General features: G+C 42.3%; 95 protein-coding genes and 1 pseudogene (1 of these 96 only partly in view). 44 read left to right on the forward strand and 52 right to left on the reverse strand.

From position 1 onward, the window contains the following. From eutC to EO132_RS07535, 8 genes are all read right to left on the reverse strand, one after another. Positions 1 to 593, reverse strand: the 5' portion of a protein-coding gene (gene eutC / locus EO132_RS07500; protein ID WP_127137293.1) for an ethanolamine ammonia-lyase subunit EutC. The gene continues 160 nt to the left of window position 1, outside the view; only the first 593 of its 753 coding nucleotides appear in the window; it begins with the start codon at positions 591 to 593; its stop codon lies off the left edge, out of view. Further along, on the reverse strand, positions 590 to 1,963 hold the full coding sequence (locus tag EO132_RS07505) for an ethanolamine ammonia-lyase subunit EutB (protein ID WP_127137294.1): 1,374 nt from the start codon (positions 1,961 to 1,963) through the stop codon (positions 590 to 592). The genes eutC and EO132_RS07505 overlap by 4 nt, the downstream gene beginning before the upstream one ends. Positions 1,964 to 2,016: 53 nt before the next feature. Then, positions 2,017 to 3,039 (reverse strand): phytase, encoded by a 1,023-nt coding sequence (locus EO132_RS07510; RefSeq protein ID WP_127137295.1) that lies wholly within the window; start codon positions 3,037 to 3,039, stop codon positions 2,017 to 2,019. Between the two features lie 93 nt (positions 3,040 to 3,132). Continuing rightward, positions 3,133 to 6,033, reverse strand: coding sequence for a TonB-dependent receptor (locus tag EO132_RS07515; RefSeq protein ID WP_127137296.1), 2,901 nt, complete (start codon positions 6,031 to 6,033; stop codon positions 3,133 to 3,135). A gap of 171 nt (positions 6,034 to 6,204) precedes the next feature. Beyond that, entirely contained in the window at positions 6,205 to 7,809 is a 1,605-nt protein-coding gene (locus tag EO132_RS07520) for a tetratricopeptide repeat protein (protein ID WP_127137297.1), read from the reverse strand. Between the two features lie 136 nt (positions 7,810 to 7,945). Next, positions 7,946 to 8,206: a 50S ribosomal protein L27 gene (gene rpmA / locus EO132_RS07525; RefSeq protein WP_127137298.1), complete on the reverse strand. Its 261-nt coding sequence runs from the start codon at positions 8,204 to 8,206 to the stop codon at positions 7,946 to 7,948. Between the two features lie 24 nt (positions 8,207 to 8,230). Beyond that, positions 8,231 to 8,767 (reverse strand): 50S ribosomal protein L21, encoded by a 537-nt coding sequence (gene rplU, locus EO132_RS07530; protein ID WP_127137299.1) that lies wholly within the window; start codon positions 8,765 to 8,767, stop codon positions 8,231 to 8,233. Positions 8,768 to 8,862: 95 nt separating this feature from the next. Beyond that, on the reverse strand, positions 8,863 to 9,318 hold the full coding sequence (locus EO132_RS07535) for a DUF4199 domain-containing protein (RefSeq protein WP_127137300.1): 456 nt from the start codon (positions 9,316 to 9,318) through the stop codon (positions 8,863 to 8,865). Positions 9,319 to 9,503: 185 nt separating this feature from the next. On the opposite strand from EO132_RS07535, the gene EO132_RS07540 reads away from it, so the two are divergent. Beyond that, the gene (locus EO132_RS07540) at positions 9,504 to 10,826 is read left to right on the forward strand and encodes a M16 family metallopeptidase (RefSeq protein ID WP_127137301.1); all 1,323 of its coding nucleotides are present in this window, start codon (positions 9,504 to 9,506) and stop codon (positions 10,824 to 10,826) included. A gap of 1 nt (position 10,827) precedes the next feature. Further along, positions 10,828 to 12,900: a M16 family metallopeptidase gene (locus EO132_RS07545; protein WP_127137302.1), complete on the forward strand. Its 2,073-nt coding sequence runs from the start codon at positions 10,828 to 10,830 to the stop codon at positions 12,898 to 12,900. Positions 12,901 to 12,964: 64 nt separating this feature from the next. Here the strand turns inward: EO132_RS07545 and EO132_RS07550 are convergent, their stop codons facing one another. Then, positions 12,965 to 15,064 carry a TonB-dependent receptor domain-containing protein gene (locus tag EO132_RS07550; RefSeq protein WP_127137303.1) on the reverse strand — a complete coding sequence of 700 codons (2,100 nt, stop codon included), beginning with the start codon at positions 15,062 to 15,064 and terminating at the stop codon, positions 12,965 to 12,967. A gap of 81 nt (positions 15,065 to 15,145) precedes the next feature. Further along, positions 15,146 to 15,535: a hypothetical protein gene (locus tag EO132_RS07555; protein ID WP_127137304.1), complete on the reverse strand. Its 390-nt coding sequence runs from the start codon at positions 15,533 to 15,535 to the stop codon at positions 15,146 to 15,148. 193 nt (positions 15,536 to 15,728) lie between these two features. Here EO132_RS07555 and EO132_RS07560 point away from each other — a divergent pair, with 193 nt between their 5' ends. Continuing rightward, complete coding sequence (locus EO132_RS07560; RefSeq protein WP_127137305.1) at positions 15,729 to 16,193, forward strand: hypothetical protein; 465 nt, start codon at positions 15,729 to 15,731, stop codon at positions 16,191 to 16,193. Here the strand turns inward: EO132_RS07560 and gldD are convergent, their stop codons facing one another. Genes gldD through mutY form a run of 4 tightly spaced genes read right to left on the reverse strand, consistent with a single transcriptional unit; the run spans position 16,194 to position 19,605 of the window. Beyond that, positions 16,194 to 16,751, reverse strand: a complete 558-nt coding sequence (gene gldD, locus EO132_RS07565; RefSeq protein WP_127137306.1) for a gliding motility lipoprotein GldD — start codon at positions 16,749 to 16,751, stop codon at positions 16,194 to 16,196. After that, positions 16,741 to 18,051: a gliding motility-associated protein GldE gene (locus EO132_RS07570; protein WP_127137307.1), complete on the reverse strand. Its 1,311-nt coding sequence runs from the start codon at positions 18,049 to 18,051 to the stop codon at positions 16,741 to 16,743. Before EO132_RS07570 ends, gldD begins: the two co-directional genes overlap by 11 nt. Before the next feature lie 27 nt (positions 18,052 to 18,078). Further along, on the reverse strand, positions 18,079 to 18,543 hold the full coding sequence (locus EO132_RS07575; RefSeq protein ID WP_127137308.1) for a single-stranded DNA-binding protein: 465 nt from the start codon (positions 18,541 to 18,543) through the stop codon (positions 18,079 to 18,081). 24 nt (positions 18,544 to 18,567) lie between these two features. After that, positions 18,568 to 19,605 (reverse strand): A/G-specific adenine glycosylase, encoded by a 1,038-nt coding sequence (gene mutY / locus EO132_RS07580; RefSeq protein ID WP_127137309.1) that lies wholly within the window; start codon positions 19,603 to 19,605, stop codon positions 18,568 to 18,570. Positions 19,606 to 19,729: 124 nt separating this feature from the next. Here mutY and EO132_RS07585 point away from each other — a divergent pair, with 124 nt between their 5' ends. The 3 genes from EO132_RS07585 (at position 19,730) to EO132_RS07595 (ending at position 22,362) form a co-directional block, all read left to right on the forward strand. After that, the gene (locus tag EO132_RS07585) at positions 19,730 to 20,020 is read left to right on the forward strand and encodes an HU family DNA-binding protein (RefSeq protein WP_014032385.1); all 291 of its coding nucleotides are present in this window, start codon (positions 19,730 to 19,732) and stop codon (positions 20,018 to 20,020) included. A 271-nt stretch (positions 20,021 to 20,291) separates the two neighbouring features. Continuing rightward, the gene (locus tag EO132_RS07590; RefSeq protein WP_127137310.1) at positions 20,292 to 21,842 is read left to right on the forward strand and encodes an Rne/Rng family ribonuclease; all 1,551 of its coding nucleotides are present in this window, start codon (positions 20,292 to 20,294) and stop codon (positions 21,840 to 21,842) included. 46 nt (positions 21,843 to 21,888) lie between these two features. After that, positions 21,889 to 22,362: a regulatory protein RecX gene (locus EO132_RS07595; protein WP_127137311.1), complete on the forward strand. Its 474-nt coding sequence runs from the start codon at positions 21,889 to 21,891 to the stop codon at positions 22,360 to 22,362. A gap of 3 nt (positions 22,363 to 22,365) precedes the next feature. On the opposite strand, the gene EO132_RS07600 is transcribed toward EO132_RS07595, so the two are convergent. Together EO132_RS07600 and EO132_RS07605 are read right to left on the reverse strand one after the other, a co-directional pair. Then, on the reverse strand, positions 22,366 to 23,235 hold the full coding sequence (locus tag EO132_RS07600) for a cupin-like domain-containing protein (protein ID WP_127137312.1): 870 nt from the start codon (positions 23,233 to 23,235) through the stop codon (positions 22,366 to 22,368). A 98-nt stretch (positions 23,236 to 23,333) separates the two neighbouring features. Beyond that, positions 23,334 to 25,166 carry a TonB-dependent receptor plug domain-containing protein gene (locus tag EO132_RS07605; protein WP_127137313.1) on the reverse strand — a complete coding sequence of 611 codons (1,833 nt, stop codon included), beginning with the start codon at positions 25,164 to 25,166 and terminating at the stop codon, positions 23,334 to 23,336. A gap of 95 nt (positions 25,167 to 25,261) precedes the next feature. Between EO132_RS07605 and EO132_RS07610 the strand changes: the two genes are divergently transcribed. Next, positions 25,262 to 26,758 (forward strand): aminotransferase-like domain-containing protein, encoded by a 1,497-nt coding sequence (locus EO132_RS07610; RefSeq protein WP_127137314.1) that lies wholly within the window; start codon positions 25,262 to 25,264, stop codon positions 26,756 to 26,758. Between the two features lie 61 nt (positions 26,759 to 26,819). Next, positions 26,820 to 28,295, forward strand: a complete 1,476-nt coding sequence (locus EO132_RS07615; RefSeq protein WP_235856406.1) for an ArnT family glycosyltransferase — start codon at positions 26,820 to 26,822, stop codon at positions 28,293 to 28,295. Between the two features lie 17 nt (positions 28,296 to 28,312). Here EO132_RS07615 and EO132_RS07620 read toward each other — a convergent pair whose 3' ends face one another. Further along, the gene (locus tag EO132_RS07620; protein WP_127137315.1) at positions 28,313 to 28,699 is read right to left on the reverse strand and encodes a putative signal transducing protein; all 387 of its coding nucleotides are present in this window, start codon (positions 28,697 to 28,699) and stop codon (positions 28,313 to 28,315) included. 165 nt (positions 28,700 to 28,864) lie between these two features. On the opposite strand from EO132_RS07620, the gene EO132_RS07625 reads away from it, so the two are divergent. Genes EO132_RS07625 through EO132_RS07640 form a run of 4 tightly spaced genes read left to right on the forward strand, consistent with a single transcriptional unit; the run spans position 28,865 to position 31,989 of the window. Beyond that, entirely contained in the window at positions 28,865 to 30,661 is a 1,797-nt protein-coding gene (locus EO132_RS07625) for a M61 family metallopeptidase (protein ID WP_127137316.1), read from the forward strand. Further along, positions 30,662 to 31,189 (forward strand): GNAT family N-acetyltransferase, encoded by a 528-nt coding sequence (locus EO132_RS07630; protein WP_127137317.1) that lies wholly within the window; start codon positions 30,662 to 30,664, stop codon positions 31,187 to 31,189. A gap of 60 nt (positions 31,190 to 31,249) precedes the next feature. Beyond that, positions 31,250 to 31,777 carry a DUF2975 domain-containing protein gene (locus EO132_RS07635; RefSeq protein WP_164732297.1) on the forward strand — a complete coding sequence of 176 codons (528 nt, stop codon included), beginning with the start codon at positions 31,250 to 31,252 and terminating at the stop codon, positions 31,775 to 31,777. A 2-nt stretch (positions 31,778 to 31,779) separates the two neighbouring features. After that, positions 31,780 to 31,989: a helix-turn-helix domain-containing protein gene (locus tag EO132_RS07640; RefSeq protein ID WP_127137319.1), complete on the forward strand. Its 210-nt coding sequence runs from the start codon at positions 31,780 to 31,782 to the stop codon at positions 31,987 to 31,989. A 26-nt stretch (positions 31,990 to 32,015) separates the two neighbouring features. Here the strand turns inward: EO132_RS07640 and EO132_RS07645 are convergent, their stop codons facing one another. The 7 genes from EO132_RS07645 to EO132_RS07675 form a co-directional block, all read right to left on the reverse strand. Next, the gene (locus EO132_RS07645) at positions 32,016 to 32,684 is read right to left on the reverse strand and encodes a hypothetical protein (RefSeq protein ID WP_127137320.1); all 669 of its coding nucleotides are present in this window, start codon (positions 32,682 to 32,684) and stop codon (positions 32,016 to 32,018) included. A gap of 282 nt (positions 32,685 to 32,966) precedes the next feature. Beyond that, positions 32,967 to 33,245 (reverse strand): F0F1 ATP synthase subunit delta/epsilon, encoded by a 279-nt coding sequence (locus EO132_RS07650; protein WP_127137321.1) that lies wholly within the window; start codon positions 33,243 to 33,245, stop codon positions 32,967 to 32,969. Positions 33,246 to 33,337: 92 nt separating this feature from the next. Then, positions 33,338 to 34,846, reverse strand: a complete 1,509-nt coding sequence (gene atpD, locus EO132_RS07655; protein WP_127137322.1) for a F0F1 ATP synthase subunit beta — start codon at positions 34,844 to 34,846, stop codon at positions 33,338 to 33,340. Between the two features lie 162 nt (positions 34,847 to 35,008). After that, a complete protein-coding gene (locus tag EO132_RS07660) occupies positions 35,009 to 37,771 on the reverse strand; it encodes a TonB-dependent receptor (RefSeq protein WP_127137323.1) in 2,763 nt (920 codons plus the stop codon). A 209-nt stretch (positions 37,772 to 37,980) separates the two neighbouring features. Then, complete coding sequence (gene glmS, locus EO132_RS07665) at positions 37,981 to 39,828, reverse strand: glutamine--fructose-6-phosphate transaminase (isomerizing) (protein WP_127137324.1); 1,848 nt, start codon at positions 39,826 to 39,828, stop codon at positions 37,981 to 37,983. Between the two features lie 128 nt (positions 39,829 to 39,956). Further along, entirely contained in the window at positions 39,957 to 41,765 is a 1,809-nt protein-coding gene (locus EO132_RS07670; RefSeq protein ID WP_127137325.1) for a DUF4270 family protein, read from the reverse strand. Between the two features lie 5 nt (positions 41,766 to 41,770). After that, positions 41,771 to 42,580 carry a glycogen/starch synthase gene (locus tag EO132_RS07675; protein WP_127137326.1) on the reverse strand — a complete coding sequence of 270 codons (810 nt, stop codon included), beginning with the start codon at positions 42,578 to 42,580 and terminating at the stop codon, positions 41,771 to 41,773. A 102-nt stretch (positions 42,581 to 42,682) separates the two neighbouring features. On the opposite strand from EO132_RS07675, the gene panC reads away from it, so the two are divergent. The 6 genes from panC (at position 42,683) to EO132_RS07705 (ending at position 49,858) form a co-directional block, all read left to right on the forward strand. Next, entirely contained in the window at positions 42,683 to 43,531 is an 849-nt protein-coding gene (gene panC, locus EO132_RS07680; protein WP_127137327.1) for a pantoate--beta-alanine ligase, read from the forward strand. 12 nt (positions 43,532 to 43,543) lie between these two features. Further along, positions 43,544 to 43,894, forward strand: coding sequence for an aspartate 1-decarboxylase (gene panD, locus EO132_RS07685; protein WP_127137328.1), 351 nt, complete (start codon positions 43,544 to 43,546; stop codon positions 43,892 to 43,894). A gap of 3 nt (positions 43,895 to 43,897) precedes the next feature. Further along, a complete protein-coding gene (locus tag EO132_RS07690) occupies positions 43,898 to 44,863 on the forward strand; it encodes a lysylphosphatidylglycerol synthase transmembrane domain-containing protein (RefSeq protein WP_127137329.1) in 966 nt (321 codons plus the stop codon). A gap of 25 nt (positions 44,864 to 44,888) precedes the next feature. Continuing rightward, entirely contained in the window at positions 44,889 to 46,031 is a 1,143-nt protein-coding gene (locus tag EO132_RS07695) for an alpha/beta hydrolase (protein ID WP_127137330.1), read from the forward strand. 124 nt (positions 46,032 to 46,155) lie between these two features. After that, complete coding sequence (gene radA, locus EO132_RS07700; RefSeq protein ID WP_127137331.1) at positions 46,156 to 47,514, forward strand: DNA repair protein RadA; 1,359 nt, start codon at positions 46,156 to 46,158, stop codon at positions 47,512 to 47,514. 187 nt (positions 47,515 to 47,701) lie between these two features. After that, positions 47,702 to 49,858, forward strand: coding sequence for an outer membrane protein assembly factor BamB family protein (locus EO132_RS07705; RefSeq protein WP_127137332.1), 2,157 nt, complete (start codon positions 47,702 to 47,704; stop codon positions 49,856 to 49,858). Here EO132_RS07705 and EO132_RS07710 read toward each other — a convergent pair whose 3' ends face one another. Further along, the gene (locus tag EO132_RS07710; protein WP_127137333.1) at positions 49,859 to 50,899 is read right to left on the reverse strand and encodes an NADP(H)-dependent aldo-keto reductase; all 1,041 of its coding nucleotides are present in this window, start codon (positions 50,897 to 50,899) and stop codon (positions 49,859 to 49,861) included. It lies immediately after the preceding gene. A gap of 60 nt (positions 50,900 to 50,959) precedes the next feature. Beyond that, entirely contained in the window at positions 50,960 to 51,724 is a 765-nt protein-coding gene (locus tag EO132_RS07715; protein WP_127137334.1) for an exodeoxyribonuclease III, read from the reverse strand. A gap of 136 nt (positions 51,725 to 51,860) precedes the next feature. On the opposite strand from EO132_RS07715, the gene EO132_RS07720 reads away from it, so the two are divergent. The 9 genes from EO132_RS07720 to EO132_RS07760 all read left to right on the forward strand — a co-directional run bounded on the left by EO132_RS07720 (position 51,861) and on the right by EO132_RS07760 (position 60,405). After that, entirely contained in the window at positions 51,861 to 52,424 is a 564-nt protein-coding gene (locus EO132_RS07720) for a cysteine hydrolase family protein (RefSeq protein ID WP_127137335.1), read from the forward strand. Beyond that, positions 52,421 to 54,493 (forward strand): TonB-dependent receptor family protein, encoded by a 2,073-nt coding sequence (locus tag EO132_RS07725; protein WP_127137336.1) that lies wholly within the window; start codon positions 52,421 to 52,423, stop codon positions 54,491 to 54,493. Before EO132_RS07720 ends, EO132_RS07725 begins: the two co-directional genes overlap by 4 nt. Positions 54,494 to 54,540: 47 nt before the next feature. Beyond that, positions 54,541 to 54,888, forward strand: a complete 348-nt coding sequence (locus tag EO132_RS07730) for an iron chaperone (protein ID WP_127137337.1) — start codon at positions 54,541 to 54,543, stop codon at positions 54,886 to 54,888. Positions 54,889 to 54,894: 6 nt separating this feature from the next. Next, positions 54,895 to 55,377 (forward strand): GyrI-like domain-containing protein, encoded by a 483-nt coding sequence (locus EO132_RS07735; RefSeq protein ID WP_127137338.1) that lies wholly within the window; start codon positions 54,895 to 54,897, stop codon positions 55,375 to 55,377. A 124-nt stretch (positions 55,378 to 55,501) separates the two neighbouring features. Continuing rightward, complete coding sequence (locus EO132_RS07740; RefSeq protein ID WP_127137339.1) at positions 55,502 to 56,977, forward strand: M28 family peptidase; 1,476 nt, start codon at positions 55,502 to 55,504, stop codon at positions 56,975 to 56,977. Positions 56,978 to 57,144: 167 nt separating this feature from the next. Further along, positions 57,145 to 57,399: an autorepressor SdpR family transcription factor gene (locus tag EO132_RS07745; protein ID WP_127137340.1), complete on the forward strand. Its 255-nt coding sequence runs from the start codon at positions 57,145 to 57,147 to the stop codon at positions 57,397 to 57,399. Between the two features lie 3 nt (positions 57,400 to 57,402). Continuing rightward, a complete protein-coding gene (locus tag EO132_RS07750) occupies positions 57,403 to 58,044 on the forward strand; it encodes an SdpI family protein (protein WP_127137341.1) in 642 nt (213 codons plus the stop codon). A gap of 73 nt (positions 58,045 to 58,117) precedes the next feature. After that, positions 58,118 to 58,633 carry a DUF3124 domain-containing protein gene (locus tag EO132_RS07755; RefSeq protein ID WP_127137342.1) on the forward strand — a complete coding sequence of 172 codons (516 nt, stop codon included), beginning with the start codon at positions 58,118 to 58,120 and terminating at the stop codon, positions 58,631 to 58,633. A 104-nt stretch (positions 58,634 to 58,737) separates the two neighbouring features. After that, entirely contained in the window at positions 58,738 to 60,405 is a 1,668-nt protein-coding gene (locus tag EO132_RS07760; RefSeq protein WP_127137343.1) for a formate--tetrahydrofolate ligase, read from the forward strand. A gap of 104 nt (positions 60,406 to 60,509) precedes the next feature. Here EO132_RS07760 and EO132_RS07765 read toward each other — a convergent pair whose 3' ends face one another. Together EO132_RS07765 and EO132_RS07770 are read right to left on the reverse strand one after the other, a co-directional pair. Next, complete coding sequence (locus EO132_RS07765) at positions 60,510 to 62,051, reverse strand: glycine--tRNA ligase (RefSeq protein WP_127137344.1); 1,542 nt, start codon at positions 62,049 to 62,051, stop codon at positions 60,510 to 60,512. 36 nt (positions 62,052 to 62,087) lie between these two features. Next, positions 62,088 to 62,984: an AAA family ATPase gene (locus EO132_RS07770; protein WP_127137345.1), complete on the reverse strand. Its 897-nt coding sequence runs from the start codon at positions 62,982 to 62,984 to the stop codon at positions 62,088 to 62,090. A gap of 335 nt (positions 62,985 to 63,319) precedes the next feature. On the opposite strand from EO132_RS07770, the gene EO132_RS19545 reads away from it, so the two are divergent. Next, positions 63,320 to 63,535: a ComF family protein gene (locus tag EO132_RS19545; RefSeq protein WP_235856407.1), complete on the forward strand. Its 216-nt coding sequence runs from the start codon at positions 63,320 to 63,322 to the stop codon at positions 63,533 to 63,535. Between the two features lie 65 nt (positions 63,536 to 63,600). Then, positions 63,601 to 65,220, forward strand: coding sequence for an Ig-like domain-containing protein (locus EO132_RS07780; protein ID WP_127137346.1), 1,620 nt, complete (start codon positions 63,601 to 63,603; stop codon positions 65,218 to 65,220). Here EO132_RS07780 and EO132_RS07785 read toward each other — a convergent pair. From EO132_RS07785 to katG, 3 genes are all read right to left on the reverse strand, one after another. Continuing rightward, the gene (locus EO132_RS07785) at positions 65,204 to 65,980 is read right to left on the reverse strand and encodes a nitrilase family protein (RefSeq protein ID WP_127137347.1); all 777 of its coding nucleotides are present in this window, start codon (positions 65,978 to 65,980) and stop codon (positions 65,204 to 65,206) included. The two genes, EO132_RS07780 and EO132_RS07785, sit on opposite strands and share 17 nt — an antisense overlap. Beyond that, a complete protein-coding gene (locus EO132_RS07790; protein WP_127137348.1) occupies positions 65,981 to 66,457 on the reverse strand; it encodes an ankyrin repeat domain-containing protein in 477 nt (158 codons plus the stop codon). It lies immediately after the preceding gene. 103 nt (positions 66,458 to 66,560) lie between these two features. After that, positions 66,561 to 68,774: a catalase/peroxidase HPI gene (gene katG, locus EO132_RS07795; RefSeq protein ID WP_127137349.1), complete on the reverse strand. Its 2,214-nt coding sequence runs from the start codon at positions 68,772 to 68,774 to the stop codon at positions 66,561 to 66,563. 236 nt (positions 68,775 to 69,010) lie between these two features. Between katG and EO132_RS07800 the strand changes: the two genes are divergently transcribed. Next, positions 69,011 to 69,541 (forward strand): lipid-binding SYLF domain-containing protein, encoded by a 531-nt coding sequence (locus EO132_RS07800; protein ID WP_127137350.1) that lies wholly within the window; start codon positions 69,011 to 69,013, stop codon positions 69,539 to 69,541. Between the two features lie 181 nt (positions 69,542 to 69,722). Here the strand turns inward: EO132_RS07800 and EO132_RS07805 are convergent, their stop codons facing one another. The 8 genes from EO132_RS07805 to uvrC form a co-directional block, all read right to left on the reverse strand. Continuing rightward, positions 69,723 to 70,160 carry a hypothetical protein gene (locus tag EO132_RS07805; protein ID WP_127137351.1) on the reverse strand — a complete coding sequence of 146 codons (438 nt, stop codon included), beginning with the start codon at positions 70,158 to 70,160 and terminating at the stop codon, positions 69,723 to 69,725. A 98-nt stretch (positions 70,161 to 70,258) separates the two neighbouring features. Next, the gene (locus EO132_RS07810) at positions 70,259 to 73,057 is read right to left on the reverse strand and encodes a TonB-dependent receptor (protein WP_127137352.1); all 2,799 of its coding nucleotides are present in this window, start codon (positions 73,055 to 73,057) and stop codon (positions 70,259 to 70,261) included. Positions 73,058 to 73,229: 172 nt separating this feature from the next. Continuing rightward, on the reverse strand, positions 73,230 to 74,867 hold the full coding sequence (pgi, locus tag EO132_RS07815) for a glucose-6-phosphate isomerase (RefSeq protein WP_127137353.1): 1,638 nt from the start codon (positions 74,865 to 74,867) through the stop codon (positions 73,230 to 73,232). Then, complete coding sequence (locus EO132_RS07820; protein ID WP_127137354.1) at positions 74,867 to 76,147, reverse strand: M23 family metallopeptidase; 1,281 nt, start codon at positions 76,145 to 76,147, stop codon at positions 74,867 to 74,869. Before EO132_RS07820 ends, pgi begins: the two co-directional genes overlap by 1 nt. Positions 76,148 to 76,154: 7 nt before the next feature. After that, on the reverse strand, positions 76,155 to 77,129 hold the full coding sequence (locus EO132_RS07825; RefSeq protein ID WP_127137355.1) for a tryptophan 2,3-dioxygenase family protein: 975 nt from the start codon (positions 77,127 to 77,129) through the stop codon (positions 76,155 to 76,157). Positions 77,130 to 77,139: 10 nt separating this feature from the next. Then, positions 77,140 to 77,922 carry a DUF3108 domain-containing protein gene (locus tag EO132_RS07830; RefSeq protein ID WP_127137356.1) on the reverse strand — a complete coding sequence of 261 codons (783 nt, stop codon included), beginning with the start codon at positions 77,920 to 77,922 and terminating at the stop codon, positions 77,140 to 77,142. A 336-nt stretch (positions 77,923 to 78,258) separates the two neighbouring features. Continuing rightward, on the reverse strand, positions 78,259 to 80,526 hold the full coding sequence (locus EO132_RS07835) for a patatin-like phospholipase family protein (protein WP_127137357.1): 2,268 nt from the start codon (positions 80,524 to 80,526) through the stop codon (positions 78,259 to 78,261). A gap of 3 nt (positions 80,527 to 80,529) precedes the next feature. Further along, on the reverse strand, positions 80,530 to 82,323 hold the full coding sequence (gene uvrC / locus EO132_RS07840; protein WP_127137358.1) for an excinuclease ABC subunit UvrC: 1,794 nt from the start codon (positions 82,321 to 82,323) through the stop codon (positions 80,530 to 80,532). 489 nt (positions 82,324 to 82,812) lie between these two features. On the opposite strand from uvrC, the gene EO132_RS07845 reads away from it, so the two are divergent. Continuing rightward, complete coding sequence (locus EO132_RS07845) at positions 82,813 to 83,376, forward strand: 5-formyltetrahydrofolate cyclo-ligase (RefSeq protein WP_127137359.1); 564 nt, start codon at positions 82,813 to 82,815, stop codon at positions 83,374 to 83,376. On the opposite strand, the gene EO132_RS07850 is transcribed toward EO132_RS07845, so the two are convergent. The 4 genes from EO132_RS07850 to ileS all read right to left on the reverse strand — a co-directional run bounded on the left by EO132_RS07850 (position 83,364) and on the right by ileS (position 88,486). Continuing rightward, complete coding sequence (locus EO132_RS07850) at positions 83,364 to 84,014, reverse strand: lipoprotein signal peptidase (protein ID WP_127137360.1); 651 nt, start codon at positions 84,012 to 84,014, stop codon at positions 83,364 to 83,366. The genes EO132_RS07845 and EO132_RS07850 overlap by 13 nt on opposite strands. A gap of 33 nt (positions 84,015 to 84,047) precedes the next feature. Further along, a complete protein-coding gene (locus tag EO132_RS07855) occupies positions 84,048 to 84,608 on the reverse strand; it encodes a DUF4097 family beta strand repeat-containing protein (RefSeq protein WP_235856408.1) in 561 nt (186 codons plus the stop codon). Positions 84,609 to 84,696: 88 nt separating this feature from the next. Beyond that, complete coding sequence (locus tag EO132_RS07860; RefSeq protein WP_127137362.1) at positions 84,697 to 85,080, reverse strand: TraR/DksA family transcriptional regulator; 384 nt, start codon at positions 85,078 to 85,080, stop codon at positions 84,697 to 84,699. A 4-nt stretch (positions 85,081 to 85,084) separates the two neighbouring features. Continuing rightward, positions 85,085 to 88,486 carry an isoleucine--tRNA ligase gene (ileS, locus tag EO132_RS07865; protein ID WP_127137363.1) on the reverse strand — a complete coding sequence of 1,134 codons (3,402 nt, stop codon included), beginning with the start codon at positions 88,484 to 88,486 and terminating at the stop codon, positions 85,085 to 85,087. 180 nt (positions 88,487 to 88,666) lie between these two features. On the opposite strand from ileS, the gene EO132_RS19430 reads away from it, so the two are divergent. Then, positions 88,667 to 88,981 carry a hypothetical protein gene (locus tag EO132_RS19430; protein WP_205780332.1) on the forward strand — a complete coding sequence of 105 codons (315 nt, stop codon included), beginning with the start codon at positions 88,667 to 88,669 and terminating at the stop codon, positions 88,979 to 88,981. A gap of 65 nt (positions 88,982 to 89,046) precedes the next feature. Here EO132_RS19430 and EO132_RS07875 read toward each other — a convergent pair whose 3' ends face one another. From EO132_RS07875 to EO132_RS07890, 4 genes are all read right to left on the reverse strand, one after another. Continuing rightward, a complete protein-coding gene (locus EO132_RS07875) occupies positions 89,047 to 91,467 on the reverse strand; it encodes a TonB-dependent receptor (RefSeq protein ID WP_127137364.1) in 2,421 nt (806 codons plus the stop codon). A 2-nt stretch (positions 91,468 to 91,469) separates the two neighbouring features. Next, positions 91,470 to 92,189, reverse strand: a complete 720-nt coding sequence (gene recO, locus EO132_RS07880) for a DNA repair protein RecO (RefSeq protein WP_127137365.1) — start codon at positions 92,187 to 92,189, stop codon at positions 91,470 to 91,472. Positions 92,190 to 92,277: 88 nt separating this feature from the next. Next, positions 92,278 to 93,630, reverse strand: coding sequence for an NADP-specific glutamate dehydrogenase (gdhA, locus tag EO132_RS07885; RefSeq protein WP_205780333.1), 1,353 nt, complete (start codon positions 93,628 to 93,630; stop codon positions 92,278 to 92,280). Between the two features lie 129 nt (positions 93,631 to 93,759). Then, positions 93,760 to 94,914, reverse strand: coding sequence for a cystathionine gamma-synthase (locus tag EO132_RS07890; RefSeq protein ID WP_127137366.1), 1,155 nt, complete (start codon positions 94,912 to 94,914; stop codon positions 93,760 to 93,762). A 74-nt stretch (positions 94,915 to 94,988) separates the two neighbouring features. Here EO132_RS07890 and EO132_RS07895 point away from each other — a divergent pair, with 74 nt between their 5' ends. Beyond that, positions 94,989 to 95,732 carry a DUF3298 and DUF4163 domain-containing protein gene (locus EO132_RS07895; protein ID WP_127137367.1) on the forward strand — a complete coding sequence of 248 codons (744 nt, stop codon included), beginning with the start codon at positions 94,989 to 94,991 and terminating at the stop codon, positions 95,730 to 95,732. A 5-nt stretch (positions 95,733 to 95,737) separates the two neighbouring features. Here the strand turns inward: EO132_RS07895 and EO132_RS07900 are convergent. The 3 genes and pseudogenes from EO132_RS07900 to EO132_RS07905 all read right to left on the reverse strand — a co-directional run. Continuing rightward, positions 95,738 to 96,130: pseudogene (locus EO132_RS07900) on the reverse strand (conjugal transfer protein TraO); the annotation flags it as partial. Positions 96,131 to 96,154: 24 nt separating this feature from the next. Further along, positions 96,155 to 96,292 (reverse strand): hypothetical protein, encoded by a 138-nt coding sequence (locus EO132_RS19205; protein ID WP_164732298.1) that lies wholly within the window; start codon positions 96,290 to 96,292, stop codon positions 96,155 to 96,157. 117 nt (positions 96,293 to 96,409) lie between these two features. Then, positions 96,410 to 96,874, reverse strand: coding sequence for a DinB family protein (locus EO132_RS07905; protein WP_127137369.1), 465 nt, complete (start codon positions 96,872 to 96,874; stop codon positions 96,410 to 96,412). A 183-nt stretch (positions 96,875 to 97,057) separates the two neighbouring features. Between EO132_RS07905 and EO132_RS07910 the strand changes: the two genes are divergently transcribed. The 4 genes from EO132_RS07910 (at position 97,058) to EO132_RS19210 (ending at position 99,070) form a co-directional block, all read left to right on the forward strand. Continuing rightward, positions 97,058 to 97,408 carry an arsenate reductase family protein gene (locus tag EO132_RS07910; RefSeq protein ID WP_127137370.1) on the forward strand — a complete coding sequence of 117 codons (351 nt, stop codon included), beginning with the start codon at positions 97,058 to 97,060 and terminating at the stop codon, positions 97,406 to 97,408. After that, positions 97,408 to 98,301 (forward strand): DMT family transporter, encoded by an 894-nt coding sequence (locus EO132_RS07915; RefSeq protein ID WP_127137371.1) that lies wholly within the window; start codon positions 97,408 to 97,410, stop codon positions 98,299 to 98,301. The genes EO132_RS07910 and EO132_RS07915 overlap by 1 nt, the downstream gene beginning before the upstream one ends. Positions 98,302 to 98,407: 106 nt before the next feature. Continuing rightward, on the forward strand, positions 98,408 to 98,632 hold the full coding sequence (locus tag EO132_RS07920) for an SMI1/KNR4 family protein (protein ID WP_127137372.1): 225 nt from the start codon (positions 98,408 to 98,410) through the stop codon (positions 98,630 to 98,632). 264 nt (positions 98,633 to 98,896) lie between these two features. Continuing rightward, positions 98,897 to 99,070, forward strand: coding sequence for a hypothetical protein (locus EO132_RS19210; RefSeq protein WP_164732299.1), 174 nt, complete (start codon positions 98,897 to 98,899; stop codon positions 99,068 to 99,070). A 5-nt stretch (positions 99,071 to 99,075) separates the two neighbouring features. On the opposite strand, the gene EO132_RS07925 is transcribed toward EO132_RS19210, so the two are convergent. After that, on the reverse strand, positions 99,076 to 99,558 hold the full coding sequence (locus EO132_RS07925; protein WP_127137373.1) for an acyl-CoA thioesterase: 483 nt from the start codon (positions 99,556 to 99,558) through the stop codon (positions 99,076 to 99,078). 117 nt (positions 99,559 to 99,675) lie between these two features. Here EO132_RS07925 and EO132_RS07930 point away from each other — a divergent pair, with 117 nt between their 5' ends. The 7 genes from EO132_RS07930 (at position 99,676) to EO132_RS07960 (ending at position 104,774) form a co-directional block, all read left to right on the forward strand. Next, positions 99,676 to 100,653, forward strand: coding sequence for an NAD(P)H-dependent flavin oxidoreductase (locus EO132_RS07930; protein WP_127137374.1), 978 nt, complete (start codon positions 99,676 to 99,678; stop codon positions 100,651 to 100,653). 3 nt (positions 100,654 to 100,656) lie between these two features. Then, complete coding sequence (locus tag EO132_RS07935) at positions 100,657 to 101,616, forward strand: YheT family hydrolase (protein ID WP_127137375.1); 960 nt, start codon at positions 100,657 to 100,659, stop codon at positions 101,614 to 101,616. A gap of 115 nt (positions 101,617 to 101,731) precedes the next feature. Then, positions 101,732 to 102,211 carry a c-type cytochrome gene (locus tag EO132_RS07940; protein ID WP_127137376.1) on the forward strand — a complete coding sequence of 160 codons (480 nt, stop codon included), beginning with the start codon at positions 101,732 to 101,734 and terminating at the stop codon, positions 102,209 to 102,211. Between the two features lie 84 nt (positions 102,212 to 102,295). After that, positions 102,296 to 103,000 (forward strand): membrane or secreted protein, encoded by a 705-nt coding sequence (locus EO132_RS07945; RefSeq protein ID WP_127137377.1) that lies wholly within the window; start codon positions 102,296 to 102,298, stop codon positions 102,998 to 103,000. Between the two features lie 96 nt (positions 103,001 to 103,096). Further along, entirely contained in the window at positions 103,097 to 103,516 is a 420-nt protein-coding gene (locus EO132_RS07950) for an META domain-containing protein (protein ID WP_127137378.1), read from the forward strand. Continuing rightward, the gene (locus tag EO132_RS07955; protein WP_127137379.1) at positions 103,513 to 104,346 is read left to right on the forward strand and encodes an META domain-containing protein; all 834 of its coding nucleotides are present in this window, start codon (positions 103,513 to 103,515) and stop codon (positions 104,344 to 104,346) included. The genes EO132_RS07950 and EO132_RS07955 overlap by 4 nt, the downstream gene beginning before the upstream one ends. After that, positions 104,346 to 104,774, forward strand: a complete 429-nt coding sequence (locus tag EO132_RS07960; RefSeq protein WP_127137380.1) for a hypothetical protein — start codon at positions 104,346 to 104,348, stop codon at positions 104,772 to 104,774. Before EO132_RS07955 ends, EO132_RS07960 begins: the two co-directional genes overlap by 1 nt. Here EO132_RS07960 and EO132_RS07965 read toward each other — a convergent pair. Continuing rightward, entirely contained in the window at positions 104,715 to 105,980 is a 1,266-nt protein-coding gene (locus EO132_RS07965; RefSeq protein ID WP_127136011.1) for an IS256 family transposase, read from the reverse strand. The genes EO132_RS07960 and EO132_RS07965 overlap by 60 nt on opposite strands. Positions 105,981 to 106,039: the final 59 nt, after the last annotated feature.

The following is a 106,039-nucleotide window of genomic DNA, read 5'->3' on the forward strand; positions in this document are numbered from 1 at the left end:
CCCAACTTTGGTGCGTAGGTGGTGTAAATTCCCATACTTTCCGGGGAGGAAAGTCCTGGACGCTCGCCGATGCAGGTAACCACAAATTTTGCGTTTAATGCAGTTCCTATGGGGTCGCATAGAGCTACACGGGCCATGGTAGCAAGCACAAAACCAATTTTATATCCCTCCAGTTTGGGTATTATTTCTTTTAAGAGGGGAAGTATGTTCGTATTTACGGCATTTGCCGAGAGTCCATCAGCTATTACCACAACAATATCATATGCTTCTTGAGCTTCTTGCAATGATTTTTGAGACGATTCATTGAGTTTTCTGCCTAAATCAGGACGTTTCAAGTATTCGTCCCTATCATTGACCTTGCTACTTACCTCCCAAACAGGAAACCCCATATTTTGTATTTCGCTTTTCAACTTATCATTATCCAAGACCGATACAATCGCATCCTTGGCCTTGGCATGGGCAAACCTGAATTGCAAAACCTCGTCCAAAGGAATACTGTTCCCTGTGCTGCCCAAAGCTATTCGGGCGTTGGTAAAATTCTTTAAATCCTCCCAAGGATCCTGTTGGATGGAATTGGTCTTCCCTGGTTTCATTGCAAAGCTTTTAATAATTTATGGGGTGCTTCGATGGTCCTACGCTGACCTATATCGTCCAAAATCCCTGTTTGTTGCAACCACGCTTCAAACTCTGGAGCAGGTTTTTTGTCCAATACTTGTCTCACATACAAGGCATCATGAAATGAGGTGGACTGATAGTTCAGCATTACATCATCCGAACCTGGAACACCCATGATAAAATTACATCCCGCAACACCCAAAAGGGTCAGCAGGTTGTCCATATCATCTTGGTCTGCCTCGGCATGGTTGGTGTAGCATACATCCATACCCATGGGAAGTCCCATCAATTTTCCACAAAAATGATCTTCAAGACCAGCACGCGTAATTTGCTTGCCATCATACAAATATTCGGGACCTATGAATCCAACCACGGAATTCACCAACAATGGACTAAACTGCCGCGCCAAAGCATAGGCTCTTGCCTCACATGTTTGTTGATCTACGTTCCAATGGGCATCTGCCGAAAGTGAAGAGCCTTGACCTGTCTCAAAATACATTACATTTTGACCCACCGTGCCCCGATTCAGTTCCAATGCTCCTTCGTAAGCCTCTTGCAGCATGGAAATATTGATTCCAAAGGATGCATTGGTCTTTTCCGTACCTCCAATGGATTGAAATACGAGGTCTATTGGTGCTTTGTCCAATAATTCCAGGGAGGTTGTCAAGTGACAGAGCACACAAATTTGAGTGGGAATATCGAATCGTTGTCGAATTTCATCCATCATTTGGAGTTGATTACCTACAACATCCACACTATCGGTTACTGGGTTTATTCCGATAACCGCATCGCCACTACCATACAAAAGGCCATCCACGATACTGGCCGCAATACCCTGTAAATTATCGGTAGGATGATTGGGTTGCAATCGAACGGAAAGGTGTCCCCTTTTTCCAATGGTATTTCGAAACTTTGTGATGACCTCACATTTTTGAGCTATCGAAATCAAATCCTGATTGCGCATCAATTTAGATACTGCCGCCACCATTTCTGGGGTAAGTCCTCGGGAAATGGATTGTAGTTTTTGTGCATCCACTTCGTGTGTCAATAACCAATTGCGCAAATCTCCGACGGTAAAACCTGAAATCTCTTGGAAAGCGTTCACATCGTGGGTATCCAAAATCAAACGGGTAACCTCGTCCTTTTCGTAAGGAATCACGGATTCATTTAAAAAATCCTTGAGAGGGATTTCGCTGAGGGCATATTGTGCTGCGATACGTTCCATATTACTCTCGGCAGCCAAGCCCGCGAGGGCATCTCCCGTTCTAAAAGGACTGGCTTTGGCCAATACCGACTTTAGATCGGGAAATGAATATACTTTTTGGTCTATGCTATATTTATAGGGCATTTTGTACAGTTACTTCCTTAAATATAGCTAGTTGAAGACCTACCTAAAAGTATTTAGTCCTCTTTTAGGCCCAATTTGTCCAAATCGTAAAAATAGAAGTTCTTTTCGTCGTTCATTGCAGCGAAAAGGCCGTTTGGAAATGTATCGTTCAATGGAACGGTAACCACATCACAACCATCGGTTTCCAACGTGGATAGGTTGACGGCTTTTATGAAACTATTGTCCTTCCTGGAAAAAATATTGAACTGTCCACGTTGCTGATCGGATACGATTATGTAGCCTTCTCCATTGGGATATCTTGCAATGGCAATGCCCTCGATATCCTCCAAAAACTTTTCTCCGCCAAAGCAGGCCAATTCCTCATCGCCCATGCTTGGTTCTGCATAATATTTTTTCACGCATTCGCCTTCGTCGGAATAATATACGTAGCCCATTTCGTTGTCCACGGCAATGGCCTCGATTTCCTTACCGCCTGTAAAGCTTCCGAATTTGCGCACCAAATTAGCGGAAACCCCCGTGCTGTCCGATTCAAATTTATATTGATACAAATAGGAACCGCTTGGCCCTATTTTTCTACCTACTATGGCATATACGGATGAATCTTTCGGCGATTTATACAAACTGATTCCCATCGCCAAACGTTGTTCTACATCGGTTTCATCTTCAAATACCGGAAAACCGCCTCCATCGAGAGGTTTCATATCGGGTACGGAAAACAGTCTGACCTGCTGCTTTTCCCTTTCCGTGAAAGCAATTACATCAACGGCAACGGAATCGTTCAGTTGAAATCCGTATTCCAAATCCACATTGTTGGGTCTTTGGATGTTTTTGATGGATTTTTCTTCGATGATCTTCCCATCAAGGTCAAAGGCATAAATACCCCCGTTGGTTTCTTTGTCCGTTCCGAAAACAATGCTTTTTGATGCATCATCCGGGTTGATCCAAATAGCGGGATCATCGGTATCGTTAGGTGTTTTTTCTGTGATAACGTCTGGTGCTATGGCCGGTAGTTGACTCCCTTGTTTACAGGATACCAAAGCCATTACCGTTACAATTGGAATATATATTTTTCTCATATTGATAGTTAAGATAGGAAATGTCAGTCTCAAGTACCTCCCATCATGGAAGGTACTCGATATGACACCGTATATAAAATATACTACCTGAAATTACTTTTTAAACAAGTCGTACTTCAGTCCGAAGGTAAATCGGATGTCGTAGAACTCCATTTGTTGTGTTCTGTCTTTCACCCCTTGGAAATAACGCAAGGGTTGATTGGTAATGTTGTTTACATCAGCATACAACCTTAAGTTACTGTTGATGGCATAGCTAGCGTTGAAATCCAAGAAGAATTGTGTGTCGTAGTATCTGTCTTCAAAGGCATTGCCTCCAATTTCATCGATATAGGAATCTGAGAAGTTGGCGGACAAACGTGCGCTGAACCGTTTATCGGCATAGCCCAAGGACCCATTGAACATATTTGGAGCTGTGTTGGGCAAATCCAAATCGGTACGCTCATCCCCGTCTTCATTTCGGATACCATCCGCACTTGATGACAAATAGGTATAGTTCAAATAGATGCTAAAGTTTCTGGCAAAACCGGGCAAGAAATCCAATTGTCTCTGGAAAGAAACTTCAGCTCCAAAAATGGAAGCGGAATCCCCGTTCAACGGTTGGAATACATCATAACCTGCCGTCCCAGCACCATAGGCATCGTTTGGCGCCTCTGTGATGAATGTATAGATAAAGTCGTTGATCTCTTTGTAGAACACACCACCTGATATAATCCCTACGCTCTCAAAATAGTGTTCGGCATTGAGATCAAAGTTCATGGAGGTGGTCGGGTCCAAGTCTGGGTTGCCCATAACCACTTCGCTGTCTTCGTAAATAATCTCTGCTCTTGGGATCATATCCTCATAATTGGGGCGTGCCAAGGTATTGGTCCATGCAAATCGTAGCACGGTGCTGTTGTTCAAATCGTACTTAAAGTGAACCCCTGGCAATACGTTGGTATAGGAGTTCTCATCGGAAACGGCTTGCACCTCTATTCCCTCCTCAATTCCTGCGTCTTCATCCTCTTCGATATACACAACGCGGTTACCTTCTGTTTCCAATTTGGTGTTTTCCACACGAAGACCGGCCAATACGCTCAATTTATCGGTCAGTTTCTGGTTGAACATGGCATAACCTGCCCAAACATCTTCTTTGATATCGAAATTTCCTGGAAGGTATTCATCTTCCACGGCATCTCCGTTGGAAGCGTTCAAATCCAATGCACCCAACCACTCTTCGCTGGCAAATGTACCTGCTTGGTATTTTTCTCCGGCCAAAAAGTCGGGGTCGGTGTAGGATTTCACGGGAACATCGGCCAAGGTTGGATAGAGGTCCTCCAAATCATATTCGAAGAAATCGTTGTTTCTCAATTTGGATTTAAATCTTCCCCGTGCTCCAAACTTCAGTGTCCCTCCATTTCCAAAAAAGTCTGCAGGAAGCTCAAAGTTTGCAAAGAAATTGACATCTTCTTCTTCAGTATACTGATTTTCGTTGGTAATCTCTCCAAATTCAAAACCACTCAAATTGTCGAAGTCATTGGGATCAGCAGCCGTCATTATAGGATATCTTGGGTCGCTGTTATCGTTATTGATGATGTATTCCGTCTCATACTCGGCATAGCGCTCGTTCAAACGCTCTTCAGATGCCTTAGCGTAAGCAGCCATCCAATCCACTTTTAACGAACCGAACAAGTGGTTACCTCCCAAGGTGTAGTTCTGCATGCGTTGGTCCTCCAAACGGGCATTTTTGTTACGTCCGCCAGCAATACCACCTTTGGACTGTCTTTTGACTTCCACTGGGAAACGGGTCAAGGTTCCGTTATTCAAGGTAAAATCCCCGACTTCGATATCTTCTCCATCCAAAATTTCCTGCTCCAATCGGAACCTGTTCTCACGGTCATCCCTCCAGTTGTACATGGTTTTTAGGTAGATGTTGTTGTTAGGGTTGATTTGGTAATCCAAATTGGCAGAAAAACTTCTTCTTACCCGTTGTACCAAATAGGTACGCTGCTCATTGACGTTGGTATACGGATTTACTTCGGTTTCTTCCAAAATAGGCTCGCCTTCTTCATCCTCTTCACCGGTATTGTATTCGAATTCGTTGTCCCACTCGGCTTCAACATTGTCGGAACCAAAGTCGTTATCGTTGATGGTAGCGGAAACCATCCACCCGAATTTACCATCATTGGTACGGTCACCTATCAAAAAGGAACCGTTAATTATTCTTTTATTGGTAATGAAATTCACACCTGATCCTGCAGTAGCGGAAACACGAAAACCTTGGGGAGCTGTTCTGGTCACTAAGTTTACGGAACCACCCAGTGCGTCTGCATCCATATCGGGGGTCACGGCCTTGTTCACTTCAATGGTCTGGATCATATCCGAAGGGATAAGGTCCATCTGAACATTCCTGTTGTCGGATTCCGCAGAAGGAATCCGGCTACCATTTAAGGTCACGGAGTTCAATTGTGGGGAAAGGCCACGTACAATAATGTTTCGAGCCTCACCTTGGTCCACCTGCATTGTAATTCCCGGGATACGTTTTACGGCATCACCAATGTTGGCATCGGGAAATTTCCCTATTTGGTCGGTAGAGACCACATTGGTGATGTTCATATTGTTTCTTTGTGTGTTAAGGGCTTTGGACTGTCCACTTAGACCATAAGCACTTACCTGCACTTCATCCAACTCCATATTGGAGGATACCAGCACAATGCTCACAGGAGTGGTTTCTCCTGCACTTACATTTACTTCTTGCTCAACATCGGAATAACCCATGTAGGTTATCTTCAATGTATAACTTCCTTCGGGAATGCCCACTAAAGTGAATTTGCCATCAAAATTGGAAATGGCTCCTTTTACCAAGGACTCGATATACACGTTGGCACCGGGAACATAGATACCGTTCTCATCGGTAATTGTCCCTTGAATATTTCCGGATTGTGCTTGGCCCATTGCCGTTGAGAGCACCAGAAACAGCGTTACAAAAACTAGTTTTTTTAGGTTCATCAATTTCATTTTGGTTTACGTTAGAATGCTTTCCAAAACTATGTATATCAACCCGTTATGATTTGAATTAAATGGAAACAAAAAGAAAACAAAAGTGAAAATCGACAGAAACAAGAGAGCAACAATTACAGTTTTTTTACATTGGGATAACATTTTCGAAAAAAATGGGGCAATAAGGGCCTAAAGTTCAATCATAAAGTTTACCAACTCCTCTTTTTGGTCGATGGGCAATTTTTTCCTGAGACGATACCGAGCCACTCGAACACTGTCTGGTGTAACCCGCAAAATGGAAGCGATTTCCTTGGAGGAAAGATTCAACCGTAACAACATTCCCAAACGAAGCTCGGCTGGGGAGAGTGAATTTTCAGATAGAACGGAGAGCTTTTTTATGAATTCGGGGTGGATTTCCTTGAAAAAAGTCATGAACTCATCCCATTCCTGTTCCTGTTTCAGGTTAACATCTATTTCCTTGACCAACTCCTTCATTTTGGCCGAAGTATTCATGTGCTTTCGGGATACCATGTTGCGAAGGGTATTGGACATATCCAGCAAAATCTTATTCTTCTGGGATAAGTGGAGGCTATAGCGCGAAAGCGACGATGCCTTAAGTTGAATTTCCCTTTGTAGATTTTTCTCTTCGATCTCTTTCTTTTCGAGCTCCGCTTTGAGCATCCGCTGCTTATATTCCTGAATCTTCAACTTGGCCTTTCGTTTCTTTCCCAAATAAGAATACAGAATGATGAAAATGACTGCTATGGCAAACAATGCCACCCAAAGAAGGTTCTGATTAGCCACACTCACTTTGTTCTGCTCCTTCAGCAATTGTATTTCCGCTTCCTTTTGGTTGGTTTCGTAAATGGTTTGCAGCACATTCAATTGGTCACTATTTTGCGACTTGAGCATTTCGCTGTTGTATTCTTCTGCTAATAACAAGTGGGCATGAGCTTCTTCATAATTGCCCATAAGGGCGTAGGTTTTGGACAAATCTTTATGTGCGCTTTCCAATTGATGGAGGTCGTTCAACTCCTTGGCCAGTTCCAAGGCTTTTGTGGTATAATCCAGTGCAGGTAGGTAGTCGCTCCTTTTTCGGAATGAATCGCCAATGTTGTTCAACATATTGATTTCTTCCGTAGTTCGTGAACCTTGGAGCTGGTCATAGGCTTTTTTAAAGTATTCGTACGCTAGCCCAAACTCCTCCAAGTCCTCATAAATACTTCCTATATTTTCATTGGTAATGGCAACACCATGATCATCCCCCAATTTTTGAAACAATTCAAGGCTTCGCCTTTGGTCTTGAAGCGCATCTTCGTATTCCCCTTGTTTTTCGTGACTGGCCCCCAAAAGACCCAAGGCAACCGCCAAACCTTTGTCATCACCGAGCTTTTCGGAAGCTATTCTGGTTTCTTCAAAATGCTGTTCTGCGAGTTCAAAATTGTTGAGGGAGAGATAGACCTTACCAATATTGTTGTTGAGTTTGATATATAGTGGGTCCTGTAAATTGGACTCCAACTGTTCCAATGCAAAATTGTATTGCGCTATGGCCTCTGTATAAAGTCCAAGAGCATGATAGTACTCCCCAAGGTTAAGATATCCAAGGGCAATTTGTTCAGGGTTTTCCGGGTGCTCCTTGGCAGTTTCCAGTTCCTTTTGAAGCCTATGATAGGCTTCGCTGGCCTTTCCTATCTCAGAAAATGGATTCGTTTGTTGACTATGGGTCTGTGTAGAAACCAAGAAAGTCAACAACAGAAGATGTACATATCCAAAAAACCTTTCGATGGTGTGCATATGGAAAAAGCAAAGGTTCAAGAAAGTGCTTCACTCTCACTCCAACATCATCATTAGGTTATGAAACCATTAAAAATGATTGCAAACAAAAAAGGCCCCGCAATGCGGAGCCTTCTGATACTATTATCGTTATTTATTAAGCTTCGAAAGGTTCGATGGAAACAAAAGATTTACCACCTACTTTTTTCTCAAACTTAACAATACCATCTACCTTGGCGTGCAAGGTATGGTCTTTTCCTGCGTATACATTGTCGCCGGCATTGTGCTTGGTACCACGTTGTCTTACAATAATGTTACCAGCAATTGCTGACTGACCACCAAATATCTTAACACCTAAGCGTTTCGATTCTGATTCTCTACCGTTTTTTGAACTACCTACACCTTTCTTGTGAGCCATGATATATAAATTTTAGTTCTTTTCTTATTTGCTTAACGCTTCAATCAATTCGGCTTTCTTCATGGAAGAGTAACCGGTAATTTCCTTGGCTTTCGCCATTTCCTTCAATTCAGCAACAGTTTTGGAACTCAAATCCTCAGTTGCTTTTGGAGCTTCTTTTTTAGGAGCCTCTGCTTTTTTCTCTGCCTTAGGTTCTGCAGCTGGTTTTGCTTCAGCTTTAGCTTTTGCAGGAGCCGCTTTCTTGGCACCTTTGGCCACAATACCTTCAACAACGATTTCAGTCAAATATTGTCTGTGACCGTTTTTCTTCTGGTAACCTTTACGTCTTTTCTTTTTAAAGACGATTACCTTATCCCCTTTAAGGTGTTTTACAACTTTGGCTTCAACAGCCGCACCTTCTATGACCGGGGCGCCAATGGTTACGTTACCACCATCTTCCAAAAGAAGAACTTTATCGAAAGTAACTTTTTTACCTTCATCTTCTTGCAAACGGTGCACGTACACTTTTTGGTCTTTTGCAACTTTAAATTGCTGCCCTGCCATCTCTACAATTGCGTACATAATGCGTTAATTAGATTAAAATTACTGCGCTTTATCAAAATTAGCGGGTGCAAATATACTGCTAAATCCTTAATCTACAAGTATTCCTCTATGATTTAACCCATTATTTTTTTGGAGTTGTTGCTCGTTTTAAAAAGTTGCATAAAAGAGAGGGTCAAAACCAAGGTTGTGGCAAACCCCATGATGGCCACCGTAAAAAACACGATTCCTTGGAAATTCTTGTAGTCGTTGGACCAAACTGTGGAGAGTTTATCCAGAAAAGTGCTGTCCAATTCCGTCGCATAAAAGGCAAAAAAGATGGTAAAAAGCAAGGTAGCCACAAAACCAGTAGTGATACCTGCAGTAAACCCATTTCCGTAGCTAAAGCTTTTACCTTGTCTCAACTTAGTGTACTTGATGGTCTCGTAAATACCAAAACCTGCGATCACGCCATTAAAAAGACTATAGAAAACATTGGTATGCTGACCCATTACAGCCAATATCAAAAAATAAGCGATCAGTACCGCACTGGTCACTATACCAAATCGTATCGGAAGGGTTAATTTTTTCATGTTATCTTTTTTTGGATTCATTGTATAATTTACTGAATGTTTGTGAATTATCCCATATTTAAAACCTTAAGAGTTTTATAAAGCCTTAGTTCATCAGAAAAATATTCTATATTTAACGTAACATCAATCGGGAAATCGATACCAACCTCGTAGCAACATCAATTTTTAAATACTAACTATTTACAATGAAAAAACATTTGTTTTCTGCATTAACAATGCTCTTTGGAGTAAGCCTGCTTTCTGCACAGGAGGTGGTTTTCGAAGAGTATAATCTAGACAATGGGCTCCATGTCATCCTACATCAGGACAATGGTGCCCCAGTAGTGACCACATCGGTAATGTACCATGTGGGATCAAAGGATGAAGATCCCGACAAAACAGGTTTTGCCCACTTTTTTGAACATTTGTTGTTCGAAGGCACCAAAAATATTGAGCGGGGCGAGTGGGACCAAATTACCGCCGCCAATGGCGGAAGAAACAACGCCAACACCTTTTTGGATCGCACCTATTATTATGAGGTGTTCCCTTCCAATAGCTTGGAAGTCGGGCTTTGGCTCGAATCCGAGCGTTTGATGCATCCGATCATTGGCCAAGTTGGCGTGGACACTCAGAAAGAAGTGGTTCAAGAAGAGAGAAGGCTCAGAACCGACAATGCCCCTTATGGTGCTTTTTTTGAACAAATCCTGAAAAATCTTTATACCAAACATCCTTATAGATGGGGTGTTATCGGTTCGTTGGACCATTTGGCAAGTGCCACTTTGGATGACTTTAAAAAATTCAACCAGACCTATTACGTGCCCAACAATGGGGTATTGGTCGTAGCTGGCGATTTTGAGACCGAAAAGACCAAAAAAATGATCGAAGATTATTTTGGTCCGATTCCAAGAGGCGCCGAAATCCAAAGACCCAATATTAAAGAAGACCCGATCACAGAAACCAAGTTTGCCAAATATTACGATCCCAACATCCAGATACCTGCCATTTTATTGGCCTACAGAACACCTGGACAAGGTCAGCGCGATGCTTACGTGATCAACATGATATCCACATATTTGAGTGATGGCGAAAGCTCCAAGCTATATAAAAAATTGGTGGACGAGAAGAAAATGGCACTCCAGATACTCTCCGTCCCTATTGATGCCGAGGATTACAGCTCATATATTGTAGGAGGACTTCCTGTTGGGGACAATTCCATTCAGGACATCAAAAAAGAAATCGATGAAGAAATCTTGAAACTTCAAATGGAGTTGATTTCCGAGAAAGATTACCAAAAGCTTCAGAACAAATTCGAAAACCAATTTGTGAACGCCAACAGCAGTGTGGAGGGTATAGCCAACTCATTGGCCGAAAACTATATGTTGAAAGATGACACCAACCTCATCAATACGGAAATTGATATTTACCGTTCCATTACCCGTGAAGAAATCATGGAGGTCGCCAAAAAATATTTGAAGGTAAACCAGCGCGTGGAGCTGGAGTATTTACCAGAACAAAAAGACGCTAATTAAAATGAAAAAGTATTTAGTTTTAGCTGCGCTGTCCTTATTCGTGACAGCCACATTCGCACAAATAGACAGGAGTACGCCACCAGAACCAGGTCCAGCTCCCAAAATCAATTTAAAGGAGCCCGCTCGCTTCGAGCTCAAAAATGGCTTGAAGGTGCTTGTTGTGGAAAACCACAAATTGCCGAGAGTCCGTATTCAGCTTTCCATTGACAACCCACCCATTTTGGAAGGGGACAAAGCTGGGGTGTCTTCTCTAACAGGAAGCATGTTGGGCAAAGGGTCCAAAAACATTCCCAAAGACGAATTCTACGAAGAGGTGGATTTCTTGGGCGCCAATATCTACATTGGCGAGCAAAGTGCGTTTGCCAGCTCCTTGTCCAAATATTTCCCCAGAATTTTGGAATTGATGGCCGATGCGGCACTGAACCCAGATTTCCTACAAGAAGAATTCGAAAAGGAAAAAGAGAAAATCATAACAGGAATCAAATCGGAAGAAAAAGATGTTTCCGCGATTGCAAACAGGGTACAAGCAGCCTTGGCCTACGGCAAAAACCATCCTTATGGTGAATTTATGACCGAGGAAACCGTAAATAACGTTTCCCTTTTGGATGTAGAGCAATTCTATCGATCCTATTTTGTTCCCGCCAATGCTTATTTGGTAGTAATCGGGGATGTAGACTTTGACACTGTTAAGGAATTGGTCACCGAAGCCTTTACACCTTGGTCCAAAGCCGCTCCACCTTCTTTCAGTTATTCGGACCCAAAAGACGTACAGTACACGCAAATCAACTTTGTTGATGTACCCAACGCTGTGCAATCCGAGGTAGCTGTGGAAAACATCACACACTTAAAAATGAAGGATGAGGATTATTTGGAAGCCTTAATGGCCAACAGAATATTGGGCGGTGGCTCACAAGCACGTTTGTTCAAAAACTTAAGAGAGGATAAAGGCTATACCTACGGATCATATTCCGGGTTAAGAGCCAATAAATTCAGCCCAATGCGCTTTAACGCATACGCTCAGGTAAGAAATGCGGTTACCGATAGCTCTGTGGTGGAAATATTGAAGGAAATCGACAAAATGACTTCCGAACCGGTATCCGATGAGGAATTGGCCAATGCCAAGGCAAAATATGCGGGTAGCTTTGTGATGGCACTCGAAAAACCGGAGACCGTTGCGAATTACGCACTAAACATTGAGACTGAGGATCTTCCAAAGGATTTTTATGAAACGTATTTGGAGCGAATTGATGCCATAACCAAGGAAGATGTGCTCAACGCAGCCAAAAAACACTTCTCCACAACTAATGCGCGTGTTGTGGTAACCGGAAAAGGGACCGATGTCCTTGAAAACTTGGAAAAAGTAACTTTCAACGGCAAAGATGTTCCCGTACTTTATTACGATAAGTACGCCAATAAAACGGAAAAACCAGATTACAATGCTGCAGTACCCGAAGGTATGGATGCCAACACCGTTTTGGAAAATTATATTGAGGCAATCGGAGGGAAATCAAAACTTGAAAGTGTGGATTCTTACTCCATGTTGGCCGAGTCCGAAATGCAGGGCATGAAATTGGAGCTTGAGATGAAAAAGACATCCCAAGATCAGTTCATGCAAAACATCAAGGTGCAGGGCAATTCCATGCAAAAGCAGGTTTTGGATGGCGATTCCGGTTACATGGTAATGCAAGGTCAGCGCAAAGACCTTTCTCCTGAAGAGATTGCAAAAATCAAGGAAGAATCCGCTGCCTTCCCAGAACTGAATTATTTGGCCGCTGGCGATGTTTCCTTGGAAGGCGTTGAGCCTGTGGACGACAAAAAGGCCTATAAATTGAAGATAAGCGATGATAAAACGGCATTTTATGATGTGGAAACCGGACTTAAGGTACAGGAGGTTATCACTCAGGAAGTGCAAGGTCAACAAATGACCAGTACTATTGGGTATGGAGATTACCAAGAAGTATCCGGCATTAAGTTTCCATTTATGTTGATTCAAAGCATGGGGCCACAAAACATGGAGTTTATGGTTAAAGAAATCAAAGTAAACGAAGGTGTTGACGCATCGGATTTTAAATAATCACAACTATTGATAAAGAATAAAGGCGCTCTAAATGAGCGCCTTTTTTATTGTTTCATTGTTCCTAAAAACTGTATTGGATAAATGCGGATAGGTTTCGTCCAGGGTCATTGATAGGCACCCGACCATAATCTGCTTGATTCACAAAAGAGAAGTTCAAGTGATTGTTGTAGGCAACATCAAAAATGTTTGATGCCGCAATACCCACCGTTAAATGCTCAAAGGGTTTTGCACCAAAGCTTAAATCCACCACACCGTAACCATCAGTGGTCTCCTCTCCAAAGGAAGATGCTACATCCAACTGTTCGGATGTAAGGGTATAAGTAGCCCTTGCCCAAATTTTCTCTTGTTCAAACCAGAGGTTAAAACGGGTTACCAAGGGCGGGGTCAACGGAAGCGATTCGTCCAAATCCTGATTTTTGGCATACACATAGGACAACTCCGTTTTAAAGGCAAAATCCTCCAAAAATCCCAATTCCCCAAAAATCTCAAAACCCGTTTTGTAGGCTTCGTCCAAATTGACAAATCTTTTCACCTCGGTAGGCTCCGCCATGGGCATGTATTTTTTGTCCAATGATGGGTCGATCACAGGAACTATATAATTATCATAAATCGAATAGTATACAGACGCCCCATAATCCAACCTATTGACGGCATAGCCATCAAAACTTGCATTTGCTTTCACACCCAACTCAAACTGATTATTGATCTCGGCATCCAAATTGGGGTTGCCCACATATTCGTAGGGGTCTTGACCAACAGTAAAATGGTTGATGAAACGCTCTATCATATTAGCCGAACGCACACCTCGTCCATAGGCCAACTCAAACAGTAAATTGGACTTGGCCATGTATTTCATTGAAGCTGTTGTACTGAAATTGTGCTCGGTACGGGTATCCAAATCTGGGTATTCGGCAACAAAATCATCGGCGGGGGCATCAATTTTTGATTGCACCCTATCGTACCTTGCCCCAACATTCAACAAAAACTTTTCCGACAACGGGTATTTACCTTCCACAAATGCTCCGTAATCATCAATTTGCGAATCTTGCCAAACCTCATCCACAAATTCCATGGGCATGGGCAATGGTTCTCCCGTCATCATATTTCGTTTTACCAAACGGGTCCTGTTTCCGGTCCTTCCCACAGAAAAGGCATCAATCCCCGTGTAAAGTTTTAAGTTTTTCACTGGTCTCCATTCCAGTTCAACCCTTCCGCCAAGAGTTGTGGCATCTACGACGGAAACGGCTTCCATCATCATAAATGTGGGCCTCAGTTCATTGGTCATTATATGATCCACTTTTGAACGGTATACTTTTGCGCTCAATGTTCTTAATGCATCGAAAATATTGTCCAATTTATAATCCACGGAAAGGACATTGCTGTTGTCCTCTTCAGTATCCATGGGCAATCCTGCATGGAGCACATCCCGTCCAAAAGACTGCCTGAACCCTATCTGAATCCGTTGGTTATCCGTGGGATTATAGCCCACTTGAACACCATAATCAGTGCTTTTAAAGGAGGAAGGAACTTCATTTCCATCTCCATCTTCGTAATTGCCGAAATCACGGAAACCAAAGTTGAGATTAGCGTCAAATTGTTCCCCAACATATTTTACATTGGCGAAACTGGTAATGGCACTGCCATTGTTCTCCCCTCCAAAGTTCACTTTTCCATGGTAGCCTTTCTCCTGCTTTTCCACTTCTTGGGTAACCAGATTTACAATGCCACCAAAGGTGGGTCCGTATCTAAAGGTATAAGGGCCTTTAACCACTTCCACGCGCTCTATCTCTTCCGGAATCACATGGGTGGTAATGGGGTCCATCCTATTTGGACAGGCATGCATAACTTTTGTTCCTCCGTTGAATTGCACATTCAGTTGTTCGTATTGTGAGGCCCGGAAAGATGGGTCTATAGCGTAGTTGCCACGCTTGATCAGGTTAAACCCATTAATGTCCTTAAAAAGGTCGGCCACATTCTTGGATTGGACAATCTTCTTTTCCGGTTCACTCTTAAAAGTGGAAAAAACCGGGTCTGTTTTCTGTTTTCCCTCCACCAACACTTCATCCAATTGTACTGGTTGTTTGGATAGGGAATCTTGCGCAGACGAAACTTGCGCATAGGACACAGTGGTCCCAAAAAGCAAAACACAAAGTTTTGCCATTGTACTTTTATTCATTTTTGAAATTATATTTAAGATTATACTTGCGCGGCAATGGGTATTTGCCACTTTCTACAGTACATCTTAAATCATCGGGGGTTTGATGAGCGTATCGCTAAAGCGATAGGAGTAAGAATCTTTATAGTAGAATGAGTTATTGGCCTCCTCGGTAGCATTGGGTAAATTGTACGCCGGTAAATCCATAAAGAACACCAAAACCTCTTCCCAACCGATTACGGGCATGGGTTCATCATCATCCGCTTGTGCGCGTAGCATTTGCATCAACATACACTGACCGTTACAATTGAGTTCAGGCTTGTCCTTGTTCTCGCAAAGTTGCTCAATAAACCCTTCCCTGTCCAAGCTATAATACACGTACATTGATGAAAAGCGCAGGTTGCCCATCAGTATCAAAACAATGAAAAGCCAAGAGAAACCTGTTCTTCCCGTATGTGCGCTTGGTGTATTCCTCAAAAGTCTATTCTTCGCAAGTTGAAACCACAAATTTAAGACCGTCAAAGTTACTTTTTTGTGACTAAAGTCACTTAGAACACCTGTCTATCATGGTATATTTGACCTCCAAATAATACTACATTAACATTTATTAAAGTTCCGTTATTACTCCACTAAACTTTTCCTGTCTATTTTTGTTTTTAAATTAATGATCATGAGAAAAATACTTTCCATACTTCTTTGTTCTGTTTTGTTCCTAAGCTTTTCCTGCAAAGAGAAACCTAAGGAAAAAGCTACCACCACTGAATCTGCTGCGCAAACGGCATCTTCCGCCCAAATGGAGAAGGTAATGGCCATTCACGATGAAGTCATGCCCAAAATGAGCACAATCGGCAAATTGGTCGGAGAACTAAAGCCCAAAGTGGATTCCACCGAAATGGGGCAGCAATACGAAGTCGCCATGAAAGACCTTCAAGATGCACATAAAACCATGATGGACTGGATGAAAGGTTTCGGTGACCGCTTTAACCATGAAGAAATATTGGAAGGCAAAGCTCTTTCTGAAGAAAAACAGCAATGGCTGGATGAAGAGGAGGAAAAAGTAAACGTGGTCAAGGAAAAGATAAACGGTAGCATCGAAAGGGCCGAAGCCCTCCTTGCCAAGGATTCGGTTCAGTAATTATTTGTTCCACCGCAAACTTTCCATAATCCTACGGATATCGTTCTGCAAGTACATGGCAGCGGGGAGTATGGAATCGTAATTAGGTTTGGCGTAGAAGTATAAAGAACCCGTCACAAAGTGATTGATGCTATCGGTCACATAAAATTGTGATTGTGATGCTGCATTTCCACTGACTTCATAGAACATTCCGTAAACACCATCTTCTTGGTTGATAAAGGGTTGCTCTGCAATGTTATCGGCTTTTACCACGTGCTCATAAGAAAGTTTTTGCGCATCCACCAGCAACGTATCCAAGTTCCCTTGAACAGGTTTATAAGTAAGGTATATGGAACCGTTCATCATTGGATAATCCAGTACCATGGAGCAATCCTTGTTTTCCTTGATTTCAGAAAGGGTATTTTTATCAAAAGTATAAACACAGTCGGAACCTGCTTCCACGTACTTGGCCGTTGGATAGTCCAATCGCAACATCGCCTTGGGCTTGGGTAAGACTTCATCTTTACAGCTTATGAAAAGTACGGCTACAGCTAGGAAAAATAAAATTCTATGCTTCATGGGGCAATGTTACTTTTATACGTTTCAATCTCTTCTTGTCCATGCTTTCCACTATAAACTGGTAGTCCTTGAACAAGACTTTCTCCCCTATTTTAGGGAAGCTCCCTGAAATTTCCAGGACAAATCCGGCAATCGTCTCCGATTCCCCTTTTTGACTCTCAAACTCGTCCTCTTCCTCAATTTTGACTACACGATAGAAATCCTTTAGCGCCGTTTTACCATCAAACACATAATTATGGTCGTCCAATTTGGAGAAAACAAGGTCTTCATCATCAAACTCATCGCTGATATCGCCGACAATTTCTTCAATTATGTCCTCCAAGGTCACGATTCCCGATGTCCCCCCATACTCATCCACCACAACGGCCAAATGGTTCTTCTTGTCCTGAAACTCCAACAGCAAATCATCCAACTTTTTGTTTTCAGGCACAAAATAGGGTTCACGGATAAGCGACATCCAATTAAAAGTCTTTCTATCTATATAAGGTAAAAGGTCTTTCACGTAGAGAACGCCCAAAACGTTGTCCATATTTTCCGAGAAGACGGGAATTCGGGAATATCCGTTCTTTTTTATCTCATGCAGCACCTCGGGGAACTTCATTTTTTCGTTTACCGCGAAAATATCTATCCGAGGTCGCATTACCTGTTTGGTGTCGGTGTTTCCAAAAGTCACTATCCCTTCCAAAATTTTTTGCTCCTCTTTGGTCGTATCTCCTTCCGAGGCCAATTCAAGTGCTTGTGAAAGATGGTTGATGCTCAAAGTGGACTTTTTCTTCGCCAATTTATCCTCCATAAACAGGGTTACCGCACGCATCGGGGAACTTAAAGGGGAAAACAAATAATTGAGTCCTTTTAAAGGCACGGCCATAAAGTGCGAGAACTGCACTCGGTTACGGTTGGCATATATTTTAGGCAGAATTTCCCCAAACATCAGGATTAAAAAGGTAGCGACCACTACTTCCAACAAAAAGCGAAAGGTTCCATCAATCCCCTCAAACAGGGTGTTGCCTATGGAACTGAACAAGAGCACAATTCCAATATTGATGGCGTTGTTGGTAATCAAAATGGTTGCCAACAGCTTTTGGGGCTTATCCAGCAATTCCACAATCAACTTGCTGCGCGATGAATCGTTCTCGTTCATTTCGTTCACATCGGTCTGGGAAAGGCCAAAAAGAGCCACTTCTGCTGCCGAAATCAATGCGGAGCAGGCCAAAAGAAGCACTAGCACAACAATTTTTAAAGTGAAGATTCCACTAAAAGTGGTCAAATAAAATGCCAAACAATGGGGCTCGGGATCCAATTTACTATTGCTTTTTAGTCTTTTTATTTAGAATGGTAGGTCGTCATCCTCTTCCTCCGAATTATCGGTCGGTGGAGTTGGGCTATCAGCCTTTGCTGGTTCTTGGTAATTGGCGGACGATGACCCTGAAGATTGCGCATTGGCCATACTTTCCTTTTTGGTGGTCAAAAAGGTAAAGTCCTGTACGTGCACTTCGGTGGTATATCGCGTATTGCCATCCTCACCTTGCCATTGCCTATTCTTTAAGCGGCCCTCCACATACACCTTATCGCCTTTACTGAGGTACTTTTCACAAATTTCAGCGGCCTTGTTGCGCACCACGATATTGTGCCAATCGGTATTGGTCACCCTTTCGCCTGTTTGCCTATTGGTATAGGTCTCATTGGTGGCCAAAGGGAATCTGCCGATACAGTTTCCCCCTTCAAAATAGTGCATTTTCACTTCGTCTCCCAAATGCCCGATCAGCATTACTTTGTTCAATGTTCCGCTCATATCTCTCTTAATTAATCAAAAGTACTAAATTTTCAATGTCTTGATAAAATCTGCTATCAAAACTGGTACGGGAAAACCACCAATTTCTTTCCATGGGGTTCCCTCCTTCAATATATCAGAAGTTTTTAGGATCCAAAATTGTGTGTGCAAATGTTGGTGCGACAGTTTGTGGACGATGGGTTCCCTATTATATAAGGATAAGGACGTCGTTTTAGGAACAGCGTCCCTTTGCTCTATCAAGGGGCTCAATTCTTTGGCCTGAAGCTGTTTTTCCGACTCAATAAGTGGAAACTGATACAAATTCTGCCAAATGCCCTTGCCCCTTCGCTGCTCCAAAACGGTATTGCCATCATCATCCAGCAATACGATATAATTGAAGTATCGGTTCCGCACCTTGGTCTTGTTCAACTTTACAGGGAGCTGGTCCACTTTGTTCTCTTGGAGTGCCATACAACTTTCTTGGAGTGGACACAATAAACAATATGGTTTTTTGGGGGCACACTGTACCGCGCCGAACTCCATGATTCCTTGATTGTAGTCCCTGATGTTCTCCGCATCCATCACTTCGCGGGCCAATTCCTTAAAATATTTGATGCCCTGCGTACTATTGATAGGTATATCAACCCCAAAATATCGCGACAAAACCCGGTAAACGTTGCCATCGACTACGGGCTCTGGAACATCAAAACAGAAGGATGCAATGGCACTTGCGGTATAATCTCCCACTCCTTTCAAGGATTTTAACTCTTTGTAAGTCTTAGGAAACTCCCCATCAAAATCATTTGCCACCATTTTTGCAGTAGCGTGCAAATTTCGTGCTCGGGAGTAATACCCAAGTCCCTGCCACAGCTTGAGTACTTGCTCCTCGGGTGCATTGGCAAGATCATGAACAGTAGGGAAAGCTTCCACAAACCTTAAATAATAGGGCATCCCCTGGGCAACACGGGTTTGTTGCAGAATAATTTCCGATAGCCAAACTTTATAGGGATCACGGGTTTCCCTCCAAGGGAGATTACGCTGATGTTCGTAGTACCAATTCAGGATTTTAGGGGCAAAAGTCATCAAAGAAAGTAATAAAGGTCAAATGTATCAGTTTATATACTTAAAATTAAAGGGTTAAAGGGAAAGATTAATTATAATGTTTATATTTGCAAGCCGAAAAAAATTAGAAAATTAATAATACAAAATGACGAAAGCAGATATTGTAACTAGGATCTCGGAGAAACTAGGTATTGAAAAAGGAGATGTGCAAGCGACAGTGGAATCCTTTATGGAAGAGGTAAAATCATCCTTGGAGAATGGTGATAATGTTTATTTAAGAGGTTTTGGTAGTTTTATTATCAAGACCAGAGCGGAAAAAACAGGTAGAAATATCTCTAAGAACACTACTATTAAAATTCCTGCACACAATATTCCTGCGTTCAAGCCAGCCAAAGTTTTTGTGGAAGGCGTAAAAACTAACGTACAAGTAAAATAATATAATTAACAACACTAAAGCAAGAGCATATGCCGAGTGGAAAGAAAAGAAAAAGACATAAGGTAGCTACGCACAAGCGTAAGAAGCGCAGAAGAGCTAACCGACACAAGAAAAAGTAGTTGTTTCAACTACTTTTTCGTTTTACCCTATCACGTTCTTTGACATAGAGATTCAAGAAACGAATTTCAATCGGTTCGAAAAATAACCGATACCATATATTGTTTAATCATTTATCCCAAAATTCATGTGGGGTAAATAAAAATCGATTCAGGTGAATAGAGAATTAATTGTTAGATCTACTCCTGATGCAGTCGATTTTGCCTTATTAAAGGATGGAAAATTAGTAGAATTACACAAGGAAGAGGACAACAACAACTTTTCCGTAGGGGATATCTTCCTGGCCAAGATAAGAAAACCCGTTACAGGCCTCAATGCAGCATTTGTCAATGTAGGTTATGAAAAAGATGCGTTCCTGCATTATCATGACCTTGGCCCGCAACTGTCCTCCATGTTGAAATTCATTAAAAAAGCTAGAACAGGGAAGCTTAAAGATTATTCCCTCAGAAATTTTCCGTTTGAAAAAGACATTGACAAGAATGGCAGTATCAACGATGTGTTGAAAGCCAATCAGTCATTACTGGTACAAATAGTAAAAGAACCCATCTCAACAAAGGGACCCAGAATCAGCTCCGAGCTTTCCATAGCCGGACGTTACTTGGTCATGGTGCCTTTTTCCGACAGAGTCTCGGTATCCCAAAAAATAGCGAGCAAAGAGGAGAAGGACAGACTTATCAGACTTGTAAAGAGCATTAAGCCCAAAGGATTTGGAGTCATCATACGTACCGTAGCAGAAGGCAAAAAGGTTGCAGAACTGGACAAAGATCTTCAGAATTTGTTTTCCAAATGGACAAACATGTGCAAAAAATTGCACAAAGCGCCCCATCCATCCAAAGTACTGGTGGAATTGAACAGGGCATCATCCATCCTTAGGGATGTTTTCAACGATTCCTTTACTGGAATCCATGTAGATGAAGAAACTTTATACAACCAAATCAAGGATTATTTGCACGAGATCGCTCCGCAAAAAGAATCCATTGTAAAGTTGTACACCGGTTCGGCCCCGATATTTGAAAAATTCGGGATAGAGCGTCAAATCAAGACCTCGTTTGGCCGAACAGCATCCATGAGCCGTGGGGCATATCTTGTTATTGAGCACACCGAAGCTTTACACGTTATCGATGTAAACAGTGGCAACCGCTCCAACAAGGCCAAAAACCAAGAAGATACCGCGCTGGAAGTAAACCTATTGGCCGCAACTGAAATTGCAAGACAATTACGTTTGCGAGATATGGGCGGTATTATTGTAATAGATTTTATTGATATGACCAAAGGTGATCACAGACGTAAATTGTTTGACCACCTGCGGGACGAAATGAAGGACGATCGGGCAAAACACAAAATTTTGCCGCCCAGTAAATTCGGGCTTGTTCAAATTACAAGACAACGTGTTCGTCCCGAAATGAATATCAAAACCAGTGAGGAAAACCCGAATGGTTCGGGCGCCGAAGTGGAAGCTCCCATTGTTTTGATCGACAAGATCCAAGCAGATTTGGAGCGAATCCTTAAACCAGGACGCAAGAATAATGGAGTAATATTAAACATACATCCATTTATTGCAGCTTACTTGACCAAAGGGGTTCCTTCCATTCGTTCCAAATGGTTCAAAACCTATAAAAAATGGGTTAAAATTCAACCCAGGGACGCCTATAAGTACCTTGAATATCGTTTTAAGGACAAAGAAGGCAAAACAATACGACCCTAATAAGAAGCGACNNNAGTCGCTTTTTTGTTTTATGTACATTTGGAATATGAATCATACGAAAAGCTACACCCTTACCGAAGCCACCAAAAAGATGGAGCGTTACTGTGCCTATCAAGAGCGTTGCCACAAAGAGGTAGTGGAAAAACTGAAGCGTATGAACATGATTCCGGAAGCCATAGACCAAATCCTGGGGCACCTCATCCAAGAAAACTACCTCAACGAGGAGCGCTTTGCCAAAGCATTCGCCCGTGGTAAATTCAATATGAAAAAATGGGGGGCGAACAGAATCATCAGGGAGTTGAAATTCCGTGATATTTCTGCTTACAACATCAAAAGCGCATTGGCCGAAATACAAAATGAGGACTATTTAACAACTTTTGATGAGCTTGCCAAAAAACGGGTGACCCAAATAAAGGAGACGAACCCTTTCAAGAAAAAAAAGAAACTAGCTGATTATTTGTTGTACAGGGGCTGGGAAAGCCACTTGGTGTACGAAAAAGCAAATGAGCTTATCAAATAAGCATCAATCCTGCAGTAATAGTTTCTGCGTACGTTCCACAGCCTTTTCATTTTTCCAATCAATCCATTCTTGCCCTTTCAATCTACGCATGAGGTTATCAAAATGTCGCATCACAAAAATGTTGTAAACTGCTTTCCCAAGATTTTTAGGTTTACGGGCAATCGCCCTTAAGCTCATGGAAAAACCAGGTGTAATGTACTTCATATGGTGCCAATATCCTTCGGGGATATATAGTACATTCCCATGTTCCAAATTCGTTATATGCCCTTTGGCATGTTGGAGCGCGGGCCATTTATCCAAATCAGGGTCTGCAAAATCGATATCTTCACGCGTAATCAGTGAATGCGGAATCTTGTACAGAAATTTGGTCTCATCTTGCGAGAAAAGAATACATTGTTTTTTTCCTTCAAAATGAAAATGGAAAATATTGGCCAAATCAATGTCGTAGTGCATAAAGGTGTGCGAATCCTGTCCGCCAAAAAAGAGCATGGGAAGCCCCTTCATTAAGCGTAGACCAAAATCCGGGTATGAAAAATCCTTTTGCAGCTCGGGAACTTCCTTTAAAATGTTCCAAAGGAAAATCCGGTATTTGGTAGGACCGCTTTTTAAGAGCTCGACATAGTCGGCCATCTTCATTTTGGCATGAGGTTCATTGAAGCCTTCATCATGCTTTACCGGTCGATCATCGTAAAGTGGCACTTCCTTGTCCCCTGCAATTTCTTTCATGTAATCCAGGTCCCATTTGGAATAGGCTGGCCAATCCTCAATAAAGCGCTCAATGACTACGGGCTTTTGGGGCTTGAAATATTTATGGATAAACTCCTGTTTGGTCAGGGCTTTCTCCCGAGGTATCTGTTCAAGATTCAGTTTCAAAATTTCAAGGAATTTGAAACAGCTAAATTAATAAAACGTTTTGAAAACTACTATTTGGGCACCAATTTGCCTTTCCCAGTGGCTGCTCCGTTTTCATTCTATTTAAAACTATATCGCAAACCAAATAATACATTACTCGGCGGCATAGGTATAAAGCCAGACTCTATGTAATCTGCATCGAAAATATTATTTGCAGTAATGGTAAACTCAGCCTTTTTTACTTTAATGACCAATGATGCATCCCAAACATTATATGTTTGTCCCGTAGTACGTTCTGCATACTTATAAATAATATTCTGACGTACATTTTTAAACAATTGGGTACTTAAGCGCGTAGTATATTGATGCTTCAATGTATTTAAAGAGTAACGGGACAATTCTTCGTTTTGGTCCAAAATATTGTCATCCAAAAACGCATAGCCCACACTTAAGGTTTGCGTAAAGTCTTTGAACTTAAAATTATAAGCAGCATCCAACTCCAAACCTTTGGTATTTACTTCTGTAATGTTTGTAGCCGTAAATACATCTTCAGAAACATCGTTTCTAATAAAATCGATTAGATTGTCCGCATCCCTATTAAAAACAGCAACGCTGGCATTAAATTCAGGAGTAGTATACTTTAAGCCCAATTCCTGCGCAAAAGCTTCTTCTGGTTCCAAATCTGTGTTACCACTGGTAACTGGGTCGTTATAGTACAAATCCGTATAAGTCGGTATGCGGTAGGTATAGCCAATATTACCATATACTTTAAAAGTATTGGTAAGGTTATACCCAATATCCAATCCAGGGAATGCTCTCAACTTAAAGTCTGAAAAGTAAGTCAGCGCCACACCTGGGGTAATATCCAATTTGTTGTCCGCTATACTAAAACGATGTTCCAAAAACACGTTGGACATGAAACGGTTTCGGCTACCTAGGTTATTACTTCTTAAATAGATTTGAGAAAGCTCTACCCCAAATCCTGTAATTCCCAATTTAGAGGCATAAGAGGCGTTGGTCTCTACCCCAATTTTATTGGAAATATGCATGTTTCTGTAAAAACTTGGTTCATTTCGCCTCAAGAGAAACAAGTCTTGATTACGTTTCCAATAGATTCTTGGCTGTATTCTAAGCTTGTTGTTCTTAAAGGTGGTGGACAACGCCAACAGGCTGTTTTGGGTTTCTTCATACTCATGAAATGTAGGATTGGTGGTATAAAAATTCTCCGCTCCAAAATTGCGCTCCAAGAATGTAGCCGTCATTTGTATAGGCTGTGCATTTTTATTGAAAACACTCTTTAAATAGTAATTTCCATTATCATAATCTGAGTTATTTCTATATCCTTCAGATGTCATCCTTCCCACATGTATGATATGCGTTGAGTTTTCCGTATCGACACCGGCAGTTGCACTACCATTTAATTGTCCAAAAGAACCAGCTTCCACGTTTAGGGAAACCGAATTATCCAAATTCTTCTTGGTAATGATATTAATAGCACCAGCAAATGCATTCTGTCCAAAAACCCGTGCTGCCGGACCTTTTATAATTTCTATTCTTTCTATAACCTCCAATGGCAAGGCTGCGTTCATGGTGTGGTGTCCCGTTTGCGCATCGTCCATTTTAACGCCATCTATCAATAATAAGGTTTGGTCAAAACCACCACCCCTTATATACAAATCTGCTTGACTACCACCGGTACCGCGTCTTCTTATATCCACACCTACAACTTGTTGAAGTAAATCTGTCACATTCACAGCGGCACTATTTTTAATATCATTGGAAGTGATGATATTGATGGTCCGTGAATTTTCCTTGAAAGGAAGATTAATTCGGTTTGCCGTCACCACAACTTCGCTTAACGAATCTACCATTATAGCAGCATCGTCCTGTTGCGCTTTTACCTGAAAAGCACCGATCAGTACTATCGCAGTAAATAAAATTGATTTTTTCATTATGTAGGCTTGTTAGGTAAATTTTTAAGTCAATTCATTTTATGTTGCAAAAGTCCTAACTTTCCGGACGATTAAACTAGTCCAGTTTTAAAACAATGAATAGTCCGGTTTTTGATCTATTGGTTCAAATAGTGTCCATAGACAAATCTATTGTTCAGCCTGCATATGTACAGGTGGCACAACAAATCATGAACGCCATACAACGTGGTTATTTGGAAAAAGGCAGCAAATTACCGGGAACCCGGGTTTTAGGTAAACTATTGAACGTTCATCGGAATACAGCTGTGGCCATCTATGATGAACTGGCCTCCCAAGGTTGGGTAAACATCATACCCAATAAAGGAACCTTTGTGGTAGTTCCAGAAGATTCCAAAGTAAAAATCAAAGCAAACACACAGCATATCAACCAAGTTTACGAACATCCCAAGATTCCAGGATTCACTTTCCAACAATCCTTTAATCTAGCATCAACCAAAAAGGAGACCACGGCCAAATATTCCATAAGTGATGGCAAACCCGATTTACGATTACATCCCGTGCACCAATTTTCCAGATGGTACAGTGCTGCAATGAAACGAAAGCCGTTAATCAACAAATGGAATAGATCCAGTGCCTTGATTCCTTCGGTTTTTAGCACCCAACTCTGTAACTATTTAAATGCCACTAGGGGATTTCATATCAAACCAACCCATTTATTGAATACCCGCAGTACGGAAATGAGCCTGTATATTGTTTCGCAGGTATTGATAAATCCAGGCGATTTGGTGCTGGTTGGACAACTAAGCAATTATGTGGCCAACATGATATTTCAACAATCGGGGGCAAAAATTAAAACAGTACCTGTAGATGATGAGGGATTGGATATTGGTTATATAAAGAGGCATTTTAAACATGGGCACATTCGTTGTATTTATGTTTGCTCTAACAGGGACTATCCTACAACCACAACATTGAGCACAAAAAGAAGACTGCAATTATTGGAATTGGCCAAAACGCATGGTGTTGCCATAATCGAGGACGATTTTGACCATGATTTTCAGTTTGAAGGGTCTTCCATGTTGCCCATGGCATGTGCAGATGCCAATGGGAATATCATCTACTTGGGTAAACTGGGACAGTCTTTATTCCCAAGTTTTCATACTGGGTTTGTTGTGGCACCAGAACAGGTAATTTCCGAAGCCAATAATTACTTGCAATTATTGGATACACAAGGAGACCTGATACAGGAACAAATGCTTTCTGAACTTATATCCGAAGGTGAAATATACCGGCTCAAGAAAAAAAATATCGTAACCTACAAACAACGTAGGGATGCTTTATGCACTTTTTTAAAAGAACATTTTGACGACATACTTGATTGGCAAATACCTTCTGGAGGGCTGGCCATGTGGTTGCGATTTAAAAAGCCCATATCTTTAGTAAAACTGGCCGAAGAAGCTGAAAAACTGGATTTATTTTTACCAAAAACCATTCTCTATCAAGATAGAAACACCTGTGCCATACGTTTTGGTTACGGGAACTTAAACGAGGAAGAACTTAAAATCGTGATTGAAAAGTTAAAACAAGCATACCTGCAGTTGGCAGCTGCTTAACCATTCAAATTTATCTATATTGCACAGATGACAATTAACGATCAAAACGCTGAATACCATCGTGCTTAAAAAATTATGTTCCTTAAGGTATGAAGATCTGGACTGGAAAATGGTCCTTTTTGTTTTGGTCGTGGTGTCCGTTTTTATCCGTTTCCCTTTCTTTTTTAGGGATTATGTGGATCGAGATGAAAGCACTTTCATCCTTATGGGACAATCCTGGGTCGATGGATATTTGCCCTATACCCAACTTTGGGACCTTAAACCGCCGATTACCTTTCTGTATTTTGCCGTAATCATTAAAATTTTTGGGAAAAGCTTTTTTGCCATTCGCTTTTTTGGCGCTGTAATGGTGGGCTTGACAAGTTTGTTTACGTATGGCATTACTAAAAAAATAACCAGTAAAAAAATTGCATTCTGGGTCGCCATCTTTTGTGTGTTCTTCCAAAGCTTGTTTGGGAGTTTACAAGGAGTAATGTCGGAACACATTTGTACACTTTTTTTTGTCGCAGGTATTTATATTGTGATTTATAAAAGGAAATGGCAATGGTTTTTATTGGCCGGACTATTGTTTGGGCTTTCCATTATGTCCAAATTGAATATGGCATATCCCGTATTGACTTTGGGCATCTACTTTTTGTCGGAGGGTTTTGCCAAGGACAAGTTATCCAAGAGCATTCGGAATTTATTCTTTATGGGAATCGGTGTCGCCCTTACCGTTATCCTGACCGCATTGCCCTATTATCTTCAAGATAACCTTTATGTTTGGTGGGAATCCATTTTTGAGGCACCCTTGGCCTATGCTGGAAGCAAGTATCACTCTCCAGTAAAAACATTGCCCTTTGTTTTTATTGTTCTTGGGCTTTTGATTGTTGGTTTTGTGTACAAAATCATCGATTTTAAATCGAGGGAATCACAGTTATTGACCGTTGTCATCATTGGCATTTTGCTTTCTTTTATGCAAACCGGAAAGGTCAATGGCCATTATTTGATTCAACTGTATCCCTTTATTTTGATTCCGATAGGAGCTGCCTTTGGCAAGCTTCCGAAGCTGAAGAAATCATACAAACCTCTTATCATAGCGTTGCTTTTGCTTATTCCGATGGAATCTTATTTGGAATACATGAACATTGTTTCCAACAAAATAAAAAAAGGGTCTTTATATAATGGTGAAGGGATTGATGTCCCCAGATACATCCTAGAACATAATCTGGAAACCAATAATATTTTCTTTACCGAATACCATATTGGATATTGGGTTTTGGGCGAAACACCACCCACAAAAGCGGCTACCCACCCTAGTAACATTACCCGTGATGAATTGTTTTCCAATCTCGACAACCCAAGAAAAACAGGGGTTGAAGAGCTCAAATACATTATGGAGGTCATCCAACCAAAAACCTTGATAGCTCGAAATGGTAAAAAGATTTTTGATAAAAAACTAGTGGAGTACAACACTTATATAGATGCTTATATAGAAACACATTATAAGTTAGAGGCTACTGTGGGAAGAGGACTAATCTACCAACGACTAGAATGATTCCCGTAACAAATATTTCATTGAGCGGGTTTGGTAATGAAATTGCATTGCATGCATTGGTACTTTCTGGGCTCAAAGAACGGAAACAGTTTATAAAAAATAGTACTTCGCGAATAGTAAATCTCTGACTTGGTGGCCTTGCAATTAGGGCAAACCACTGGATTGCCAAAATCATCGGTGGCGTAGTTTCGGACTTCATCGAAAATTTCCTTGGCTCTTTCCTTATCGCTTGAATACACTTGTAACTTAACACCACCTAAAGCTGCACTAATCAAAGGATCTGAATTAATAGTAGCTTCATCCCTTAAAAATACAGGAATCCCCTCTGCTTCCAATTTGCCTTTAATGACCACGGCATCCGCCGGAAACTCAAAGCTTCCCAAAGTGTAAAATTCAGTTTTCATCCTTCCAAATATTTTAAAGGGCTTGCAAACAAAATCGCAATCGCTCAATTTCTTGTTAAAATAGTCGATATTTTCAAATAGCTACCGAAAAATTTCTCCACCCCACAAATCTAGCACTTACGCAGATTAAACAGTATCTTAGTGCATCTTAAACCTAACTCGAAAATGAAATTTACCCTTTCCATTTTAGCACTATTCACTGGGCTATTGATGACTGCCCAGACCAACACCTATTCTATTTCTTTTGACAATGCCTTGCATCATGAGGCAATTATTGAAGCTACTTTTCCCGATTTAACTTCGGACACTGTGGAGTTTCGGATGAGCAGAACCTCTCCTGGACGTTATGCCCTTCACGAATTCGCCAAAAACGTTTATGGCTTTCAAGCTACCGACAGCAAAGGAAATCCCCTGACCGTGACCCGTCCAAATCCATATGCTTGGGAAGTTAGCGGACATGATGGCACCATCAAGATCAAATATATTTTATTTGCCAATCGAGGTGGGGGTACTTATTCCCAAGTGGATGAGACTCATGCCCACTTGAACATTCCTGCAACTTTTATGTTCTCCCCTGAATTGAGTGAGCGCGAAATCGAAGTGACTTTTGATGTTCGTGAAGACTTGGACTGGAAAGTGGCCACACAACTTCCTTTGGTCTCCGGCACTACCTATTCGGCACCTGACCTCCAATATTTTATGGACAGTCCTACGGAAATCAGCAATTACATGCTACGTTCTTTTGAAGTGGATGACAAGACCATCAATCTTGCACTGCATCACAACGGAACTGAGGAAGAAGCTGATGAGTATTTTGAAAAAGTAAAAAAAGTAGTTCTGGCAGAAAAGGACGTCTATGGTGAGTTGCCAGATTACGATTATGGAAGTTACACGTTTCTTGCCTGTTATATCCCCAATGCCTCGGGCGATGGCATGGAACACCGAAATTCCACCATATTGACGAGTACCCGAAGCTTGGCTGATGGCGGTATGGAACGTAATATCGGGACCGTATCCCATGAGTTTTTCCATTCTTGGAACGTAGAGCGTATTCGCCCAAAAACTTTGGAGCCTTTTGATTTTGAGGAAGCCAATATGAGCGGGGCGCTTTGGTTTGCCGAAGGGTTCACTAGTTATTACACGGGCCTGATTTTATGTAGAGCTGGTCTTTCCAGCCCCCAATCATATGTTGAGGGATTGGCCGGGACCTTCAATTATGTTTGGAACTCCCCTGCACGACAATTCTTCAATCCGATTGAAATGAGCTTCCAAGCGCCCTTTGTGGATGCAGCCACCTCGGTAGACCCTGTCAACCGTGAGAACATGTTCATTTCCTATTATTCCTACGGAAGTGTATTGGGCTTGGCTTTAGATCTTTCCCTTCGTGAAAAAGATTTAAACCTGGATGGTTTCATGAAATATGTCTGGAAAAAATATGGCAAAGCTGAAAACCCATATACGATTGAAAATCTGCATGGTGCTTTGAGCGAGTACGCAGGAAAATCTTTTGGGGACCAATTTTTCAACAGTTATATCTACAAAAGTGATATGCCCGATTACAAAACACTTATGGAGTCAGTAGGTGTAATTCTGGAACAAGCTGAAACTGCTCCGTATTTTGGATCATATGTCTTAATGAGCAGGGATAACTCAGGTTATAGGATTCTCAGAAACACAAAAATGAACAGTCCTGCCTACGTTGCTGGACTGGACAGTGGGGATGTGATTTTGAGTATCAACGACAAGCCTTTGGCTGAGGACCAATCTTTTGATGATTACTTGATGCAATTCAATTTAGGAGAAGCATTGCAAGTAAAGTATACAAGATACGGGGAGGAAAAAACCACAGAACTGGTTCTGACACCCAGTCCCGACTATTCCTTTAGCTTAATGGAGGACAAAGATTTAAAACCGTCCAAAGAAATGCTTGAACATCGAAAAGAGTGGCTTAAGGTGGAGTAAATGATTGTTTACAAACAAGCTGATTCTTTAAAAGAACTGGAACAGATTCTAGCGCTTCAGCAGCGTAATCTACCTAAAAATATAAGTCAAGAGGAAAGCACAAAAGAAGGTTTTGTGACTGTGGAACATTCCTTGGAGACCTTAAAGTCCATGAACGATGTCTGTGGACACATCATAGCTATGGATGATGGTCAGGTCGTGGGTTACGCACTTTGCATGCACCCTGAATTTTCCGAGGATATTGAAGTACTTCGCCCCATGTTCATGGAAATCGAAACGGCACTGAATGATGATGTACGCTATATGGTAATGGGGCAAATCTGCGTGGCCAAAAGTCATCGGAACCAAGGTATCTTCCGAAAACTGTATCAAACCATGAAGGAGAAACTACCCATGGGGTTCGATACCATTGTTACCGAAGTGGATGGAAAGAATAAGAGGTCTTTGGATGCACATGCCGCCATTGGCTTTCAGGAATTGAGAAGATATTATGCTGACAATAAGGAGTGGGTCATAATTATTTTGTGAGGCTAATTATTGTTTTTCGATAATTTAATGTATGTTTGTTATCGAAAAACAATAATTTTCATGAAAAAATCAACCACCTACTTAAAATACATCGTCAACTTCTTGTTGATTGCCCTTGCACTGGATATACTCTCAAAGGCTTTGAAATTTCCATTGATCGTTTTAACTAAATTTGATTTGGTTCATGAAAACACTCCCTCGGATTTCAGTACTTTGGATATTATCTTACTTACCATCAATTTGATTCTATTGATTTACATGGGGTGGTTACTCTTGAAACTCAGGAAAACCGTGTATGATTCAGAATCAAAATCACTCTTTTCGAAAGCGAATAAATCGATTTTTAAACAGGTGGGTAATGGTTTGATTTATTACTCCATAGCTATCTTTATCGTAAGGATAGTGGAAAAACTCTCTGGGCAAATTGAAAATATCAATGATTCATCAGCCTATCTATTTGGGCATAATATAGGAGAACTCATTAGCGGTAGAATCCCACTATTGGTCATAGGAATATTTATATTGATTTTGGCAGATTTGATTCAAGATGGCTATGATTTAAAACAAGAGAACGACCTTACCATTTAAGCATGGCAATTTTAATAAACCTAGACGTAATGCTTGCCAAACGAGATATGAAGAGCAACGAACTTGCAGAAAAAGTGGGTATTACAACGGCTAATTTATCAATTCTTAAAACGGGAAAAGCCAAAGCAATTCGGTTTACCACATTGGAGGCCATCTGCGAAGCATTGGATTGCCAACCCGGGGATATTCTTGAACACTCCAAAGAAGAATAGATGACTATCCTTTCATTGGTAAATGACTAGTTGGTAACAATAAATCCAACAACCTTTTTGATACCGCTTTCTTCTTCAAGATCGATATCATTATCCTTTATGTAGTCATCGATTTCATCCTCTTTTGAATCAAATAACTTTGAAAACTTTCTGCGCTTGGTCGGCATTTCAACGATTGGCCCATCTTCTATTAGTCGGATAAAAAATATTTCACTTGCCTGGGTAAAATAAGCATTCTTATCTTTTGAAAAATTATCTGTGGCCTCTCTTCCTTCAACAAAGCGTTTTGTTTGCTTCTTATATACGGATATTTTATCCGTTGTCACCAATTCAACATAATATCCTGGCATTTTCTCCCCTTGATTGTAAATTGTAGTGTAAGTGAGGTCATTATCTCGAAAAACCATCTTATAATCCCTTCTAGCATTGTCCAAGACCAAAATTTTATCTTCAGCGAGTTGCACCTCAATTTCATCATCTTTTGCATTGTATCTGGCCAAATACAGTTTTTCATCAGGATAAAGCATGGCTGGCATAAAATCATCGTTCATATATGGCGAACCTTCCACATCCACATACGTGTTATAAACCTCGCCCCTATTTTCTTGGACCTGTAGATTTACATTCACTGTTCGTACTACCTCAGGAACTCTATCTTGAGCAATAATAGACAACGGAAAAATAGCAGCAATCAAAAAGAAGAAAGGGTTTTTCATACTAAAACGTAATTAACCAGGGTTATTTTATTTTCAACTACTCTTGATTGGGGAATGCATGAAAATAAGCCGTAAATCAAGAATCTTTTCCTACAAGTTATTGATTATTATCACTCTAAGAAAAAAATGTACTCATTAAGACCACATATACCAGTCAAAATGTGATTCTTTTATTTTAGGGTCATCTTATTTTAGAATATCTCAATAAAAAAAGCCGCTCCAATTGGAGCGGCTTTTTTGTTGTGAATTAATTCATTTATTTTAATCGGCTAGTACGATTACTTTGTTGTCTTTCATCTCCACAGTTCCGCTTGTAATCGCCAATACGGTCTCTCCATTGCTTCCTTTGGAAAATTTATCGGCAAAATCCTCATCAATGGTAATGTCGCCTTTTACCTTTACGTTTCCCTTTTGTAATAAAGAAACAATGGGCGCGTGGTTTTCCAACATCTGGAACTCGCCATTTACACCAGGCACGGTAACCGAGGTCACGTCGCCTGAGAATAAAGTAGCTTCGGGTGATACTATTTCTAAATACATCTTATTTAGTTATGAGCCTGCCTGTCGGCAGACAGGTTTCTAGTTATGAGATGAGTTACTCTGAACTCGACACTCTTAACCCTTAACTTGTTTTATGCTTCCGCCAACATTTTCTCTCCAGCCTCGATAGCTTCCTCAATGGTACCTTTAAGGTTGAATGCAGATTCTGGCAAGTGATCCAATTCACCGTCCATAATCATGTTGAATCCTTTGATGGTCTCTTTAATATCAACCAATACCCCAGGAATACCGGTAAATTGCTCCGCTACGTGGAACGGCTGGGACAAGAAACGCTGTACACGTCTTGCTCTACCTACAGCCAATTTATCTTCTTCAGAAAGTTCTTCCATACCCAAAATGGCGATAATATCCTGAAGCTCTTTATAGCGCTGCAACAACTCTTTTACACGTTGTGCACAATCGTAGTGCTCTTTACCCAAAATCTCAGGGGTCAAAATCCTGGAAGTTGAATCCAAAGGATCCACAGCTGGATAAATACCCAACTCGGCAATTTTACGGGAAAGTACGGTAGTCGCATCCAAGTGAGCAAATGTTGTCGCTGGTGCAGGGTCCGTCAAGTCATCCGCAGGAACGTAAACCGCCTGTACCGATGTAATGGAACCTCTTTTTGTTGATGTAATCCTTTCCTGCATGGCACCCATCTCTGTTGCCAATGTTGGTTGGTAACCTACCGCTGATGGCATACGACCTAAAAGGGCGGATACCTCAGAACCTGCTTGGGTAAAACGGAAAATATTATCTACGAAGAAAAGAACGTCCTTTCCTTGTCCTTCTCCTGATCCATCACGGAAATACTCTGCAATGGTCAACCCAGACAATGCCACACGAGCACGTGCTCCTGGTGGTTCGTTCATCTGACCGAACACGAAGGTAGCTTTGGACTCTTTCATTGCCTTTTTATCTACTTTGGACAAATCCCATCCTCCTTCTTCCATGGAGTGCAAGAAATCGTCCCCGTATTTGATAATACCGGACTCCAACATTTCACGAAGCAAATCGTTCCCTTCACGAGTACGCTCTCCAACACCTGCGAACACGGACAAACCACCGTGCCCTTTTGCAATGTTGTTGATCAACTCCTGAATCAATACGGTTTTACCTACACCGGCTCCACCGAACAATCCAATCTTACCACCTTTTGCGTAGGGCTCGATAAGGTCGATCACTTTGATACCTGTGAAAAGTACTTCCGTGGAAGTGGAAAGGTCCTCGAATTTTGGTGCTTCCCTGTGAATTGGAAGTCCATTGTCTCCAGTTTTAGGCAGTTCCTCCAAACCATCGATGGCATCACCGATCACATTGAAAAGACGTCCGTAAACATCTTCACCGATTGGCATTTGAATTGGATTTCCGGTAGCTACTGCTTCCACACCTCTGCTCAATCCATCAGTAGAGTCCATGGAAATGGTTCTTACAGTATTCTCACCAATATGTGATTGTACTTCCAAAACCAATCTTGAGCCATCAGCTTTTGCGATTTCAAGGGAGTCATAAATTCTTGGGATCTCTACCCCAGATTCAAACTCAACATCAATGACCGGGCCTATAATTTGGGCAACCTTACCTGTTACTTTAGACATTAGTATGTTTATTTATAATTGAATACGCGGAAAATAACCGCTATTTTTTCGGCTGCAAAGATATGCTTTTACATTTTTATTCAGAAACCGATTTCAGCTTTTTTTTCAATAAAAAAGGCGTTGGTTTGCCCAACGCCTTTTCTTTTTCTTTTTTACTGTTGTTTAAGGGTTTATGCTCCAAGACAAATAGTATATGGAACCAATAAGTCCTGTACCAATTGCCGTGTAGTATTCATCGCCCAATAGATTAGATCCACCCAGTTTGAAAACTGATTTGATGGATGGAACCGAATAGTTGATCTGGGCATCCAACACAGTATATGCTGGAATATCGCCATCCGCAAAAGAGGCTTCCCAGTAATAGCTATCGCTCCAACGGTAGTTTACGTTAAATCCAAAGTTTTTGAAAAGCTCGGTGTTCCCGAAAGATGCTTTTACCTTATGCTTCGGCGTGTTAAAGTTGGTTCTTAAATCTGGGTATTTACCTTCATCAATATCCAATTCGGCAAACGTATAGTTTACTCCTAAATCAAAATTACCAAGTTTGGTGTCCACACCTATGGTACCTCCATAGGAGTTGATATCCGCCTCGGAATTGGTATAGGTTTGGTAGACTTGGTAATCGCCATTTTGGATAGCCGCTAAAGACAAGCCGCCATCTCCTGCTTCACCATAAAAAGGAACCGCTGTGGTTGTATTGGCCAAAAAGTCGGAATAGCTATTGTAATATCCGCTCAAGTCAATGGTAAACTTACCCACTTGCCCTCGATAACCTGCTTCGTAGGCAATGATTTCCTCAGGTTTTACAAGCGGGGTGTTCACTACCTCAGGAGCCCCTGCTTGCAAAGAACTAGTAGAGTATGCATTTTCATAGGCCTCACGCCCCACAATTTCAACTGTAGCTGGTTGTCCATATTCTTCCTGACCTGCCTCACTTATATTGAATGTTCTTACATCCCTATCCAAGTTTGAGGGTGCAGAACCTACCAAAATGGCACGACCTGCATTCAAACCAATGAACAAATCTTGCGTTGTCGGGTTTCTAAATCCCTGCTGCACTGAAACCCTAAGGTTATGGTTTCTTTCCTCTCCCAATGTATAGGCCAAAGAAAGTCTTGGGGATAGGAAACCATCAAAAAATTCATTTTTATCGTAACGAGCAGAACCCGTAAATTTTAAACGATCGTCCAAAAATTTCTTTTGTACTTGAAGATATGCTCCGTATTCGTTGTATTTGATGGGGCCATCAATATCAGTAAAAATGGTCCCTTGGGAATTCAGTTCATACTCCCGGAACGACCCACCAATTTGGATATCGGCCCAATCATCAATTAGGTGGGCGATATTGTAATTACCGTTTACATGACGGAATTTGGTCTTATCAATGAACTTTGCCCCTGTGGTCAAATCCCCATCATTGATTACCCTGTTAAACGCATTTTGAAAAGCATTTGTTCCCGGAATCAATCTTCCTTGGTCTGCAGCTTGTCTACCTGCAATGTGTGCTTGGGCAGAAGCTTGGTCAGGAGTAAGTCCAGCTCCTTGAATACCCCCTAAGTACGTTGGGATATAAGCCGTTGCATAGTCCGTAAACCATTGTGTATCTGATTTCCAAGCTCGATTTACATTAATTGCAGCAAAACGGGTATCATAGGCATCACCTGAGTTTTCCGAAACGATATACCCCCTTACAAAGAAATTGTCGTTTTTGATTTCCAGTTTATGCTGTTGCATGGTAAACCCTGCTACGGCATATCGGTTGCCCCCCTGATAGATGGTAGTACCTCTACCTATTCTACTGTTTAATATTACCTCCAGATCATCAGCAAACGGTCTGATATGCAAAGCAAAATCCGCTTTCACACTTTCTGCATTATAATTGGCCAAATCGGCTTCGTCATAACCTGTTCTAGAAATTAAAGCCGACCCAACTGTTCCTGATGGGAAACCTGCAGCCGCATCAAAATCCAAAACAGTGGAAACCTCATCACCATATACATTCAATCCATCATAGGCTGGATTGGAACGGTCAGCTCCTGGGTTGTTCAAATCCATTCGGCTATTGGCATGCCAATCCTCACCTGTCAAAACGGATAGATTGGCCTTAACGGCCACCTTATCACTGAAGGCATGGGCTGCACGCACTCCAAAATCTTTATAAAAATTGCTGCCTGCAGCATCTTGTGTCGTTACCCCACCTTTGGCGTAAGCACTTATGCCTTGGAAGTCGAATGGGCTTTTACTGGTCATGAACAGAATACCATTAAACGCACCTGCACCATAAAGGGCAGAGGAGGCTCCTGGAAGAATCTCCACGCTCTGTACGTCCAATTCGGACATCCCCACAAGGTTACCCAATACAAAGTTGAGTCCGGGTGCGGTATTGTCCATACCATCCACCAATTGTAAGAACCTATTATTGGCAAAGGTTGCAAAACCTCTGGTGTTTATGGATTGGAACGTTAAACTATTCGTATTGATATCCACACCCTTCAAGTTTTGAAGGCCACCGTAAAAGGATTCAGCCGTGGTGTTTTTAATTTCCCTAAGCCCAAACCTTTCAACGGATACGGGAGATTCAAAAATTCGTTCCGGTGTTCTTGACGCCGAGATTACGATTTCGTCCAACAACGTATTAGCTTCCGAAAGTGTAATGGTAAGCGTTTGGTTGTTTGATGTGACATTTGCTGTGAAATCCGAAAAACCAATACTGGAAAATTCAAGCTGGAAAGGGGGCTCTTCATCAGTATTAAAGGTAAAATTTCCATCAAAGTCCGTAGTGGTTCCTTCTGCTTTACCTACCAAGACCACATTGGCTCCCGGTATAGGCTCATTGTTTTCATCAACTACCTTTCCCTGTACAGTGGTTTGACCATAAGTCGCCAAACCCAAAAGCATCAGGGAAACAAACATAAGTTTTTTCATTTGCTATGGATTAGAGTTAATTTAGTTTTTGTGCATGTTAAGTATCAATCGGGAAGATACATTTTTTTTTATTCCGATTATACAAATTTGAAAAAAATTATGCATGCATAATACTTTTTTGGCAAAAAAAAGTATTCAAATCTACTTTATCAATAAAAAAAGCGCTGAAAACAGCGCCTTTTTGATTCAAATTGTATTTCTTGTTCCTTTTACTCTACCGTAACGGATTTTGCCAAGTTTCTTGGCTGATCCACATTACAACCTCTCATTACCGCAATATGGTATGACAACAATTGCAATGGAATGGTTGTGAGTAGTGGAGAAAGACCTTCTGAAGTTTCAGGAACTTCTATCACGTGGTCAGCAAGCTCCTTAACGGCTTTGTCCCCTTCGGTAACAATGGCAATAATCCTACCCTTTCGGGATTTGATTTCCTGGATGTTGCTTACCACTTTTTCGTAATGCCCTTTTTTAGTGGCAATTACCACTACGGGCATTTGCTCATCGATCAAAGCAATGGGACCGTGCTTCATCTCGGCGGCCGGGTAGCCTTCGGCATGGATATAACTGATTTCCTTCAATTTCAACGCCCCTTCCAAGGCAACGGGGAAGTTGTATCCCCTACCTAAATACAGACAGTTCGATGAATCTTTATAGATTTCCGATATTTCCTCTACCAATGCATTGGACAATAATGCCTTTTCCACTTTTGTGGGCACGGCTTCCAATTCTGCCAAATATTCATGGTATTTGGATTGCGACAACGTCCCTTTTTCTTGTGCCAATTTCAGGGCAATCAAGGTCAATACCGTAATCTGCGTGGTAAATGCCTTGGTCGAAGCCACTCCGATTTCCGGTCCTGCGTGAGTATATGCTCCTGCATGGGTTTCCCTCGCGATAGAGGAACCTACCACATTACAGACACCGAATACGAACGCACCTTTTTCTTTGGCCAACTTAATGGCCGCCAAGGTATCTGCCGTTTCCCCGGATTGGGAGATAGCTATCAATACATCGTTTTCGGTAATAACAGGATTTCGGTACCTGAATTCCGATGCGTATTCAACCTCAACAGGTATTCTGGCCATGTCCTCAAAAATATATTCGGCCACCAAACCTGCATGCCATGAAGTACCGCATGCTACGATAATGATTCTATTGGCATTGAGGAATTTTTCAAGGTTCTGATCAATGCCAGACATTTTGACTATTCCCTTGTCCGCAAGCAAACGTCCTCTATATGTATCCTGAATAGCTTTTGGCTGCTCATAGATTTCTTTGAGCATAAAGTGGTCATAGCCTCCTTTTTCAATTTCTTCAAGATTGAGCTTAAGCTCTAAAATATTAGGGTAGGCAATGGAATCATCCTTGATTTTTCTCAACTTGATTTCCTTACCTATCCTTACAATGGCCATTTCCTCATCTTCTAAATAAACGGCATTGTTCGTGAATTCTATGAAAGGTGAGGCATCAGAAGCAATAAAGTATTCGTTTTCCCCTATTCCGATGGCAAGTGGACTACCTAGCTTGGCAACCACGATTTCGTCGGGTTTATTCTTATCAAAAACCGCAATGGCATAGGCCCCCACCACTTGGTTCAAAGCAATTTGAACTGCGTGACCCAATTTTACGCCTTCCTTTTTCTTGACTTCTTCAATGAGATTGATAAGCACTTCGGTATCTGTATCAGATTCAAAAGTGTATCCTCTTTTAATAAGTGCCTGTTTGATGGATTCATAATTTTCAATGATTCCATTATGGATAATCACTAAATCTCCGGAATTTGAGTAATGTGGATGGGAATTCACATCATTTGGTACACCATGGGTTGCCCATCTGGTGTGTCCGAGACCTAACTTCCCTTTTGTGGAAATGGATGCTTCCGCTTTGTTTTTTAAATCTTCAACTTTTCCCTTTGTTTTGGTAAGATGGATATTCTCACCATCGAACAAGGTAACACCCGCACTATCGTACCCTCGGTATTCTAGTCTTTGCAGGCCTTTGATTATAACTGGATAAGCATCTCTATGGCCAATGTAACCAACTATTCCACACATAAGTTTTTTTTTAATTAATAACCATTTGGGGGTTTGGTCATCAAATTTAAAAGGTATACGTTAAAATAGGTACTTATGGTTCTTTAAAACGATAAACGTTCAAAAAACCACGACAAATCAAAGATTGATTAGTTGGCTTCGGTGTAAGAAATCTCCAATTTCAACTTTTTCCCTTCTTCTCCATCTGCCACATTACTACCATATAGTATCGTTCCCAGAGGACTTATGGATGCACCTATAGGATAATCCACTCCTTGCATATCAGCACCAATCGCTTCTCGAGCGACTGTAAGGTTGATATTCGGAGTCAATGTCAATCCCAGTTTGGCATTAGCGGAGTCTCTTACAATAATATTATTGATATGTTCCGTAATGCGAATGGTATACTTTACGCCCAAATCGTTTTCCTCTTGCAACACACCATCATGGTTGGGGTAATATCTTAATGAATTGGGGCCTGAATTCGATGTTACCGGTTCATTGCCCACACTGAACAAGGGCGAATTGGTTTCCGCATTGTACAAATACAGTCTTGGTGGCTCAACAACAGATTGGTCCAATGCTTCTCGATCTACATAGAATGTCAAATTGGCTTCATTGATCACCCAATTGTTCTGCTTGATTTGATTGATGATATCAGAACCACCGTTTTCCATTTCATCAAACAACCTTATTTCTGCAAGTGTTTGTCCTCCCTTTACATATATTCTGGAAGCATTTTCCCCATTGTCCAGGGCATTTGCTATATCCGGGTTTGGAAACATTTCATTTTCAAAAACATTTACCGCATTTCCTGAAATTCCACTTTGGGCATTCCCGGACAAAAAGCTCAATACAAAATCCCTTTCAGCAGTTACAATTTCATCAGCTTCGGAATCGTAATCATCATATTCGTAAGTGATGGTAATATTGGCCTGTGTCAAATCCAACAAGAACATCAAGTCATCCGCATTTGTCCCAGATAAATGGATTCCCCGTAGAAAATTCCTGAAATTGGATTGGCTCAACAATTCGGTCTGTCCTTCTTTATCAAGTATGTTCTCTTGAAAAAATGCATTGTCCAAGGGAACATGAATACCAGGGGCCAATCTACTGGTTACTTCCAGGGATTCGTCTACATCGGTTTCCGGATCGTCTTCATTATCCCGAAACAACTGTTCTTCATTATCTATGGTAACTTCCCCATTAAAAAGAGTCTCTCCTATGAAACTGGAAAAATCGTGATTGGAGTAGTATTCCTGTGCTTCTTCAAAATTGGAGTTGGGGTCTAAGCCTCTAAGGAAATAATTTGACCTCGATACAACTAAATTAAAAGTCTGCTCTTCATCTACATAGCCATAAATACTATCCAGATCGAACTTATTCGGGTAGGCGTTGGCCACAAAATCAGCACCTGTGCCATCCTCGTCCGAATCATATGGATTAGATCCTATCGCTTGTTCCTGAATATCGGAAACACCGTCATTATCCCAGTCGGAATTTGGATCAGTGGCATCACCATCACTTTCAAGCGCATCGGGTATACCATCACCATCCAAATCCGGCGAAGGAGCCGTTTGGAAAGGAATGTGCAACATGACCTCTTTTACCGTTTCGTTCTCTTGATCGTTATCCGCCTCATCTTCCCTGGCCTGACTTAGTACACCAAACGTTGGGGAGGCAGATTGCAATACAATTTGCGAAATTATACTTGCCTTCCTTTGTCCGTAAACAGGATCATTAAAAGTCCCCAATTGGTATAATGGGAGTCTATTGGTCTGCACAGCGGTAATGCTCTTATTATAGGCAAAAACATCATACTCCACTTTGCCGGTCGTAAAAGGCTCTCCTGAAATAACACCTTCACCTATGGTGTCCAATTCATCTTCACAAGAGGCAATCAGTAAAAACAAAGTTCCAACCAGCGCCGAAACCTTGAAAATCTTGGAAAATCTCATTCAATCTATTTTAAAACCTCTGTATTATAGAAATTTATGTACGCCTCTTCCGCTTCCTGAAGGGAAACGTAGGGCAATACTGGTACGGAAAGATTATCGATATGGCCTTTTAGGTCATCGGACAAATCCTCCGCGGCTAAAATAACGGCATCGGAATGATCTACGGCAACCTTTAACAAATTATTATACTCGGGCTGGGCAAGCGAGGAAATTTCCTCCTTGTCAATGCCATCAAAAGCAATTTTGTCTATCATAGCGCTATCCAGCTCTCCCTCAAAATCCTTACCATATACGGATGTGACTATCTTACTTTCGGAAAACAAGGGCTCGTCAGCATAATACTTTCTCAGGTAAAGCGGCACCATGGAAGCCATCCAACCGTGGACGTGGATGATATCCGGCGACCAATTCAGTTTTTTCACTGTTTCCACCACACCTTTGGCAAAGAATATGGCGCGCTCGTCATTATCGGGGAACAGATTCCCATCGGCATCGGCAAACGTGGCTTTTCTTTTGAAGTATTCATCGTTGTCTATAAAATAGACTTGGATTCGTTCCTTTGGAATGGACGCCACCTTTATGATCAGGGGCATATCCATGTCATTGATCACCAGGTTCATCCCCGATAAACGTATTACCTCATGTAATTGATGCCTCCTTTCGTTGATGTTTCCATACCTTGGCATAAATATGCGGATCTGCCCACCGTTACTGTTCACCATTCTAGGTGCTTCGTACGACATTAAGGAAACAGGATTCTCTGGGAGGTAGGGAACTAATTCAGAAGATACAAACAATACCTTTTTACCATTCATAAACGCTTTCTTTTGTTTATCTGAAAAACATAGCTGCAAAAGTACAAAAATTATGCTGATTAGCTGTATTTATAGTATTTTTGCACCCTTTTGTACCTGTATATGAAGATATTCGACCTTAAAAAACAACTCAACAACTTTACCGCCAAGCAGCGTAAAGAAGACCACACCATAGGTCTTGTGCCCACAATGGGGGCGCTTCACACGGGTCATATCTCATTGGTTAAAAAAGCACTTTTGGAAAACGACTTGGTGGTTGTCAGCATTTTTGTGAACCCCACCCAATTCGACAAAAAGGACGATCTGGAAAAATATCCACGGACTTTTGAAAAGGATATTGAGCTTTTGAAACAAGTTTCGGACAATATTGTGGTTTTTGCTCCTACGGTTGATGAAATTTATGATGGCAATGTCACATCCGAATCCTATGAGTTCGATGGTTTGGACAAGGTAATGGAAGGGGAATTTAGAACAGGACATTTTGATGGTGTAGGTACCATTGTGGAGCTTTTGCTCCGGACCATAGCCCCAGACAAAGCTTATTTTGGCGAAAAGGATTTCCAGCAATTGCAGATCATTCGGAAAATGGCCGAGATCAAGAACTTGCCCTATGAAATCATCGGTTGCCCCATTGAAAGGGAACCCCACGGCTTAGCCATGAGTTCCCGCAACGAAAGACTATCAAAAGAAACCCGTGAAGAAGCCGGTTTTATTCACACTACGCTACAAGCTGCCAAAGCCGAATTTGGCACGAAAAGTGCTACATATATAAAGGATTGGGTAAAATCCGAATTTGAGCAACATCCTTTGTTTGACCTGGAATATTTTGAAATCGCGGACGAGAACACACTGACTCCAGCTTTAAAAATACAGAACAATCAAAAATATAGGGCGTTTATTGCCGTTTACGCAGATGGCGTGCGCTTAATTGATAATCTAAGATTGAATTGATAATTTTGCACCATGCAAGTAGAAGTTGTAAAATCTAAAATACACCGAGTAAAAGTTACCGGAGCAGACCTTAACTATATAGGCAGCATTACCATAGACGAAGATCTTATGGACGCCGCCAATATAATCAGGGGCGAAAAAGTGCAGATCGTGAACAACAACAACGGTGAGCGATTGGAAACTTACGCTATTCCTGGCCCTCGAAATTCTGGAGAGCTTACCCTGAACGGTGCCGCAGCCAGAAAAGTGGCCGTGGGAGACGTATTGATCCTGATCACCTACGCATGGATGGATATCGAAGAGGCAAAAACATTTAATCCAGCATTGGTCTTCCCCAACGAAGAAACCAATCTACTCAAGTAAATTTTGGGCAAATCCCTGAAAAAATTTCTTAAGCTGTTCGTACCCATCGCATTTGGGTTGTTTTTGGTTTGGTACTCCTACAATTCCACCACACCCGAGGAGCGAAAACAAATCATCCATTATATTTCCAATGCAAGCCCATTTTGGGTAACCATTTCCGTGATTATTGGCATATTGAGCCATATTTCACGAGCTGTTCGTTGGAAATACCTCTTGGAACCCATGGGATACCGTCCTAAAACGGTAAACACTATATTCATTGTCCTAATCTCCTATTTTGCCAACTTGGGAATACCTCGTTCCGGCGAAATTTTAAGGGCGACCGCACTTACCACCTATGAAAAAGTGCCTTTTGAAAAAGGATTCGGCACCATCGTTACCGAAAGAGTAGTCGATTTGTTGATGCTTTTGGCCATCGTTCTAATTACCCTGGCACTCCAAACAGATTTCATCCTTGGGTTTCTCGAAGAGAGAGGCGTGAACATTGTCGGTGCCATCGGAATATTGCTAGTTGGCATTGTTGGACTCTTTTTGGGATCCTACATCATCCGTAAATCAAAGTCGCCATTGGCACTAAAACTGAAAGGGTTCCTCAACGGATTGCAAGATGGCGTACTCAGTGTTTTCAAAATGAAGAACAAATGGCCCTTCATACTCCACACCTTGTTTATTTGGACAGCCTATTTTGGCATGTTCTGGGTCATTAAGTACACCGTTGAAGAGACCATTCCACTATCCCTCGGGGAATTATTGGTCGCCTTTGTGGCCGGTGCCTTCGCCATGTCCACCACCAATGGCGGAATAGGCCTTTATCCCATAGCGGTTAGTGCTGCATTGGGCATTTATGGCATCAGCTCCGTTTCCGGGGATGCATTTGGTTGGATCATGTGGATCGCCCAAACTTTAATGGTCGTTGTTTTCGGTACAATATCCTTTATCGTATTACCGTTATTGAATAGAAATCGGTAAGCCCAAGCCGCCTAAATCTTAACCAATGAAAAAATGTCTATTTCTACTGATAGGCTTTACGTGCTTGAACCTAAGCGCTCAAGTGACAAAGGAGATTTTTGAATCCTTCAAACTGCAAGAGCGAAGGGATGTCTCCTACTATTTTCCCGAGGACTACACTGAAGAAAAATCATACCCATTGATCGTGGTTTTGGATGCCGAATATTTGTTCGATCTTGTTGTGGCCAATGTGAAATTCCAAAGTAAGTTTGACCGTATGCCCGAAGCCATCGTGGTCGGCGTGCATCAACTGCAAAACGATTTGCGTTGGGTAGATTGCGACTACGAAGACATCTCAGGATTGCCCACCGAGAAAGGCAAAATGTTCTACGAGTTTTTGGGCACCGAACTGATTCCGTATCTGGAAACCAGTTATAATGTCGCTCCGTTTAAAATGTTCGTGGGCTACGATATCACAGGCAATTTTGGCAATTACTATTTGTTCAAAGACCGCTCCCTATTCAACTCTTATATTAGTATTTCTCCCGTTTTGGCCACCGAAATGGAAAGCAGGGTCCCTGCCCGCTTGTCCGAACTCGACCAGACTATTTTTTATAACCTGATCGTAGAAAAACAACCTACGGACGATAGACAGCGTATCCTTCAAATGAACACTAGCATCAGCTCCATTACCCGTGAATCATTGCATTATTTTTTTGATGAATACGAAAAAGCTGACCATACCTCCATTGCGGCCTATGGTATAAGTAAAGCTTTTGATAATGTATTCAGCATATACAGACCTATCACACCAGCAGAGTACAAATCCGATATTTTGACCTCCGAAGAACCTGTTTTCAGTTATTTGGAGAACAGATACCAAACCATAGAAGACCTGTTCGGGTTTGAAAAACCAGTGGAACTCAACGATATTATGGCCATTTATGCTGCCTGCTTGAAAAAAGAGGACTACGAGTCACTGGAACCCTTGGCAGACCTTTGCAAAAAGGAATTCCCGGATACCATGATGGGCTTTTATTTCGAGGCAGAATACTACGAGTTTATCGGAGAGCCCAAAAAAGCGTTCAAAACATTCGAAAAAGCATTTCAACTTGAAGAAATCGACTTTTTGACCAAGGATATGGCCCTCGAAAAAATTGATGCCCTTAAAGCGGATTTCGGGTATTAACCGAATGGGTTCGTTGATTATTGGATCATTAAATGATTTCCCTTCTAAAAATCGAATTATCTAATAATCCAAATATCCAATCCATCATCTAAATCCATATCTTTAGGCCCCTCATTTAGTTTGAATGGCCAAGACCAAAACAGCATTCTTTTGTCAAAATTGTGGAGCCCAATTCCCTAAGTGGATAGGGCAATGTTCCTCTTGCAAGGAATGGAACACCATTGTGGAAGAAGTGGTCCAAAAGGAGGATAAAAAAAGTTGGAAGGCCGACAAAGTTGCCACACAGGCCAACAAACCCCTTCGAGTTTCCGAAATCACCCAAGAAAAAGAACTGCGTTTGGACACATTGGACCAAGAATTCAATCGCGTTTTAGGCGGTGGGCTCGTTCCAGGGTCTTTGACTTTGTTGGGCGGCGAACCGGGTATCGGAAAAAGTACCTTGCTGCTTCAGATTGCCTTGAAACTGCCCTATAAAATCCTATATGTGTCGGGCGAGGAAAGTCAACGGCAGATAAAAATGCGCGCTGACCGTATTCAGCCCAATAGCGAAAACTGCTACATCCTTACCGAGACCAAAACACAGAATATTTTTCAGCAAGTTTCGACCATTGAGCCCGATTTGGTCGTCATTGACTCTATTCAGACACTCCACACCGATTATATTGAATCTGCCGCCGGGAGCATTTCCCAAATTCGTGAATGCACCGCGGAACTCATCAAATTTGCAAAAGAAAGTCACACCCCCGTTATTTTAGTGGGACACATCACAAAAGATGGCACTATTGCAGGCCCCAAGATTTTGGAGCATATGGTGGACACCGTTCTACAGTTTGAAGGTGACCGTAATTATGTGTACCGCATTCTCCGTTCCCTCAAAAACAGATTCGGCTCAACTGCGGAATTGGGCATTTACGAAATGCAGGGAAGCGGCCTCCGTGAAGTCAATAATCCTTCGGAGGTATTGATTTCCAAAAATGACGAAGACCTTAGCGGTACGGCCATCGCTGCAACAGTGGAAGGTATGCGACCCTTGCTCATTGAGATTCAAGCTTTGGTGAGCACTGCCGTGTATGGAACACCGCAACGTTCGGCTACAGGATTCAATGCCAAAAGATTGAACATGCTTTTGGCCGTTTTGGAAAAACGCGCAGGTTTTAAATTGGGTGCTAAGGATGTTTTCCTGAACATTACAGGTGGGATTTCCGTGGATGACCCTGCCATTGATTTGGCCGTTATGGCCGCTATCCTATCCAGTAATTCCGATATCGCCATTGAAAAAGGCGTTTGTTTTGCCGCAGAGGTCGGACTTGCAGGAGAAATCAGGCCTGTGCAACGTGTGGACCAACGTATTCTTGAAGCGGAAAAACTGGGCTTCTCCAAAATCTTTGTCTCAAAAAACAACAAGATTGGGCTAAAACAATCTGGAATTCTGGTTCAAAAGGTCTCCAAGATTGAAGATGTGGTCGCACATCTCTTCGGATAAAAAAGTAATTGCAGGTTTCTTTTTATATTTAAAATTCTGATTGTCCATAAACAACAGGTTGTCAGGTCGAGCGCAGTCGAGACCTCATTTTTAAGACGTTGGTTCCAATAACTTCTCGACTGCGCTCGAAGAGACAAGGCATCATGATTGATTACTAATATTCAATTAAAAAACATTCAAACCGCACATGAAAAAGTATTTTCTCCTCGCCCCCATAGCAATTCTCATTTCCTGTACCAGCCCAAATCCCAATAATGCAGACAAGGTTTATTTCAACACTTGGGAGCATTATTTAGGCGACCCCGAACGAACCCATTTCTCCAATCTTGATCAAATTGACACCACGAATGTTTCCCAATTAAAACTAGCTTGGAGCTATAAAAGTGGAGGTCTGCAAGAGGGAAGAACTACACAAATACAGACCAGCCCTTTAATGGTTGAAAATGTGCTTTATGGGGTAAATGCGGCCATTGAATTGTTCGCAATCAATGCGAAAACAGGAAAGGAAATCTGGAAATTTTCCCCAAAAACAAAGGATGAATCAGGTCTAGGGCTCAATCGTGGCTTGAATTATTGGAAATCTGACGGTACTGCTCCCAGTCGTATCTTTTTCTCATCAGGGCCAAAACTGTATGCCATCAATATTGAAACTGGCCAACCCATTACCGAATTTGGTAATAATGGTAGCATTGACCTTCGTGATGGTTTGGGTAGGGACCCGAGCAAATTATCCGTGGTCTCCAACACCCCTGGTGCAGTTTTTAAAAACATATTGATACAAGGTACCCGAGTGGGCGAAGGTCCCGGTTCTTCGCCAGGACACATCCGAGCCTACGACGTGCTCACGGGCGAAATTTTATGGACCTTCCATACCATTCCACAACCAGGAGAGTTTGGTTACGATACCTGGCCTGCTGAGGCATATAAAAAAGTTGGGGGAGCAAATAGTTGGCCCGGTATGGCGTTGGACAACGAGCAAGGCATTGTTTACATCCCCACGGGTTCAGCGGCTTTTGACTGGTACGGTGGCGACCGCGAAGGATCTAACCTTTTTGCCAATTCCCTGTTGGCGCTAAATGCGAATACAGGAGAACGAATTTGGCATTTTCAAATGGTGCACCACGACATTTGGGACCGTGATTTACCCGCACCGCCCAACTTGGTGGACATTGTAAGGGACGGGCTAACCATTCCCGCTGTGGCACAGGTGACCAAAAGCGGCCATGTATTCGTGTTTAACCGAATCACAGGGGAACCCTTATTCCCTATCGAGGAAAAAGCATATCCAAGCTCAACTTTACATGGAGAAAAAGCATTTGAGACCCAACCCCTGCCCAAAAAACCTGCGCCTTTTGCACGTCAGATTTTAACAGAGGACGATTTATATGCTCCTGAGCGAACTGCTTTTGTCGATGATTTGGTTCCTGGCAACGAAACTGATGAAGCTCCCACCGTGCTTGAAAAATTCAAATCCATTACATCACAAGGACAATTTATACCCATGGATACTACCGGGGTAATCCTATTCCCAGGGGCCGATGGTGGTGCAGAATGGGGTGGAGCAGCACTCGACCCAAGAGACGGCGTAATGTACGTAAATGCCAACGAAATGGCTTGGATCATTAAAATGAAGGAAGTTGGTGGCAATGGCGAAGGTTCGAGTATGGGACAAAGTTTGGCACAAATTCACTGCGCCAGATGCCATGGAGGGGATTTGCAAGGCCTGAACGGAATCCCTGAGCTTCAGAACGTGAAGTTGCGATTGGAATCCGACTCCATAACAAGCATTATCCAAAAAGGTCGTGGTGCCATGCCGGGCATGCCAAATCTTTCTGAAGAAGAAACCAATGCCATTACCGACTTTTTAATGGATATCGAAGAAACCAAAGATCATAGGGTTGAGAAAACAAAGATCGATGTTCCTTATTCCATTTCAAGCTTTGCAAGATTTAAAGATGACCGAGGTTATCCTGTGGTAAAACCGCCATGGGGAACTTTAAATGCCATAGACCTTAATTCGGGTGAATATCTGTGGACGGTACCCTTAGGGCATGAAGAAAGTTTACAGGACCCCAACGTTCCTGTTTCCGGACTTGAAAACTATGGAGGACCAGTCGTAACCAAAGGCGGTGTCCTTTTTATTGCTGCCACCAAGGATGAAAAAATACGTGCGTTCAACATGAAAACGGGCAAACAGCTTTGGGAAGATCAACTACCTGCCGGAGGGTATGCCACACCAATTACTTACCAAGTCGATGGCAAACAATACGTGGTCATTTCCTGTGGTGGAGGAAAAATGGGCACCGACCCTGGCGACGAGTATCGCGCTTACACTTTGGAATAATTATGGCGCAGGGTTCGGAATTGCGTTGTGGATTTCCTGAATGCCTTCCAGAACCTCATCCGACAGTACTACATCGATACTTCCGATGTTTTCCTTAAGTTGCTCCATACTGGTTGCTCCTATGATGTTACTGGTCAAAAAAGGTCGGGTATTTACAAAGGCCAAAGCCATTTGTGCCATGCTCAACCCATGTTCTTTAGCCAATTGGGCATATTTCTCGGTGGCTGCAACAGCTGAATCCCCACTATACCTGTTGTAATTTGGAAATAAGGTTATCCTGGCTTTCCTTGGTGGAACTTCGGTAAGATATTTTCCGCTCAATACCCCAAAACCAAGTGGCGAATAAGCCAACAGACCTATCTGTTCCCGCATGGAAATCTCGGAAAGTCCTACCTCAAAGAGACGGTTCAAAAGGCTGTACGGATTCTGTATGGTCTTCATTCGGGGCAAAGATTGATGTACCTTGCTCTCCTCCAAAAAACGCATTGTTCCCCAAGGCGTTTCGTTGGACAGTCCTACGTGACGAATCTTGCCTTCGGCAATCAAATCGCGTAGCGTTTCCAAAACTTGATGAATATTATCATCCCAAACATCCACGGCATGGGCATTGTATCCCCGTTGTCCAAAATAATTGGTGTTTCGTTCTGGCCAATGAAGCTGGTATAGGTCAATGTAGTCTGTTTGCAGTCGCTTTAAACTACCTTCCACCGCACTGATAATGGATTCCCTGCTAAATCCGGTGCTGCGAATATGCTTTGCGGCATGACCAGGTCCTGCTATTTTGGATCCCAATACTACTTTATCACGATTTCCAGTTTTTTTGAACCAGTTTCCGACAAGTTCCTCGGTAACCGCGTAGAGCTCCTTTTTTGCAGGAACCGGATACAGTTCGGCCGTATCAAAAAAGTTGACACCTTGGTCAAGGGCATAATCCATTTGCTCGTGCGCCTCGTCTTCATTGTTCTGGCGGCCCCAGGTCATGGTACCCAAACAAATTTTGGATATTCGGATATCGGTATGTGGAATTCTAGTGTATTTCATCTTCTGCAGTTTAGCACGGTTAAAGGTACTGAAACAAAAACATCGGTCTTTATGCCAATGTTATTTTTCGACCTCCAATAAAATCGGACAATGATCACTATGTTTTGCCTCAGACAAAATCACGGAGCGCTTTAATCTATCTTCCAACGGTTCGGCCACCATACCATAATCCAAGCGCCATCCTTTGTTGTTGGCCCTTGCATTGGCTCGGTAACTCCACCAAGTGTAATTATCGGGCTCCTTATTAAAATGGCGGAAACTATCAATAAAGCCACTTTTCATAAAGTTACCGATCCATTCGCGCTCCACAGGTAAAAAGCCTGATACGTTCTTATTTCGAACAGGGTCATGGATGTCTATGGCTTCATGACAGATATTGTAATCCCCGCAAACAATAAGATTGGGGCGTTCTTTTCTAAGCCCTTCCGAATACTTATGAAAATCGGCCATATAGGTCAACTTAAAATCCAAACGGTCCATATTGGTCCCGGATGGCAAATACATGCTCATTACCGAAAGGTCGCCAAAATCGGCCCGGATGTTTCTTCCTTCCAGGTCCATATAATCTATGCCCGTACCAAATTCAATATGGTCAGGTTCGTTCTTGCAAAGCAGGGCCACACCACTGTATCCTTTTTTCTGGGCACTGAACCAATAGTTATGGGAATACCCTGCCTCCTCAAAAACAGAGGTGTCCACTTGTTCTTCCATGGCTTTGGTCTCCTGTAAACAGACCACATCTGGACTTACCGTTTCCAACCATTCCACAAAACCCTTTTTTAAGGCGGCCCTTATTCCATTTACATTGTAGGATACAATCTTCATGTGCTCAAATTTGTTCAAAAATAGCTATTGTGGGCGGCTCCCTAAAATTGAATTTGCCAATGTATCCATCGATGAAAAGAATCAAACTGTTCTTTCTTGATGTTTTCCCGTAATTTTAGGTCAAAAATTCAACCTCATGACTGCACTTGTGTTGATAGACACCCAAATCGGACTCCAGGAAGGGGCTTTTTATGGCTCAGAACGTAACAATCCCGAAGCAGAGGAAAATTGTGGTAGATTATTGCAAATTTTCAGAAAAAAGCAACTGCCCGTTTTCCATGTAAAACACAATTCCACTGAAATTGATTCCCCGTTGTACCCCAACAAAATGGGCAATGAATTTCATCCGGCCGTACAGCCTTTAATCAATGAACCTGTATTCGAAAAGACTGTTAATAGTGCCTTTATCGGAACCAACTTGGAAGTTAGTTTAAAAGCACAAAATATAACGGATTTGGTAATTGCAGGACTGACCATCGAACATTGCATTTCCACGTCGGTCCGGATGGCCTCCAACCTTGGCTTTAATGTTATTTTGGTATCCGACGCCACCGCAGCCTTCGATAAAGTGGGGTATGATGGCAATAAATACCCCGCAGAGGTTATATTTCACGCAGAATTGGCGAATTTAAAGGACGAATTTGCCACGATCATGGATACCGAAACCTTGATGGACGAACTTGATAAATCAATTGAATGAATTTTAAATCAAAAGCGCTCCCCTTACTTTTTATATTTTTCACAACACTGTCTATAGTCGCCCAGAACACCCAGAAAGATTCCATTACCCAGTTGGACGAAGTAGTGCTTACCCAAGAAGCAATTCCCAAAAAAGCAACGGGAATAACCCCATCCTCGAAAATAGCGGGGAAGACCTTTGAGCGTTTTAATCCCACGGATATTCCATCGGCCTTCAATCAAATTTCGGGAGTTTACATCCTATCCGGTGCCATCAACACCAATCGGATAACCGTTCGGGGCATTGGTTCCAGGACACCCTATGGGACCAATAAGCTTCGCATGTATTTCAACGGTATCCCCGTAACCAATGGTACGGGTTCCTCCACCATCGAGGCGTACGATTTTGAGAACCTTGGTGCGGTGGAGATCATCAAAGGTCCAAAAGCTTCAGCCTTTGGTTCGAATCTTGGTGGGGCCATTCTGTTGGAGACAAAAGCTTCAGTACAGGAGAAAACCCAATTGATCAATTCGTTTACGATCGGTTCCTATAATATGCTCAAGGACAATCTTAGTTTTTCACATTCGGAAGATGGTTTTAATTTGAGTTTGAGCTACAATCATTTGGAAACCGATGGCTTCCGGCAGAACAGCCAGTTCCAACGTGATGGGTTGCTGTTGAACACACAATTCCGTACGGGTCAAAAAAGCAGTGTAGCCCTTTTGGTAAATTATATCGATTACACCGCCCAGATACCAAGTTCCATTAACCAAACCGATTTTGAAGAGAACCCTACCCGTGCCGCATCAAACTGGTTGGCCGCTCAAGGATACGAAGCCAACACCTATATTTTGACAGGCCTGTCCCACACCTATCAATTTTCCGAACACCTGCAGAACACCACGAGTATCTTTTATAGCTATTTGGACCATTATGAGCCGCGGCCTTTCAACATATTGGACGAGTTTACCAATGGCTACGGATTCCGGAGCCGCTTCACCGGAAATTGGAGGAAAGCGGACTTCTCCTTTGGTGCAGAGTTTTACAGGGACGAATATCACTGGGGTACTTTTGAGAACCTATATCAGGAAAATAATGGGAATGGTAGCTTAGTTGGCGACCAGCTTAGCGATAACATAGAATTCCGTAGGCAGTTCAACCTTTTTGGCACCTTGACCTACCCCATTACGTCAAACCTTTCGGCTCAAATGGGCATCAACTGGAACAAGACCCATTATGATTTTAGGGATTTGTTCAACCAGGGTAGTGCCAATGCTTCGGCAGAACGCGATTTTGATGCGATATTGCTTCCAAATCTTGGCCTAAATTACCAATGGCAACAAGGTAAGGTCTATGCAAATATTAGCAGGGGATTTTCCAATCCAAGTCTGGAAGAGACATTGACCCCGGATGGCATCATCAACCCGGACATTGCACAAGAAACAGGAACCAACTACGAGCTAGGGACCGAATGGATGCTTTTCCAGAAAAGGATGATTGCAAACTTTACCTTGTACCGAATGGACGTAAAAAACCTTTTGGTGGCCGAACGGGTGGACGAGGACCAATATATCGGGAGAAATGCTGGTAAAACTCGACACCAAGGTCTGGAACTCGATTTAAAATATAGCGGAAAACTCACATCAAAGCTGACTTTTGCACCCTATTTCAGCTATACCCTCAACGATCATAGTTTCGTGGAATTTGTAGATGAGGACAATGATTATTCGGGCAATCCGCTAACTGGTGTGCCGAAACATCGGTTGAGTTCTGGAATCGATTTTAGACATTCCAATGGGTTACAATTAAACTTGACCCATCAGTTCGTGGACGAAATTCCCATGACGGATGCCAATTCCATTAGCAGTGACTCCTTTAATGTTTTCCATGCCAAGTTAGGGTTCCGTACAGCGGTATCATCACAAATTAGCTTGGGGCTAAGTGCCGGCATCAATAATATTTTTGACAGCAATTATGCCCAATCCGTATTGATCAATGCGGTTGGTTTTGGCGGGGCCCAGCCCAGATATTATTACCCAGGCAATGGCCGCAATTATTTTTGGGGGCTGCAATTAAATTATGTTTTCTAGTTGTACTGGATGTAGAATAGGCTATCTTTAAATTAAACACACTGGCCGTGAACGAAATAGAACAATACATTTCAAGATTCCCTGAAGAGGTGCAACAGCTTCTTCAAAAAATAAGGACCATCATTAAAGAAACAGCTCCAATGGCCACGGAAGAAATAGTCTATGGTATGCCAGGTTACAAAACCAATGGCAAACCTTTGGTTTACTTTGCTGGATATAAAAACCACATCGGTTTTTACGCAACCCCATCGGGACACGAAGCATTTCAAAAAGAGCTTTCAAAATACAAACAAGGAAAGGGTTCCGTACAGTTTCCCTTGAACCAGCCCATTCCATTTGACCTCATAGAACAAATCGTTCTGTTTAGGGTTGAAGAGAATGCTAACCTAAACTAAAATTTGATGACCCCACGAATTCAAACCTTACCCACTACTACACTGGTTGGCAAAAAAACAATTACCTCCTTCGCAGAGAAAAACACTTTTGAACTTTGGCAGAGCTTTTCTCCCCGTAAAAAGGAAATAAATCATTCCATTAACAATGATAGTTACGCAGTGGAAATCTATCCCACCACCACATTCTTTCAAAATTTTGACCCCACACAGCCATTTGAAAAGTGGGCAGCCATTGCCGTTTCCAAAATGGAAGAAATACCAAAAGGCATGGAAAGCTTGACCATTCCCGAAGGATTGTATGCCGTGTTCCCCTATAAAGGTAAACCGAGTGAAGCCATGAAAGCTTTCAGGTATATTTATGGGGAATGGCTTCCCAAATCAGAATATGAAATGGACTGCAGACCTTATTTCGCCCTTATGGGAGAAAAATACAAAGGGGAGCATCCCGAATCGGAAGAAGAGTTCTGGATACCTATCATAAAAAAATAGCTGCACCCCGAATATTAGACACAAGACCACTTAAGTTTAAATGTTATATTTGAGAGAATTATGATTCTTTTACTGCCAGCAAACGAACAAACACGATTGCCTGCCTTATAAACACTTCAAAAAAATGAAAAAACAACTATTCTTTACTTTTGCCTCCATCCTTTTTTCTTTCCTAAGCTTTGCTCAATCCGACAAAGAAAAGGCAGCCGCCACGGTCAACAAGAACACCATTGAAAGCCATATCCAATTCCTATCCGATGACCTTTTGGAAGGTCGCGAAGCTGGCACAAAAGGCAACAAAATAGCGGCCAGCTACTTGGCCAATCAACTACATAAATTTGGGGCAAAGCCCGTTTCTGAGGGTAATTCCTATTATCAAAAATTTAAATTGGAGCAATCCAAACCCCCAAGCGTTTTGGACCTTACCGTAAATGGTGTTGAATATCCATTGACAGCTCCTTTTTCCTTGCCTGCCATTGACCAATCGGCAGAAGCCGTGTTTTTGGAGTATGGTTCAGAAGATGATTTTGAAGGTGCCGATGTCTCAGGAAAAGTCGTGGTCGTGCTAGCCGGAAGTGGCGAAGATGCTACCCCGAACAATATGTTCAGGAGTAGATCAAAAAAGGTAGAGCTGGCTCAACAAAATGGAGCCTTGGGCTTGATTGAACTGGTTGATTTCGAGGAAGACCTTTGGAGCAGGATAAAACACTACTCTGGTTCTGGAACAACAATAAAGAAAGAATCCGATGGTACTGACGATAGTTCATTTTTCAACATGTGGGTAAATTTGAACAAGAACAAGCCCAACCTAGAAAAGGGACAAACCATGCCCATTACCATCAAATCTGACGGTCAATCCAAAAAGTATTTGGACACCCAAAATGTGGTAGGTGTTATCGAAGGTTCCGACCCCACCCTCAAAAATGAATATGTGATCTACTCTGCACATTATGATCATGTGGGCATAGGGCAACCCAATGCTGAAGGAGATTCCATTTACAATGGGGCACGTGACAATAACATTGGAGTAACCGCTGTACTTTCCATGTTGGAAAACCTCGGCAAGTATCCCACCAAACGTTCCGCACTGTTTATTTTGTTCACAGCGGAGGAAAAAGGATTATTGGGAAGTCGGTACTACGCAGACCACCCCTTGATTCCACTGGATCAAGTCTCTTATTGCTTCAATACCGATGGCGGGGGATACAACGATACTTCTTTGGCCACCATAATCGGTTTGGAACGCACCTCGGCAGAAGAATTGATTGTAAAGGGAGCAGGAGCATTTGGCCTCAAGGCCATTGGTGATCCAGCACCGGAACAGGGACTTTTTGACCGTAGCGATAATGTAAGCTTTGCCAGAAAAGGAATTCCCGCACCTACGTACTCCACTGGTTTCCATAGTTTTGATGAAGAAATCATGAAGTACTACCACCAAGCCGACGACGAAGCAGACAGTTTGGATTACGACTACCTTTTAAAATTCTATCAAGGCTATGTATACAGTGGCCGATTGATTGCCAATACTACGGATAAATTATTCTGGAACGAAGGCGATAAATATGAGGAAGCGGGCAAGGCTTTGTATGGGATGGATTAACGTATTACTTTGAATTCAGTTCAAGGTCTTACCACATTGATTTCAAAAATGGCCTGCTGAAAATAAGCTCAGTACGACTCATTAATCACTAATATTCAAGTTTTTACAGAAATATTATTTGTAAATTTCAACAGTTATTTAGATATTTATCTAAATAACTAATTTTAATGAATTCGCTGTTTAAAGCCCTTAATGACCAAACCCGAAGGCAGATTGTGGAACTGCTCAAGGAAAAAGACATGAACGCTGGGGAGATTGCCGAACGGTTCAACATATCCAAACCCAGTATTTCGCACCATCTGGATATTTTAAAACAGGCCGATTTGGTCACCAGCGAAAAAAAAGGGCAATTTGTGGAATACTCCCTCAACACCACCATTTTAGAAGATTTACTCAACTGGATACTGACTTTAAAAAAATAAATTATGAAATTGACAAAGGAACTCCCCTTGATTGGCATTGTATTATTGCCCTTTTTATACTTGGCCTATGTCTGGAACCAACTCCCCGCCGAAGTTCCACTACATTACAACATTAAGGGAGAAGTAGACCGCTACGGGGATAAGTCGGAACTTATTTTGATTCCTATTCTAACATCAGTGCTCATCTATGTGATCTTTTTGGCCGTACCTTATATTGATCCAAAAAAACAAATCCAAAAAATGGGCAAGAAATACGACACCTTAAAATTGATTGCCACCACATTTATGTCAGTTTTGGCGTTGTTTATCATTTATATGGCAAAAAATCAATCCGTGGCCAATCCAAATTATATATTCTTGTTGATGGGTGTGCTATTTATCATATTTGGAAACTACTTCAAAACCATCAAGGCCAACTATTTCATCGGAATCCGAACACCGTGGACTTTGGAAAGTGAAATTGTTTGGAAAGAAACCCATAAAATGGGAGGCAAAATTTGGTTTATCGGAGGGCTGCTGATCATTCTTTCCTGCTTAATTTTTGAAAAAGAAATCAATGCCGTCATTTTTTTGATCATTACGGCTATCATGGTTCTGGTACCCGTAGTGTATTCCTATTTACTGTTCAAAAAACAAAAAAGCTAGTTCCATCAAACTAGTGTGATTTTTAATCCATTCCCAACTAATCCGTATCTTAGTTATTCATATTCCAATGTATATGCTGAGTAAATGGGTTCCTTTTGTTTTTTTACTATTGATTTTTTCCTGCGCCGAAAAAGCAAAGGAAGAAGTAAGTTCCATTGACCCGGTAAACTGGAGCAATAGAACCGCTACAATTTCCGAACAGGATTCCCTGTTGAAGGGCGCCTCGTATCTTTCTGTGTATTCCGAAATTTATAGCGAAACAGAACACCGGACCCATAACCTTACCAGCACCATAAGCATGCGCAATACTAATTTGGCGGATACCATTTACATCCACAAGGCTGAATATTTTGATACCAAAGGAAACCCCATCAGAACCTATTTTGATGAACCTATCTACATCAAACCCATGGAAACCGTGGAAATTGTGATTGACGAAAAAGACCGATCGGGCGGAACGGGTGCCAACTTCCTTTTCCAATGGTCTATAAAACCCTCTTCGCACGAACCCTATTTTGAAGGTGTTATGATTTCCACATCGGGCCAACAAGGACTTTCCTTTACCACCGAAGGCAGACGCGTGGAATAGACTCCCCCAGCACACAAATGTCATAGTTTTTATACCCCGATTATAGTATCTTGTCTATCAATTTGGGAGCTATTTACGTTTCCCTTGCGCATAAAAACTAGACCATGACTGACTTACAGATCGCCAAAGGTGTTCAGTTGAAACACATAACCGCCATTGCGGAAAAATTCGGAATTGATTCAGAACACATTGAAATGTTCGGGAAATACAAAGCCAAACTTCCCCTAAAGGCCATAAATCGAAAAAAAGCACAGGAAAGCAACCTTATTTTGGTCTCGGCCATTTCCCCAACACCTGCAGGAGAAGGAAAAACCACTATGTCCATTGGTCTATCTGAAGGATTGAACCGATTGGGCAAAAAATCCACAGTGGTGTTGCGTGAACCTTCTTTGGGTCCCATTTTCGGAATCAAGGGAGGTGCCACAGGAGGCGGTCACTCCCAAGTACTGCCCATGGAAGACATCAACCTGCACTTTACGGGCGATTTTTCCGCCATTGAAAAAGCACACAATCTGTTATCGGCCATAATCGATAATAATATCCAGAGCAAAACCAATTCGCTGCTCTTGGACCCTAGAACCATAGGTTGGAAACGGGTAATGGACATGAACGACCGCTCCCTTCGTCATATAATCGTAGGTCTAGGAGGTACAACATCTGGAGTTCCCAGAGAAACAGGTTTTGACATTACGGCTGCCTCCGAAATCATGGCCATTCTATGCTTGGCTGAAAGTTTGAGTGATTTGAAAGAGCGGCTAGGAAATATTTTTGTGGGCTATACCTACGACAAAAAACCAATCTACGCGAAAGATTTGAAGGCCGAAGGCGCTATGGCCGCTTTATTGAAAGATGCCATAAAACCTAATTTGGTGCAGACCATCGAAGGAAACCCGGCCATTATTCACGGCGGACCCTTTGCCAATATTGCCCAAGGAACCAATTCGGTTATTGCAACTTTGATGGGCATGACCTATTCCGACTATACCGTAACCGAAGCTGGCTTCGGATTTGATCTTGGAGCTGAAAAATTCTTTGATATCAAGTGCCAAAGTGCTGACCTCAAACCAAAAGCTGTTGTGCTTACCACTACAATTCGCGCATTGAAATATCACGGAGGAGCCGACTTGAAATCGCTGACTGAACCCAATGTGGAAGCCTTGAAAAAAGGATTGCCCAATTTGGAAAAACACTTGGAGAACATAGCCAAGTTCAAAGTGGTTCCCGTGATTGCCATTAATAAATTTGTGTCTGATACAGAAGAGGAGATTGAAGTAATCAAAGAATTTGCAGCTTCCAAGGGTGTTCTTGTGGCCGTTGCCAATGTTTGGGCCAAGGGAGGCGAAGGTGCCAAAGATTTGGCAAAAGCCGTTATTGAAATCGTAGAATCCAATGCTTCAGATTTCAAACCACTTTATGATTGGAAATCCACTGTAAAAGACAAAATAGCGACCATTGCCACTGAAATTTATGGTGCCGAGTATGTGGACTACACCTCCAAGGCCAAAGCGGACCTCAGAAAAATAGCTGATTTAGGTTTAGATCAATTGCCCGTTTGTATTGCAAAAACACAAAAATCCCTTTCGGACAATCCAAAACTTTTGGGCAGGCCCAAGGATTTTATCATCACCGTACGGGAAATTGAAATTGCCGTCGGTGCGGGTTTCTTGATTCCGATAACGGGAAATATCATGCGAATGCCCGGTTTGCCGGCTCATCCAGCATCCGAAGGAATCGACATCAACGATGATGGGGAAATTACAGGCTTGTTTTAAACGATCAAGATTGCATGTGTCATCTCGAGCAAAGTCGAGAAATCATTACCGAGAACAGGTCTCGACTGCGCTCGACCTGACATCATTCTGAAAACCCATACAACTTAGATTTTCTGCAACCAATAACGCATATCCACTTCTTTGGAAATGATGTCCTTCACTTCTGAAAGCTTTACGCGTTTTTGGTCCATGGTATCCCTATGACGGATGGTTACCGTATCGTCCTCCAATGTTTGATGGTCCACGGTTACACAGAAAGGGGTTCCTGCAGCATCCTGACGACGGTATCTACGCCCTACAGCATCCTTTTCGTCATAATCCACATTAAAATCCCATTTGAGCTCATCCACTAATTTTTGTGCGACTTCTGGAAGTCCATCACGCTTCAACAATGGGAGAACAGCGACCTTATTGGGAGCCAACACTGCTGGAATCTTAAGTACGGTACGCGTAGATCCGTTTTCCAACTCTTCTTCCTGCAACGAATTGGAGAACACCGCCAAGAACATACGATCCAATCCTATGGATGTTTCCAGTACATATGGGGTGTAGCTCTTATTTTCCTCGTGGTCGAAATATTGAAGTTTCTTACCTGAATATTCCTCATGCTTGCCCAAATCAAAATCGGTACGGGAATGGATTCCTTCCAATTCTTTGAAACCGAATGGGAACCTGAACTCGATATCCGCGGCAGCATCGGCATAGTGGGCCAATTTTTCATGGTCATGGAAACGGTAGTTGTCCTCTCCCATTCCAAGGGAAAGGTGCCATTTCATACGTTTTTCCTTCCAGGCTTCGTACCACTCCAGTTGGGTACCTGGTTTTATAAAGAATTGCATCTCCATCTGTTCGAACTCCCTCATGCGGAAAATAAACTGACGGGCCACAATCTCGTTACGGAAGGCTTTTCCTGTTTGGGCAATACCAAACGGAATCTTCATCCTTCCTGTTTTTTGTACGTTCAAAAAGTTGACAAATATACCTTGGGCGGTCTCAGGACGAAGGTATAGGTCCATGGCACTATCAGCGGAAGCCCCTAGTTTGGTGCCGAACATCAGGTTGAACTGCTTTACATCAGTCCAGTTTTTAGACCCTGAAAGTGGACAGGCAATTTCCAACTCTTCAATTAACGCCTTAACATCGGCCAAATCTTCATTTTCTAGAGATTTGCCCATTCTTTTTAAAATGGAATCGGCTTTCTCTTGATAGCCTAGCACCCTATTATTCGTTGCAAGAAACTGTTCTTTATCAAAACTATCACCAAAGCGTTTTTCGGCCTTTTTGACTTCTTTTTCGATTTTGGCCTCGATTTTGGCCACATAATCTTCAATCAGAACATCAGCGCGATATCTTTTCTTGGAATCCTTGTTATCTATCAACGGGTCATTGAAGGCATCCACGTGGCCAGAGGCCTTCCAAGTGGTGGGATGCATAAATATGGCGGCATCGATGCCCACAATATTCTCATTGAGCTGCACCATGGCCTTCCACCAATATTCTCGAATGTTCTTTTTTAGCTCGGCACCGTTTTGACCGTAGTCATAAACAGCACTGAGTCCATCATAAATCTCACTGGATTGAAATACATAACCGTACTCCTTTGCGTGGGAGATAACCTTCTTAAAAATGTCTTCCTGATTTGCCATTGGGCAAAAATAGAATTTTACCCAAAAAGTAGTATGCTATTTCAGCTGAAATTCGGTCGAAGCCAATAATCTTTCATCCTCAAATACATTTAAGGTGTAAATTCCCTCTGCCAAAGACCCCTCGGGAACGGTAATGGCATCACAAACGCTGATTTCCTTTCCAGTGTACACAATCTCCACCTTTTTGCTATAGGTATTGCCGCTTACGGAAATAGTATTCGCGTTGTCCTCGATAATGGCCATGTTGGGGTCCAAGAACTGTAGGTACAGCACCTTAATGTCCCCTCTGGAATTGGGGTCGCTCAAAATGGTGACGCACCCCCTCAGTTTTTCGATAACCGAAGCCTTATTGGTTTTGATGGGCCTGCCCGCCCTTAATCTGAATCCACTACCTTCGGCATCTTGTAATTTCAGATAGCTTTTGATTCGTAACTCTCGGGTAAGTTCCTTGTTGGTTTCACGAAGCAAGGATTCTGTCCGTTCCATGCTATTGGCCCTTCCTCTAAGCTCCTCCATTTGCCTGACAGTTTCCTCATATTTACTGGCCAGCAAACTATTGTTGTAGCGTAAAAAGTTGTTCTTAAGCTTAAGGCTGTCAAAACGCAATTCCAATTTACGAAGCTCCTTTCTGGTCTCCTTCAATTTGGTAATGCTGAAGTTCAATCTCCCTACGGAATCCAATAATTGCTGTACCCTAAAACGAGAGGTTTGCAGCTCGATTTCGTTTACCTCGTTCAATCCCGATAAACGATCGACCTCGGCCCGCATCAAAGTTAAATCTTTAACCAAAAGTCCTTTTTCCTCTTCCAAATAAATCATTTGGTTTTTGGACTGTGCGTAGCTGTAATAAAAAGCTATAAGAATCCCAACTATGGCCGCTGCCATGGCGGCAAAGATAATTTTGTAGTTGAAAGTGTTATCTTGGGAGTTCATGAGGTTGACAGACTACGCTAAAAATGTATAAGATTTGATACCAAAAAGGTTGGCTAAGATAATAAACGAGATTAACAACATCCTATTGCCAAGGGTATGTTTTGGATGTAATACCCAATAATTTAGTGGAGAACGCATTTTATGTGCCGTTTGTCGACATGATGTGCCACTCACCGATCATAACTATCTGGAAGAAAATGCAGTGGACCGCATATTTTACGGCAGAATCCCGATAAAAAAGGCAGCATCTTTCATTTTTTTCTCAAAAAATGGTCTGATTAAAAATTTATTGCACTGGATGAAGTATAAAAACCAAGAACAAATCGGAGGCTTTTTTGGCGAATGGTGTGGTGCGCATACAAGGGCGCTGGGAAAGCTCCAAAGATGCTTTTGCACTCAATGCATCAAACAGCCGAGATTATAAGCACGTACTCTTGGTGGACGATGTGGTCACTACCGGGGCAACCATAGAATCGTGCGCACAAACACTTCTTCAGCAAAAAAATGTAGCGGTCTCCGTACTGAGTATGGCCATGACTTCAGAGGGTTAAAATTTATTAATGCGGTGCCCCAGTTTTCAAATTAGTTGTTTCTTTGTTCCACATTATTTTTAGGCATGGTGTACTTAAAAAAACTGTTTGGACTTCTTTTTTTGGCTTTTATCGCCCTTGCCCTGTGGCAATGTGCTAAACGAGGTTCACCAAGTGGAGGTCCAAAGGATGTTACACCACCTGAGCTTTTACGCACCGAACCCGAAAACTATAGCACCAATTTCAAAGCCAAGAAAATACGCCTTTATTTTGATGAACTCATCAAACTGGAGGATGTGCAAAACCAATTGGTGGTCTCACCGCCTTTTAAATATCCTGCTGAGATAACTCCGATGGGAGGGCCCAGCAAGTATATAGAAGTGGTCATCAAGGATACTCTTCGGGAAAATACCACGTACACCATCAACTTTGGACAAAGCATTGTAGACAACAACGAAGGAAATCCGAACAGTTTTTTGACCTATGTGTTCTCTACAGGAGACTATCTCGATTCGTTGACCCTATCCGGGGCAGTAAAAGATGCCATCAATCGAAAAGCAGATGAGTTCATCAGTGTGATGCTTTATGAAATGGACAGTACCTATACTGATTCCACGATATTTAAGGAACCCCCATTATATATTACCAATACAGGTGACAGCCTTCCATTTTTTGAATTAAGGAACCTAAAAGGTGGAAAATATGCCTTGTTTGCGCTCAAGGATGTGAACAAAAACAATATGTTCGACCAGGGACAGGACAAAATCGGATTCATAGAGGATACCATTACCTTGCCAACAGATTCCATTTATGGCTTGAACCTGTTCCGTGAACAACTCAATTACAAGGCTACTGTACCAAGTTTTGTGGCCAACAATAAAATCATTTTTGGATATCAAGGCGACTACAGGGATATGGTCATTGAAACCCTGACATCACTGCCCGATTCCGTTGACACCAAAATATTGAAAGAACGGAACAAGGACACTCTGAATTATTGGATGACCCCAACCGATTTGGACTCTATTGTTTTTACGGTTAGAAATGACAAAGCCCTGATCATAGACACTTTCACGGTCAAAATGCGGGATTTGCCCATGGATTCCCTAACGGTCTCCACTTCTACGAGTGGGAAATTCAATTTTGAGGACACTTTCAGTTTGCTGGCGAACACTCCTATTAGCGCATTGGACACTTCCCAAATTGCATTAGTGGTCAGCGATTCCATTCCTGCAAATTACACCTACGTGCTGGACACAGTACAGAATAAGGTGGATTTCGATTTTGAGGTGGAGCCGAACCAAAAATATTCTTTCTCCCTTTTGCCTGGGGCGATTACCGATTTCTTTGGAGTTGAAAATGACACATTGGCTTATAATCTATCCACAGGCAGCTATGCTGACTATGGCAATTTACGTATGATTTTGGGCGGCAATGTCACTTACCCCGTTATTGTTCAGCTTACGAACGAAAATGGAGTAGTTCAGCGGGAAATTGTTGCTTCCGAATCCCAAGTACTTGAATTCAACCATTTGGATCCAGGCAATTATGTGGCCCGGGTAATTTTTGATGAAAATGGCAATGGAAAATTGGATACGGGTAACTTTCTTGAAAGAAGACAGCCAGAAGAAATCAGCTACTATCCAGGAACTATTGAGATCAGGGCCAACTGGGAAAAGGAGGAAACCTTTATCCTTTCAAACTAAATTGGTCCCGATCTTCCAAAAACCGTAGTTTTTTTCGGGTCGAGTCAATATGCTCTTTGTTCAAGGTAGCATATAGGATGCCTTCCTCTTCTGAAAAAGCCAATGGATTACCCAACACATCATAAACCGTGGAATGTCCAGGATATTCAAAATCAAGACCATCCAATCCTGTACGGTTTACGCCAATACAGTACGCCATGTTTTCAATGGCCCTGGCTTTAAGTAGCGTATCCCATGCATTGATTCTTTTTTTTGGCCAATTGGCCACATAGATCAATACATCATAATCTTCGGTATTTCTGGACCAAACGGGAAATCTAAGATCGTAACAGATCATAGGGCAAATTTTGAAGCCTTTATATTCAAAAATGAGCTTTTCGCTTCCGGCTTCGTAAACCTCATCTTCCCCTGCTAGGGTAAACGTGTGCTTTTTATCGTAGGCCTCAACCATCCCTTCCGGTGATACAAAATACAAGCGATTAAAAAATTTACCTTTATCTTGGAATATAAGGCTTCCCAATAGCGCTTTGTTTTGTTCTTGGGCCATTTGCTTCATCCAAGTTAAGGTGCCTTCACTTTCCGACAACGCTATCCTTTTGGGCTTCATAGTAAACCCCGTTGTGAACATTTCGGGCAATACGATCACATCCACATTATCAGGGTTGCTTGCTATTTTTTCCTCAAACATATTTCGATTACTTACCGGGTCTTCCCAGTACAGATCAGTTTGAATCAAAGCAATGTTCAAGGTTGTGGGCATTTAGTATTTTTTTAAAAGTTCTTCCAATTCGGTATTTCCCTGTTCCAGAACGAGATCCTTCGCTGTTTTCCCCCTGTTATCCTTTACCGACGCATCTGCTCCGTTATTTAACAGCATTTCGGCAATATCTTTCCGATTAAAAGTTACGGCGTAGATGAGGCAAGTGGCCCCCATGGCGTTTTTTTGACTGACATTGGCCCCTGCATCGATCAACTTTTCGGCAATGTCGGTAAATCCTTTGAAACATACTCCCATGAGCGCAGTATTCCCCGATCCGTCCAAGGCATCCACTTGGGCCCCTTTGTCCAATAAAAATGTTACGATCTCCCCATGTCCATAGTAAGCCGCCAACAAAAGTGGTGTTGAACCCCTTTCGTCCTTGGCTTCTAAAAAATCAGGGGTGTTTTGCAAAAGATTCTCTACGGCCTTTGCGTTCCCATTACGTATTTGGTTGAAGAATTCCTTTGTATTGTTCATAGCTATGTGAAAGTTATAAAAAAACTGCCACAACCTCCTTGGTCATGGCAGTCTTTGTAAATTCTAATTTTCTCCTTCTATTTTTTGTTATGGGCAGGATTGATTAATCCAAATCAAAACGATCTAGGTTCATCACTTTAGTCCAAGCGGCAACAAAGTCTTTTACAAACTTGTCTTTGTAATCGCTGCTGGCATAAAGCTCGGAAAGGGCACGTAGTTCGGAGTTAGATCCAAAAATAAGATCTACACGGGTACCCGTCCATTTCACAGTTCCAGTTTTCCTGTCTTTGCCCTCAAAAACTTCTTCGGCTTCGGAAGTTGCTTCCCATTTGGTTGCCATATCCAAAAGGTTCACGAAGAAATCATTGCTCAGTGTTCCCGGTTTGTCGGTTAGCACACCATGATCAGAACCATCATAATTTGCATTGATTGTCCTTAATCCACCCAAAAGCACTGTCATTTCGGGAGCTGTCAAGGTCAACAATTCAGCCTTATCGATCAACATCTTCTCTGGAGTGGTCTCAAACGTAGGGGCATAATAATTTCTAAACCCATCTGCTTGAGGTTCCAACCATTCAAACGATTCCACATCGGTTTGTTCTGCCGAAGCATCGGTACGACCTGGGGTAAATGGCACATCAATATCGTGACCGGCATCTTTTGCCGCTTTTTCGATACCTACAACACCACCCAAGACCACCAAGTCTGCGATAGAAACTTTTTTGTTTCCTGATTGCTCTTCATTGAATCCTTGCTGAATGACTTCGTAGGTGTTCAACACCTTTTTCAATTGAGCTGGGTTGTTAGCGGCCCAATCGGTTTGTGGTGCCAAACGGATTCTTCCACCGTTGGCTCCTCCACGTTTATCTGAACCACGGAAAGTAGATGCAGATGCCCAAGCAGTGGTTACCAATTCAGACACGCTTAGTCCGGCACTTACAATCTTGCCTTTCAAGTTGGCTATGTCAGTATCATCTATGATATCATAATCAGCATCTGGAATCGGGTCTTGCCACATTAAGTCCTCTTCTGGCACCTCTGGTCCATACATCAATGCTTTTGGTCCCATATCCCTATGAGTCAACTTGTACCAAGCACGTGCAAACGCATCAGCAAACTCATCCGGATTTTCATGATACCTTCTTGAAATTTTTTCATAATCCGGGTCAACACGCAATGCCAAATCCGTAGTGAACATCATTGGAGCATTTTTCTTATTTGGGTCATAAGCGTCTATTACGGTTCCAACTCCTTCTCCATTCTTAGGTTGCCATTGCACATCTCCTGCCGGACTCGTGGTTTTTTCCCACTCATATTTGAATAAGTTATCAAAGAAGCCCATATCCCATTGAATCGGGTTGTTGGTCCAAGCACCTTCCTCTCCATCAGTAATGGTATCAGGTCCTTTACCGGATTTGAAGTCACTCATCCATCCAAAACCTTGGTTGGCAAGGCTAGCACCTTCAGGCTCCACGCCTTTGTGCTCATGTGGTCCAGCCCCGTGGGACTTACCAAAGGTATGTCCTCCTGCGATCAAAGCAACGGTTTCTTCATCGTTCATCGCCATTCGCTTAAAGGAGTTTCTGATGTATTTGGCCGCCAATGCTGGGTCCGGATTTCCATTGGGTCCTGCTGGGTTCACATAAATCAATCCCATATGGTCAGCCGCAAGGTTTCCTTTAAGCACTCCTTCTTCATCATGGCGCTCATCTCCTACCCAAACTTTTTCAGGTCCCCAGTTCACAGATTTATCAGCTTCCCAGTCATCTCTACGTCCTCCTGCAAATCCGAAAGTTTTGAAGCCCATGGATTCCAAGGCTACGTTACCTGTTAAAATCAAAAGGTCGGCCCAAGAGATTTTATTTCCATATTTCTGCTTGATTGGCCACAACAAACGACGAGCCTTATCCAAGTTTGCATTATCTGGCCAACTGTTCAGTGGTGCAAAACGTTGTTGTCCACCAACGGTCCCTCCGCGTCCATCTTGAACCCGGTAGGTACCTGCGGCGTGCCATGCCATTCGGATAAAGAATGGTCCGTAGTGTCCATAATCCGCTGGCCACCAATCTTGGCTATCGGTCATCAACTCGGTCAAGTCTTTCTTGATAGCGTCCAAATCCAAGGATTTAAAAGCTTCCTCGTAATCATAATCTTCACCTAGCGGATTGGTAAGATTGGAATGTTGGCGTAAAATGCCAAGGTTCAATTGCTCTGGCCACCAAAAATCGATGGAAGTTCCTTCACCAGCTGCCTGGTTCATTGCGTTTAAGTGCGGGCATAAACTCTCGTCTGCTCCGTTTGCCAATTCTTTACTCATGATATTATAGTTGTTTTAAATAGATTTTCGGATTACTAAATTTACGAAATCGCACTCCTTTATCATAGAGGTTTGATATTAAAATACTATTAAAACATAGCTGTTCTCTATTGCGAATTGATGCGATATAGAAAAAATTTAACTCATTCGATTTTCTTAACAATTATTGGGAAAGCCTATCCCAATATCAGCGACTACGTTTTCTAACTTTGAGTAATCACAAAAAATAAATAATTATGAAAATGATAAAATCCATCCTGGTAATAGCTGTTGTGCTGCTGGGAACAAGTGCCTTTGCACAGAGTAAAAAAGATAAGAAAATAATGGCCGATGCCCAAAAAGCAAAGGCCACTCTCTTGGAGACAAGTCCAGGTTTGGAACCCTTTTTTGACGAATCCGCAGGCTATGTGATTTTTCCCAATGTTGGAAAAGGCGGTTTTATTATTGGAGGCGCATCAGGTAACGGTGTGGTCTACGAAAATGGTAATGCCGTGGGTATGGCCGATCTTAAAAAATTGAACATTGGCCTACAAGCTGGAGGACAGGCCATCATAGAGGTGATTTTCTTTGAAACCGATGTGGACCTACAGCGTTTTAAAACTGAAAAGTTCCAATTTGCGGCCGAAACATCTGCGGTTGCCTTAAAGTCGGGCATTGCCTTTGAGGCCAAATACAAGGATGGTGTAGCCGTTTTTGCACTTCCAAAAGCCGGCCTTATGGCCGATGCCTCGGTGGGTGGACAAAAATTTAGGTACAAAGCATTTTAAACAACTCAATCCCAATCCCCTGAAGAAAAATTCTCGGGGTCGGGGTATCTTCCCATATCGGTAATAGAGCTACTCGATCGCATAAAAGTCACGGAATTAAATTCCGGGACCATTTAAGGATTGTCTCAAAGTACATTGAAGGATTTCCTTGCCTAAGCGCGAAGACGACATTAATCCACATTTATGCTAACCATTGCGCCCATGGAATACGACTCAAAATCAACAGCAAACCCAGTCCATAGAAAATGGAGATGGTCTTGAACTTACGATCGCTTTCCATCATTTTTTTGTGACGGGACCACCCGACTGTAATCAAAACCAAAGCAATGATGTTAATGAATGGATGTTCTACGGCCAAAAGCCTTGCCGGGGCATTGAGTCCGCCCATGCCCAAGGTTTTTATGGCTTTGAATCCATTGCCGGATACAAAATACAAAATAAGGCCTACCACCAGTTGAATGTGGCTCAATATAAGCGCGAACAAGCTGATGCGAAGGTCTTTTTGTAGGGTAAAGTCCTTTTTGCCCAACCAGCCTGCTATGGCATTGATGACAGCGATCACTAAAACGGCCAGCACCACATAGGCCAAATAAGAGTGTAGGTTCTTGATGATTTCCATTAGGTAGAGTTTGTGTGGCCTAAAAATACGGAATTTTGGAGATAAAAAAAGCCCCTCGCTAAAGTGAAGGGCTTTTAATTTATCTTTTCCAGGTTATGTTAGAATCTGTAACGAAGACCAACGTTCCAAGTTCTTCCGAAGCCCCAGAATACGTTGTTAGCAACGTTAACACCGTTCCAAGTCTCATCTCCAGCTTCTGCTTCTCTATTGGAAGTAGCTTCTGAGATGTAAATCTCATCAAAAACGTTGTTTACGTTCAACCTTAGGTTAAGGTACTTCATTTTTTCCTTGCCAACGTTCACACGATATGAAATACCAGCGTCAAACAAATCGTAAGCGGGTAATTTCAATTGGAAGTCTCCACCATCAGGAAGCCCATCAGAATCTTGATCTTGCAAATCCAACACATCAAATTGCGCATAAAGATCTGCAGCATGGTACCAGCTAGCATCAAAGAACAAGTTTTCAACTGGTTCCACAGTTGCTCCTAACCTCCAAGTGGTCTGAGCTGCGTCGTCAACTTTTTGTCCATCCAATATAACACTTGCCTCACCAACTACATTCTGGCTTTCATCATACACGGTACCCAATGGGTTACCAGAATACTCCCAGTTACCCAAGGACAACATACCCGTAAAGGTCAAGAAATGAGTAGGACGCGCTGTAAAATCGAATTCAGCACCCATGTGAACTTGTTCAACACCATCGTAATTTGCTGTACCAGAGAATAATTGGTTTCCTTGGTCATCTGTAACACTAACACCATCACTTAGGTATCTATCTGCCCAAGAAGTTCTGTACAGGTTAACATTAGCACTGAAGAATTGGCTTCTGAAACCATAACCTACTTCAACACCCAAAATCTTCTCATTTTGATAGTTATCGTTAATCTCATTAACGTAGTTCAAGAAAATCCCATCAAAAATAGGTTGCTTTAGGTAGTAACCTGCATTAGCAAATACATTGTGTTTTTCATCGATATTGTAGTTAAGTCCACCTTTGATGTTCCCTCCTACGATGTTTACCCAATCCGTTTCTTGTTCCGGATCGGAATCCAAGTAGTTGAAGTAGTCAATTCTTTTGAATCCTTGGTTAGAAATACCTCCTTGCAAGAAAGCAGAGATTTTGTCAGTTTTATACTCAACCTGACCAAAAGCACCCAACCAGTTTACTTTACCATCATTATAATAATCTATTTTGGTTTCATCATCCACATTCTTGAACACATTCCAAATGTTTCCAATGGTTGGAGCATAGGTATCTGTAGTAAAGTTGTAAGGGTTGTTGATATCATCATTGTCAACATAGACATCAGCTCCTAAAAGATCCACCAATCTTCTGTAGTGGATTCCCTTATACATTCTAGCATCGATACCCGCGTCAAAAGCCCAATTATCATTTACATCGTTATGGAAATTAATGATGGTTCCATACCAGTTGTGAGAGTTCATGGAAGAACGTTGGGAAATACCGTTTTCAGTTCCATAAATATGATCACCGTCATCTATGCTGTCAAAAGGAGATGGATACTGACCTCCATTGACAAATGCGCCTTGATAAGCACCTCCGCCTCCAGTATATCCAGTTCTTGGATCACCAAAAGCAGGAACATTTGTCCCTTGGTTCCAAGCTACGATATCATCAAAACGAACATGTCCCCTTGCATCCTTAAATTGACCATAATATGAAGGGCCACCATTGATTCTACCGATAGAACCAATAGAACCTCCACGACCCAAAGAGGCATAAACAACAGATGACAAGGTAGATTGATCAGAGATTTTCCAATCCCAGTTGATCATCGCCTTAGGCTTGTGGTAGAAGTTTCCAGAGAATGTATCCTCTTTTCCATTCCTGTAACCGTAATCGGAGTTGTAGCGAATATTAGGATCCACACCATTGTTACCATAAGCAATGTAGTTGCTGATTGATTCAGCATAACCTCTTTGGAAATGTTGCTGTGGAGCACCAGTTATCATAAACTGGAAATCGTGCTTATCGTTAGGTCTGTACCCAATAGCCACAAAGTAGTTGTATGCTTCGAATGGGGTTCCTTGAACATAACCATCACCAGCAGTACGGCCAAACATCGCACTTACAGAAAGTCCATTTTCCATAAGACCTGTGTTGTAGCCCATTGTTGTTTTCAAGTAATCGTTGTTACCTACGGAAGCCGCAACAGTACCCCCTTCTTGAAGGTCGGCTGCTTTTGTGATAACGTTGATGGTACCACCCACAGAAGAGATGGCCAGTTTGGAAGAACCAAGACCTCTTTGAACCTGCATAGCAGAAGTTACATCAGAAAGTCCTGCCCAGTTACTCCAATATACCCAACCATTTTCCATGTCATTTACAGGTACACCATTTATCATTACCGCAGTGTTTCTTTGGTCGAAACCACGAACGTTGATTCTGGAATCACCAAAACCACCTCCTTGTTTTGTTACATAGATAGATGGAGTTGATCTCAAGATTTCCGGGAATTCCTGAGAACCCAATTTTTCAACAATTTCTGATGCTTTGATGGTAGATACAGCGACGGGAGTTTCCCTTTCTTTTGCAATATCCATTACCCCGGTCACAACAACTTCTCCAAGTTGTTCAGCATCGGGCATTAATACAATAGTACCCACATTACCCGTGGAAGAGAAAGCGACTTCTTGTCTAAGAAATCCAATGTAAGTTACTACCAATGTTCCTGAGCTTTGCTCTACTTCCAAAGTAAAGTTCCCATCAAAATCGGTAGATGTTCCTGTAGTGGTTCCTTTAACCATTACAGTAGCGCCTGGTAGTGGCCCGCCCATGTCCCCATCGGTAACCGTACCAGTAAGAGTTCCTTGTGCAAATGCCATCGCGGAAACGAAAATAGCCGCAATAGCCAAGTAGATTCTTTTCATTTAATTCAGTGTTTAAGTGTTTAATTAGCCCTGCAAATGTGATCCATTTTTGACACTCTGCGATTAAGCCAAAGTTAAAATCAAGCAAATATACTTAACACTAAATTAACAAATCAAGTTGTCTGAGAAACAATTGTTTAGAGTTTTTACGAGCTTTTGAGCAGATGACAATTTACTCCTTAAAAAAATGCAAAAGGTTCAATGTGGAGCTATCGTGTTTACCAATATCTGAATTCTCAATATCGGACAAAATATTTTTGGCCAATTGTTTGCCCAATTCCACACCCCATTGATCATAACTGAAGATATTCCAGACCACACCTTGAACAAATATTTTATGCTCATAAAGTGCAATCAACGAACCTAAGCTTTTAGGGGTCAGTTTATCTATCAATATAGTATTGGTAGGCTTATTGCCCTCGAAGATTTTAAAGGGAAGCAGAGTTTCAAGTTCTTCTCCAGATAAACCTTGGGATACCAGTTCGCTTCTTACTTCATCCGCGGTTTTGCCGTTCATCAAAGCTTCGGTCTGGGCAAAAAAGTTTGCCATCAATTTACTATGATGGTCCACATCACCATGCAATGATTTCTTGTATCCAATAAAATCGGTCGGAATCAACTTTGTTCCTTGGTGTATCAACTGGAAAAAGGCATGTTGCGAATTGGTCCCCGGCTCTCCCCAAATGATGGTTCCGGTTTCATGACCAACCCTATTCCCTGCTCTGTCCATACTTTTACCGTTGCTTTCCATGATACCTTGTTGCAGATATGCCGAAAAACGGTGGAGGTATTGCGTATAGGGAATAATCGCTTCTGTTTCTGCCTTATAAAAATTATTGTACCAAATACTGATGAGTCCCAATAGTACGGGTATGTTGTCCTCAAACGGAGTTTCTTTGAAATGGACATCCATTTCGTGGGCTCCATCCAAAAGGGATTCGAAATTTTCGTACCCTACGGAAAGGGCAATGGACAATCCAACGGCACTCCACAGGGAAAATCTACCGCCCACCCAATCCCACATGGGGAACACATTGTCATCTGCGATACCAAATTCCTTGATTTTTTCCAAGTTGGTGGACACTGCCACGAAGTGGTCGGCCACATCTTTTTCTGATGCACTTTTCAAAAACCACTTTTTAATGGTCAAAGCATTGCTCAAGGTTTCTTGTGTAGTGAATGACTTGGAAACAATCACGAACAAGGTAGTCTCTGGATCAAGCTCCTTTAGCACTTCGTGAACCAAATCTCCGTCCACATTGCTTACAAAATGGGTTTTCAGGTCGTTTTGATAGAATTTCAAGGCTTCTGTGACCATCACAGGACCCAAATCCGACCCACCGATGCCAATATTTACGATATCGGTAAAGGCTTTGCCCGTATGTCCTTTTCTTTCTCCGGAAATGACAGCTTCAGAAAAGGTTTTGATTTTTCTCTTTACTTCAAAGACCTCATCAACGATATTGACTCCGTCCACCAAAACCTTGTCATCCTTTTTGGCTCGCAAAGCGGTATGCAGTACGGCCCTACCTTCGGTCTGGTTGATGAGCTCTCCTCCAAAATAACTTTTGATGGCGGCTTTCAATCCGACTTCATCGGACAATTCCAACAACAACTTCAAAGTTTCATCGGTAATTCTATTCTTTGAATAGTCCACCAAAAAATCATTCCACAGAACAGACAACTCCTTACCACGATTTTCATCGGCAGCAAATAGTTCCCTTAAATGTGTGTCTTTGGTGTCTTGGTAATGGTTTTGAAGTTTTTTCCAGGCTTCGGTTGTAGTAGGGTTGATTGTGGGTAGTGCCATTACTGGGTGTATGATATTAAGGTTTCTTCGGGTTCTACAGGTGTTGGGTCAACTAATTCGATGCAATCCAATTGATGCTGTAAAGGTTTAATGTAATCCAAATATCCGGCGCGCAGTGAATCTGCGATGGGTTCTGCTGCGGGAAGTTCTTCTTTAAATGGATCTACTTGCCTTCCATTTTTCCAAAAACGGTAACAAACGTGAGGTCCTCCCGTATTTCCTGTCATACCGATCCAGCCAATTACATCACCTTGGCGCACAAAATCCCCGCGTTTAACATTCTGGGCCTTCATGTGCAAGTATTGAGTGCTGTACGTATCATTGTGCCTAATCTTTACATATTTACCGTTACCTCCTCTACGTGTCGATTCGGTTACGGTACCATCTGCAGTGGCGACAATGGGTGTTCCTATTGCTGCGGCAAAATCAGTTCCTTTGTGGGGCCTTACTTTATATCCGTAGTAAGCGATCCTTCTTTTAAGGTTGTAGCGAGATGACAAACGATACTGGAATTTAACCGGTGCACGTAAAAAGGTGCTACGTAGGTTATTGGCATCCTGATCAAAGTACTCCAAGATGTTGTTTGTTGCATCTGATATGTATGGAAATGCATAAATGGTTTTTCCTTTGTGCTCAAAATAAGCTGCCTTTATGGAACCTATGCCCGCATAAATACTGTCATTGATATAGCGCTCATCAAAAACCACCTTGAATTTGTCCCCCTTGTCCAATCGTCCAAAATCGATGGTCCATGCATATATATCCGAAAGGGCAAAGGTCAGGTTGTAATCCACTCCCAAAGTATCGATCGACATAGACAAACTATGATCGATAACGCCTCCTATCTCTCGCTCCACCAATGTGACTTTTTTCTTGCTCTTGTAGGCTTTGGTTGAATCACGAAGGTCGACTACAGTGTAGTTGATTTTGTCATTTTGGTAAATAAATATCTCGGCGACCTCGGAGGTATCCTTGGATTTAAGAATAAGGTATGGTTTACCAACTTGAATTTTACGGACATCAAAGGTGTCTCGGTAATTTTCGGAAATAGCGGCGATTTTGGGATAATCCACCTTGTTCTTGAGCATGAGCTCCCCAAAACTGTCGCCATTGCGAACGGTATCATGAACTACATGGAATTCATCAAGGTTAAACCCATAGTGCAATTTGGGAAGTTTTTCAATGACTTCCACTTTTGCCACTTCTTCAACCGGTTCTTTTGTTTGCTTACATGATGCCAGCACAGCCAGCACCATAATTGCCCCAATAATTTTCTGCATCGTTCTTCTATTCCTTGTATTCTTCTTTTTCTGGATTATAAACATGGTCCACCCATTGCTTGCCCCATGTATCCAACTCCTCTTCGGTATGCAAAGTTGGGAAAAAAATTATTTTCTGGAAACTGGGCGGCAAATAGTCCTTCCAATTGGTACCCCCCGTTGCCTCAACATCCTTACCTTCCCTGGCCAAATATCTATGCGCGGAGCCCATATGCATCAATGGCCAATTGACATTTGCATTCAGGTCCAACTCCTTTAACGCTGAAATCAGCTCTTCATTGCATCGGGATGCATCGGGGAGCTGTAAATATTTATGGTAAATGGTACTGTCCTTCACTTGGTTGGCTATCCGCAACAACCTTGGGGTATATCTTACTTCAAACTGCTTTAAGGTAAGGGTTTTTTCGCCAGTTGCCAGATCGGTCGCTCCTTTTTTCCAATACACATGCTCGAAAAGTTCCTCAATGCTGTTTTCCGAAGAGAATTTATCCCTATCGGAGGGGTGTATCATATTTTCCAAAGGTGTTGCATAGAACTCGATCATCCTATACTGTGCCGATTGAAATCCACTGGCGGGAAGCAGAGCCATTCGATAACGCAAAAACTGCTCTCTTTCCATGCCCTTGATCATTATGCTAAATGAAGATATGAGCGCCTTGAAATAGCTGTTTATCCTACGGACTTTTTCAATGAAAAATGCAACATCCTGGGATTTATCCTCAATTATTTGTTTTTCTTCATGAAGGATAAGTTTAAAGTACAACTCGGTAATCTGGTGGTACATGATGAAAATTTCCTCATCGGGAAAATGGGTTCGCGGTACCTGAAGACTGAGCAAGGTATCCAGATGGATGTAATCCCAATATGTTAAATACCTTTCATAAAGAAGTCCATCCAAATAAGAACTTAGGTCCTGCCCTGAGTTTTTATATTTTTCCTCTAGCTTATTGATTTGGGAAGCGATTTTTGCATCCTTATCCATTAATGCCGAACTATTTCATTATTATTTTAAACTGGTTCTTAAGTCCATTGTAACCATCCAAATCGGCTTTTAAGGAACCTACGGCCAAATCGGCCTTGATTCGGATAGGAATTTTGTTCCAATCGTTGGAAACCCAGAGTGTAAGACTTTCTTTTTCCTTGAAAACACGGCCGGACTGAACCAAAGGCCTAAATTTAAGACATTCTACCTTTCCAAACTTGGTCCGGATGATTTCTTTTCCCAAATATTTCAACTGGAACCTAAAAACGCCGTCATCATCGAAGAGCATATCCAAATCGATGGATTCACCAACCTCGAATTCCTCCAAGTTATAGTTACTTCTTAAAAAGTATGAAGCGGAAATAAGGTCTTGGATCTGGTCATGGATGGGAAAGTTCTGCTTTGTGCCATTCTTGTTGTCAATCAACAGCGCTTTGTCCTTCTCGTAATCAAATTCAATTTCTATGTCCTTGGTATAACCTCCTTCATCAATTTTTCTTATAAACTTATAGGGTTTCCCATATTCTTGCCCAAAATAACTTTCGTAGGTATCATCCACCTTAAAAAATATACTGGCAAATCCTGTGGTCTTTCCTTTCCCAACAACATGATAGACGGGAATATCGTCCAAAGTTTTGGATGTTAGATGTAAAGTGGCATAGCTTGCATTTAGGATACCGTAATGAATCCTAAACTTCAACCATTCCCCTGGCTTAAAGGCGGGACGTGAACTTTGGCCCATAACGGGCATTGCCAAAAGAAGCAACAATGTAGGTATCAATATTTTTTTCATGTGCAATTTTATTGATATAAAATTAGTAAAATCACTTTAGGGGCTATGCTGTTCACATATACTTAAACAAAACTTATTCCAAAATAGTATAAACAAAAAAAGCCCAGTCTCGAGACTGGGCTTTTCCTAAATAACCAACCAAACTTTAAATTATGAAAAACCAATACTTAAAGTTATAAGGGAACCACCCCTTATGTGGGTCAAAGATACGGCAAGGTTTTGTAGGAAAAAGTGTTTTTAACGGACTTTAACTAAACCCCTGTGATATTGATTGGTTTTATCTGTTTTTTTGACAAATTATTAAGAGAACTTTGCTGTTTGATCATGTGATTTTTATCAAAACCAATATCCCACACTGAAGAAAACGTTGCTTTCCGACAACTCAGGAGACCAAGAGTAATATACTTGGATGGGACCCAAAAAGGATTCAAAACCGTAACCCACTCCGTAACCTGAAAAAGTGGGCTCCTTGAACCAGTCCCCAGTCCTAAAAAGATCATCCTCGATATTGGCATAATTGGCCGAGAACAAAAAATGGTGCTTGTAGGTAAATTCGTAATCCAGTCTACCGTACCCTTTGATAAAACTATTGCCCGGGAGACTAAGAAAGTCATAGCCAAAAAAGGGGACAAAATTATTCACAAAGTCGTTCCCGAAACCTCCCAAAATAAAATCAAAAGAAGTGACAGGGGATGTTCCCAGCTTAACTCCTCCTTCGGTTTCAAGTTGTAGGCTCAAACCGGGCAACAATGACATGGTTCCACCTAGTTTTGCCTTACCTACCGCAAACTGGCTAAAATTATCATTGTAATCGGACGAGAGGGCATAAAAATGGAAGTCCCCATCAAACAAAAGTCCTTTGGTTGGGAAATACTTGTCGTCATAGGTATCCAATTTTATTTGGGAATAAGCACTGAAGTAATTGGAGTTTTCAAACGTGGTGCGCTGGTTGGAAGCTGAAATATCCATCTCTGCATCGGCATCGATATTGTTCAACGTTCGCGTACTGTAGTTCAAAAATTTGTGTTCCGCCCCAATGGTAAATGCAAATTCCTCTTGCAAAACAGTTTGCAGATACACCTGATTGGTAAGATCGGTCACATCAATATTGATTCTTTGGATATTGGGGTCGTTGGGAACATTAAAATTTCCTTGTATCAGGGAAAAATCGGTTTCCGCATCAAAATCGGTCAATTTTGAATTGATGCCAAAACTCCAATAATAACCCTTGTCCAAATAATACTGCATGTTGTACCTAATGTGGTCGCCCAGGATAAAATCAAAGGAAGCCACATCATCCTTCATTAAAAAGTTCTTTTTGGTCAAGTTGATGAGCGCCGCGCTTTTATAAAGATCATCGTAATGGGCGGACATTTTGATGAACATCTTGGTCGGGTTTTCCTTAAGCTTTAAAATCAAATCCGTGCCCAGTCCATTCGATATCAAATCATACCGTATGGCCTTAAAGTTTCCCGTGGCCGAAAGATTGCTCATCCCCTGCCTTAGATCGGCAAACGATATTTTTTCAGCCAAGTTGAACCGCAACTTCCCTTTGAAATAACCTCTGGTATATTGATCGTTACCCTCGATGATCATCCGGTTGATGGTCAAACTATCTGCTATCTTGACACTCTTCCTTGGCTTTGGCGATACTTTTTGACTTTGGGCGATTTGCTTCAGCTCATCCAACTTACCCTGGGCGGCTTCTTCCCCGCTTTTTACGATTCGTTTTCCTTTATCAAAAGCTATGACCGAGAACTCATCAATATCCGGTCTAATGTAGATGTCCGTTTCCTTGGATTTCTTTTTCATATCGTTCACCGTACGATAGTTGTTGATCTGCAGCAATATTTCCGTTGCAGAGGAAAGGGATTCCCTTGTGGCCAGGTCATGTTGCACATCCACCCCGATAATAATATCGGCACCCATGGCCCTGACTTGATTTATAGGATAATTATTGACCACTCCTCCATCAATCAAAATTTGTCCCTCTATTTCCGCAGGTTCAAAAAGCGAAGGAAATGTTCCACTTGCCACAATGGCTTCGGGCAAATATCCTTTGTCCAACAAAACTTCTTCTCCGGTCTCCACATTGGTGGCCATACACAGAAATGGGATGGGCAATTTCCTGAAATCCTGCACATCCTTCACATGGAAAAGCAATTGCACCAAAAGATTGTAAATGTTCTGTCCACCGGAGATCGCCTGTGGGAAGGATACTTTAAAATTTTCGAATGGGAGGGATAGCGCATAACGTTCCGAATCCTCTTTTTCATAAAAGGTTTTGGCACTTCGAGGCACATTATCCTGAATCAAATCGGTAAAATCGGTGCTCCTGAAAATAGAGTCCAATTGGTGCGACGAATATCCCGATGCATACAAGGCTCCGACAATGGCACCCATACTTGTACCGCCTATGTAATCCACTTTTACCCCGGCTTCCTCAATAATCTTCAATGCTCCAATATGGGCCAACCCTTTGGCACCACCCCCACTCAACACCAAGCCCACCTTGGGTGGTTTGCCATCTGAAGTGTTTTGGGCAAATACCATCGTGCCCAGAAAGGCAAATAGAAATGTGAGTATGATTGCCTTGTTTCGCATGTTTTACTTGTGAAAGGTTTTATAAATTTTCTTTGCTTTGGACTCCCCAACGGATGCCGTCAAAGTTTCCAATGATGCCTCTTTGATTCGCTTTACCGATTTAAAGCTTTTCAACAGTTGTTGAGCGGTTTTCTCTCCAATTCCATCAATGTTCACCAATTCCGAACCAATGGCTCCTTTGCTCCTTTTGTTCCTGTGATGCGTAATTCCAAAACGGTGCGCTTCGTTTCGGAGTTGTTGTATTATTTTCAGGGTTTCCGACCTTTTGTCCAAATACAATGGCACCGGGTCATCTGGAAAGTAAATCTCCTCCAAACGTTTGGCTATCCCAATAATGGCGATTTTTCCACGCAATCCCAAAACCTCCAAACTCTTTAAGGCCGAAGACAATTGACCCTTTCCACCATCGATAACAATAAGCTGGGGAAGGGGCTCTTCTTCGTTGAGCAACCGTTTGTACCTCCTGAACACCACCTCCTCCATGCTGGCAAAATCATCTGGGCCTTCCACTGTTTTTATGTTGAAATGGCGATAATCCTTCTTGGATGGTTTCCCATCCTTAAAGACTACGCAGGCCGCAACGGGATTGCTCCCCTGTATGTTGGAGTTGTCAAAACATTCTATATGTCTTGGCTCTGCGGACAGGCGCAAATCGGATTTCATTTGACCCATAATGCGTTTGGTATGGCGGTCGGGGTCTGTTATTTTGATTTGTTTCAACCTGTCTTGACGATAGAATCTGGCGTTACGTTCCGATAAATCCAAAATCCTACGTTTATCGCCCAGTTTGGGCAAGGTTACTTTCAGGTCTCCATCAACAGTGACGGGAAATGGTAAATAAACTTCCTTTGATTTTGAGTTGAAGCGTTGTCGAATTTCAGTGATGCCCAATTGCAGCAATTCCTCATCCGTTTCATCCAGTTTTTTCTTGATTTCCAAGGTATGCGACCTGATTATCGCCCCATGGGAAATCTGTAAAAAATTAACGTAACCGTAGGTCTCATCCGAAATGATCGTGAAGACATCCACATTGTTGATCTTTGGGTTTACCACGGTGGATTTTGCCTGATAGTTCTCAAGGACTTCGATCTTATCCTTTACCCGTTGTGCTTTTTCAAACGCCATCTCATCTGCATAATCCTTCATTTGTTTTTTGAAGGTCTGTATGGAGTTTTTTAAGTTCCCTTTTATAATCTGCCTGATATCCTCTATCTGATCATGATACTCCTTCTCGGTCTGGAACCCCTCGCAAGGACCCAAACAGTTACCTAAATGATAATCCAAGCATACTTTGTACTTTCCCGAATCAATTTTTTCTTCGGACAGATCATAATTACAGGTGCGCAGGGGGTACAAGCTTTTGATCAAGTCCAAAAGTGTCCGTACCGTTTTCATGCTGGTGTAGGGTCCAAAATATTCAGAACCATCCTTGATCAACTTACGGGTGGAAAATACTCGGGGGAACCTTTCATTTTTGATGCAGATCCAAGGATAGGATTTATCGTCCTTGAGCAGCACATTGTATCGGGGAAGCAATTTTTTGATGAGATTGTTTTCAAGTAAAAGGGCATCCGACTCTGTGGGCACCACAATATGCTTTATGGAATCAATCTTTTTGACCAACACCCGTGTTTTCCCATACTCCTGCCTTTTATTGAAATAAGAGGATACCCGTTTCTTCAGATTTTTGGCCTTGCCCACATATAGGATCTTTCCATCGGCATCATAGAACTGATACACACCCGGATTATCTGGAAGTGCACTTAATTGTACTTTTAATGATGATGATTTGGACATAGATGGCTCCGAAAAATGAACTGATTTTGACTTTACAACAAATTTATACTTTAATTGTCGTCATTGTTGTTAAACTTGATCGATTCCTGTTTTGTGTTGACGTGTAATTGGTTTCAAATGATGGATTGCTCAAGAGACCACAAAATCAGAATTTTACGTTCATAATTTTAATCTTTTCCCAAACTGGGGTTTTTCCTTAAAAAAACTATGGAAAACCCCCAGTCAACTTATTGTGAATCAGTCTAAATTGTTAAACTGTTGCTAAAAACTGTGCATTTCATCGATAAAAAGTGCATTTCATGGTAAATTTTTCAAATGTTTTACTTACATTTAACCATATAATTACAATCCTATGGAAAACTATATCATCGTTTTGGGAATGTACTTGATTTTGATGCTTTTCTTCAAAATCTTTTTCTCCGTTGCAACCAACAAAGGAGAGCAATAGTCCATTGCCCTAAAACAACCCCAAAAATCTTCAACAGTTGAATGTTGAAACATGAATTAAGAAAAAAGTATAAAAATCTGAGAGCGGATATTTCTCCTGAACAAGCCTCGGATTTCAGTTTGGCAATAGCCAACAGTTTACTCCAAATCCCGATATGGGATTTTTTTTATTACCATATATTTCTGAGCATAGAAGAAAAAAGTGAAGTGGACACCTTGCCTCTTATTACCTTGTTGCTAGGCAAGGACAAAAATGTAGTGGTTCCCAAGGTCAGCGGCAATGATTCCATGGAAAATTATTTGCTTACCGATAATACTTCTTTGAAAAAAAGCGCTTGGGGCGTTTCCGAACCAGTTGATGGCATTGAAGTTCCCGAGAGCAAAATCGATGTCGTTTTTGTTCCGCTTTTAGCTTTTGATGCCTTGGGCAACCGTGTAGGATATGGCAAGGGTTTTTATGATGGATTTTTGCAAAAGTGCAGAAAAGAGACCCTTAAAATAGGGGTGTCGTTCTTCCAGTCTGAAGAAGAACCCATTTCCGATGTGAATGCAAATGATGTTAAATTGGATTATTGCGTAACCCCCGAAAAGGTTTATACATTCTGATCGGCAGCTTCCTCCTTCTTCTCCTCTTGCTTTGGAAATGCCTTTTTATTGAACACAATCAAAATACCAACTCCCGTACTTATTGCCGTGTCGGCAATATTGAACACGGGTTCAAAAAATCGGAATCGTTGACCCCCCACCGATGGTACCCAATCGGGCCAAGTGGTATCCACCAAGGGAAAATATAGCATATCCACCACCTTGCCATGAAATAGGCTACCATACGCTTCATCTGCAAACAATGTGGCAACCTGTCCGTTACTATGATCAAAAATGATTCCGTAGAAAACAGAATCGATAATGTTGCCAACGGCTCCAGCAAAAATCAAGGAAACAGCCAAAATCAATGTTCGGGGCGATTGTTTTCTGATAATATCCCACAACCAATATCCGATACCAAAAACAGCGAAAATTCGGAAAATGGTCAAAATCAATTTTCCTGTAGGTTCCGAAATGGGCAATAAGTCGCTCAGCTTCGTGCCCCAGGCAGCCCCCTCATTCTCAATAAAAAGAATTTTGAACCAACCAAACACATCATGGGCCTCGCCCAAGATAAAACTGGTCTTGATATAGATTTTACTTATCTGGTCCACCAGTAGGATCAGTATGATGATAATAAGGGACTTTTTTAAATTCATGCTTTTACTAAAGAGATTGCAAAAATATGGATATTATTTCGTTTTGGTCAGGAAGATGTTACCTTCTATTGTCTTCAGAACAAATTGATTGTACCCAAAAGGTATGGTTTCTTTTTTCACATGTCCATAGGCACTCTCCGCATCAATGGTACCACTGGGGACAGTCAACAAAATATCCCCTTTTTGTGTGGTTACCTGCACGGATTCCGCAACATTTTCCAAAGTACAGCGCCCATCTGACAAGGTTACATTCAAATCCTCGTAAGTTCCTGTCGCGTATAGATTGGTATTGGTGCCAAAAACATCAACATTCTTATATTCCGGCACACTGATTTCCAAAGCTATGGAAACCACTTTGTGGGCACTGAGTTTATCATTTGGGTTTACAAATAGAGGTTGGAAACCAGCACTTATCATTGCGGTGGTTCCATTTTGCTTTATGGAAATCAACAAGTCCTTGGCGTATTCCCCTTCCATACTAGCGGAAACATGCACCTCATCGGTCGGTTCTGTCTTTAGGTCAATTCGGTAGCAATATTGCGCATCAATTTGAATGGTTTCCGTTCTATCATCAATAAAAGCTTTCTTTACCAATTTTTGCCCATGAACATGCACGAGCGCAAAAAAAACCAACAAAAACACCGACACCCTCATAAAGAAAAAACGCCCGAAGGCGTTTCATTTATTTCTGCATGTTCTTAGCCTCGATACTCAACGTAGCATGGGGCACAAGCTTTAAACGCTCCTTGTTGATGAGCTTTCCGGTAACTCTGCAGATACCATAGGTTTTGTTCTCAATACGCAACAAAGCGTTTTTAAGGTCACGGATAAATTTCTCCTGACGGATGGCCAACTGCGTGTTCGCCTCCTTGCTCATGGTCTCAGAACCTTCTTCGAAAGCCTTGAACGTCGGCGAGGTATCATCGGTACCATTGTTACCATCGTTCATATAAGAACTCTTTAAAAGCTCCAAGTGTTTCTTGGCCTTATCTATTTTTTCCTCAATCAAGGTTCTGAATTCAGCAAGGTCCGCATCGGAATATCTTACTTTTGAATCTTCTGCCATTTTCTTAATGTTTTTGAATAAACAATTTTGTGTTCACCTCATCAAAGGCTATCTCTGTACCCTCTTCAAGTTTCTCTTCAAAGTTGAGCTCAGCGGTCAAGGTTTCCGTTTTGATATAATCCTCATTGCTGGAAACCGCATTTTCCACTAGGCCATCCTTCAATATCTTTATGTCAATTTTATCGGTCACTTCAAATCCCGATTCCTTTCTCAGGTTCTGGATTCGGTTCACAAGTTCCCTTGCAATCCCCTCTTTTCTCAAGGTTTCATCTATGATAACGTCCAAGGCCACCGTCAATGGACCTGCACTTGCCACCAACCATCCTTCGATATCTTGTGAGCTAATGTCTACATCGGTTAACTGTAAATTAACGGTTTTATTTTCCAACTGCAGCACTAATTCACCTTCTCTTTCAATTTTTTGTATGTCTTCCTGACCCAATTTGGATACCTCAGCGGCAATCGCTTTCATATCCTTACCAAATTTTGGGCCCAACACCTTAAAATTGGGTTTTATCTGTTTTACCAATACTCCTGAAGCATCGTCCAACATTTCAATCTCCTTCACATTCACTTCGGATTTGACCAAGTTGGAAACAGCTTCGATATCATTTCGTTGCTGATCGTCCAACACTGGAATCATGATTTTTTGAAGCGGTTGGCGCACCTTGATTTTCTCCTTCTGACGGATGGATAGTACCAAAGAAGAGATTTTCTGTGCCAACTGCATTTTACGCTCCAAATCCTTGTTGACCATATCGGCATCAAAAACTGGGAACTCGGCCAAGTGAACACTTTCAAAACCTTCTTTTTTGGTAGTCGCATCCAAATCCCTGTACAATTGATCCATAAAGAACGGAGCAATAGGTGCAGATAATTTGGCGACAGTTGCTAAGCAGGTGTAAAGAGTTTGGTATGCGGAAATCTTATCCGTGCCATAATCCCCTTTCCAGAAACGTCTTCTGCACAAACGAACGTACCAATTGCTCAGATTTTCCTGAACGTAATCGGAAATCATTCGAGCGGCACGCGTAGCTTCATAATCCCCATAAGCTTCATCCACATTTTTGATCAAGGTATGTAGTTCGGATAGGATCCACTGATCAATCTCTGGCCTTTCTTCCAACGGAATATCGGCTTCAGAGTAATCAAACTCATCAATATTGGCGTAAAGCGACATAAATGAGTAGGTATTGTAGAGTGTCCCGAAGAACTTTCGTTTTACCTCCACAACACCTTCTATATCAAACTTTAGGTTGTCCCATGGGTTTGCATTGGAAATCATATACCAACGTGTGGCATCGGGGCCGTGCTCTGGCAACACCTCGAAAGGATCTACGGCATTGCCCAATCGCTTGGACATCTTTTTGCCTTCCTTGTCCAGAACAAGTCCGTTGGAAACCACATTTTTATAGGCGATACTATCAAAAACCATGGTTCCTATGGCGTGAAGGGTATAGAACCAACCACGGGTCTGGTCCACACCTTCGGCAATGAAATTGGCGGGAAATGCAACTCCATCATCAATCAATTCCTTGTTTTCAAACGGATAATGCCATTGTGCGTAGGGCATGGAGCCACTATCGAACCAAACATCGATAAGGTCGGCCTCACGCTTCATGGGTTGTCCCGATGGCGAAACCAAAGTGATACCATCCACAATATTTTTGTGCAAATCGATTTTGTCGTAGTTCTCCTCGCTCATATCGCCCACCACAAAATCCTCGAATACATCTTTGTCCATCAGCCCAGCTTCAACAGCTTTGGCCATTTCCGATTTCAACTCCTCCACAGAACCTATGATCAACTCTTCCTTGCCATCTTCGGTACGCCAAATGGGCAATGGAATACCCCAGTACCTGGAACGGGATAGGTTCCAATCATTGGCATTGGCCAACCAGTTGCCAAAACGACCTTCTCCAGTGGATTTTGGCTTCCAATTAATGGTCTGGTTCAGCTCGAACATACGATCCTTGACATCGGTTACCTTGATGAACCAAGAATTCAATGGATAATACAAGATGGGTTTGTCCGTACGCCAGCAATTTGGATAGCTGTGCACATATTTCTCGACCTTAAAGGCCTTGTTCTCTATTTTTAGTTTGATGGCAATCTCTACATCGACCGACTTTTCGGGAGCTTCGCCCTCGTCATAGTATTCGTTTTTTACGTATTTGCCCCCAAACTCTTTCATTTCAGGTCGAAACTTCCCTTGAAGGTCTACCAATGGAACGGGATTGTCGTTTTCGTCCAAAACCAACATAGGTGGAATCTCTGGAGTGGCCTGTTTTGCCACCAAGGCATCATCCGCACCAAAGGTGGGCGCCGTATGCACTATACCCGTACCATCTTCGGTAGTTACAAAATCACCGGAAATGATTCTGAAAGCATTCTCTGGATTTTGGTAAGGCTGTACGTAGTCTATCAATTGCTCATACTGTATGCCGACCATATCCTTCCCTACAAAGGATCGACCTACCAGATAAGGTATCTTTTTATCTCCTTCTTGGAATGACTTCAATTCTTCCTCTGTTTCAACTTGTTTGAACTTGCCGGAAAAATTGTAACCCACCAAGTTTTTAGCAACTACCACGTTGATCGGCTCAAACGTATATTGGTTGTATGATCTCACCAATACATACTCAATCTTTGGACCTACCGTCAAAGCGGTGTTCGACGGAAGTGTCCAAGGTGTGGTCGTCCATGCCAAAAAGTGAATGTCCCCGTCCACATCTTTCAAGAAATCTGGCAATGAATCGGTCTTGGCCTTGAACTGTGCGGTTACCGTAGTGTCCGTAACATCTTGGTACGTTCCTGGCTGATTCAGCTCATGGGAACTCAATCCAGTCCCCGCCTTTGGCGAAAAGGGCTGGATGGTATATCCTTTATATATAAGTCCTTTGTCGTAAATCTGCTTGAGTAACCACCAAACGGATTCCATGTACTTGGGTTTGTAGGTAATATATGGATCGTCCATATCTACCCAATACCCAACTTTCTCGGTCATTTCATTCCAAACATCAGTGTAGCGCATTACCGCTTTTTTACAGGCTGCGTTGTACTCCTCAACCGATATTTTTTTACCGATATCCTCTTTGGTAATGCCCAGTTCCTTCTCCACGCCTATTTCAACGGGCAGTCCGTGGGTATCCCATCCGGCCTTTCTCTTCACTTGGAAACCTTTCATGGTTTTGTACCGTGGAAAGATATCCTTAATGGTACGGGCCATCACATGATGAATTCCCGGCATTCCGTTTGCAGATGGAGGGCCTTCGTAAAACACATAGCTCTCCTTGCCTTCCCTTGTGGAAACGCTCTTTTCAAAAATCTGTTTGTCCTTCCAAAAGTCAAGAATGTTCTCAGATACTTTTGGCAAATCCAATCCCTTATACTCCGCAAACTTCATATACTGCTTCTTCTACTAGAATTCAAGTTTGCAAAATTATAAATTTAGATGGAATTATACTCTCCCTTTTAGCATTAGAATTCACATAATTCCCTTAACCTAAATATGATATGCATGCTAGCATAGATTTATATTTATTTACCTATCTTACTTTATTATTAACACTTAACCATTTATATTATGAAAAAAGTATTGTTTACTGCCATTGCCTTGACCTTATCGATGTCTGTCATGACTTCCTGTAGGGATACCAAGGACAAAACAGAGGAGGCTACTGAAGAAGCAGCCAAGACCATGGAAGAGGCTGGCGAAGATTTGGAAAACGCAGCAAAAGATGCTGCTGATGCCATGGAAAAAGCTGGCGAAGAAGCCAAAGAAATGGGCGAAAAAGCACTGGACAGTATCAAAAAAGCCGGTAAAGAAACCATGGACGCCGCAGAAAAGGCTGGCGAGGACATGAAGGAAGCTGCCAAAAAAGCTATCGACAGCATCTAGTCCAAGACTAATTCAAAACAACTTCTCAACAAAAAGAAGGCTCGGACATTTCCGGGCCTTTGTTTTTAAAATACGTATCCCAATCCCAAAATCAAGTTGGTGCCTGGGGCAACAATCCCCGAGGAATACATTCGGTATCGCTGATTGGTCATATTTTCCAAACTCAGGGAAGCCTTTAATGCATTGGTAATTTGATATTGTGATCGAAAATTCAATGTATACCACGATGGTGCATACGGATTTCCATTGGCGTCGCTTGCATACATATAGGTTTTCCCTCGTTCGGAAAGGGCCAAATCATCATTACTGACCTCTCCGTTATAATTGACGAACACATCTGCTTTCAGTTTTTGGTCTTCCCAAATCAAATGAATGTCTCCGAAAGTGGGCGCGGCATGGCGAGATGGGCTATCCGTACCATCGTCATCCTCCTCGATGCCCTCAGTCAATGTTAGATTGGAATTCAAGGACAGGTTTTCAGTAAAATAGGTCTCCAACCCGAACTCAAACCCATACACATAGGCTTTAGCGGCATTTTGAATGGCCTGTACATTGCTGGGCTCGCCATTGTAGTCAATTTCTGTTTGACCTCCGAAGCTAAAATCCCTCCTAACTAAGGCATCGACCAAATAAGTGTAGTACGCAGCACCTTTTAAAACGACAACATCGTTGAAGTTCTTCCTGATGCCCAATTCCCCATTGTAAGCGTACTCAGGTTCCAAATCGGGGTTCGGCACTACAACAGAGCCTGGTTCCGAATCAAATATTTTCCCGATATCGTCAATATTCGGTGCCCTAAACCCTGTGGAGCCATTCAAAGTAACCTGCAAATCGGACCTTGGGAACCAGCTCAACCCCAAACTTCCGGTAAGTGCTCCGGTAATAATATCGGCTTCATCAAAAGGAAAGGGATAAAAAGTAGTATCGAATGTGGCATCCACCCATACTTGGCTATATCTAATGCCCGACAACAAGGAAAGGTTTGGTTTCAACTGATACTCTCCATTGATGTAGCCCGCGAAGGTTTGCCAAGTGGCCCCATCGGGATATCTGGAAGCTGTTTCCTCCACCTCATCGGTTTCAATATTCCGCATGCTTCCTTCGGAATTGACCTTGTTGAAAATATATTCAGCCCCGTAGTACAAATTAAGAGCTCCTATTTTTTTGTTCTCAAAATCCAAGTTTACCGATAATGCATCCACTTTTTCACGGGTGGAGTACAACGCTACATCCTGAAAACCCCTATCGTGTCGGCTTTCTTCAAAAAACTGATAGGCTGTGGTCAACTTTACCCCATCGTAGAACTTGTTTCTTCCTTTTTGAGTGATTTGAAAGTTCCCCATGAACCATTTTTGGGGACCGTAGTACCATTCAGCGGAACGGAGTCCATCCCCATCCCTGTTTGGTCTGATCAATCTATCATACCTTGGATAATCCGAGGTTTCGGAATAATATAACCCTAAATCGTAGTTCCATGTGGTATTGGGCTTGTAGGTAAACTTTTGAAGCAAATTGATTTGGTCATAGCCAGAACTTACCTGTTTTTTGGGATCTTCGTTCGCCACCACGACATCGGTGCCGTTCTCACGAACCACATAATTGGGTCGCAAATAGGATTCGGGACCGTGCTCGCCCATCTTCAGGTCATCAAAACTGTTATAAGTAAAACTGGTGTATGAAGCCCATTTCTGCTTTCCAAAATTAAAATCCAAATGAGCTGTATTTTCACTATTGGCCGATGCAAATCTATATTTCACATTTCCAGAAAAAGCCAAACTGTCTGCATAGGAGAAGTGAGGGGTCTGAGTGTAGAAGTTCATCACGCCCCCTATGGCATCACTACCATAAATAACCGAACCCGGACCAAAGGTCACTTCTGTTTTTTTAATGGTAAATGGATCTATGGATATTACATTTTGAAGGTTCCCACCCCGAAAAATCGCATTGTTCATGCGAACGCCATCTACGGACAGTAAAATTCGATTGGTCGCAAATCCCCTGATCATGGGGCTACCCCCGCCCAATTGACTTTTTTGCACAAATACTTTTCCGCTATGCTGCAAAAGGTCAGCAGAGGTCTGCGGATTTGCAAAAGCTATGCTTCGGGCATCAAAGGTTTCGATTTTTTGAGGAATATGTTTTTTCTGCTGCTCCCACTTGGAAACGGACATGACCACTTCCTGAAGCTCTTCGGTCTTTAAACTAAGGTACACTCGGTTTCCCCGCCTTTCAATTTGGGATTTTGTCGATGCGAATGGTTCATAGCTGATATGTCTGAAGGTTATTTTCTCATTGGGCGAGAAAATATCCAACTCAGTTTTCCCATTGTCATCTGTGACAGTGGTCTTGGACTGGTCTTTGTTATATATGGCGATATTGTCAACAGGAATACCCGTATCAGCATCCAACACGGTTATTTCTTGAGCATAAAATGTCAGGGTAGATAAAAGGGAAATTAGGGTTAAGGTTTGTTTTAGGTTTTGCATTTTTAAGTAAATACCGCATTTAATACGGCGAGAGACTTTGGCTCCCGAAATCCATGCACATGCAAACGAAAATATTGGATTATCGTTTTTAAGAGTTCCCGCCTGTTCGACTTAGTTAGTTGTATTGTCTGTAATGCCTCAAAATCCATGCCCAAAAATTTCTTAAAACTTTCTAGATTATCGTTCTGAATCAATGGGTTAAGTGATGGCGTTTTACAAAAGCTGCCTTCCATCAAATCAAAAAACGGCGAGTCTTGGTAGGATGTATCCGGATAGAAGCCCAGATACCGGGTCAAATTCAGTAAAAACAAGATGTGAAAATTGGCTGATAATTGATGGATATCCATCCAATGCAGTGCATATTCCAAGTAATTGAACAGGCTTTCATCCTGTTCTTGCTCTTGAATACTGTTGCCCAACATCTCCGCCAAAAAAAGAACCACACTGTTCTTTATCACATCGGTGTGCAAGGTTTGGTAGGGAATGGACACTTTAACATCCCTAATGCTTTCCAATGTCCCTTTGTTCTTGTGGTTGGCCACAATTTCCAATTGCATCAACGGAAGAAAATAGGCTGGTCTGATTTTAGCCTTTTTAGAGGCAAGCACCCCTTTGAGCAAATACGATTTTACCCCATCGGATTGGGTAAAGGCCCTAACAATAAGACTGGTATCCCCATACTTTATGGAGGAGAGTACTATGGCCTTTGTTGTGATTTGCATGGGCTAATAAAAAAGCAGTTACCGGAAGTGTAAAAGTAATCACTCCTTCCGGTAACTGCCAACCAAAAACCATTCTCGATGGTTTATGTTATATCACTCCTTGGGCCAACATGGCATCTGCAACCTTAACAAAGCCAGCTATATTGGCTCCTTTTACGTAGTTGCAATAGCCATCCTCATCCCCGTATTGCATACAGGCATCGTGGATATCGGACATAATTCCCTTCAATCGCTTGTCCACTTCTTCACGGGTCCAACTGATTCGCAATGAGTTCTGGCTCATCTCCAATCCTGAAGTGGCCACACCCCCTGCATTGGAAGCTTTACCTGGTGCGAACAAGATTTTGGCATCGTGAAATGCATGGATAGCCTCTGGTGTAGATGGCATGTTTGCTCCTTCTGCCACGGCGATGCACCCATTTTTGATCAATGTTGCAGCAGCGTCACCATCCAATTCGTTTTGGGTGGCACATGGCAAGGCAATATCACAAGCTACTTTCCATGGCGTTTCTCCTTTGTGGAATTCTGCTGATGGGTATTTATCGACATACTCGGAAATCCTTCCGCGTTTGTTGTTTTTCAAATCCATTACAAAGGCCAGCTTTTCCTCGTCAATACCATCCTTATCGTAGATGAACCCACCTGAATCGGAAAGCGTCAACACGGTACCTCCAAGGTGTAATACCTTTTCGGCTGCGTATTGGGCCACATTACCGGAACCTGAAATCACGACTTTTTTCCCTTCAAAGGTTTCATTTTGTGTTTTCAGCATGCTATCGGCAAAGTAAACGGTACCATAACCGGTAGCTTCCGGACGAATCAAGGAACCTCCCCAAGAAAGTCCTTTACCCGTCAACACCCCGGTAAACTCATTACGTATTTTCTTGTACATCCCGAACAAGAATCCGATTTCACGGGCCCCAACTCCAATATCCCCTGCGGGAATATCGGTGTTTGGACCAATGTGTCGGCACAATTCCGTCATAAACGCATGGCAAAAACGCATGATTTCATCATCAGACTTGCCTTTGGGGTCAAAGTCAGAACCACCTTTACCTCCACCCATGGGCAGGGTAGTTAAACTATTCTTGAATACTTGTTCAAATGCCAAGAATTTCAGAACACTGGCGTTTACAGTCGGGTGAAAACGAAGTCCACCTTTGTAAGGTCCTATGGCTGAGTTCATTTGCACACGGTAACCGCGGTTCACATGGATTTCTCCATCATCGTCTATCCAAGCAACACGGAACGAGATCAATCGCTCTGGCTCCACCATTCGTAGAAGGATATTCTTACCGTAGTAAATATCATTTTGCGCGATATAAGGTATCACGGTTTCGGCTACCTCTTGTACCGCTTGGATGAATTCTGGCTCGTGACCATTTCTGGAGATCACCTCATCCATGAACACTTTTATTTTATCATCTATATTTTCTTCCATATCTGGGTTAAAAATTAATTGTTTTTCCGTTATCGAAAAGTGCTGTTTTATTGAATTATGAATTTCAGGGCAAAATTATATTATTTCAATAATTTGAATATTTATTTTTTATAAATTTTTCAAAAAATCTTAATTAAGTGCCTGTTCGAGGTCGGCAATCAAATCTTCCACATCCTCAATGCCTACACTCAGTCGGATGAGGGCATCAACAACGCCATTTTTCTCGCGTTCTTCATTAGGAATACTGCCATGCGACATACTCGCTGGATGCCCCACCAAACTTTCAACACCTCCTAACGATTCAGCTAGGGTAAATATTTGAAGGCTCTCCACAATTTTAATGGCATCTTCATAACTTCCGCCTTTAGGCACAAAGGAAATCATTCCCCCAAAACCACTCATCTGCCTTTTGGCTACTTCGTGGTTCGGGTGGTGTGCAAAGCCTGGCCAGTATACTTTATCGATTTTAGCGTGATTCTCCAAATATTTAGCGATGGATTCCCCGTTTTCGCAATGTCGCTGCATACGAACATGGAGGGTTTTTATTCCTCGAAGCGTCAAAAAGCTGTCCATGGGACCACAAATACCCCCGCTGGACTTTTGGATAAAGTACAATTGATCGGCCAATGCTTGGTCTTTAACCACTAAGGCTCCGACCACAACATCACTATGGCCCGCCAAATATTTGGTGGCGGAATGCATGATAATATCCGCTCCCAATTCTAGAGGTCGCTGCAAATAAGGCGTAGCAAACGTATTGTCCACCGCCAATAGTAACTTCTGTGCCTTTGTGATTTTGGATACGGCAGCTATATCAATAATGTTCATCATGGGGTTGGTCGGTGTTTCCACCCAGACCAATTTGGTGCTTTCATTGATTTGCGAAGTCAATTCCTGCATATCCACCATCTCCGAAAACCGAAACTTGATTCCATATTTTTCATACACCCCCTTAAAAAGTCGGTAGCTGCCCCCATAAAGGTCGCTGGTACAAATGACCTCATCGCCCGGAACCAATAATTTCATCACGGCATCAATGGCGGCCATTCCGCTGCCAAAAGCCATCCCGAATTGGCCATTTTCCAAACTGGCAATGGCATTTTCCAAAGCTGTTCTTGTTGGGTTTGCCCCTCTGGAATATTCGAAGCCTTTGTGCCCCCCAGGGGTGGGTTGTGCATAAGTGGATGTTTGATATATGGGCGGCATCACAGCTCCATAAGCCGCATCCGGTTGTTGTCCTCCGTGAATCGCTCTACTATTGAATTTCAACTCTTTTTTGCCCATGCTAAAACTATCTTCATACAAATGTATCGTTATCTTTCCGAAGTATTATTTTTGAAGACCCAAAACCTCGAATCATGAAAAGAAACCTTGCCTCTCTTTTATGTTTAATCCTCTTATTCGGTTGCCAAACTGAGAGCAAACTTACTTTTGAACCTGTTCAATTACAGGGAGAGAATTGTGAAGATTGTCCTAGAATCGACATCAACATTCCCAATGCATTGGACAGTTCCCCCATTTCCGAAGCCATAAATAGGTCTTTACGGGAGGAAATCATCAGTATTTTATCGTTTACCGAAGATAAGGACATCGATACTCCGGAGAAGGCCCTGCAATCCTTTACCGAAAGCTTTAAAGAGGTAAAGACCAAATTCCCCGACGAGGTACAATGGGAAGCCGAAATAGAGGGCGAAGTGATTTATGAGGATGAGAACATCATTACCATATTGATGAACTCCTACTCATTTACGGGAGGGGCACACGGATATGCTTCCGCCTCCTATCTCAATTTTGATAAAAAACAAGGCACGGAATTGGATAACTGGGACCTTTTTGATGATTTGGAAGGGTTAGAGGCATATGCCGAAGCCAAGTTTCGCGAACAGGAGAAAATCCCGCAGGATGCCAACATCAACGATACGGGTTTTATGTTTGAAAGTGATGCCTTTCATTTGCCCAACAATATTGGGTATACCATTGAAGGGTTAAAGTTAATCTACAACCAATACGAAGTAGCTTCCTACGCAGATGGTCCCATTGAATTGGTTTTACCATACAGCGAAATCAACCCTTATCTCAAGTACAAGGTGAAAACAGAATAGTTGCCTTACCTAAAATAGTACCGAAGCCCTGCTCCCAATAACAAGCTAGAATCGTTAAGGTCACTATTGAAATGGTAGTAACCGTTAATGGGGACAATCAGGGAAAAACGACCGGAGATGTAGAAGTCCATCTCAAAAGAAGCATATCCTCCATAAATAAAACTACTTTCCACTTCCTCGGGTGCATCAAACGGAAAATAGGTCTCACCATCGTTAATGTATTTGTATCCTACGGATGGTCCCCCACCAAAATAGAAGAAGATGCCTCGCTTGGGAGAAGTCAAAATAGTGGTAAAATATCCTATGCCCAGCAGATAATCATCATAAGGGAATTCCACACCGGAACCGGGCTTGTCTTTGGAAAAAGTCGCTGCCCAGGATACCTGAACATAATCCGTGGTGCTATGATAATGGTTTGCGTTCTACTGTAAACCATATCCGTCAGTTTTGTAGGTGGGCACCAAACCCAAGGAAAGGTTGCCTCGTTGTGAAAATACTTTTTGGGTAGGGAAAACAAGGAGTACCAGCAGTGCCCCAAAGCATAAATGGTAGTGTTTCATTTTAATTAAGATTTGGGTTCTTAAATTCTGGCAAACAAATATAACTGATTTTCAAGTAGTTATACTTCCCTGCCAATATTTTGATGAAAGAAGGGAATTTTAACCCTGGCAAAAAAACTATGCTCTCGCCAACGCCTTTTTCAAAGCTAGGATGGCCCCTAGGTGGAGTCCTTCATGAAAAACATTAAAGGACAAAGCGTCTTCGGGGCTGTTCAAACCAATTTTTGGAGTGGTCATATATTCCTGAAAATTCTTGAACCTACCATGCTCATAATCGAGCTGAATGTGCTTGACCGTACTAAAAAGGTAGGCCGATATTTTTTCCATCTCCTTTTCACTAGGTTGGCCTTCTGGAAAGGTTCCCTTTTTGTACTTGTTGACCAACTCTTCATCTATGGTAAAATCCAGACCGCTCAATTTGTACATCAATAATTGCGGGGTTACGACCACATGGGCAATGTTCCACCAAATATTATTGTTGAAGCCTTCTGGGATTCGAAACAAATCTTCTTTGGGCGTGTTCTGCAAAAAATCGTGAAGTATCTTTCTATTTTTAAGAAGAATGTCGAATGTCTTTTCCATAGGCTTCAATTTTACTATATGTTCTCTACGTAAAAATAGCCCTTTAATCTAAAAAAACTTTTCTTCGATCAGAATATATCAATCCACAAAAACAAACACCTCCCTTAAAAGCTGTTGAATTTACCCATTGATAATGGGTTTTGATTGATTTTTGGTTTCCTTTGCCTATCCAACACTGTAGTTATGAAAAAAATATACCATTTGGGCAGCTGCTCTACCTGTAAACGCATTCTTAAAGAACTGGAACCTTTGGATGGAGTGGAACTGCAAGAAATAAAATCCGAAGCCCTCACTTCTGAACAATTGGAACAAATGGCAGAGCTCAGCGGAAGCTACGAATCCTTGTTCAGCAGAAGGGCCATGCTTTTCCGCCAAAGAGGACTTCACGAAAAAGACCTCTCAGAAAGTGATTACAAAGACTTGATTCTGGACCATTATACCTTTTTAAAAAGACCTGTGGTTATAGTGGATGATCAGATTTTTGTTGGAAACTCCAAAAAAACGGTAGAAGCTGCCAAGGAAGCCCTGCATTGATGAGCAAAAGAACCCTGGCCATTTTGGCCGCTATTGGCGCTACCCTGATTTACGGTATCAACCATACCTTGGCGAAAGGTGTAATGCCTGCGCATGTTAAACCCTTTGGGTTTATTTTTCTTCGGGTTTTAGGGGCCGCTCTTCTTTTCTGGTTGATTTCTTTTTTAGGTCCCAAGGAAAAAGTCGAGAAAAGGGATTGGGGCCGTATGTTGGTTTGTGCCCTATTGGGTATGTCCATAAACATGCTTTCTTTTTTTAAGGGACTGCAACTTTCCACCCCAATCAACAGTGCCGTGTTGGTAACCATCACTCCTATAATCGTAGTGGTTATCTCAGCCTTTTTTTTGAAAGAGAGAATAACCCTGAACAAAGGCCTAGGAATCTTTTTGGGGTTTGTGGGTGCCGTCGGGCTCATCCTTTTTGGTGCAGAAGCGCGTCAAAATGCACCTAATATACCATTGGGCAACTTTTTGTTCATTATAAATGCCACTTCCTATGGTGCTTATCTCGTGGTGGTAAAAAAACTGATTGAAAAGTATCATCCTTTTACCTTAATGAAATGGTTGTTTACCATTGGGGTGGTCATTAACCTGCCACTGACATTGCCCGAAGCCCTCGAAATACAATGGTCCTCCATGCCGCTCTGGGCCATTGGTTCTGTGGCCTTTGTGGTCATAGGAACCACTTTTTTGACCTATTTGTTCAATATTTTTGCGTTAACACAGCTCAAAGCTTCGTCCGTGGGGGCTTTTGTGTACATGCAACCTTTGGTGGGTATTCTTTTCGCATTGTTTGCAGGTAAGGACGAATTAACCTTGGTTAAGGTTGCAGCAATGGTTTTTGTATTGGTAGGCGTGTATTTGGCCAGCAAAAAACCTAAACGTGTTTCTTAGATATTGATTTATAAGCTGTCTTCATCAATCAGAATAGGCCATCCATCAATTTATCATAAATTTTAAGGGTTTGATTGTGTAGCTTTCCTTTTTCAAAAGGACGACTATGACAAATTATATACCACAAATCCACCGCATAAAAAAGAAACTTCAGCAGGCAAAAGAGTTGGATGAACTCTACAAAGTGTTCGGGGCAGGCAACCATCGTTATGAAATCAATCCTCCAGTGACTCCTTCGGATATGGATGCATTTGAAACAAATTATGGTGTCCAATTACCCGATTGCTACAAATCCTTTTTATTGAAGATAGGAAATGGGGGAAGGTCTTAATTATCTTCAGGAGCGGGACCCTTTTTTGGAATTTATCCCTTTGGGCACCATGTAGATAACCTGATTCATGGTAATGTTGAAGACCATTTAAAAAAGAGATGTGCCCTACATCCCAACATCTCCGAATAAGAATGGGACAAAAAATTAGAGCCACTTTATGAAGATAATGTCTCCGACGAAGATTATGAGGAACTGAACGGCAACCTCTATGGTGGTATATTGCCAATAGGTTCACAAGGTTGTTCCTTCATTCATACCTCGGTTTTGAACGTCCCCTACATAGGGATGATCATTAATTTAGATCGTGGCGAACTATCTCCTCCAAAATTTTCCGAGGACACCAATTTTTTGAATTGGTACGAACGTTGGCTGGACGAAATCATCTCAGGAAAATTGATCACAACTTCCCCAAGCTGGTTTGGTCATCTGAAAAGTTGAAGAATTTATAGAATCTCGATGTCCTTTGGCACCTGGACGTGCCTACGGGTGTCCTCTTTGGTCAAAACCTTGAAGTCTTCGGCTTTTTCCATCGCTTCAAATGCCTCTAGGAATTCATCGGGCAAGCCGGTAAGTTTTCTTTTTTTCAAATCGATCCAAGCACCCATCATCTCGCAACGGGCAAAATTCTTTCCGTTGTGGTCGTAAAAGTTGTGTCTAAACTCAAAGAACTTTCCATCCTTGCTCATTCCCACAAACTCCAGCGAAACCTTTACGGGCATTCCTGGAAAAGCTTCCTTAAAGTAGTATACATGCTCGTAGAACACCACAGGCCCAATGTTGTGCTTGGACATACTCTTCTGGTTAAAACCGAGCAAGCCCAAATACGCCATTCGGGTGTGGCTCATAAAATTGATATAGGCGGAGTTCGCCAAGTGTCGATTAGCGTCCGTATCGCTCCATCTTATCTCAAATTCCTTAAAAAACATAGTGGGTTATTTTGTTATGCATGCATAATAATTGCAAAAATACCATAGTTTTGATAACTGATTCCAATGAAGAAGAAGAATTGTTCCTATTTTTAAACATAGTTTAACACGAGACCCATGAGCCAAAAAGCTGAATTCATCAAAAATCTATCGCTTCCCGTAATTGCTGCCCCCATGTTCCTGATTTCTGGACCAAAATTGGTGGTCGAATGTTGCAAAAACGGAATAGTGGGCACCTTTCCCGCCCTAAACCAACGTACCAGCGAAGGTTTTGAGGAATGGCTCGTTCAAATAAAATCGGAACTAAAGGCTTTTGAAGAAGAAACCGGAAAAAAAGCCGCACCGTTTGGTGTTAATTTAGTGGTACACCCCACCAATCCTAGGTTGGAGGCCGATGTAAAACTTTGCATCAAGCACCAAGTGCCCTTGGTCATCACTTCGCTCGGTGCTGTGAGCCAGGTTGTAGATGCCATTCATAGCTACGGCGGTCTGGTTTTTCATGACATTATTAAAAAGCGGCATGCTCAAAAAGCAGCCGAAGCCGGTGTTGATGGTCTGATTTTGGTGTCGGCAGGGGCAGGCGGCCATGGAGGCACCATTAACCCGATGAGCTTAATCGCGGAGGTAAAGAAATTCTTTGATAAGACCCTAATTCTATCAGGATGCATCAGTACAGGACGGGATGTCGCCTCTGCCATGCAAATGGGGGCGGATTTAGCCTATATGGGTACCCGTTTCATCAACACGGAAGAAAGTAAAGCCACCGAAGAATACCGTAAAATGATCATTGATGCAGGAGCCAGCGATGTGGTGTACACTGCTGCGATTTCCGGAGTACACGCCAACTTTTTAGCAGCAAGTCTGCAAGCAGCGGGCATTACGGAAGAGGATTTGAAAAAAGACACAAAAATAGATTTTGGCAAGGAACTCGACACCGAAGCCAAAGCATGGAAAACCATTTGGTCCGCTGGCCAAGGTGTAACCACCATTGACGATGTATTGCCCGTATCCGAACTCGTAGGCCATTTAAAAAAAGGGTTCAAAACAGCCGTCGAAGAACAAGCAAGTCTTTTAAAAACCTACCCAAAAGATTAGCAAATGCCTCTAGTCGCTTCACACTACACCCCTCCTTTTCTTTTTAGAAACGGTCACTTTGCCACGATTTATTCCGGCATCATCCGGTCCGTCAATGGAGTCGTTCAGAAGCGGGAACGCATTCATCTTTCCGATGGGGATTTTTTGGATCTGGATTGGAGCGATTCGGCCAAACCCACCCAAAAACTGGTGGTATTGCTCCACGGTCTCGAAGGAGATGCCCAACGGCCTTACATTACGGGAAGTGCCAAAATCCTCAATCAAAATGGATACGACACCTGTGCAGTGAACTACCGTGGATGCAGTGGCGAGCCCAACAATATGTACCGCTCCTATCATTCAGGTGCCACAGAGGATTTGATTGAAGTCCTTGATCATATTTTAAACACTCGGAAGTACTCCGAAATCTATTTGAAAGGATTCAGTTTGGGCGGCAACCTACTACTGAAATATTTGGGCGAAGGCAACGATGTTCCAAAAGAACTGAAGGGTGCCGTTGCGGTATCGGTGCCCTGTAACCTTCACGATTCCTGTAAGCAGCTGCTCAGTCCAAAAAACATATTGTATGCCATAAGGTTCAAAGGAAATCTGTTGGGGAAACTACGGCAAAAACAACAACTGTTTCCCGCTAAAATCAATGATGCCGACATCAAAAAAATCAAAACGCTCAAGGATTTTGATGACACATACACCAGCAAAGCACACAATTTCAAAGATGCCTTGGACTATTATGAAAAATCCAGTTCACTGCAATTCTTGCCCAACATTACAGTGCCCAGTTTAATCATCAACGCGAAGAACGATTCCTTTTTGGGCCCTGAATGCTATCCCATAAAAGAAACAGACGAAAATCCACATCTGTATTTGGAAACCCCGAACCATGGGGGGCATGTAGGATTCTGGGGTAAGAACAACATTACCTACACCGAAAAAAAAGCGTTGAGTTTCTTCGACTCCCTATAAATTGGCCCATTGGCAGCCCCCTGTGAAGGACAAAACAAAAAACACTCGGATTATTAGTCCCTAATTACCTATATTAGTGGCTTAGTTTACACAAACAAACTTCAATAGAATCAGAATGAAAAAAATTGTAATGGTCTTGGCCTTGGGTGCCATGATAGCAAGTTGCGGCGGTAAAAAAGAGGAAAAGAAAGATGGTTTTGAAGTGAGCCGCACCAAAACTGAAGATACTAAAGCGGAAGCCAAGGAAGGTGTTCCCGTGGATATGGACAACAAAGGTGTTGGCCCTATATCGGATTTGGAATTCCCATCAGAGATCAACGATGAAATGGCCGCACGGGGTAAAGCACAATTTGAATCCATCTGTGTTGCCTGCCACATGGTAGACCAACGTATGATCGGTCCCGCACTAAAAGGTGTTTATGACAGAAGAAGCCCAGAATGGGTAATGAACATGATCTTGAACCCTGACGGCATGTTGAAAGAAGATCCAATTGCCAAAGCTTTGTTGAAGGAGTACAACAACGCCATTATGCTCAACCAAAATTTGAGCGAGGACGAGGCCAGGGATATTGCAGAGTACTTGAGGACACTCTAACAAACCAACTCTATTATATGTAAGGGCTGCTGTTTTGCAATAAAACAGCAGCTTTTTTTTTATCTTAATAGCAAACTTTCGCACATGAAAAATGTACTGATTACCCTTTGTTTGCTATTAGCACCTTTTTTGCATGGTCAAAATATTCAAGGCGCGTGGACCACTATGGAATCCAACGAGGAAGGAGTCCAACTAAAGCACACCCTTACTTTTACCAATGGTTTCTTTTCTGAAGCTATCTTTGAAAAAGACGATGGAAAATTCGTGGCAACCCATGGGGGTAGTTATACCCTAAGCGATGGAAACATTGAATTCTCTTATGAATTTTCCACCCAAAACCCTGAAATGGTTGGCGAAGCTCAATCCAAGTCATATTCCATGAAAAATGATAGGCTCGAATTAGGGAAGATGACATGGAACCGAATTGACGACGGAACTCCTGGCGACCTTTTCGGAGCTTGGTTGATCTCAGGAAGAAAGCGTGATGGCGAAATCGTGAAGCGCGACACTTCTGGACCACGAAAGACCATGAAAATTTTATCGGGAACCCGTTTCCAATGGATTGCTTACAATACAGAAACCAAGGAATTTATGGGAACTGGTGGGGGCACTTACACCACAATCGATGGTAAATACACCGAAAATATCGGCTTCTTTTCCAGGGACGACTCCAGAGTGGGGGCAAGTCTGGAATTTGATTATGAGTTGAAGGATGGCGATTGGCACCACTCCGGTTTGAGCAGTAAGGGAAGTCCCATTTATGAGGTCTGGAGCAAAAGAAGCCAATAGAACCCATATAGTTTACCATCTAACAATCGGACGGATTGAGGAGGTCATCCATTTTTTTAGTATTTTACTGGAACATTAACCATTAACTTCTGTAAAATGAAAACCTCAATCATCCTGTTTTTTACCGCCATCCTGCTGGTGGTTTCCTGTGGTGGAACAAAGTCGACCGCGGACGCACTATATGGTCCTACTTGGGAACTTGAATATATCTCTGGGCCCCGTATTGCCTTTGAAGGACTTTTCCCGGAAAAAAAACCACAAATCACTTTTGATAAAGCATCCGGAAAAGTGACCGGCACCGATAGTTGCAATGGTTACTCCGCGGATTACGAACTGGCCGAAAACACCATAGTCTTTGGCGACCCCGGCCCAACCACCATGATGTTCTGTGGTGGAAGCGAACGTCAATTTTTACAGATGATGAAAAAAATAGACGGCTACTCCGTGAAGGAAGGTAAGCTCAACCTTTTGGTAGGAGATGTACCCATGATGCGATTCAAAAAAGTAAACCCATGAAGAACTCACTCATCCTAGGCCTCGCCACAGTACTTCTTTTCGGTTGTGTTGAAAAAAAGAAGGAAGAAACATCTGAACCTGAAGCTACGGAGGTATCAGCAGAAATCACAACAGATACCATTCAAACAGAGGAGAAAAAACGAGAAATGGAACCCATTGCCATAAACATTGATGGCAGCTATTTTAAGGCCACAGGGACCGAACCTTTTTGGGGACTCAAGATTTATGGCGACAAAGTTGAACTCCAAACCATGGAAGATACCATTCAAACCCCCCATACGGAACCCATAAAGGCTCAAGATTCAAACATAAGTATGTATCGAATTCAAACCGAGGCCACACTAATGGATGTGATCATTTCGCATAAAGAATGTACCAATGCCATGTCGGGCGAAGTGTTCCCTTACACCGTGACCGTTTCATATAAAAACACCAACGGTGGCGAGACTACTGTTTATGAAGGGTGCGGGTCTTACATTACTGATTATAGACTGCACGATATTTGGGTGTTGGAAGAAATGAAAGGCACACCTGTCTCCAAGGAAGATTTCGATGGAAGGGAGCTGCCCAACATGGAAATCAATATCAACGACAATCGTTTTTCCGGTTTTTCCGGATGCAACAGAATGACGGGAAGTCTTTTTTACGAACAGGATGTCCTTCGTTTTACACAGATAGCCTCCACCCGAATGGCTTGTCCCAGTATGGTTAAAGAAACCGAATTCTTGACTGCGCTACAAGCCGGTACAACATACAAAGTAGAAAATAACAGACTGTTTCTCTCCAATCCATCAGAAGAAAATCTTCTGGTATTTAAAAAAATAGACTGATGATGAAAAAATCAATGGTTGTTGTATTGCTTCTGTTTGCTGTGTCTAGCTGCAAAAACAAAGAAAAAGAGTTAGAAATAACTGAGGAAACCACAGAGGAAGTTATAGCGCAGGTTCCATCACCAGGTTTAGAAGTTGGATGCTATACCTATGACGCAGGTGGAAGCAAAGTGGTTATGGAGATTACCCAAATAAACGACTCCGTGATGGGCCAACTGAATTATGCCCTCAAAGAAAAAGATGGGAACACAGGTATATTTAAAGGTGTATTAAAAGACAGTGTGCTGATCGGAAGCTACTCGTTTATGTCCGAAGGCTTCCAAAGTTCTAGAGAAGTTGCCTTTTTGTTGAAAGGTAGGGTCTGTAAATTAAACTCTGTCCGATCCATCAATCCCTCTGGGGCTAGCCCCAGAGGGATTGGGATTTAATTCCAAGGGAATCCTCTCCCCAAATTTAATATAAAGTTGCTGGACCACCAGGCTCCAATTCTGCAGGGGCGATGTCCATTTCTTCTCGATGTTCCTGGTGGCCAGGTAGACCAGCTTGAGCAGGGCCATATCGTTTGTAAAGGCCCCTTTGGTCTTGGTGACCTTGCGTACCTGGCGGTGGAAGCCCTCCACGGCATTGGTGGTATAGATCAGTTTGCGGATGGGCGGGGTGTATTGGAAGTACTGGGAGAGCTCTTCCCAGTTGTTCTGCCAGGATTCAATGACCACGGGATATTTGCCTCCCCATTTTTCGCCCAGGGCCAGGAGTCCGTCCTCGGCCACCTCCTTACTGGTGGCCCGGTATACCTCTTTGAGGTCCCGCATGAACTCCTTTTGGTCCTTTGAGGCAATATACCTGAGGGAATTGCGTATCTGGTGTACAATGCACTTCTGTACCTGGGTCTTTGGGAATATGCTGAGTATGGCCTCGGTAAAGCCCTTCAGGTTATCGGTACAGGCAATAAGGATGTCCTGCAGTCCACGGTTGTTCAGGTCGGTCAGCACCTGGAGCCAGAAGTTGGCACCCTCGCTCTCGGAGATGTACATGCCCAAAACTTCCTTATATCCCTCCTTGTTGATGCCAAGTATGTTATAAAGGGCCTTGTGCTCGATCTTCCCATCGACCTTTACCTTGTAGTGCATGGCATCCAGCCACACGATGCAATAGAGGGGCTCCAGGGGACGGTTCTGCCACGCCTTTACATCGGGGACGATCCGATCGGTGATCTGGCTTAAGACCGTATGGGAGATCTCCGTATCGTACATCTCCTTGATATGGGACGAGATGTCGCGGTAACTCATCCCAAGGCCGTAGAGCCCGATGATCTTCTCCGAGAGATTGTCCGCCAGGATGGTCTGGCGTTTCTTCACAAGTTCCGGCTCAAAGCTGCTCTGGCGGTCCTGCGGGGTATCGATGTCGAAGGTCCCAAAACCACTTTTCAGCGTCTTTTTTCCCTTGCCATTGCGTTTGTTGCCCTTGGTGCGCTCACCCTCGTCCAGATGGCCGTCCATCTCCGCCTCAAGGGCCTTCTCGATCACATTCTTCAGCATGGGGGCAAAGGCGCCTCCCTCACCGAAAAGGTTCTTGCCCGACATGAACTGCTCGAGCACCTTCTTTTCAAATTCTGTCTGTTCTTTCTTTGTCATGGTACTGTCTGAATAAAATTAATACTTCTAATCTTTTTCAGACAGAGTTCAGTTTACAG

The organism is Flagellimonas oceanensis, assembly GCF_003992595.1.
Lineage (GTDB): Bacteria > Bacteroidota > Bacteroidia > Flavobacteriales > Flavobacteriaceae > Flagellimonas > Flagellimonas oceanensis.

What these genes read in the sequence shown, in the direction of transcription:
- EO132_RS07505 (WP_127137294.1), bottom strand. Translation starts at nt 1,963, where the DNA reads ATGCCCTATAAATATAGCATAGACCAAAAAGTATATTCATTTCCCGAT.
- EO132_RS07510 (WP_127137295.1), bottom strand. Translation starts at nt 3,039, where the DNA reads ATGAGAAAAATATATATTCCAATTGTAACGGTAATGGCTTTGGTATCC.
- EO132_RS07515 (WP_127137296.1), bottom strand. Translation starts at nt 6,033, where the DNA reads ATGAAATTGATGAACCTAAAAAAACTAGTTTTTGTAACGCTGTTTCTG.
- EO132_RS07520 (WP_127137297.1), bottom strand. Translation starts at nt 7,809, where the DNA reads ATGCACACCATCGAAAGGTTTTTTGGATATGTACATCTTCTGTTGTTG.
- rpmA (WP_127137298.1), bottom strand. Translation starts at nt 8,206, where the DNA reads ATGGCTCACAAGAAAGGTGTAGGTAGTTCAAAAAACGGTAGAGAATCA.
- rplU (WP_127137299.1), bottom strand. Translation starts at nt 8,767, where the DNA reads ATGTACGCAATTGTAGAGATGGCAGGGCAGCAATTTAAAGTTGCAAAA.
- EO132_RS07535 (WP_127137300.1), bottom strand. Translation starts at nt 9,318, where the DNA reads ATGAAAAAATTAACCCTTCCGATACGATTTGGTATAGTGACCAGTGCG.
- EO132_RS07540 (WP_127137301.1), top strand. Translation starts at nt 9,504, where the DNA reads ATGAAAAAACATTTGTTTTCTGCATTAACAATGCTCTTTGGAGTAAGC.
- EO132_RS07545 (WP_127137302.1), top strand. Translation starts at nt 10,828, where the DNA reads ATGAAAAAGTATTTAGTTTTAGCTGCGCTGTCCTTATTCGTGACAGCC.
- EO132_RS07550 (WP_127137303.1), bottom strand. Translation starts at nt 15,064, where the DNA reads ATGGCAAAACTTTGTGTTTTGCTTTTTGGGACCACTGTGTCCTATGCG.
- EO132_RS07560 (WP_127137305.1), top strand. Translation starts at nt 15,729, where the DNA reads ATGAGAAAAATACTTTCCATACTTCTTTGTTCTGTTTTGTTCCTAAGC.
- gldD (WP_127137306.1), bottom strand. Translation starts at nt 16,751, where the DNA reads ATGAAGCATAGAATTTTATTTTTCCTAGCTGTAGCCGTACTTTTCATA.
- EO132_RS07575 (WP_127137308.1), bottom strand. Translation starts at nt 18,543, where the DNA reads ATGAGCGGAACATTGAACAAAGTAATGCTGATCGGGCATTTGGGAGAC.
- mutY (WP_127137309.1), bottom strand. Translation starts at nt 19,605, where the DNA reads ATGACTTTTGCCCCTAAAATCCTGAATTGGTACTACGAACATCAGCGT.
- EO132_RS07585 (WP_014032385.1), top strand. Translation starts at nt 19,730, where the DNA reads ATGACGAAAGCAGATATTGTAACTAGGATCTCGGAGAAACTAGGTATT.
- EO132_RS07595 (WP_127137311.1), top strand. Translation starts at nt 21,889, where the DNA reads ATGAATCATACGAAAAGCTACACCCTTACCGAAGCCACCAAAAAGATG.
- EO132_RS07605 (WP_127137313.1), bottom strand. Translation starts at nt 25,166, where the DNA reads ATGAAAAAATCAATTTTATTTACTGCGATAGTACTGATCGGTGCTTTT.
- EO132_RS07610 (WP_127137314.1), top strand. Translation starts at nt 25,262, where the DNA reads ATGAATAGTCCGGTTTTTGATCTATTGGTTCAAATAGTGTCCATAGAC.
- EO132_RS07620 (WP_127137315.1), bottom strand. Translation starts at nt 28,699, where the DNA reads ATGAAAACTGAATTTTACACTTTGGGAAGCTTTGAGTTTCCGGCGGAT.
- EO132_RS07625 (WP_127137316.1), top strand. Translation starts at nt 28,865, where the DNA reads ATGAAATTTACCCTTTCCATTTTAGCACTATTCACTGGGCTATTGATG.
- EO132_RS07630 (WP_127137317.1), top strand. Translation starts at nt 30,662, where the DNA reads ATGATTGTTTACAAACAAGCTGATTCTTTAAAAGAACTGGAACAGATT.
- EO132_RS07635 (WP_164732297.1), top strand. Translation starts at nt 31,250, where the DNA reads ATGAAAAAATCAACCACCTACTTAAAATACATCGTCAACTTCTTGTTG.
- EO132_RS07640 (WP_127137319.1), top strand. Translation starts at nt 31,780, where the DNA reads ATGGCAATTTTAATAAACCTAGACGTAATGCTTGCCAAACGAGATATG.
- EO132_RS07650 (WP_127137321.1), bottom strand. Translation starts at nt 33,245, where the DNA reads ATGTATTTAGAAATAGTATCACCCGAAGCTACTTTATTCTCAGGCGAC.
- atpD (WP_127137322.1), bottom strand. Translation starts at nt 34,846, where the DNA reads ATGTCTAAAGTAACAGGTAAGGTTGCCCAAATTATAGGCCCGGTCATT.
- EO132_RS07660 (WP_127137323.1), bottom strand. Translation starts at nt 37,771, where the DNA reads ATGAAAAAACTTATGTTTGTTTCCCTGATGCTTTTGGGTTTGGCGACT.
- glmS (WP_127137324.1), bottom strand. Translation starts at nt 39,828, where the DNA reads ATGTGTGGAATAGTTGGTTACATTGGCCATAGAGATGCTTATCCAGTT.
- EO132_RS07670 (WP_127137325.1), bottom strand. Translation starts at nt 41,765, where the DNA reads ATGAGATTTTCCAAGATTTTCAAGGTTTCGGCGCTGGTTGGAACTTTG.
- EO132_RS07675 (WP_127137326.1), bottom strand. Translation starts at nt 42,580, where the DNA reads ATGAATGGTAAAAAGGTATTGTTTGTATCTTCTGAATTAGTTCCCTAC.
- panC (WP_127137327.1), top strand. Translation starts at nt 42,683, where the DNA reads ATGAAGATATTCGACCTTAAAAAACAACTCAACAACTTTACCGCCAAG.
- panD (WP_127137328.1), top strand. Translation starts at nt 43,544, where the DNA reads ATGCAAGTAGAAGTTGTAAAATCTAAAATACACCGAGTAAAAGTTACC.
- EO132_RS07695 (WP_127137330.1), top strand. Translation starts at nt 44,889, where the DNA reads ATGAAAAAATGTCTATTTCTACTGATAGGCTTTACGTGCTTGAACCTA.
- radA (WP_127137331.1), top strand. Translation starts at nt 46,156, where the DNA reads ATGGCCAAGACCAAAACAGCATTCTTTTGTCAAAATTGTGGAGCCCAA.
- EO132_RS07705 (WP_127137332.1), top strand. Translation starts at nt 47,702, where the DNA reads ATGAAAAAGTATTTTCTCCTCGCCCCCATAGCAATTCTCATTTCCTGT.
- EO132_RS07710 (WP_127137333.1), bottom strand. Translation starts at nt 50,899, where the DNA reads ATGAAATACACTAGAATTCCACATACCGATATCCGAATATCCAAAATT.
- EO132_RS07715 (WP_127137334.1), bottom strand. Translation starts at nt 51,724, where the DNA reads ATGAAGATTGTATCCTACAATGTAAATGGAATAAGGGCCGCCTTAAAA.
- EO132_RS07720 (WP_127137335.1), top strand. Translation starts at nt 51,861, where the DNA reads ATGACTGCACTTGTGTTGATAGACACCCAAATCGGACTCCAGGAAGGG.
- EO132_RS07725 (WP_127137336.1), top strand. Translation starts at nt 52,421, where the DNA reads ATGAATTTTAAATCAAAAGCGCTCCCCTTACTTTTTATATTTTTCACA.
- EO132_RS07735 (WP_127137338.1), top strand. Translation starts at nt 54,895, where the DNA reads ATGACCCCACGAATTCAAACCTTACCCACTACTACACTGGTTGGCAAA.
- EO132_RS07740 (WP_127137339.1), top strand. Translation starts at nt 55,502, where the DNA reads ATGAAAAAACAACTATTCTTTACTTTTGCCTCCATCCTTTTTTCTTTC.
- EO132_RS07745 (WP_127137340.1), top strand. Translation starts at nt 57,145, where the DNA reads ATGAATTCGCTGTTTAAAGCCCTTAATGACCAAACCCGAAGGCAGATT.
- EO132_RS07750 (WP_127137341.1), top strand. Translation starts at nt 57,403, where the DNA reads ATGAAATTGACAAAGGAACTCCCCTTGATTGGCATTGTATTATTGCCC.
- EO132_RS07755 (WP_127137342.1), top strand. Translation starts at nt 58,118, where the DNA reads ATGCTGAGTAAATGGGTTCCTTTTGTTTTTTTACTATTGATTTTTTCC.
- EO132_RS07760 (WP_127137343.1), top strand. Translation starts at nt 58,738, where the DNA reads ATGACTGACTTACAGATCGCCAAAGGTGTTCAGTTGAAACACATAACC.
- EO132_RS07765 (WP_127137344.1), bottom strand. Translation starts at nt 62,051, where the DNA reads ATGGCAAATCAGGAAGACATTTTTAAGAAGGTTATCTCCCACGCAAAG.
- EO132_RS07770 (WP_127137345.1), bottom strand. Translation starts at nt 62,984, where the DNA reads ATGAACTCCCAAGATAACACTTTCAACTACAAAATTATCTTTGCCGCC.
- EO132_RS07780 (WP_127137346.1), top strand. Translation starts at nt 63,601, where the DNA reads ATGGTGTACTTAAAAAAACTGTTTGGACTTCTTTTTTTGGCTTTTATC.
- EO132_RS07785 (WP_127137347.1), bottom strand. Translation starts at nt 65,980, where the DNA reads ATGCCCACAACCTTGAACATTGCTTTGATTCAAACTGATCTGTACTGG.
- EO132_RS07790 (WP_127137348.1), bottom strand. Translation starts at nt 66,457, where the DNA reads ATGAACAATACAAAGGAATTCTTCAACCAAATACGTAATGGGAACGCA.
- katG (WP_127137349.1), bottom strand. Translation starts at nt 68,774, where the DNA reads ATGAGTAAAGAATTGGCAAACGGAGCAGACGAGAGTTTATGCCCGCAC.
- EO132_RS07800 (WP_127137350.1), top strand. Translation starts at nt 69,011, where the DNA reads ATGAAAATGATAAAATCCATCCTGGTAATAGCTGTTGTGCTGCTGGGA.
- EO132_RS07805 (WP_127137351.1), bottom strand. Translation starts at nt 70,160, where the DNA reads ATGGAAATCATCAAGAACCTACACTCTTATTTGGCCTATGTGGTGCTG.
- EO132_RS07810 (WP_127137352.1), bottom strand. Translation starts at nt 73,057, where the DNA reads ATGAAAAGAATCTACTTGGCTATTGCGGCTATTTTCGTTTCCGCGATG.
- pgi (WP_127137353.1), bottom strand. Translation starts at nt 74,867, where the DNA reads ATGGCACTACCCACAATCAACCCTACTACAACCGAAGCCTGGAAAAAA.
- EO132_RS07820 (WP_127137354.1), bottom strand. Translation starts at nt 76,147, where the DNA reads ATGCAGAAAATTATTGGGGCAATTATGGTGCTGGCTGTGCTGGCATCA.
- EO132_RS07825 (WP_127137355.1), bottom strand. Translation starts at nt 77,129, where the DNA reads ATGGATAAGGATGCAAAAATCGCTTCCCAAATCAATAAGCTAGAGGAA.
- EO132_RS07830 (WP_127137356.1), bottom strand. Translation starts at nt 77,922, where the DNA reads ATGAAAAAAATATTGATACCTACATTGTTGCTTCTTTTGGCAATGCCC.
- EO132_RS07835 (WP_127137357.1), bottom strand. Translation starts at nt 80,526, where the DNA reads ATGCGAAACAAGGCAATCATACTCACATTTCTATTTGCCTTTCTGGGC.
- uvrC (WP_127137358.1), bottom strand. Translation starts at nt 82,323, where the DNA reads ATGTCCAAATCATCATCATTAAAAGTACAATTAAGTGCACTTCCAGAT.
- EO132_RS07845 (WP_127137359.1), top strand. Translation starts at nt 82,813, where the DNA reads ATGTTGAAACATGAATTAAGAAAAAAGTATAAAAATCTGAGAGCGGAT.
- EO132_RS07850 (WP_127137360.1), bottom strand. Translation starts at nt 84,014, where the DNA reads ATGAATTTAAAAAAGTCCCTTATTATCATCATACTGATCCTACTGGTG.
- EO132_RS07860 (WP_127137362.1), bottom strand. Translation starts at nt 85,080, where the DNA reads ATGGCAGAAGATTCAAAAGTAAGATATTCCGATGCGGACCTTGCTGAA.
- ileS (WP_127137363.1), bottom strand. Translation starts at nt 88,486, where the DNA reads ATGAAGTTTGCGGAGTATAAGGGATTGGATTTGCCAAAAGTATCTGAG.
- EO132_RS19430 (WP_205780332.1), top strand. Translation starts at nt 88,667, where the DNA reads ATGAAAAAAGTATTGTTTACTGCCATTGCCTTGACCTTATCGATGTCT.
- EO132_RS07875 (WP_127137364.1), bottom strand. Translation starts at nt 91,467, where the DNA reads ATGCAAAACCTAAAACAAACCTTAACCCTAATTTCCCTTTTATCTACC.
- recO (WP_127137365.1), bottom strand. Translation starts at nt 92,189, where the DNA reads ATGCAAATCACAACAAAGGCCATAGTACTCTCCTCCATAAAGTATGGG.
- gdhA (WP_205780333.1), bottom strand. Translation starts at nt 93,630, where the DNA reads ATGGAAGAAAATATAGATGATAAAATAAAAGTGTTCATGGATGAGGTG.
- EO132_RS07890 (WP_127137366.1), bottom strand. Translation starts at nt 94,914, where the DNA reads ATGGGCAAAAAAGAGTTGAAATTCAATAGTAGAGCGATTCACGGAGGA.
- EO132_RS07895 (WP_127137367.1), top strand. Translation starts at nt 94,989, where the DNA reads ATGAAAAGAAACCTTGCCTCTCTTTTATGTTTAATCCTCTTATTCGGT.
- EO132_RS19205 (WP_164732298.1), bottom strand. Translation starts at nt 96,292, where the DNA reads ATGAAACACTACCATTTATGCTTTGGGGCACTGCTGGTACTCCTTGTT.
- EO132_RS07905 (WP_127137369.1), bottom strand. Translation starts at nt 96,874, where the DNA reads ATGGAAAAGACATTCGACATTCTTCTTAAAAATAGAAAGATACTTCAC.
- EO132_RS07910 (WP_127137370.1), top strand. Translation starts at nt 97,058, where the DNA reads ATGAAAAAAATATACCATTTGGGCAGCTGCTCTACCTGTAAACGCATT.
- EO132_RS07915 (WP_127137371.1), top strand. Translation starts at nt 97,408, where the DNA reads ATGAGCAAAAGAACCCTGGCCATTTTGGCCGCTATTGGCGCTACCCTG.
- EO132_RS07920 (WP_127137372.1), top strand. Translation starts at nt 98,408, where the DNA reads ATGACAAATTATATACCACAAATCCACCGCATAAAAAAGAAACTTCAG.
- EO132_RS07925 (WP_127137373.1), bottom strand. Translation starts at nt 99,558, where the DNA reads ATGTTTTTTAAGGAATTTGAGATAAGATGGAGCGATACGGACGCTAAT.
- EO132_RS07930 (WP_127137374.1), top strand. Translation starts at nt 99,676, where the DNA reads ATGAGCCAAAAAGCTGAATTCATCAAAAATCTATCGCTTCCCGTAATT.
- EO132_RS07935 (WP_127137375.1), top strand. Translation starts at nt 100,657, where the DNA reads ATGCCTCTAGTCGCTTCACACTACACCCCTCCTTTTCTTTTTAGAAAC.
- EO132_RS07940 (WP_127137376.1), top strand. Translation starts at nt 101,732, where the DNA reads ATGAAAAAAATTGTAATGGTCTTGGCCTTGGGTGCCATGATAGCAAGT.
- EO132_RS07945 (WP_127137377.1), top strand. Translation starts at nt 102,296, where the DNA reads ATGAAAAATGTACTGATTACCCTTTGTTTGCTATTAGCACCTTTTTTG.
- EO132_RS07950 (WP_127137378.1), top strand. Translation starts at nt 103,097, where the DNA reads ATGAAAACCTCAATCATCCTGTTTTTTACCGCCATCCTGCTGGTGGTT.
- EO132_RS07955 (WP_127137379.1), top strand. Translation starts at nt 103,513, where the DNA reads ATGAAGAACTCACTCATCCTAGGCCTCGCCACAGTACTTCTTTTCGGT.
- EO132_RS07960 (WP_127137380.1), top strand. Translation starts at nt 104,346, where the DNA reads ATGATGAAAAAATCAATGGTTGTTGTATTGCTTCTGTTTGCTGTGTCT.
- EO132_RS07965 (WP_127136011.1), bottom strand. Translation starts at nt 105,980, where the DNA reads ATGACAAAGAAAGAACAGACAGAATTTGAAAAGAAGGTGCTCGAGCAG.